We start from the raw sequence: 115343 nt of genomic DNA, 5'->3' as shown, positions 1-115343 counted from the left end.
CTGCAGGCTTTTTTTGGGCCGGTCAAAAAAGTAATAGAAACCGGTAAGAGTCACCAATACGGCTAATGCAAATGCAGCGATGCCAAATCCCTGGTAGATGAAAAAATCACCAAGAGCAGCGCCAAATTTATTGAGCCAGTTTTGAGCTTCCACGCTGCGGTCGCCGAGACTGTTAAGGGTACTCTGGTCGGCCTGCCAGCTGAAAAAATAGGACAGGAATGAAAACAAAAGGGCGATTCCCAGCAGGAACAGGAAACTTCCTAAAACAATTTTTTGCTGTTTACTCAGTTTAAAACTGATTTTCACCGGCTGCTTTTTAGGAGTCGTAGATTTGGTTTTCGCTTTTTTTCGGGCCATTCGTAGTACTAAGCTTAGTAGGTCTGCTTATAAAAGAGCTCGCAAAGGAGCTGTGGTTACATCTGTTTTTTTAGTCGGGCGTAAAAATACAAATATCAAACGGTACTCTGCCGATAAAATTTTAGAAGAGGTAGGGGATATAGATTATAAAACCTATAATGGCTGCAATGACGGCGGCAAAGGTTACTGCGCCTGCCGAGACATCTTTGATAATACCTATTTTTTTATGGTAATCGGGATGCACAAAATCGGCTATTTTCTCAATGGCGCTGTTGAGACCCTCTACAGCCAGTACCAAAGCAATTGCCAGTAACTGAATACACCACTCCATCGGGGTAATGTCGAGGTAAAAACCCAAAACACAAACCACCAGCGCACAGAAAACCTGCACCTTGATGCTGGCTTCTGTACGCACGAGGTAAAATGCACCTTTAAAGGCATATTTAAAGGCTTTGAGGCGGTTTATAATAAAGGGTTCTTTGGGTTGTTCCATTAAGCCAGTGCGCGCAGGGCGGCCTCGTAGTTGGGTTCCTGACCTATTTCGGGTACCTGCTCAGAATAAATCACTTTGTGATTGTCATCGAGCACTATAACAACGCGGCTGTGCAGACCGGCAAATGCCCCGTCAGCAATTAGAAGCCCGTAGTCTTTCCCAAATTTCCCGTCTTTAAAGTCTGAAAGTACCTGTACCTGCTCCAGACCCTCTGCTCCGCAAAAACGAGCCTGTGCAAAAGGAAGGTCGCGAGAAATGCAAAGCACTACGGTGTTCTCAAGATCAGAAGCTTCTTCATTAAACTTGCGTACCGAAGCGGCACACACCCCCGTATCTACACTCGGGAAAATATTCATCACAACTTTCTTACCCTTAAAATCTTCAAGGGTACTTTCCTGAAGATCGGTTCTTGAAAGTTTAAAATCTGGTGCTTGCGTTCCGTTTTCAGGAAGCTCGCCACTGGTATGCGTAGGGTTTCCTCCCAGAGTTATGTTTGCCATGATTTTTGGTTTTGTAAGGCGTAAAAGTAGGCATATAAAAAACGAACGCCAATTAAAGGAATGCCAATTTCTGGTTTCACACTTTTCCTGAAACGAAAAAAGCTTCCGCGTAATGCAGAAGCTTTTTAAAAGGGTTGAACCTGTTTTAAACCTCGTTCAGTCTGAAGCTTTTAGCGGTCTATCGAACCTAAAACTTTCTGAGCAAAGCCGTTTGCGGCATCGCGTTCAGACATTCCGCCGGCGATCATCTCATGCATTTCAACAGCACCGCAGAGATTGGTTATCAACTCGCCTATAACATCCATTTCGGCATCGCTTACCGAACGGTGTTCGGTAAAGGATTCAAGCACGTCAATAGTATGTTGCAGGGCTTCGTTGCTGTTGTTTTTTTGCAAATGTTTAATTACTGGTAATTTCATCAACGAGTTCTTTTAGGTTTTCAAACTTATTGGTCTGAACCTGATTAACAAAGTTTCCGTTCTTAAAAGTCGCAAAAGTAGGCAGGTTGTCTACTGTGGCGAGCTTTCTGCTTTCCGGAAATTTTTCAGCATCTACGAGCAAGAATGCGGTATCCTCGTGTTCTGTAGCCAGTTTTTTAAACTTAGGCTTCATCAAACGGCAGTTACCACACCAGCTTGCCATATACTGCACCACCACGGTGTCGTTAGACGATACCCATTCTGCCAGATTATCCTGATCGAGTTGCTTTAACATAGTCAAGTTTTTTAAGTTTTCTATTAATTTGAAGCCAGATACGTAGCTACACCATCACGGTTGGCGTTCATTGCCTGCTTGCCTTCTTCCCAGTTTGCAGGACATACTTCCCCGTTTTTCTGTACGTGAGCATAGGCATCAATTAAACGTAAAAATTCATTTACGTTACGGCCTACCGGCATATGGTTTACACCTTCGTGAAATACGGTTCCTTCCTCGTCAATAAGGTAGGTTGCACGATAGGTTACGTTATCACCGTCTACGGTAAGCACCCCGGTTTCTTCATCGTAACGCTCGTTTGTAATGTCAAGAATTCCCAGACGATTGGCCAGATTGCGGTTGGTATCGGCAAGAATAGGATAGGTTACACCTTCGATTCCGCCATCATCTTTTGGAGTGTTTAACCATGCAAAGTGCACTTCCGGAGTGTCGCAAGAAGCACCTATAACCATCGTATTGCGCTTTTCAAACTCATCCATTGCAGCCTGAAATGCGTGAAGCTCGGTTGGGCAAACAAAAGTGAAATCTTTGGGATACCAGAACAAAACAATTTTCTTGTTGTTCGTTTTAGCTTCCTCCAAAACGTTAATTTTAAAGGTATCGCCCATTTCATTCATAGCATCTACTGCAAGATTTGGAAATTGTTTTCCTACTAATGTCATTGTTGTTTGTTTTTAAATTTGGTGCAAAGCTAACCAGCACATCGTCTAAAAAAAACCGCAAAAAATGTGTAGAAGTTATGCCGGTATAGGCTTTTCTTATAGTTGGTTTTTAGTCGGAAAGCATTATCAAATTGATGTTGCTTTTGAGTGAAAAATCAGGAATATGCAGCAAATGAAGCCTGTCTTTGCCGGTATTGCAAAGCAAAATGGCCAGCCTGTTTACTGTTAAGAAATATTTAACATCCGTAATACGGAAGCCTGACGAAGCTATAAGGTTTTCGCTTTACCGACTTAAAGCGCTTTGGTAAAAATAAAGACCTGGTTACTGCTTCCCGGCATCTGCGAGCGAACGGATTTTAATGCTGAACGCAGCAAAAATCAGGGTCATAAACGGACTAAGCCAATTGAAAATGGCATACACAAAATAGTCTGCTACCGAAACGCCCAATACGCCGCTTTGATAGGCGCCACAGGTGTTATAGGGTACCAAAACCGAGGTAACGGTACCACTGTCTTCGAGTGTACGGCTCAGGTTTTCGGGGGCCAGACCTTTATCGCGATAGGCCTTGGCATACATGCGTCCGGGGACCACAATAGCCAGGTATTGATCGCTCGCAGTGGCGTTGAGGCCTATACAGGTGGCTACGGTACTGGCAAATAGACCAAAGGTGCTGTCAAAAAGATTAAGCATAAACTTACTGATACGGGATAGCGCCCCAATGGCATCCATAACACCGCCAAAAGTCATGGCGCAAAGAATCAGCCAAATGGTACCCAGCATCCCGGCCATTCCGCTGGCAGCAAAAAGGTCATTGAGATCTTCATTGGTGGTTTCAATAGCAGTATCAACGGTGATGGCATTCATAATCCCTTTGTAGCCGCTTTCAAAACTCAGGCTGGTGCTTCCGCCCAAACCGGCAACCAAATCCGGTTGGAAAATGAGCGCAGCGATTCCACCTAAAAGTGTACCTGCCAGTAAGGCGATTAGGGGAGGTGTTTTTTTGATGATTAAAAAGATAACCAGAGCCGGTACCAGAAACAGCCAGGGCGTGATATTAAAAGCTTCATCAATAGAGGCTAAAATAGCACTGCTGTCTGCGGGGCCTGTGGTCTCTACACTAAAACCTATAATAATAAAGACCAGCAGGGTGATGCTTATAGAGGGCACGGTGGTGTATAGCATGTACTGTATGTGCGTAAATAAATCGGTACCCGCCATGGCAGGGGCGAGGTTTGTTGTATCGCTTAGGGGTGAAAGCTTATCCCCAAAATAAGCCCCCGATAAAATAGCTCCTGCGGTCATGCCAAGAGATATACCCAGGGCATTGGCAATACCTATAAGTGCAATACCTACAGTGGCCGAGGTGGTCCAGCTGCTTCCGGTAGCGACCGAAATGATGGCACAGATCACCACGCAGGCTGCGAGAAATATAGACGGACTCAGGATTTGCATACCGTAATAAATCATCGTGGGGATGATGCCACTTACAAGCCAGGTTCCGGCCAAAGCTCCCACCAGCAGGAGGATGAGAATAGCACCCGCGGTTGATTTTATATTGAGGGCAACTTCTTCCATCATCAGTTCAAAAGAGGTTTTGTTGAAGAAACCCACAATTGCGGCTACAGCAGCACCAAGAATTAAGATAAACTGGTTAGAACCACTTAGGGCATCATCGCCAAACACAAAAACATTATAAGCCAGCATGCCTACCAATGCGAGTATTGGGATCAAGGCTTCAAAAATGCTGAGTTCTCTGTTTTCTACAATTTGCTCGTTACGCTCTTCCGCATCCTGATTTGTCATAATCTTTTATATAGTTTGTACAAGTTTAAGGATTATGAATGAAATACTAAGAACACAGGATCGCTTATGTTAAGAAGTTTTGAATGCTTGAAACTCATAGGGTAATCTTTAAACTAATAAAAAATGAGTAATTTTTATATCAGGAAATCTTTAATCGTAAATATTTGTTATTTAATAGGTTAATTGCTTTTCTTGTCCTACATTTGTCCTTGTATAATTCACTGATTCCTAGTCAAACGAATACAAAAACAAGATAAAATACGAAGATAATTACTTATTGATGAAACCCCATTTCATAATTTTTGCATTATTTGCATTTTTTGCAACTCATGCTCAGGTAGGTATTGGAACTACCTCACCAAAAACAACCCTTGATGTTACAGGTAGACCAGCAGATGCGACTTCTCTTGATGGAGTAGCTTTACCTCGAATGACGGGTGATCAATTAAAGGCGAAAGTTTATACCTCAGATCAAAATGCTGCTTTGGTTTATGTTACAGTTGCTGCTACAAGCCCTAGTGGGCAGACTTCAAATGTCACCGAAGAGGGGGTTTATGTATATAGTTCGTCTCAAAATAAATGGATAGCCTTAAAATCAACATCAGTTTCAAGTTCAGGAGATAGTTGGAAGCTGACGGGCAATACGATCAGTTCCGGAAATTTTTTGGGTAGCTTAAATAATCTACCCTTAGAAATTAAAATAAATAATGTTTTAAAAACTCGAATTACTTCAAGAGGTCAGATAGAAACCTTAAACACTTCAAATTCGGTTTACTTAGGAGAGCTTGCAGGTGCTAATAATTATGCTACAGCCGCAAATAATGTATTTTTAGGATATGCTTCTGATTATGATGCTGGCGGAGCCTCTAATAGTTTAATTGTAGGATACAATTCAAGAGTAAGTTCAAATAACTCAATTGTAATCGGAAGTGAAGCGGATGCAGATAGTAATAATTCAATTTCCATTGGGAGATCAACACAATCTCAGGGGACTTATGGTATAGTTATCGGGGATGCAGCCTTTGCGAATAAAACTGGAGCGATTGCAATTGGCCAAAGTTCTCAGGTTCAGGGTGATCACGCCATTTCAATAGGTAAATCAACCTATACCTCGGGATCAGATGCTATTGCGATTGGTAATTCTGCTCAGGCTCAGGCTGCTAATGCGGTGGCTATAGGCAATAACGTTTACGCCCCAAATCCTAATACGCTAATTTTAGGTAATAATCTAAATGTCGGGATTGGTACTAACAATCCTTCTACAAAACTACATGTAGCCGGTTCCGTTAAAATAGTGGATGGAACTCAGGGAGCAGGCAAGGTCTTAACATCAGATGCTAATGGCTAGCTGACTGGCGAACACTTATAAATCAAGTTTACGGAGAGGTTGACAGAACTTCAAACCTTACAATTTCAAATGGAACTGCAAATATAACGTTCAATAGTACAGACACAGGGCTGAACAGAAACGTATCAATAAATAGTACATTACCTACCGACTACATAGCGGTAAATGAAGCTGGAGTATATGAAATCACATATAGTTACGGAATTTTTATAAATGATAATTCTAATGGGAATATTAATATTTATTTAAGAAAAGGTTTTAGTAGTGGAGCAGCTACAAAAATTAATAAAAGTACGTCCATAGATTGGGGTGACAACCCCAATCACGATGAAAGATTTCACATAAGTAAATCCGTTTTAGTGAGACTAGCTGCAAATGAAAGAGTCTACATGACATATTCAATTAATAATTCTGGCGTAAATATGTTTTTAATTGCCAATACTGTTTCGCTGTCTCTTAAACGTATTGATTATTAAATAGTTTTAGTTCTAAAATTCATAAATATTTTTGTGACAGTTAGATATGTTCGTCTTTGGCTTACTATTTCTAATATATTCCTCTTTACTAATAAATATTTAAAAAGTTTTCTTTTGGTGAACCAGCCCTGAGCATCTGTCGAAAGGATTTCTTTGGGCCAGTAAGCCCATTGTTTGCGCGCGATTGTATCGCGTGCAAATAGTAATTCCCATTCTACCTTAAGCACCCGCTCCCGCAAGTCTTTGATTTTTGGTGTTTGAGTTTATGAGCTTCCGTGAGATAATAATTATGCGAGTAAAGAAAATGAACGGAAGATGATTTAGAACCTATAACTTCGATTCATATTCCTGTTCATTTTTTCCATCGATGAAAAAACGAACCAACCCGTCTAGTCAGCCGGGCAAGAAAATCTAGGCTTACAGGAGGTTCTCTAAATTTATTGTTCGCTGCACTGCATGCGCTTAACTCGGCCGGCGCACCGGCCTCAAACAGAACCGCCTGCGACGTTGCGCTCACGTCAAATTTCACGAGAACCTCCTAACAGGCTGCCACTGATGTATTAATTGGTTTTCTTAGTGTTTTATTAATTCTCCTGACGAGCAACTTCCGTGTGATACGATCAAAATGACATTCCTGATAATCAAGGCTGCCCGACAGGCTTATATTATAAATTGAAGATCGTTTCAGGTAACATCCATCCCCAGCACTTCCTTCAAAGGAAGGGAGTGTTTTCGCTAAACTTAAAGCCTCCCTTTGAAGGGAGGTTTGGAGGGATGTTTTTCTGCTTTCTTTTTAGGATGTTTCCTGCAAAGTAGATTTTGGATTTATCGGTCTCACCGCTCGTTTCGAACGCCCTTACTTCTCGACTGCGCTCAGTTTGACACGCTCAAGCTACTAAAGAGATTAAATTTTAATTAAATGATAATTCCAACTGCTAATTGTATTTCTGTTCTTTTGTCTTGATACAAAAGAACCAAAAAATCAAGGCTTACAGGAGGTTCTCTAAATTTATTGTTCGCTGCACTGCATGCGCTTAACTCGGCCGCTCTGGCGGCCTCAAACAGAACCGCCTGCGACGTTGCGCTCACGTCAAATTTCACGAGAACCTCCTGATAGGCCGGTACTGATGTATTAATTGACTTTCTTAGTGTCTTATTAATTCTCCTGACGAGCAACTTCCGTGTGATACGATCGAAATGACATTCCTGATAATCAAGGCTGCCCGACAGGCTTATATTATAAATTGAAGATCGTTTCAGGTAACATCCATCCCCAGCAGTTCCTTCAAAGGAAGGGAGTGTTTTCGCTAAACTTAAAGCCTCCCTTTGAAGGGAGGTTTGGAGGGATGTTTTTCAGCTTTCTTTTTAGGATGTTTCCTGCTAAGTGGATTTTTTGATACACCGGTCTCAACGTAGGTTTTGACCGCCACGCACTTCTCGACAGCACTTCGACTGCGCTCAGTGTGTTACGCTCCCATTGTTCGCGCGCGATTGTATCGCGTGCAAATAGTAATTCCCATTCTACCTTAAGCACCCGCTCCCTCAAGTCTTTGATTTTTGGTGTTTGAGATTACGATCTCTCGTGAGATAATAATTATGCGAGTAAAGAAAATGAACGGAAGATGATTTAGAACCTATAACTTCGATTCATTTTCCTGTTCATTTTTTCCATCGATGAAAAAACGAACCAACCCGTCTAGTCAGCCGGGCAAGAAAATCAAGGCTTACAGGAGGTTCTCTAAATTTATTGTTCGCTGCACTGCATGCGCTTAACTCGGCCGCTCTGGCGGCTTCAAACAGAACCGCCTGCGACGTTGCGCTCACGTCAAATTTCACGAGAACCTCCTGATAGGCCGGTACTGATGTATTAATTGGTTTTCTTAGTGTTTTATTAATTCTCCTGACGAGCAACTTCCGTGTGATACAATCGAAATGACATTCCTGATAATCAAGGCTGCCCGACAGGCTTATATTATAAATTGAAGATCGTTTCAGGTAACATCCATCCGCGGCCCTTCCTTCAAAGGAAGGGAGTGTTTTCGCTAAACTTAAAGCCTCCCTTTGAAGGGAGGTTTGGAGGGATGTTTTTCTGCTTTCTTTTTAGGATGTTTCCTGCAAAGTAGATTTTGGATACATCGGTCTAACTGCTCGTTTCGAACGCCCTTACTTCTCGACTGCGCTCAGTTTGACACGCTCCAGCTACTAAAGAGATTAAATTTTAATTAAATGATAATTCCAACTGCTAATTGTATTTCTGTTCTTTTGTCTTGATACAAAAGAACCAAAAAATCAAGGCTTACAGGAGGTTCTCTAAATTTATTGTTCGCTGCACTGCATGCGCTTAACTCGGCCGCTCTGGCGGCTTCAAACAGAACCGCCTGCGACGTTGCGCTCACGTCAAATTTCACGAGAACCTCCTGATAGGCCGTAACTTTCTAATCAAGTGACTTTTGTGCACTTAATTATTAATAAGCTCATAAAAATAATTTTATAAAGAATCTTAAAAGATTACGTCCTAAAAACCTTCAGCACCTGGGTGGGATTAAAAGCTTTTGAATTCATACATACTTTCCCCATCCGAAAGTCTGCGGTATAGTAAAACACCCCCGCTGTAACTAAAAGCAGGGCCTCTGCAGGCAATGCAGTCGTGGTGTAATGGGTTGCAGGTATACTTTGCGTTTTGTGCGGAATGGGAATACGAAAGAGTTCGTGCCGCAGCACCTGGTAGGTTTTGGAGTCATAGACGCTGATCCAGTATCCCAGTTCGGCTTCACTGGCCTTTACCGGCCAGTGCAGGTGGTTATCTGCTTTAAATTCGGGTACGCTGATTTCCAAAGTTCCCGCTTCGAGGCTTAGCTCCAGCCCGGGCATTTGCACGTATCGCGGATACTGATTTTTCAGGTCGGCTTCCAGACCTTCCAATACGGTGGGCTCCCCCTGCCACAGATCAAAACTGCCCTGGGGCAGGGTATCATTCATTTTCATCCCCTGATACACTGCTTTGCGAAAGCGGTTAAAAAACTGAGAATCGTACATGTTGCTAAGAAAAGGACGTAATCCCCTCATAAGGCTGCTGGTGGTTCGGGAGGCGCGCCCAAAATCGGTAGCGGTTTGTTTGGAACGCCCGGAAGGGGGCCTTCCCGTTTTTTCGGGCCTTCCCTGTACTACGGTTTCACCGTTTACGCTTCGAAATACCAGCTGGCCTATACTGCCTACCAGTCCGTTTTTAGGATCTAATTTTGCCATTGCAGGTTGGTGTTAAATTAAAATTGGTTCCAGACTGCTTCCACAATAGGTCCACATAAAGTGTGGCAAAGTGTGGGTTCAGTGTGGACTCACTGTGGGGTGAGTGTGGGCCGGGTAGGGCGGGGCCGTGAATAGATCTAAGGTACATAATTTATAAACAGGTTATGCAAAGCGGTCTGTTTTTTAGAAAAAAGTAGGTTGTCCCGTACAAACGTTTTTTCAATTCGTACAGATTCAAATAAGAACAGTCCAGGTCAATGCATGATCAGAGTCTGGCAGCGCGCATCAGAAATGTATAAGGCTGAAATAGTGATTGTGGCAGCCCAATCTTAGGATTATGATTTTAGGTTTATAAGCTCATTTTGTGAAGGTAGTGCGAATATCAAGGTATTGAATTGGGAAGATTCCTGTATTTAACTTAAAAAAAAAGAGATACTGTAATTTTTACGAAAAAATCATTTTTGGCAGGCTAAACCGGAGTTTTGTTTATTTAAATGCAGAGAATGTTAAACAAAACCTATAAAGTATGCCGATTTCTGGTGTTTTTTTAATGTATAACATACAATTTATGAGGGGGTTAGCTGTGTATTTTATCGATTTTGTACTTGCATTTATCGATTTAATAGTATTATTGCACTTGTAAAAAACATAACCTGAGCAGTATAGCTGTTTAGTCCCAAACCAACCCACTTATGAAAACGCATCTATTCTTTTGGGATAGTCGTGTGACAAACCCCTTTAGCTTTCCCAAGGCCGAAGGTGATCTGGTTGTCGCATCAAATCCAGTTTTTTCCTGTACCCCGCAGCCGGGCATCGCTACCTGTAAGACTGTCCCGATCAGGGCTGTTTTACACCGGGATATCCTACATACTGGCGATCGCGCGTAAATTATTTTAAAGCATAAAAACAAAAGCTTTCCCAGGCTGCAAGAGTGCTGGCAGTGAGGGTGATTTATTTTTTGAGCTCTGAAATCCTGTGTCCTGTATATATGTTTCTAATCGTGTTTTAATCGGATTTTTCTAAAACCTCAAAGTTTTAGCACTTCCAGATACGCGAACCTTATTATCACTTATACAATCAAAATTTTACTAAGTCCCTAAACCCATTTTTTATGATGAAAAAATTACTTTTTATAAGCTATGTTCTTTTGATGTCTTTGGCTTTAAATGCTCAGGTAGGTATTGGAACCACCTCTCCGAATCCGGCGGCTATCTTGGATATTCAGTCTGATCATGCCGGATTACTTATACCTCGAATAGCGCTTACCGGTGCTGATGATACGGCTACGATTGCCAGTCCTGTAAAGGGTCTTATTGTATACAATACGGCTGCTACCAGCACGATCTCCGAAGGCTTTGTATTTTACGATGGTTCAGCCTGGGTTGATTTGGGCTGGCAATTGCAGGGTAATTATGCAGGTGCAAACAGTTTTATAGGAACCCTGAACGATGTACCTCTGGTACTAAAAGCTGAAAACAGAACTTTAGCTACCTTAAGGCCTAATGGAGCTGTGAGCTTCGGACTGAATAATACAGCTGTAGCAGCAAATGCTTTTGCTTTGGGTAATGGGGCAAATGCGGGTGGGGCGCGAAGTTATGCCCTTGGCTTCAATTCCAATGCCAGTGCTGCAGATGCCTTCGCAATAGGAACTAATGCTTTAGCTAACAGGGCTAATACAATTATTTTAGGTGGGGCCAGTCAAAATGTGGGTATTGGAACCAGTGATCCCCAGACCAAATTCCATCTTTCCGGTAGTTTTCGGTTTGAAGACGGGAATCAGGCAACCGGCAGGGTTCTTACCTCAGATGCCAATGGTAATGTGAGCTGGCAAACACCGGCAGCGACTTCCAGTTCTGGATCGGGCTGGTTGCTAACAGGTAATAATCTAAATGGGGTCACTAATGACGGCTCTACCTTTCTGGGCTCAACTACATACAATGATTTATTTCTGAAGGTTAATAACCGACAAATTGGACGCTTTAGTCCTGAAGGAGGCATCGCTTTAGGCAATGATTCTAATGTAATCTCCAACAATTCAGTAGCTATTGGCTATTCGAGTGAGGCTAATCAGGATGCGGTTGCTCTGGGTTATAATGCCGATGCAAATGGTAATGAATCTATTGCCATAGGTAAAAATGCGGTTTCCAATTTTCAGAATATAGCAGTGGGATTAGGAGCGCAAAGCTCGGCTAACAATGCAATTGCTTTAGGTAACAGTACGACGGCCACCAGTCAAAACTCCATCGCTATTGGTACTAATGCAGGAACTCAGCAGAATGAGTCGATAGCTGTTGGGGCCGATTCTGATGCCACGGGTTATCGAAGTTTAGCGGTTGGGTATAACGCACAGGCTTCAGGTCAAAATGCTATTGCTATTGGCTTTAATGCTTCTGCCCCCAATGCCAACACCCTTATTTTGGGTAGTAACGCTAATGTGGGTATAGGCACAAATAACCCACAGGCCAGACTTCACTTAGAAAACAGTTTTCGTTATGTTGATGGTAATCAGGGAGTAAACCGGGTATTGACTTCAGACGCTAATGGTAATGCCACCTGGCAAACCCTTGCTGGTGGTTCCGGAGGTACAGATGTGTATGGGGAGATTTATGTGGGTACGGGTTACAGATTGTCTGATATTGATACTCGAAGGCGTGTCGTTTCTTTTGGAGATACAGGACCTAATAAGGGATTGAATAGTCTTTCAAATACTAGAATACAGACACGTGAAGTGACCGGTGTATATAAATTTACGTATACAATCAATCTTTACAGACGCCGGGATAATGGATTTTTAAAATTCTATGTAGCTGAATATGGTACTGAATTAAGAAACAGTTCTTCTTTCGTTGATTTTAACAATGATTCTGAGTATGTTACAATTACAAAATCATTTCTAGTTAATATTAATGATACATATAGGGGCTTTGATTTATATATGGAAACCATTGATACTGATGATAATGATGACTGGGATGATCTCGAAATCTTACAGGGCACATCGTTAAGGATAGAATTAATCGATTAAGTTCTATAATTTCTGGGATAAAGCTAATAGCGTTTTAATGTGCTATATGCGTAAACTCCTTACAGGTTGAATCTGAGATCGTACCATAAATCTGGTATCAGCCGTGAAGTTTGTGTGCCAGTATTACTTAAAGGCAATTACTGAAATTGGAACTTGGTATACTTCTAATATAAATGAATTTCATTTATATAGCGTAGCTCTGTATTCAGCGAATATGAATTTGATTCAGATGATTTTGACTATTTAAAATTATATTAAATGTTGGATAACAATTAAATATGAATTGTACTGTTAAATAAATATTAAAATTTATTTTATTCTCATCCGCATCTGGGGTTCACTACGTAAGTGTGCGCGAAGTGTTTAAAGAACACGGCTAACACAATCAAACTTAGAACCCCAGACATGATTAAAAAATTACTTGACTTAAGCATTCTCTTAGTATTTCTTATTCCTATTTATGCATTCTCACAGGTAGGTATAGGTACTACGTCCCCGGATAATTCCAGTATTTTGGATTTATCTTCTTCAAATCGCGGTTTATTAATTCCACGCTTAAATCTGGTTGCGACAACCAATACAGCGCCGGTAACCAGTCCTGCACAGGGATTACTGGTTTATAATCTCGCTACGGTAAACGATGTAAGCCCTGGTTTGTATTATTGGAATGGCAGCCTTTGGGTTAGTGCAAAAGCAACCTCTGGTTCAGGTAGTGCTGCAGGCTGGGCACTAAACGGAAATAGTTTAAATGGCCGCGCAAATGATGGTTCTACTTTTTTAGGGACGACCAGTTATCACGATCTGTATTTAAAACTTAATAATCAACAAATAGGCAGACTACAGCCTAATGGTGGAATAGCGTTAGGCTTGGGTGCATCTTCCAGTGCAAATCAGGCTTTTGCACTGGGTGAAAATGCTTCTGCAGGTAATACGAGCAATTATGCTTTTGGTAAAGCAGCTAACGCATCGGGCAGTAATGCTTATGCCTTGGGTGAAAGCGCTGTTTCTTCCCAAAATAAAAGTTATGCCATCGGACAAAGTTCAACAGCGTCCGGAACAAGTTCCTATGCAATTGGGGAGTCTTCACAAGCTACAGCGACTCATTCGTATGCAATAGGTGCTGCAGCCAGATCCGGAGCTACCGGTTCATTTGCCTTTGGAAACGGAGCTACATCTACCTCAAATAATACCCTGGCTTTAGGAAATCAAAGCCGGGCTACCAGTAACAACGCAACTGCTTTGGGATATCAGGCGGTTTCCAATCATCAAAATGCTATAGCAATAGGACCCGCACAGACCGCAGTTGACAATACCATTATTCTGGGTAACACGACCAATACCAGGGTTGATGCCTATGCCGCTACTAAAGTTGGTATAGGAACCTCAAACCCTACCGCAAAGCTTCAGGTTGATGGTACGCTCCGGTATCTTGATGGTAATCAGGAAGCAGGTAAAGTCTTAACTTCAGATGCAACAGGTAATGCTACCTGGCAGGAGGTAGAATCTGTAACGCGATATGGAGACCGGTATTTGAATTATGATTTTACGGTAGGTAATAGCAACTTGGTGAAAATTCCGTTTAACGTAAATACGATCACTCCAGACGGAATAGTATTCAATAACGGAGATGCCTTTCCAGCAGCCGGCGGGATTTACCGACTAACATTTTCTGTAAGCCTGATTAAATCAGGAACTTCAGGAGGTACAACTACACCCGTGGAACTTCGCCTGTATAATGGCACCAATCTTATTCCCGCTGGTAGTGTGACTCTAATTCCCACTTTTTCAGGTCAACCGGCGTCTGCAACAAAATCGGTTTTGATAACTTATACCGGAAACGCAGGGATTGGTATTTATGTAAGTAAAGACAATGGCAATCGTAATTTGATTGTGCTTGAAAATTCAAATTTTAATCTTGAACTGGTACGACCCTTATAGACTTTTCTTAACTGCAATTTATTAGTTTGCCTGCGCAATAGAATTGAGCTTTACATTAATTGCTCAAAGCATTTCAACATCGTACCTTTGATATTCAAATTTTGAACGTAACATTATGAGTACATACGACGTTGCAGTCATCGGCTCCGGTCCCGGAGGTTATGTGGCTGCCATTCGCTGCGCGCAATTGGGTCTTAAAACCGCAATTATAGAAAAATATGCTACTATGGGCGGTACCTGCCTTAATGTAGGCTGTATCCCTTCCAAAGCACTTCTCGATTCTTCACACCATTATGAAGATGCCGTTAAGCATTTTGAAGAACACGGGATCGAAATTCCCGGAGAAGTAAAAATAAATCTCGAGAAAATGATGTCCCGTAAAGCTTCAGTAGTGGAGCAAACGACCAAGGGGATCGAGTTTTTGATGAGTAAAAATAAAATTGACACCTATCAGGGCGTGGGCAGCTTTAAAGATAAAACCCACATTCATATCGCTGTAGCCGAAGGCGATGATGTGGAGCTTGAAGCCAAAAACATCATCATAGCCACGGGCAGTAAGCCGGCAAACCTTCCTTTTATTGAGCTGGACAAAGAGCGTATCATTACTTCAACCGAAGCCTTAAAACTTACCGAAATCCCAAAGCACATGATCGTGATAGGCGGTGGTGTGATTGGTCTCGAACTGGGTCAGGTGTACAGCCGTCTGGGTGCTGAAGTAAGTGTGGTGGAGTATATGGACCGCATCATTCCTACAATGGATGGTGCCCAGAGCAAAGAGCTCACCAAAGTAATGAAAAAGCAGGGCGTTAAATTCTATACTTCACATAAAGTAAACGGCGTTACCCGAAACGGTGATGAAGTAGTGGTAACGGCTACCGATAAAAAAGATCAGGAGGTTGAATTTAAAGGCGATTATGTCCTGGTTTCTGTAGGCCGAAAAGCCTATACCGAAGGGCTTAACCTGGAAGCAGCTGGTGTAAAAACCGATGATCGTGGCCGTGTTGCCGTTAACGCACATCTGCAAACCGAAGTGTCTAACATCTATGCCATTGGTGACGTGGTACGCGGTGCCATGCTTGCCCATAAAGCGGAGGAAGAAGGCGTTTTTGCTGCCGAAACCATTGCCGGTCAGAAGCCGCATATCGATTACAACCTCATTCCGGGAGTAGTGTACACCTGGCCTGAAGTTGCATCTGTAGGTAAGACTGAAGAACAACTTAAAGAAGAAGGCGTGGCTTACAAATCAGGTCAGTTCCCCATGCGGGCTTTGGGACGTTCCAGAGCTTCGGGAGATATTGATGGTTTTGTAAAAATCCTGGCCGATAAGGAAACCGATGAGGTTTTGGGCGTACATATGGTAGGCGCACGTGTAGCCGATTTAATTGCCGAAGCGGTAACCGCGATGGAATTCCGTGCCAGTGCCGAAGATATTGCGCGTATGTCACACTCACATCCTACCTATGCCGAAGCAGTAAAAGAGGCTGCCCTTGCAGCAACCGAAGACCGTGCCCTGCACGTTTAAGACTTAGCAAAATCTTTGAAAGCCCTTCTTCATTCCAGATTAAGGGCTTTTATTTTTTAAATAGCAATAGCAATAGCAATAGCAATAGCAATAGCAATAGCAATAGCAATAGCAATAGCAATAACAATAACAATAACAATAACAATAACAATAACAATAGCAATAACAATAGCAATAGCAATAACAATAGAACAATTTGAAAGCCCTAGTTATCACAAAAGCCGGAGGACCGGAAGTATTACAAGTACAGGAATTTGAAGCTCAGGAGCTCAAAGCCGGGCAGGTGCGCATTGCGGTAAAAGCCGCAGGGGTAAACCGAAGCGATATTTTAACCCGTGAAAATCCGGATGCCTACGGTGGGCAGGCTGAGAAGGCTACAATTCCCGGGCTGGAGGTTGCGGGCGAAATCCTCGAAGTAGCTTCAGATGTATCTGCATTTCGGGTAGGTGATCCGGTTTGTGCGCTGGTAGCCGGTGGGGGATATGCTACAGAAATCTGCGTGGATGCACGTTTATGTTTACCGGTGCCTAAAGGATTTAGTTTTGTGGAAGCAGCAGCTTTACCTGAGGTCCTGTTCACCGTATGGTTTAATGTATTTATGCAGGCTAAAGCCTGTGCCGGCGAAGGTTTGCTGATACACGGCGGCACCAGTGGTATTGGCATAATGGGTTTGCAAATGACCAAAGCTTTAGGATTGAATACGTTTACTACCGTGGGTTCAGACGAAAAGCTGCGTTTTATTAATGAACACCGGTTAGCCCGGGTAATCAACTACAAGAAAGAAGATTTTCAGGAAGTTTATAAAGAGGAAAAGATCAATGTAATTCTCGATATGGTGGGTGGCGATTATACCCTTAAAAACATGAGTTTGCTTGCTCAAAAAGGGCGTTTGGTTCACATAAACGGAATGAATGGTTTAAAGCCTCAAATTGATTTGTGGATGCTGATGAGCAAGCAGTTAACACTTACCGGCAGCCTGCTTAAACCACAGGATGTTACGGTAAAGCATCAGATCGCGCAGGATTTGCAGGCCCGGGTCTGGCCTTTGTTGGAGAACGGCCGGGTACGGGTATTTGTCGATCAGACTTTTGATCTGGCAGACGCCGCTGCGGCACACCGGCTTATGGAAAGCAGTGCGCATATCGGTAAAATTGTGCTTAACGTATAACAATCTCCATGGCTACACCTACGCATTACGCATACAACACCACCGGACAACGCATCAGGCAACAGGATCTGGTGTCCCTGCTGAAGGCAGACTGGTTAAAACAGGAAGCCGGCCCAAGGGGTCAGCTTTTTTCAGAATATAGCCTTACACAGTATCTGGATTTAGAATACCGTCTGGGCGAAAAAATCCTGACGAATGATCAGGACAGCCTGCTGACCAAATCTACGGGCGAACGCAAGAAGTTGCTTTTGGCCTATCAACTGGCTCAGAACCCCGATTATCTTATTCTCGACCATCCCTTTGATGGTCTGGATTTAGAAACGGTAAAAGCCCTTAAAGCCCAATTGCGTCTTTTGGCCGGGCATACTGCGATTCTTCAGTTGTACACACGACATGAAGATTTGCTGACCTTTTGTACAGATACCCTGGTATTTGAAAATGGCACATTTTATAAAGGCGGAAAACTCAAACCTAAAGACCCCGACCTGAAAGCAGAGGCGGAGTATCAAATGCCTCAGGCACTGACTGCAAGCTCTGATATGCCGGAGGTGCTCATCGAATTCCGTGATGTTTCGGTCTCCTTTGGTGATACCTGTGTGTTGCAAAATATAACCTGGCAAATCAAAAAGGCAGAGACCTGGCAACTTACCGGTGCTAACGGTTCGGGAAAGACCACCCTGCTTTCTATGATTACCGGAGACAGTGTAAAGGGCTATGGCAAGGAATTGTACATTTTTGGCACTAAAAAAGGCAGCGGTGAGAGCGTTTGGGAGCTGAAAAAGAAAATAGGCTATGTTACTCCCGTGCTTACCGAGCGCTTTGACGGTATGCATAGCGTTTCTGATATGGTGGTGGGTGGTATCTATGATAGCGTGGGGCTTTACAAACGCCCTACCTCTTTAGAGCGTTCAATCGCCGCCCAGTGGATCGCATTAATAGGACTGGAGTCCAAATCCTCCAGCCGGTTTCGGGATTTGAGTGAGGTAAATAAACGCCTGGTGCTTATTGCCCGCGCGATGATCAAAAATCCGCCATTGCTTATTCTTGACGAACCCACCTTTGCACTGGGAGACCAGGATGCAGCATTGGTTGTGGGGCTCATAAACAAATTAAGCGAAAGTACCCGGGCCGCCATTATTTATGTATCGCATCGCCAGGAACCCGGGCTTCGGGTAGATCGCGAATTTCGGCTTACAAAAACAGAAAAAGGTAGCGTTGGAACCCTAAAAGAAGGATGATACTTAGGTGTTTAAGAGTAGTATTGTCCGATTAAAAACGTTAAATATTTAAAATATCGATGAAAAGCTTACTTTGCTAGATAAAATGTTTATCTTCGTGGGACCCAACTTAAACATTTAGTAATGTCCGGAGCGTGCACAAAGAAAACATTTCAGGACCTTATAGGTACTCATGAAACGGTTTTTGAATGGCTTAATGAAACGCCGTATCATGGACCCTATTTTTGCAGCGTCGATAGGCCATCAGAATTCTACATTTCCAAAAGCCTTTTTATTACACTTAAATATGATGATCTTTCTGAAGAAGATCAGGAAAAAGCCTGGGAGGCTATTTTGGGGGTGCCCGGCCGGTACACCATTTCAGGTATTGTAAATGCCGTGCGTAAGGGGGAAACCCTAGAGAAAAAATACCTGTTTTCATTTTTGGGTGCAGATGGCAGACCCCTTGTGGTAAAAGCCATGGCTTTAGTGGTGGAAGGGGAAGACAAGTGCCGGTATCTGATTCTTAAGTTTACCCGTAAATTCAGCAAAAATGCACAGATTGATCTGTACGAAAGCAAAATCAAAAGATTGCGTTCCTTCTCTGAAATCTATGAGGAGAGTAATGAACTTGCAAAAGTAGGAGGCTGGGATGTAGACCTGGTAAAAGGTAAAATAACCTGGACTCCCTATATCAATAAAATTCACGAAGTACCGGTAGATTATACTCCACAGCTGGAGGGTGCTATAAATTTTTTTAAAGAAGGCTGGAGCCGGGATAAAATCACCCAATGTTTTCAAAATGCGGTCGAGAAAGGAGAACCCTACGATGAAGAGTTTATACTCGTGGCGGCAAATGGAGCCGAAAAGTGGGTGCGCAGTGTGGCCAAGTCTGAGTTTAAAGACGGGAAATGCCTTCGGGTGTATGGCGCTTTTCAGGATATTACCGAAGCCAAAGAACAGGAACTGGCCCGTCAGGAGGCCGAAACACGATTTAGGGAGATTTTCAACAACTCGGCGGTTGGGATTATTTTAGTCAAAAATGTGTCGGAAGTCTTTATGGTTAATAAAGCCGCCTTAAACATATTTGGATTGCAATCTCTTTCTGAAGAGGCGATTCTAAAGTACACCTTTTCCGATATCATCAAGCCCGAATATCTGGAGGAGGCGCGGGAAAAACGCCGGGCGTTACTGGGCGGAGAAATAGCAAACTACAAGCTCGAGGTCGAATGTTACCACTCCTCAGGGCGGGTAATCTGGTGCAGTATGTCGTCTTCTGTTTTTAAAGACGGGATTACCGATAAGGATCTGGTCATTACCCAGGTTGAAGATATTACCCAGCAAAAGAAACTGGAGATCCTGGCCCAGAAGAGTGCCGCCCGTTTTAAACGCGTTTTTGAAAACTCGCCAAACGGGATGGCTGTGGTCGATTTACACGGAGACTGGGTAATGATCAATAAAAATCTTGCCCAAATGGTGGGCTATACCAACGATGAGCTCTTAGAATTAAGCCTCGAAGAAATCACCCATCCTGAAGACCGTGCCAATGATGTGGCGTTGTTTAAAGAGATACTCAATAAAAAGATTGATTCTTATAGTATTGAAAAGCGTTACGTGCATAAAAACGGAAGTTTAGTGCACTGTTTTCTTACCGTTTCTGCCTTATATGATGAGACCGGTCACATCAGCTCTTTAATAGGTCAGGTAGTTGATATGACCGAAAATATCAAGGCCAAAAAAGAACTGCAGCGCAGCCTTAACGATCTGCAGGTGGTACTCGACGCGACTTCAGAAGTTATTATCATCGAGACTGGTGCCAATCACCTCATTAAAAAATTCAACAGGGGTGCAGAGAATCTTCTGGGTTATACCGCAGCCGAAGTGGTAGGTAAACACACACCGGGTATCTTTCACCTGCCGCGTGAAATCGCGGAGCAAAAGAAACATCTGGAGTTTAAATACGGGACGCAGATCGATACTACTGAGGTATTTACCTATGCCTATACTCAGGGAGACCGAAGCTCTAACGAATGGACCTATGTACGTAAGGATGGGAAGACCTTTATCGGACAGTTATTAACCTCAGCCATTCTGGATGAGCAGGGGCGTACAAAGGGGTATCTGGGTATTGCAACAGATATTACAAGCCTAAAAGAGATGGAATTGTCCCTGCGTAATGCAAAACTCAAAGCAGAGGCTGCCAGCAAATCGAAATCTGAATTTCTGGCAAACATGAGTCACGAGATCCGGACTCCGCTTAACGGGGTAATCGGCTTTACCGATCTGTTATTAAAAACCCCTTTAAACGAGAACCAGGCACAGTATGCCGAGACCGCATATTCTTCGGCGGTTTCGTTATTGGACCTCATCAATGATATTTTAGATTTCTCAAAAATAGAGGCCGGTAAGCTCAATCTCAGCTTAGAGCGGGTAGATATTGTAGAGGTCTGCGGGCGCACGGTAGAAATGGTTAAGCAGGCTGCCCATAAAAAGGGACTGGAGATCCTGCTCAACCTGCCCAATGAGTTTGATAATTTTGTGATGGCAGATGGTCTGCGGTTGCGTCAGATTTTGATAAACCTAATAAGCAATGCCATTAAATTCACCCACAAGGGAGAGATCGAGCTTAAGGTACGCCAGTTGGGTAAAGTAGATAAAAGCGGAAAGATGCGTTACTGCTTTTCCCTTCGCGATACCGGTATAGGTATTGCTCCTCAAAACTTAAAAAAGATTTTCAGGGCATTTGATCAGGAAGATTCTTCCACCACCCGAAAATACGGAGGTACCGGTCTGGGCCTCACCATAAGCAACAAACTGCTGGGGCTTATGAAGAGCAACCTTAAAGTGGAAAGTGAGCTGGGTGAGGGAACCACGTTTTCGTTTGAAGTAGATTTCAATTCGTTAGAAAGCGGCGAAATCAAGCCTGCTATAAAGCGCAGTTTAAAAAGGGTACTGGTTGTTGACGATAATAAAAACAACCGCACCATCATGCAGGAAATGCTTAAGGACCGGGATATCGAGACCACTCTGGTATCTAACGGAATCGATGCCATCGAAATCCTGGAGCGTGATGCTAATTTTGACCTGGCCATAGTAGATTACCATATGCCCTATTTAAACGGCTTAGATCTGATAGGCCATTTAAGACAGGAACTCAAAATCAGCCGGAAGCAACTGGGCATCGTTATGATGCACAGTTCGGGTCACGATCAGGAAATCGCCGATAAGAGCAAAGATCTTGACATTGATATCAGGCTGGTAAAACCCGTTTTACGGGAGCAGTTGATCGAATATCTCGAATCTTTGGAGCAGCCCGGCGAAATTCAGGTAAGCCTGCCTGAGCCGGTAGAGCAGGAAATAGACCTGAGCAACCTGAAGATCAGCATCCTTTTTGCTGAAGACAACCCGGTAAACAAATTTTTAACCCGTACCATCCTGGGCAAGGTAGTGCCTTTAGCAACAATTAGTGAGGCAAGTCACGGAGGTGAAGCCGTAGAGGTCTTTAAAAATCAGCATGTTGACCTGATTTTAATGGATATACAAATGCCCGTTATGAGTGGCTTTGAAGCTACTGCGGCCATACGTAAACTGGAAAAGCAGGGCAAACGCATACCCATTGTAGCCCTTACCGCCCGTGCGATTAAAGGAGAGCGCGAGCGCTGTCTCGATCAGGATATGGATGATTATCTGGCCAAGCCGGTTGTTCTTGAGGACCTCAAAAAATGCATAGCCCGCGTTATTACCAATAAAACCTTTGATTTTAAAAATTTAACTGAGTCCAAACAAAACTAACAGTCCAATAAACCAACCTAACAACGTGAATACACCTGTAAAACATATCCTTTTTGTAGACGCAGATCGGGAAGCCCAAAGCAGGTTTAATTCCTACTTTGACACCGGTAGTTTCCTGGTTTACAACTTTAACTCGGCGATGGGAGCAATTCAGCATATAAAGGAAAGCAAACCCGCAGATGTTTTAATTATTAACGAAAATGCCAAACCTATGGGAGCAGCACAAACCCTAAACTACTTAAGCGACGAATTGCAGTTTAAGGCCAAAACCTTTGTTACTTCAGAGTCTAAGGGCAGTTTTGAAACAGACAGCGCAGTCTATGAGGTTTTAAAAAAGCCCTTCGATGAAACCGAATTTCAGAAAGTGGAATCTGCTTTAGGTTATACTAAAAAGATTTCAGACGAGTTGTATTCTTTAGATTACCTCAAAGAGCTTTCAGACGGTGATACTGTTTTTATAAATCAAAGTATACAAATGTTTATCGAAACCGTAGGTCCGCGTATCGAAGAACTCAAAGCGCTATCTGCTGCAAAAGCCTATCAAAAGATAGCTGAGGTTGCACATAACATTAAACCTTCTTTTGAGATGATCCTCAACAAGAGGGGTGCAGAACTTTGCAATTTCCTGGCTCATCACGCAGCCCCGGGAGATTTTAAGAGTTATGTTGAAGATTTAAATGAAGAATTCCTACTCGTTGAAAAACACTTGCGTGAGGATTTTTTATCTAAAGAAAATAGCTTATGAAAAAGAGAATAATGGTAATAGAAGACAATCCTATGGTGGTTAAGTCGCTCGAATTTAAGCTCAGCAAAGACGGCTATGATGTGGTGGTTGCAGAGGATGGAAGAACAGCGATGAAATTATTGTCAGAATCTGCTTTTGATCTCATTCTTACCGATTTGATGCTGCCCTTTGTCTCCGGCAATGAGATTATTGAGTTTATTAAAAGCGAATGTCCCGACGTTCCCATCATTGTACTTTCTACTTCAACACAGGAAGATATAATCACCGAAGCATTTACGATGGGAGTAGATGATTTTATCACCAAGCCTTTTAGTCCTAACGAGTTATCGCTTCGGGTAAAACGCTCTTTAGCTAAAGTTTAATTTATAGAAACACTAATGTAAGATACAGTTCACCAAATCCGGCTTCCCCAAGTCATAATTTAATCGTTTTATGGAATTCAATTCTTTTGAAGGCGCAGAGCATTGGCCTTTTATTCTAAAAATAAACCTAGTGCTCAGCCTGTTTTTTTTAGTGCTCACCTTAGCCTTTGTAGCGCTGGTAATTTATTTACGCATCCGTAAAAACCGAATGGAAGCCTACAGGACGCGCTTCGATAGGAAGCTGATCGAATTCTTTAATCATTTTTTGTTTGATGAGGATTTTAAGAGAGCAGCAGAACTGGGCGATTTTAAATTCAGATATTTAAAAACGGCTTACGATCATAAATTGGCCATCAAGCAGGTTTTAATTTTTGATGAAAACCTGAAAGGCGAATCATCAGAAGCCATTAAGGAGCTTTTTAATGGGCTGGGCCTGTACAAATACCTGCTTAGCGATCTTAAAGCAAAAGCCTGGTACAGGCAGGCGCGTGCACTTTATGCCCTTTCAAAACTGGGCATTAAGGTACCGGAGGCACTGGTTACCCCGTTTTTACATTCAAACCGGGTCGAATTGCGACAGCAGGCTATGCTGTATTTTCTGAATACATCACAGGAAAACCCTCTGGCTTTTTTAGATGATTTAGACCGGGAGCTTAGCCTATGGCAACAGGTATTTATTGAAAACAGTCTGATAAATTTTGATCTGGAGGTCCCTGATTTTGGCAGGTGGTTGAATCACGACAAAAGCAGTGTGGTTGTTTTCTGCATCAAAATGGTTGTAAGCTTTAACCAGTTTCAAAACATTCCTCTTCTCATAGAGGCGCTAGACCATACCGATGAGGGGGTGCGGGCTCAGGCCATCAACTCCCTTAAGATTATGGAAGTTACAGATGCCCTGCAGCTCATGACTGCAAATTTCCCTTACGAGAGCCCTTCAAACAAAAGAGCCATACTCTACGCCATCGAAAAAATAGGTACGGCCAAAGATTTACGTACGCTGGTAAGTGCTATAGGCAGAGAGGAAGAAAACCTGCAGATTGATTATTATAAAATAGCTACCCGTTTTGAAAATGAAATACCGGTACGCAAACTTATAAACCCCGATAACATAACTAATGACTGGGCTGATTATCAGTATTATTCAAAACGCGTGCTTCAGGGGGCTTAATGCACACCGATGCGGGTGACCCGATTTTAGCCCGGAGCCTGTTTTAGGGCGAATGTTAAATCTTAGCTGTTTCATTCAGCTTGTAGCTAAAGCCTTCTTCATGTTTAAACGAAGTTCTTTATCTTACTTTAAAAACAAGACTTGAATATAAGCATCCAGGATATCATTCACGTTTTTAGTGTTCTGTTTTTGATCTACGGGCTGATCATAATTTCAGGGTATATCTTTTCGGCTTTTTTTTCAATCATCGAGATCAGAGATTATAAGCGCAAAAACAATTTCCAGGATGAAGTGGCACTTTTACAGTCGGCTAACCTTCCATCCATTTCGGTTCTTGCACCGGCGTATAACGAAGAGGCCAATGTGGTTGAAAACATCCGCTCGCTGCTTACCTTAAACTATCCTTCTTTTGAAATTGTGATCATCAATGACGGCAGTAAAGACAACTCACTGCAAAAAATGATAGACACCTTTCAGCTGGAGCCCGAAGAGCTGGTGCATTACCATTATATTCCCACTAAAAAAGTGAGGGGTATATACAAATCAAAGATCAAAGCCTATAAAAATTTAAGGGTAATAGATAAGGCAAATGGGGGCAAAGCAGATGCTTTAAATACCGGGATTAACTGCTGCAATCATGATCTTATTTGCTGTATTGATGTCGACTGTATTCTCGAACGCAACGCGTTATTAAAACTCATCAGGCCTTTTTTAAACGACACCAAACGCGTTATTGCCAGCGGTGGCATCATTCGGGTAGCTAACAATTGCGTTATAGAAGACGGGCGTATTCTGGAGGTTCGGTTGCCCGGCACATTTATCGCCCGGGCTCAAATTCTTGAGTATTTCAGGGCATTTTTAATGGGCAGAATGGCCTGGTCTCGGGTAGATGGTCTGCTTTTGATCTCCGGGGCTTTTGGTATGTTTGATAAGAAAACCGTTATTGAAGCCGGGGGTTACGATCATAGCACAGTAGGGGAAGATATGGAACTCCTGGTGCGTATGCGTCGCATTATGCGTGAGCAAAACATCCCCTATACCGTAGGTTTTGTGCCAGACCCACTCTGCTGGACCGAAGTTCCCGAAAATAAACAGATTCTGATGCGGCAGCGCAATCGCTGGGCACGGGGCACGGTAGAAACCCTGTTAAAACATAAAAAGATGCTTTTTAATCCGAAGTATGGTGTTTTGGGACTGCTGAGCACGCCGTACTGGATGTTCTTTGAATGGCTGGCACCGGTTCTCGAATTTGTGGGGATTGTGTTTTTTATCATTCTGGTTTTATTGGGGCAGGTAAATTTTCAGGTCTTTGCGATATTCTTCCTGGTGGTCTATTCGTTTTCGGTCTTGTTTTCTATCACAGCCATCTATTTTGAAGAGTATTCCTTTCAGCAGTATAAAAAACCAAAGTACATGTTTCAGCTCATGCGTACCGCACTTTTAGAACCTCTTTTCTATCATCCCATCGTGATGTGGGCTGCAGTAAAGGGAAATATAGATCTTATACGCGGCAAAAAATCCTGGGGACAGATGACCCGTACAGGTTTGGGCAGCACAACAAAAAAATAATCAGCAAAAAACCCTTAATCTATGAAATGGGTATTCACCTTAATACTAACAAGTATACTCGGCATTTCGGACTCTTTTGGCCAGGAACAAACTTCCACTCCGGATGCCTTATACCGTGAGGCGCGTTTGGCCGCTTTTGATAATCAGGACTACGCGCGTGCTGTAAGCCTGTTAAAACAGGGGTTGGATCTGGCTCCTGCTTATCTGGAAATGCGTGTCTTTTTGGGAAGGGTATATACCTTTTCAGACAGTTTGTCTTTGGCACGTAAAACCTTTGAGCAGGTGCTGCAGCAGGAAGAAGGTCACGAGGAGGCCAGTCTGGGCTATGGCTATTTAGAATATTGGAATAAAAATACCGCAGAGGCTTTAAAACGGATAAACAAGGGGCTGGAGTTTCATCCCGATTCAGAGTCTTTAGGTGTCTTAAAGGCTAAAATTCTCTACGAATTACGGCAGCCGGAAGAAGCTTCATCGCTCTTAGACGCGGTTCTGGCCACGCATCCCGGCAATACCGAAGCGAGAAGCCTGCAGCAGCGTCAAAATAGCCTGAGCACAAAGAATGCCGTAGGTGTTTCTTATGAGTACGTGTACTTTGATAAGCGCTTTGATGATCCCTGGCACATCGCGTTTGCAGATTACAGCAGGCAAACCGGAGCCGGTCTTTTTACCGCTCGTGTCAATTATGCCAGCAGGTTCAATCAAAATGCCCTGCAGGCAGAAGCAGAAGCTTATCCACGTATTTCCGAGCGTTTTTATGGTTTTATCAATCTCGGAATTTCAGACGACACTGGTGTTTTTCCTCGATTCAGGGCCGGGGTTAATTTGTACGCCAATCTGCCTGCTGCCTTTGAGGTCGATGCGGGCATCAGATATCTGGTCTTTGATGAGGATCAGTTCATATACACTTTGGGTGCCGGTAAATACCTCAAAAACTTTTGGTTAAACCTGCGTACCTACATCATTCCCAACGACTCCGAATTAAACGGTTCTGTAGCATTTACCCTGCGTTATTATTTAGGCGGGCGGGATGATTATCTGGGGCTGCGTTTGGGGACCGGTCTTTCGCCCGATGATAGTGCTAACAGTGTCTTGTTTGACGGCGCAACCCCTACACGTTTACGATCAAAAAACGCCGCGGCGTTTTGGCGCACTCCATTGGGTAACGCTTTTGTTCTAAACCTGGAAACCGGTATAGAAGATCAACAGTTTACGGCTACAGATCGAGGTATTCAACTTAATGCCGTTGTGGGGCTTATCAGGCGTTTCTAAAATCTCAATCCTTGAGAAAAATGGTTTCATCCGTTTTATATAATAACACCAATCGCATTCAACCTGTATAATAACGAATAAATCAACCCTTCAAAGATATTATATATTGATGACCAGAATTTAAGCCTAGTTTTGTAACGTCATACACCCCTAATGACAGGTTGATTTTTCGCCCCCCGAAATTTTTTGTCATTAGCGTATGAAAGAGCGTATTTTGGTTATTGAGGATAATCCTCAGGTAGCAGACTCCCTGTGCTATATCCTGGGAAAAGAGGGGTATCAGGTAACCGCCTGTTTTGACGGACTATCAGCGCTTAATCGGATGGAGCATGAAGACTACGATCTTATAATTACCGATTTGCTGGTTCCCTTTGTGTCCGGGATCAAACTCATCAGACACATCCGTTTAAGTAAACCCGTATTGCCCATTTTTGTGATATCTTCGGTTATGGAAGATAAAGTGATCGAGCACATCAGATTACTTGGGGTTTATGATTTTTTACAAAAACCTTTTAATGCCAGAGACTTATGTGTAGATATTAAAAAACGCCTGCTGGTGGCCTAGTTTAGCTTTAAGAAAACCTTACCATCCGTTTTACGGCAAAACCCCTGGGAACTCCTAATTTTGAAAAAAACAGGAGTCATGAATCGCGCAATATACTTACAAAACAGACCCACAGGAAGACCGGCGCTTTCTGATTTTAAATTCGTAGAAGAAGAAAAGCCAGCTCCCGGTGAAGGTCAGATTTTGCTGGAAACCAAATACATTTCGGTCGATCCGTACCTGCGTGGCCGTATGATTGATGCAAAATCCTATATCCCTCCTTTTGAACTTCATAAACCCATCACTTCCGGAATAATCGCTGAAGTCAAAGAATCGAAGCATCCCGATTTTAAGGCAGGCGATTTTGTAAACGGAATGCTGGCCTGGAAGGAATTTCAGGTTTCTGATGGCAAGAGATTAACTAAAGTAGACCCAGATCAGGCTCCGCTTTCGGCCTATCTGGGAATATTAGGAATGACCGGGCTAACCGCTTACTTCGGCCTCACCGACATAGGTAAACCAAAAGCCGGAGAGACCATTCTGGTTACGGGTGCCGCCGGTGCCGTAGGCAGTGTAGTGGGGCAGCTGGGTAAAATCTTCGAATGTAAGGTTGTGGGTATCGCAGGAAGCGACGATAAGATCGATCTCATTACATCCGATTTTGGCTTTGACGCCGGGATCAACTATAAAACCACCGATGATATGACAGCTGCCGTTGCAGAGGCCTGCCCCGATGGGGTAGATGTGTTTTTTGATAATGTAGGCGGAAGTATTTTTGATGCGGTCATGGCCAACACCAATCGGGGAGCCCGGGTGGTTTTATGCGGCGCAATTGCAGACTATAACAAGACCGAAACTCCAACGGGACCACGGGTAAACAGCACGCTGATCAAAAACAGCATTTTGATGCAGGGCTTTACGGTGGGCAATTACCAAAGCGAATTCCAGAAGGGCATTCAAAAACTGGCCGGTTGGTTAAAAGAAGATAAACTCAATTATGAGGAGACCATCGTCGAAGGTTTTGAGCATACGCCTCAGGCATTTTTAGATTTGTTTGACGGTAAAAACACCGGAAAAATGGTGGTTAAAATCTAAGTATCAGGAGTATAAAATTTTGTGAAATCTGCTACAGAAGAGATGAGGTCTTGTTAAGTATAGGCTAATTGCTGTATCTTTGTGTCCTTATGAAGCAAATTGTAAATCAAATAGGAGCTGTTGCAATGGCCTTTGTGGTGCTTTTTACCACGATGTCCTTTACAGTGAATATGCACTATTGTGGCGATTTGCTGGTAGATTTTTCACTTACCAATCACGCAAAATCATGTGTGATGGAGCAGTCTCCAAAAGATGTGAGTGACTGCGAACTGCAACTTCAGAAAAAATCCTGCTGTTCTGATAAGGAACTTTCAGCAAAAGCACAGGAAGATTTAAAACCTGCTTTTCACGATTTAGATGTGAATCAGCAGCTTTTTATAACCTCATTTCTATTTTCATACGCACTGCTTTTTGAACCTCAGGAAGCAGATTTCAATTCATTTGAGGCTTACTCACCACCACCCCTGATACGGGACGTACAGACGCTCGATCAGGTTTTTCGTATTTGATTCTTTTATTGAATTGAAACCAAATTTGGTTTTAGGTTGTTTTCGCATTCGCGAAAGCATTAACGCACCTGTTTATACCGTGCATTTTTCAATCTAAGTAATCAATAACGTAGTTTATGCTCAATAAAAGCATCAAATTTTTTATCGAAAACAAGTTGGTCGCCTTCCTGCTTCTGACGCTTTTTGTAGGCTGGGGAGTTGCCAATGCACCCTTTGACTGGGACACGGGCCTTATTCCACGTGATCCTGTGGCCGTAGATGCAATCCCGGATATTGGGGAAAACCAGCAAATTGTTTTCACCAAATGGCCCGGGCGCTCCCCGCAGGATATCGAAGATCAGATCAGCTATCCGCTTACCACCGCGCTTCTGGGAATTCCCGGAGTAAAAACCATTCGCTCTTCTTCGATGTTTGGCTTTAGCAGCATCTACATCATTTTTGAAGAGGATATCGAATTTTACTGGAGCCGTAGCCGCATTCTCGAAAAACTGAATTCTTTACCCTCGGGCTTATTGCCGGATGGAGTTAATCCTTCTCTGGGACCGGATGCCACGGGTCTGGGTCAGATTTTTTGGTACACGCTTGAAGGGCGTGATCCTCAGGGTAAGGTTACCGGCGGCTGGGATTTACAGGAATTGCGCAGCATTCAGGACTATTACGTAAAATACGGTCTGGCTTCGGCAGGTGGCGTTTCTGAAGTAGCGTCTATTGGCGGCTATGTGCAGGAATATCAGATTGACGTAAATCCCGAGTTGTTGCGTCAGTACAATATTGGTCTGGACGCGCTGGTCATGGCGGTGAAAGAAAGCAACAAGGAAATTGGTGCTCAAACCCTTGAGATCAATAAAGCCGAATATCTGGTACGCGGATTGGGATATATCAAATCGGTTGCCGATCTGGAAAATGCCGTGGTTACTTCGTCAGATTTTACGGCTATCCGCATCAAGGATATTGCAAAGGTTTCCCTTGGGCCTGCGCCACGCCGTGGTATTTTAGACAAGGAAGGGGCTGAGGTTGTGGGTGGAGTAGTGGTGGCGCGTTACGGCGCAAACCCGATGGAGGTGATTACTAATGTGAAGGAGAAAATCGCAGAGATTAGCGGTGGTTTGCCCTCAAAAACCCTTGCAGACGGCACCAAATCCCAACTGACTATTGTTCCGTTTTACGATCGTACGCATCTTATTGAGGAAACTCTGGGCACGCTCGATGAAGCACTAACGATGGAAATTCTCATCACCATTCTGGTTATTATCGTAATGGTGTTTAACCTCAGGGCTTCAGCTTTGATCTCAGGCTTGTTGCCGGTCGCCGTGCTTATGGTATTTATTGCGATGAAATGGTTTGATGTAGATGCCAATATCGTAGCACTTTCGGGTATTGCAATTGCGATAGGCACCATGGTCGATGTGGGGGTCATCCTCACCGAAAATATGATCAGGCATCTGGATGAGCAGGAGCATCAGACCGAAAAGCTTCCGTTAAACACGCTTATTTACAATGCTACTGCCGAAGTATCAGGAGCTATTGTGACCGCAGTGATGACCACAATCATCAGTTTTATTCCGGTATTTACGATGATTGGTGCCGAAGGTAAACTCTTCCGGCCACTGGCTTTTACCAAAACTGTGGCCCTCGCAGCCTCCCTGGTTATTGCTTTGTTTCTCATTCCGCCTTTCGCGGCCTTGATTTTCCGTAAAAAGCAAATGCGAACTTCCCTCGCCAATGGGTTACAGGTACTTTTAATAGCATTGGGAGTACTGGCTATTGTATTGGGATACTGGTTAGGCCTGGTATTGATTGCTTTTGGTGCGCTCTATTTTTTACGCAAAGCGGAAAAGTTACCTTTTAAGGGTTTGCCACAAGCGGAAGGCATCGTAGTAATTACGGCAATTGTGTTTTTATTGGCGACCTATTGGCGTCCTCTGGGCTTCGACCGAAGCATTCTGATCAATCTTATTTTTGTTGCTTTTATCTGTGGGGTATTTTTTGGAGCCTTCTGGGTCCTGCAGCATTTTTACGAACGCATCCTGCGCTGGGCATTGTCAAACCGGTTGTTGTTCCTGAGCGTTCCGCTCACGGTGTTGATTTGCGGGGGTTTTATCCTAAGCAACACCGGAAAAGAATTTATGCCGGCACTCAATGAAGGCACTTTTCTGTTGATGCCAACTTCCCTTCCGCACGCCGGAGTTGAAGAAAACAAGCGGGTATTGCAGCAGCTCGATATGGCAGTAGCCAGTATTCCCGAAATTGAAACGGTGGTGGGCAAGTCCGGAAGAACGGAGTCTGCATTAGACCCTGCGCCCCTGTCTATGTATGAAAACATCATTCAATATAAACCTGAATTTATGTTTAATGCAAACGGTAAGCGGCAGCGTTATCAGGTAGACGAAGACGGTTTTTTTGTACTTAAGAACGGCGGAAGGACGGCTAATCCCAATTTAGATTTATCTGACGAAAATGATGTCAGTTCGAGCGGTTCTGCTCAACAGGGTCGAAGTACAGTCGAGAGCCCTTTCCAGGTCAGCGCAGATCAGCTGGTAGAAGATGAAGACGGCGAATACTACCGTAACTGGCGGCCTGAAATTGAATCGGCCGATGATATCTGGAATGAGATTGCGCGGGTAACCAAACTTCCCGGGGTAACTTCGGCACCCAAATTACAGCCTATTGAAACCCGTTTGGTAATGCTGCAAACCGGGATGCGTGCGCCTATGGGGATTAAAGTTAAAGGTCAGGACCTGCGCCAGATTGAAGCTTTTGGGCTGGAGCTGGAAACGATTCTAAAACAGGCTGAAGGCGTTAAGGAAGAGGCTGTTTTTGCAGACCGCATTGTAGGTAAACCCTATCTGCTTATCGATATCGACCGGGATCGTCTGGTGCGTTACGGCATCAGCATAGAGCAGGTGCAACAGGTGCTTGAAGTCGCGGTGGGGGGTATGCCCATCACTCAAACTGTGGAAGGTCGCGAGCGTTATGCGGTGCGGGTGCGTTATCCCCGCGAACTGCGGGATACGCCCGATGATTTAAAATCCATTTACGTTCCGGTGGAGAAGGGGAGTCCGGTGCCGCTTAGCGAACTCGTCACAATCAAATACGAGCAGGGGCCGCAGGTGATCAAGAGCGAAGATACTTTTCTGGTGGGCTATGTGCTTTTTGACAAACAGGACGGTTATGCCGAGGTTAATGTGGTCGAAAATGCGCAGCGCCTCATTCAGTCTAAAATTGATTCCGGCGAACTCGTCGTGCCTCAGGGAATCAGTTATCAGTTTACGGGGACTTATGAAAACCAGCTGCGGGCGGAAAAAACACTGAGTGTCGTTGTACCCCTGTGTTTGCTCATCATTTTCCTGATTTTGTATTTTCAGTTTCGGTCTGTTTCTACATCGCTTATGGTCTTCACGGGCATCGCCGTGGCTTTTGCCGGTGGCTTTATTATGATGTGGCTGTACGGTCAGGATTGGTTTTTAAACTTCAGTTTTTTTGGCGAAAATGTCCGGGATCTGTTCAATATGAAAACCATAAATCTCAGTGTGGCGGTTTGGGTAGGCTTCATCGCCCTTTTTGGTATTGCTACCGATGACGGTGTTGTGATGGCGACCTATCTGACGCAGACTTTTGAAAAGGAAAGCCCTGAAGATCGTAAAGAAATACGCGAGGCGACGCTTATCGCAGCAGGCAAGCGTATACGTCCGTGTCTGATGACTACGGTAACCACGATTTTGGCACTCTTACCGGTACTCACGTCGACCGGAAGGGGAAGTGATATTATGATCCCGATGGCAATCCCCGTTTTCGGCGGAATGATCATCGACGTAACTTCCTATTTCATCGTTCCGGTTTTATACAGCTGGTACAAGGAACGGAAGCTTGCTGAAAGTAATAAGTAAGAGGTAAGAAGTGAAAAGTAGAAAGTGAAAAGTAGAAAGTGAAAAATTAAAAATAGATGTCAGTCGAGCGTGTCATGCTGAGCATTTCGGCATAGCTCAATACAGGCCTGTCGAAGCCTAGTTTTTTGAAATACGAAATACGAAATACGAAGTAGAAAGTGAAAAGTAGAAAGTGAAAAGTAGAAAGTGAAAAGTAGAAAGTGAAAAATTAAAAATAGATGTCAGTTCGAGCGTGTCATGCTGAGCATTTCGGCATAGCTCAATATAGGCCTGTCGAAGCACAGTCGAGAACCTATTGTCCGAAATTTTGAAAGTAATTGAGGAATGTCATGCTGAGCATTTCGGCATAGCTCAATACAGGCCTGTCGAAGCCTAGTTTTTTGAAATACGAAGTAGAAAGTAAGAGGTGAAAAGTAAGAAGAAATTGTTACGAGTTATTGGAATAGAACGATTCAACGATTCCACTTTTTACAGAACCGCAAACCGAATAATAAATAATGAATAACAAATAATGAACAGCATAAAACCATACAAGGGTGTGCTAACCTTGATTTTGGCCCTCCTAATCTTAGGCATCACGGACTTGAACTCTCAGCAACTCAGTGATTATCTCGAGCAGGCGGTTGTGGCAAATCCCGAGATCAGGGCCTACGAACTTCGCTACAACGTGGCTCAGGAAAAGGCCACTGAAGTGAATACACTACCTGATACCGAGTTTGCAGTGGGTTATTTTGTGAGTACACCCGAGACGCGCACGGGGGCGCAGCGCGCCCGTTTTTCGGTGAAGCAAATGCTGCCCTGGTTTGGTACCATTAACGCCCGTATTGCCGCTCAGGATGCTATGGCAGAGGCTGAGTATCTGGAATATGTGATCGCAAAGCGAAAGCTGCAGCTCGAGGTGGCCCAAAGCTATTATACAATGTACGGCATTAAGGCCCGGATGCTCGTTTTACAGCAAAATAAAGAACTTTTAAAAACCTATGAAGAGTTGGCCCTGACTGCGGTTGAGGTGGGCAAAGCTTCGGCGGTAGATTTTTTAAAAATTCAGATTAGGCAGAACGAACTCGAGGCGCAACGCCGGGTGCTTGCCGAAGAACTTACGGCCGCACAGATTCAGTTTAATGCGTTGTTGAATGCCGAAGGATCAGCGCCGGTGCGTATTGTTGACAGTCTGGCGATTCCGGCCTCAGATCCGGAAGCTTCGCTGGAAGTTTTGGAGCAAAACCCGGAGCTGCTCAAATACGACCGGATCTACGAAAGTATCGCCAGTGCCGAAGCGCTCAACCAGCGCGAGGCTGCTCCCAAGTTTGGAGTAGGCCTTGATTATATTCCGGTATCGGAACGCACCGATATGATGATGCCCGACAATGGGAAAGATATTGTGATGCCTATGGTTTCGGTTTCGGTGCCTATTTTCAATAACAAATACAAATCGGTCACCCGGCAAAACGAGTTGAGACAGCAGGAAGTTGAAGCCCAGCGTTCGCAACGCCTCAACATGTTACGAAGCCTTTTCGCTGAAGCGCAAAAGAATAGAAACACCGCCCGCATACAATACAATACACAGGAGCAAAACTTAAAACAGGCACGGGATGCCGAGTCTATTTTGCTGAAAAATTACGAGACCGGAACTATAGATTTTAGTGAAGTGCTCGATATACAGGAACTGCAATTAACTATTCAAACCAAACAAATCGAAGCGGTACAGCGCTATTACGGGCAGGCCGCAATACTCAATTATCTAATTCAATTTTAAAAATTAAACACTATGAAAAACACAGTAAAATTTGTAATGATCGCGGCTATCGCGCTAAGCATCACCTCTTGCGGAAACGACAAAAAGAATAATAATGAGGGCGAAGACGCACTGGTAGAAGAGCGTATGGTTGACGAGCAGGAAATGGAAGGAATGGACCATATGGATGGAGCAGATATGGATCATTCGATGCACACAGATGCCGAAATGAAGACAGATAATGCCGCGCTAAGCTTTGAGGATGAGAACGTGGCCGCAGTGTGGAATGCCTACAACAGCGTTCGTTTGGCCCTTATAGCTTCAGACCCGGCTAAAGCGAAGCAGGAGGCTGCAAATCTGGCTATGATTTTTGACGAAAGCAATGCTAAATTAAAATCTGCTGCCAGTGCTATCGCTGCAAGTGAAGATTTAAAAGTGCAGCGTACCGCATTTTCACAGTTCTCTAACGCCGCCGAAGCTTATTTTAAAGGAACTTTAAACAGCGGAACCCTTTACAAGCAGCATTGTCCGATGGCTTTTGATGGTAAAGGTGGAGACTGGCTCTCTAATGAAGCGGCTATCAAAAACCCGTATTACGGAGACCAGATGCTTACCTGTGGCTCTGTGACCGCTACCATCACCAAGTAGGATTACTTCCTGCTCCTGAACTTTAAGGCCCTGGAATCTAAACGGTTCCAACCTGTGAAACAACCAAACCATAAATAGTACGTGACTATGAATGATTTTTTAAAACAATGGGGCGAGGCAGCCTATACAACAACCGGATTTTTTTGGATGGCACTTTGGGCGTTTGCCCTGGGCTATGTGATAAGTAGTATGATCCAGATTTTTGTAACCGAAAAGAAGATGCAAAAAACCATGGGAGGAGCCGAGGAAAAAGGCGTTTTGCTGGGCACCTTCTTCGGGTTTATCAGCAGTTCGTGCAGTTTTGCAGCTTTGGCATCGACCAAATCCCTATTTAAAAAAGGAGCCAGTTTTGTATCGAGTATCGCCTTTTTGCTGGCTTCTACTAATCTGGTTATCGAATTAGGAATCATCATTTCTATATTTCTGGGATGGCAGTTTGTGGTAGGCGAGTACGTTGGCGGAATTTTATTGATACTCATCAGCTGGCTGTTAATACGCCTCATCAACCCTAAGAAGCTCATTGAAAAAGCCCGAAAAAATTTAGAGGACAACGACAAAGATAACGACGAAAATTCCAAATCCTGGAAGGATAAAATGCAGTCTGAAGAAAGTTGGGCTAAGGTTTCCAAGCAATATGGGATGGAGTGGAAGATGGTTTGGAAAGATGTCACCGTAGGCTTTACCATCGCAGGTATTGTCGCGGCCTTTGTGCCCGATGCTTGGTTTCAAACACTCTTTATCGGCACCGGTAACGGTAATACTGATTTCTCATTTCTTGAAATTCTGGAACATATTGTAGTGGGTCCCGTGGCCGCTTTTATCACGTTTATCGGTTCTATGGGTAATATTCCGCTGGCGGCTTTGCTTTTTGGTAAAGGTGTTAGTTTCGCAGGGGTAATGGCGTTTATCTTTAGTGATCTGGTGGTGTTTCCTATTTTGCGCATCAATGCCAAATACTACGGGTGGAAGATGTCTTTGTTTATTCTCTTCCTGCTTTTTAGCGCATTAGTAGGAGCTTCGTTAATCCTGCATTATTCGTTTGACTTGTTCAGTATTCTACCGGATTCTTCACAGGTCACAATTCAGGATTCCGAATTTTTCAAAATCGATTATACCTTTTACCTCAATCTGGTCTTTTTGGCTATTTCGGGATACTTGCTCTACCTGGGCTTTTTTAAGCGAAAGGATATTATGCATATGAAGGAAATGGCGCCTAAGAGTAAAACTCTGGAGAGCACACTGAAGTATGCAGCTTTTATTTGCTATGTATGGCTCGCTGGTGGCTTGATTGTTAAGTTTTTTGCTTAGAATGAAAAAGGAGTACTACATAAAAAATATGGTTTGCGATCGCTGCAAGCAGGTGGTCCAGCAGGTTGCTGAAGCAGCACAGGCTAAAGTAGATCGTTTGCAATTGGGTAATGTGGTACTTGAGGTTAATGAGGCTTTTGATGAGCAGCTGTTTGAAAACGAATTGCAGAAAAAAGGATTTGAACTGATGCAACATCCTGAAGTACTGCTTGCCGAAGAAATCAAACTGGCACTGATAGAGCGAATAGATGATAATGTGGAAGAAAACCTCACTTCCTATCTGGTAAAGAAACTGAACAGGGATTACAGCCTGCTCAGTAAGACCTTTAAGAAGGTTGAAGGCCAAACCCTCGAGAAATTTGTGATCAAGCTGAAGATTGAAAAGGTAAAGGAGTTGATACAGATGAACAGGCTTTCTTTTTCTGAAATCGCACACAGGCTAGGCTATAAGTCGATACATCACCTTTCGGGACAGTTTAAAACCACCACCGGAATGACGATGAGCGCCTATAAAAGCAGTCAGGAATGGAATAGGATTGGCATTGACAATATTGTGTAAATACTATCTGTAATTCTGTAAATCAAAGCAAAAGGCACAGCTTATTTTTGGTTTAAAATCAAAAAATCATGAAACATACCTATAGCATAAGCGGAATGACCTGTAACGGCTGTCGCAATCACGTAGCACAAACCCTTGCACAGGTTGAAGACGTTCAGGAAGTGAGTGTCGATCTGGAAAAGGCCGAGGCACATATTACGATGGAAAAGCACATTGCTTTGGAAACTTTTCAAAAAGCCCTAGATGCAGATGGAGGGGGGTACAGCATTCACCCATTAAAGGAGCACGCAGCGATGACACACACGTATCACATTCACGGAATGACCTGCAACGGTTGTCGCAATCACGTGGAGCAAACGCTGGCCGGGGTTGAAGGCGTGAAAAATGTGGAGGTCAATTTAGAAAAAGCGGAAGCGTTTATCGAGATGGATCATCACATTAAACTCGATACATTTAAGGAGGCCCTTGAATCGGATGGCGGCAACTACAGTATTCATATGCCCGGCGATCACCAGTATCACGATAAGAATCATAAACCGAAAAATGCATTAGGTAAGAATAAGACGGGCGCTTCGTCCCCCAATGGGGGCTCGGGGGCTTTTTACTGCCCGATGCATTGCGAGGGTGATAAGACCTATGATCAACCGGGAGATTGTCCGGTTTGCGGAATGGACCTGGTAGAAGAGGTATCTGCCGTTCCAGGAAGTACAAATGCAGGTAGTTATACCTGTCCCATGCACCCCGAAGTCGTAGAGGACGAGCCCGGAAGCTGCCCCATTTGCGGGATGGATTTGGTTCCTAAAGAACCCGATCTTTCTGCTGAAGAAAAGACTTACAAAAAGCTGCTGCGCAAATTGTGGATTGCAGGGGCTTTTACCCTGCCTATTTTCATCATTGCCATGAGCGAGATGATCAGCAACAATCCGCTGTACGATCTGATGCCGCTTAAATACTGGAACTGGGTGCAGTTTGCACTTTCGCTTCCGGTGGTGTTTTATGCGACCTGGATGTTTTTTGAGCGTGCCTGGAGATCGGTTAAGACCTGGAATCTCAATATGTTTACGCTTATCGGCATCGGTGCCGGGGTAGCCTGGTTGTTCAGTTTGTTTGGGATGCTGGTGCCCGATTTCTTTCCGCCTCAATTCAAGACCGAAGCGGGTACCGTGCACGTCTACTTTGAGGCAGCGACCGTTATCCTTACCCTTGTCCTTATGGGGCAGGTGCTTGAAGCCCGTGCCCACAGCAAGACCAATTCTGCCGTTAAAGAACTGCTGAAACTGGCGCCCAACAAAGCGATAAAAGTGGTTGACGGGGAAGAAAAGGAGGTGTCCATAGATGCTATCGAAAAGGGCGATATTTTACGTGTAAAACCCGGTGACAAAATTCCGGTAGACGGTGTCATTACCGAGGGAGAGACCTCCATTGACGAGTCTATGATTACCGGGGAGCCTATGCCGGTTTCTAAAGCCGAGGGCGATTCGGTGAGCAGCGGTACCATCAACGGCAGTCAGTCTTTTTTAATGAAAGCCGAAAAAATAGGCGGAGAAACCCTGCTGGCCCAAATCATCGAGATGGTTAATAAGGCCAGTCGCAGTCAGGCGCCTATTCAGAAACTAGCCGATAAGATTTCGTCGTATTTCGTGCCGGTGGTGGTGGTTATTGCGGTGCTCACTTTTGTGATCTGGGCTGTTTTTGGCCCTGAACCGGTGTACGTTTATGCACTGGTAAACGCCATTGCCGTGCTCATCATAGCCTGTCCCTGTGCTTTAGGGCTTGCCACACCGATGTCGGTTATGGTTGGTGTGGGTAAAGGTGCGCAAAATGGGGTGCTGATTAAGAATGCCGAAGCCCTCGAAAAAATGGATAAGATAGATACGCTTATCATTGATAAAACGGGTACCATAACCGAAGGGAAACCTTCGGTAGAAGCTATAGGCAGTGCTGCGGGTTTTGACGAAAGTCAAGTTCTCACCTACATCGCCGCGCTCAATAATCAGAGTGAGCATCCGCTGGCTGAGGCAACCATCCGCTATGCGAAAGAACAGGGAATGAAACCCGGTAAAGCCGAAAACTTCAAAGCGGTAACCGGCAAGGGCGTGACAGGAAGTTTTGAAGGTAAAAACCTGGCACTTGGTAATGAGAAAATTATGCAACAGGCAGAGGCCGCCATTCCTGAAGCCTTGCAGCAGGAAGCGCTTGCCCAACAGAAGAAAGGCAAAACCGTTTCGTTTCTGGCGGTAGATCAAAAGGTGGTGGGCTATGTGGTGATTTCAGACAAAATCAAGGCTACCAGTAAACAGGCCATTAACGCCTTACGGGAGAAAGGTATTGACGTCATTATGCTTACCGGTGATAATGAAGATACGGCCCGTGCGGTAGCGCAGGAATTAAACCTTAGCAGTTTTAAGGCCGGAATGCTTCCGCAGGATAAATTAAGCGAAGTAGAACGCCTGCAAAAAGAAGGGCATCGTGTGGCTATGGCCGGTGACGGGATCAATGACGCTCCCGCTTTGGCACAAAGCAACGTGGGGATCGCTATGGGCACCGGTACCGATGTGGCCATAGAAAGCGCGGCTATTACATTAGTAAAAGGCGATCTTCACGGTATCGTAAAAGCCCGAAACCTGAGCGATGCAGTGATGTGCAACATCAAGCAAAACCTGTTTTTCGCGCTTATTTACAATTCGGTGGGAGTGCCGGTTGCAGCAGGAGTATTGTTTCCGTTTTTTGGAATTTTACTTTCGCCGATGATTGCAGCCCTGGCGATGAGTTTCAGTTCGGTATCGGTAATCGTAAACGCCCTGCGCCTGCGCAGGAAATCTTTAGAATAACCTATGGGGAAATTAAGAGCACGTAAAAAAATCAGAAAAATACACCGGTATTTGGGATTGTTTATCGGGATTCAGTTTATCATGTGGACGGTAAGCGGACTCTACTTCAGCTGGACCGATATTGATGAGATTCACGGCGATCATTTTAGGCAGGAGGTCAGTAAGACAGCCTTTGGCGAACTCATTAGTCCGGCAGCATTAGATTCGACTTTAAAAATCTCAAGTCTTGTGCTGCGCGAAATCAATAGCAAGCCGTATTACTGGATTAACAACAGTTCTTTATACGATGCTCAAACAGGTTATTTAAAAGACGGAATCACCTCTGAAGAAGCCCTCAACATTGCGGCCTTGCACATCAAACCCGAGCTGAAGGTTGCAGGAATTGAAAAAATAGAAGCGACGGATGCACATCACGAGTATCGGGAAAAATTGCTTCCGGCTTATGTTGTGAGCTATGAAGGCGACGATGCGTTAAAGGCCTATATTTCTGTGGCTGACGGAACTTTTCAAACCTTACGCCATCGCGAATGGCGCTGGTTTGACTTTTTATGGATGACCCACACGATGGACTATGAAGGCCGCGATGACATCAATAATGAGCTGTTGCGCATCTTTTCGGTTTTGGGATTAATAACCGTGCTGAGCGGCTTTGTGCTGTGGTACATCAGTTCGCCCACGATTAGAAAATGGAGCAGAAGAAAATAACCTAATTCAAAACCAATGAAAACGACTAACGACTCGCACACCAAACCGAAAGCCTATACCAAATTCCTGTTGATGCTGGCCTGCTCTTTCGCAGCGATGTACATCACGATGTATTTAAATACCTACGAGATAGACCACGTTTACTTTAGCCTTACCCGCTTTTATATGTCCTTATTGGGTATTTGTACAATGGCAGTAATTATGCTGCTGTTTATGCTGAATATGTACACGCATAAGCTTAAAAATGCAGCTATTTTGATAGGAAGTCTGGTGGTTTTTTGCAGCGCCTTGTATTTAGTAAGAGCGCAGAAACCTATAGGAGATGTTTCGTGGATGAAAGCGATGATTCCGCATCATTCCATCGCTATATTAACCAGCAACCGGGCCGATATCAAAGATCCCGAAGTAAAGAAACTGGCAGAAGAAATTATTAAAGCTCAGGAAAAAGAGATTGCAGAGATGAAGGCGATGATTAAGCGTCTGGAAGCTGCAGAATAAAAACGTAATTATGAAAACAAAATCAATAGGAGTTATTATCCTGGCGCTTGTGCTGGGACTGGCAGGTGGGTATTTCATTTTCGGAGGTTCAGATGCTGAAGCTCCCGGGACCGATGCGCACGATCACAGTGAGGCTGAAGCAAACCAACTCTGGACGTGCTCTATGCATCCGCAGATTTTACGGGAAGAGCCGGGCGATTGCCCCATTTGCGGGATGGATTTGATCCCTGCCGAAACCAATGCCTCAGGATTGCTGGCCAATCAGTTTAAGCTTACCGAAAATGCCCTGGCACTGGCCAATATTCAGACTTTGGTGATAGGCGATCAAACCGAAGCAGATGCCGGCAGCATCCGCCTTTCGGGTAAAATCGCGACCAATGCCGAAGAAGTCGCCGTTCAGTCCAGTTATTTCGACGGGCGTTTAGAGCGCTTGAATATGAATTATGAAGGCCAGCAGGTACGTGCCGGGCAGCAACTGGCAACCCTCTACGCGCCTAACCTGGTAGCGGCGCAGCAGGAATTGATCACCGCGGCCTCGTTAAAGAGTTCGCAACCCGCTCTCTACAACGCGGTACGTAAAAAATTAAAACTCTGGAAGCTTTCTGAGGCCCAAATCAACCGAATTGAAGAGTTGGGCAAGGTACAGGAGTATTTTCCGGTTTTTGCTACCGTTTCCGGTACAGTAACCGAAGTTATGGCTGCAGAAGGCGACTATGTGAAGCAGGGTCAGCCTTTGCTAAAACTGAGTAATCTTAACAGCGTGTGGGCAGAATTTGACGCCTACGAGAATCAGTTAAGTCTGTTTAAAAAAGGTCAAAAACTCAACATACAGACCAACGCCTATCCCGGTCGAAGTTTTGAAGGTGTTATTTCGTTTATAGATCCCATTCTCAATACCGGTACGCGTACGGTTACCGTACGTGCAACCTTAACCAATAGGGAAGACTTGTTTAAACCGGGTATGTTTGTGACCGCCATGGTTGAAGGTGCGTTGGGTACAGGCACAGAAGCCCTTGCCATCCCCGCGACTGCCGTGATGTGGACGGGAGAGCGCTCGCTGGTTTATGTAAAACCCAATCCCACGGAGCCCGTTTTTGAAATGCGCGAAGTGACCCTGGGCCCAAAACAGGGAGATACTTACGCGATTCTTGAAGGACTTGCGCCGGGTGAAGAAATCGTCGTTAACGGTACGTTTACCGTTGATGCTGCTGCTCAGCTCAATGGTAAAAAATCGATGATGGGCGGCAAAGACGCCGCCGAAAGTGAGAAACCTATGGAGATGAATATGAGCCTCCCTGCAAAATTTGAGACCGGTCTTAAAGCGGCTATTCCGGCATATTTGAAGCTTAAAGATGCTTTTGTCGCGTCTGATGCTGCGCAGGTTAGCGCTTCCGCGAAAACATTCAGGCAGCAGTTACAGCAGGTTTCGGCGGGAGATTTAGGGGAAATGGAGAAAAGTCATTATTCTAAATTGCTTCAGATGCTGAATGCTTTGGTAGATAATACGCAGCTTGAAAATCAGCGGGAACATTTTGTGATCCTGAATGAGAACCTTGCGGCTTTAGTAAATGCCGCTTCCACCTTTGATCAAAAATTGTTTTTACAGCGTTGCCCAATGGCCAATGAAAACAAAGGGGCGGTGTGGCTGAGTGATTCCGAACAAATTAAAAATCCGTATTACGGCGATGCGATGCTGGGATGTGGTAGTGTGATTGAAACCTTTGGGCAATAATTCAGGTTTGAAAAATACGGGAAATATCAATTTTAATATTTGATATTCAGTGTTTTAAAATAAAAGTGTTACGTCTGAATACTGTAAAATTTACAGCCGCTGATACCTAATTAAAATATAGATTGTATTTTACGCAGCACTATTTTACCGATTCGTCAATTCATCATAGCAGATGTATCAGGAAAAGTGTAGCAAAGACCCACTTTGAAGAAATTAAATTTTATGAGTAAAGAGCGTTATAGTGTGATTACCGGTACCGGGAGCTATCTACCTGAAAAACGGGTAGCTAATGAAGATTTTTTAGGTTTTGAGTTTTATGAGTCAAACGGTAAAAAGATCGAAAAGGATAACGCCTATATCATAGACAAGTTTAAAGAGATCACTACCATTGAAGAGCGACGCTATGTGACCGATGATTTGGTCACTTCAGATATCGCTTTTTTCGCTGCAGAATCAGCCATCAAAAATGCGGGTATTGATGCGGAAACTTTAGATTATATTATTGTTGCTCATAATTTTGGGGATGTTAAGGCAGGTACCAACCGCACCGATATGGTTCCGGCTTTGGCTTCACGTGTCAAACACAAACTCAAGATCAAAAACCCCGATTGCGTGGCCTATGATTTGCCTTTTGGCTGTCCCGGCTGGTTACAGGGGATGATACAGGCAGATTACTTCATTAAGTCTGGCGATGCTCAAAAAATTCTGGTGATAGGGGCCGAAACCATTTCGCGGGTGATTGATTTACACGACCGCGACAGTATGATTTATGCAGATGGTGCAGGTGCCACCATTCTTGAAGGGCGCGAAAGTGAAGCCCCAACGGGTATTTTAGCTCATAAAACCCGTTCAGACACGTATCGCTATGCCGAAATGCTCACTATGGGCTGTTCCTATAACGTTACGCCGGAGAATGAGGCCGATTTGTATCTCAAAATGAACGGCAGACGTTTGTATCAATATGCGCTGGAGACCGTGCCACTTTCTATAAAAGCATGTTTGGATAAAGCCGGGCTGGGTATTGAAAAAGTGAGTAAGGTTCTTATTCATCAGGCAAATGGTAAGATGGACGATGCAATCATACAGCGACTATACAAACTCTACGGTCAGGATGAGGTTCCTGAAGGGGTAATGCCTATGATTATTTCGTGGATCGGGAATTCTTCGGTAGCAACAGTACCAACCTTATTAGACCTTATACTTAAAGGTTCGGTAGAAAATCAGAAAATCAATCCCGGAGATGTAGTCGTTTTTGCTTCAGTAGGAGCAGGGATGAACATCAACGCAGCAGTTTATCAGTTTTAAATTATCCTTTTTTGCTTTTTTTGAATAGCATATAGAAATTATATTATTACTAATAATTGCAATTCTTAAGGTTTTCTTAAATCTTAACATAATGCATTCATTATTCCTTGTAATAAATTATTTTTGGGTGTTTGGCGGATAGTGCATTATTATTGATAATATTATCTCTTAAGCAAAGTAAATTTAAAACGTAATTTAAGCAGGTGACCTCAAATAATAACGTAAAAAAAGCAGTTCATGTAATTGTGGGCATTGGGGCCAGTGCCGGAGGATTGCAGGCGCTTAATGATTTTTTCGATAATGTTCCCACGGCTTCTCTTTACAGTTATATCGTGGTGCAGCACCTGTCGCCGGACCATAAAAGTCTGATGGCTGAGTTATTGGGTAAAAATACCAAAATTCCTATCGAAGTTATCGAAGATGGGGGAGAGATCAAGTCAAACTGCATTTACCTGATACCGCCAACAAACAATCTTGTCATCGAAGACGGTCTGTTTAAATTGCTTCCCAAACCAAAAGACAAAACTTTAAACCTGCCTATTGACTTGTTTTTCGAGTCATTAGCAAATCACGCCAAAGAGCATTGCGCGGGTATTATTTTGAGTGGTACCGGCAGCGATGGTTCGCGTGGCGTAAAGGCGATCAAGGAAAAGGGCGGCGTCGTTATGGTGCAACAACCCGAGCAGGCAAAATTTGACGGAATGCCCCGCAACGCCATTAAAACTGGTCTTGTAGATTATATCGTACCCGTTGAGCGTATAAGTGACGAACTGTCTAATTACTTTGAGGCACAAAGCAGTATAGGTTTTGATGCAGAACTTTTTCAATACGATGAAGAGTTGCTTAAAAAAATCCTGCTGGTTCTTAAAACCGAAACAGCACTGGATTTCAGTCTCTATAAAAGACCTACTTTACTCCGCAGAATAGGAAGAAGGGTGCGGGTTCTTAAACTCGAAACACTCGAATCCTATTACCAGTATTTGAAAGAAAACAAAGAAGAAGTACAAATATTATATAAAGAGTTTCTCATAGGTGTTACCAAGTTCTTCAGGGACTTTAAGGTATGGGAGATTCTTGAACAGCAGGTAGTTCCTGAAATCATAGCTGAAAAGCAATCGGGAGATACCCTGAAAATTTGGGATGTAGGCTGCAGTACCGGAGAAGAACCGTATTCTTTGGGGATTCTTTTTTTAGATGAAATAGCCAAGCAGGGTAAAGACATCAAACTGAAGATTTTTGCGACCGACATATCTCAGGATCATTTAGATATTGCCAGTAAAGGTGTTTATTCAGAAAATGTACTGAGTGATCTCTCAAAAGAACGGGTTAATAAATACTTTAGAAAACAAAGCGATAACTTCAGCGTTAAGGAAAACCTGCGCAAGTGTATCATTTTTTCAAATCACGACATTACAAACGACCCGCCATTTAAGAATATGGATATGGTGATGTGTCGTAATCTCCTTATATACCTGCAAAATGATGTACAGTCTAAGGTTATACATGTACTGCATTATGCATTGGTTGATCAGGGTGTTTTAACTCTGGGTTCCAGCGAATCTCTGGGTGCACACCGCGATTCTTTTGAGGAGATTGACCGTAAATGGAATATATACCGAAACATAGATCCTTCAGACCGATTGAGAACAGAAATATTGAGTTCTACATCAGAACGTTACAACGCCTCCAGATCTGATCAGGGTGGGCGTAAGTTGAAGTCAAAAGGCAGCGATCAGTCTAGCCGTTTGCGCGAAGAAATAAGCAAGGCGATTATTCAGCAGTATGGCGCAGCCAGCGTCTATATTGACAGTAATTATACGATACTTGAGGCAATGGGCGCTTTTAAGAAATATGCCCAGATGCCCGATGAAGGTTTTACAACAAACCTAATCGATATGCTTCCCAAAGAACTGGGTGCAGCCATAAAAAGTTCGGTTACCAAGGCTAAGCGCAAGAACAGTCAGATTTTTTATAAGGATGTAGAACTTATAGACGAAAAAGACAACATCAAGACGCGTCTGGATATTTTGGTTAAGCCACTTTTTAGCAGCAGTAATGATGGTGAAAACAATTACATCATCACCTTATTAGAACAGGATAGAGAATCAAATAAGTCGCTCATCGTAGAGCGCTCAGACCTTCATAAGTCTGCCCAGGAACGCATTGCAGATCTGGAAGAAGAGCTTAAAGAGACGCAATACGAACTCAGCAATGCTCTGGAAGAGGCCGAAACCAGCAACGAGGAGCTTCAGGCTTCTAATGAAGAATTGCTGGCTTCAAACGAAGAATTACAGAGCACCAATGAGGAGTTGCAAAGCGTAAACGAAGAATTACATACGGTAAATGCAGAGCATATTGAGAAAATGGAAGATCTGGCGATGCTCAATGCCGATATGGATAACCTGCTCGACAGCACCCGTATAGGTACGGTGTTTCTTGACCGTAATTTGATAATCAGAAAATTTACGCCTGCAGTACGGGAACATTTTCACCTGGTAAAACAGGACATAGGTCGCTCTATTGAAAACTTTGTGGCCAATTTCGGAATTAAAAAACGCGAAACCATCGTCGATAATTCGCGCAAGGTAATGGAAAGCGGTCAGGTTTTTGAAAAGCGTATAAAAAGCAAGAGCGGGCGCTACTTTTTACAACGTATCTCTCCTTTTATAACCAGCCATGAAAGCATAGATGGTGTGGTTATTACGTTTATTGATATTCACAAAGTCGAGCAGTCTCAGGAACGCCTGCGTAAGAGTGAAGAAAAGTTCAAAGCCTTTTATGAGGATGATCCGGTAATGCATGTGACCATAAATTCACATACCGGTAAGATAACTGAATGTAATAAACTCTTTGTTCAGACTTTAGGCTTTACAGCAAAAGAGGAAGTGCTGGAGCGCTCAATATTTGAATTCTATCCCAAGCGAACCAAGGTTAAGGCCATAGCCCTGCTTGACGAACTGGAGAAAAAAGGAAGTATCTCAAACGTAGAGTTGGCTCTCGAGACCAATACCGGCGAGCACATTGATATTTTATTCAATGCAGATTTACTGCCCGATCAAAACGGAGGTAAAGGCAAACAATGGCGCTGTACCCTTATGGGGATAACCGACCTGAAAAATGCCCAGAAAGCCTTGCAGAAGCAAAAAGAAGACCTGCAGCGCATCAATGCAGATTTAGAACAGTTTGTTTCGATTTGTTCGCACGACCTGCAGGAACCGCTTTCAACCATACGCTTCAGTAGTGATTTCTTGAGTAAGAAATTCAGCAGTGAACTCAGCGAAAAAGGAAAGGAGTACCTGGGTTATATTCACGAAGCTTCGGGACGTATGGCAGAGCAGATCAAAGCACTTCTGGAGCACAGTCGCATTGGGGAAGATCTGGAAAAATCTAAAGTTGACGTTACAGAACTTATAGAAGTCGTTAAGTATGATCTCAACCGCAGTATCCGCGAGGCTCAGGCAACAATAAGCGTGGGTAAAATGCCTAAAGTGATGGCTTTTGAAACCGAACTGCGTTTATTGTTTCAGAATCTTATAAGTAACGCGCTGAAATACCGTCAAAAAGATACCAGCCCTTCCATACGTATTTCATCCTTTTCTGATGAAGAGTATCATACCTTTTCCATTCAGGATAATGGTATAGGTATAAAAGAAGACGATCTGGAAGCGATCTTTAAAATATTTGGTAGAGTACCCACCGAAGAAAAGTATGAAGGTACCGGAGTAGGGCTCGCTCACTGTAAAAAGATTGTAAAATTACACGAAGGTACAATCTGGGTTGACTCGCAATTTGGTCAGGGCAGTACGTTTTACTTCAAGATTAAGCGCTAAGATTCTATGGGGAATTCTTCCTTATATCCTAAAGAAGTTACACTAACCAATTGTGATAAAGAGCCCATACACATATTGGGCAAACTGCAATCCTGCGGCTATCTCATCGCGGCAGATGCAGAGTCCCATCATATAAAGTATTGCAGCGAGAATATTCACGAGCTGATAGACAAAGACAAGGATGTTTTAGGCGAAAAGCTTTCCATTTTTTTTGATGCTGAAACGCTTGAGGTTTGTGCAGAACTTGAAGATGAAGAAAAGGCCATACCTCAAAAGGTACTTTTTAACGAAAAGCATTTTCTGTTGATAGCGCATAAACACGCCGGCAATCTGGTTTTAGAGCTGGAGCCCTTGCAGACCGAAGAAAACCCGTATAAACATCAGATCTACCTTTCTACCATAGTTTCCGAACTCAATGCTGCAGAGAGCGAGCAGGAGATGTGCGATCTTACGGCAAGTTTGATCAAGGAATATTACGACTACGACCGGGTAATGGTCTATCGTTTTGATGAAAATTGGGACGGAATTGTAGTTTCTGAAGAAAAGGAACCGGATATGGAGTCCTGGCTGGGTTTGCGATATCCTGCATCAGATATTCCGCAGCAGGCACGGAAACTATTTTTAAAGCAGGGCGTACGCATTATTGCCGATGTCAAGAGTAAACCGGTACCCATACAGGCTTTATCGGGCGAGGAGCAGAAGAATCCTATAGACCTTACCCATAGCGAGTACCGGGCATCCTCACCCATTCATATTGAATATCTGGAGAATATGGGAGTAAGCGCTTCGCTTACGGCGGCTATAATTTCTAAAGGCAATTTATGGGGCCTTATCGCCTGTCACCACAATGCGCCAAAATTTATAAGTTATTACAAAAGACAATCCTGTAAATACCTTACGCAGGTCCTATCGAGCCGCATCATTTTGTCTTCGGCAAATAAGGCCTTACTTAAAGTGAATGAGAGCGCGGTTTTGCGCAACAAATTGCTCGAAAAAATAAGCAAGGACTGGGATGTCTTAAATGGTCTGGTTCATGGAGACTATACCATGTTACAGGTTACTGACGCTCAGGGAGGGGCAGTTTTGCTCGATGGGCAACTTAGAACCATAGGGCAGACACCTGATGAAGAGGAGATCAAAAAACTGATAAAAACGCTTTCCAGATCAGATCTGGAAGATAATTTTTATTACTCTAACGCATTAGGCAAAGATTTTAAAGAGTTTGAAGCCCTTAAGGCGAAAGCTTCCGGAGTGTTTTGCATTTTTCTGTCGTCTGCCCGCAAGGATGCCTTGATTTGGTTTAAGACTGAAAAGCTCGAAACGGTAAACTGGGCCGGTAATCCCGAAAAACCGGTGATTCTGGAAGATGACGTGCGGTTGTCGCCCCGAAAATCGTTTGACAAATGGTCTGTTTTACAGGACGGGCATTCAGAACCCTGGGCCGATTATGAGATCGCCGCAGGGCAGGCTTTGAAGCAGGATATTTCTGAAATCATTTTAGAAAAGTACGAAGAAGTTAAAGCGCTTAACCGAAAGCTGCAAAGTGCTTACGAAGATCTGGAAACCTTCAGTTACAGCGTCGCGCACGATTTAAGAGCTCCGCTCAGAGGTATTGACGGCTTTGCGCAAATCATAAAAGAAGATTATAGCGATGTGCTCGACGACTTCGGGAAGTCGTCTGTAGATACGATTATCGAATCTGCAGACCGAATGAATCATCTTATTGATGATATTCTTCAATTTTCACGGGTTACTCAGGCTACCTTATCGCGCACTAATTTTTCATTGAAAGAGGTTACAGAGGAACTGGTGCGGTTTTTAAATGTGTCCAGAGATTTTCCCAAAACCGAAATCAAAATTAGTGAGGCATTGCCCGTAGTCAATGGAGATCCCAAGATGACGACGCAGATAATGCAGAATCTGCTTACCAATGCTTTAAAATATTCGGCAGCTGCCGAAAAACCGCTGATTGAGATCGGTGTCGAGGATATACACGGAAAACCATTCTACTTTGTAAAAGATAACGGAATAGGTTTTGATGCAGAGCGTCACCGCGCCCGCATCTTTAAACTGTTTAGCAGGCTGGTAGGAAAGGAGTATCCGGGCTCTGGCGTAGGGCTTACAATTGTTAAACGTATCATAAAAAAGCATAACGGAAAACTAAAAGTAAGAAGTTCACCGGGCAAGGGAAGTACCTTTTTATTTACTTTGGAGTAAATTTTTGCCATGAGATCTAATTACATTTTAGCGGTTGAGGACGATGAGAATGATATTACGCTGATGAAGCGTATTTTTCAAAAGCAAATGCCAGATTATTTCATCAAATACATTTCAGATGGTGAAGAGGCTTTGCAGTATTTAAGAAGTACTAAATTTAAGGAAGAGCTTCCCAGACTTATACTTTTAGACATTAAAATTCCTAAAGTAAACGGTCTTGAACTTCTTAAAAACATCAGATTAATTGAAGAATACAAGTCTATACCCGTGGTGATGCTGAGCTCGTCTGACCGGGAAGACGAAATTCAGTTGTCCTATCATTTAGGCGCAAATAGTTATATTGAAAAACCAAAAACATTTACAGACCTGAGCAGGACCCTGCCGGCTATGATGGATTACTGGATTGTTTACAACAGATAGAATGGCACAAGAAACCCTAAAAGTACTGCTGGTTGAAGACAACTCGGCAGATGTTACACTTATTAAGCGTGAAATTTTTAAAGCAGATCCCAATGCTGAGGTTGAGGTGTGTAAAAACCTGAATGAATTTAGAAGCTCGGTTGCTGCTAACACCCCAGACCTTATCCTGTCGGACTACAAGCTGCCTACCTGTTCGGGTCTCGAGGTACTTGAAGAAGCGCAGGAGATTGCTCCTTCGGTTACTTTTCTGTTTGTAACCGGCGCCATTAATGATGAAGAACTGGCCGCCGATACCATTTTGAATGGTGCTTCGGGCTTTATACTTAAGAAGAATATCAGCAACCTCCACAAGCGTCTGGAGCCGTATTTTAATGCCATAACAAACAATGGTCACCTGGTACACCCCGTGCGTAAGAAAATCCTGGAAAGCAAACGGCTGGTTAAGGATATTGAACTTTTTCTGGAAAACTTTTCCAAAGAAAATATGTCTCACCGGGAAGGAATGCTTAAAATACAGGAAGATTTAAAACGACTCAAAACCGGTTATGATTTTAGACCACTTAAAGACGCAAACAACAGTACTTCATAAAGAAACCGAGCAGGATAATCTCGCACGATTTATTCTCGATCATTCTATAACCCCGGCTCAATACCTCGATTTACTAAAACAAAACTGGTATGCCTATACCGGTATCGACGGTTTTTTAGATCAAAATAAGGCGCAACTCCCCGCACATTTAAAACCTTTTGCAGACGGCTCTAAATCCCTTGCTTTAAAACGCGATTTACTGCAACTTGGGTATAGCGCTGAAACACCTCCTACTTTTGAAAGCCGGCAGCTGTCGGCACCCGCACTTCTGGGTATGATCTATGTGGCCGAAGGCTCTATGCTGGGCGGCTTGCTCATACGCAAAAACCTGGAGTCCTGCTCAAAACTGGATGCAGATCTGGATCATCATTTTTTTGGTAAAAAGGTTCAGGAGGTAATGCAGCGCTGGCAGGATTTTAAGGCTGCTGTTTCAGACCGCGAATATACGCCTGAAGAACTGGAGGCTGCTGTTGCCGGTGCGCATCTCGGCTTTGGAATTTTTAAAGAATCGTATACGCTTATTTAAACTTTTCGGCACTCGATCACCTGGCTTTTTCCGTCTTCAAGCGTGGTGAAAAATAAATAGGTATCCCCACCATCCTGTATCCTGAATTTAGACCGAATCGCCGAAACACTTTCTTTAAAATTGCGGGTAGTTATATGGGCTTTTTGATTCTTAAATTCTTTCGTCAAAAGCTTTTTAGAATAGGCTAAAACCCGTTCTATCCTAAACCGTCTTCCGGGAAACTCCAGCAGCTCAGAAGAAGTGTATAAATGCGTGTTTGCAGCCAGTTTAGCCAGATTGAAATGTTGACCAATCCAGTTAAAGGCTCCCAGTTTCATAAGAGCCGCATGGGGTTCGTAGAGGTATTCGAGGGGTTTGTCGTATTGGGCGGTTGCCTGCTGCTCTTCATCGGTACTTAGGCTTATCGCTTCGGGATAATCGCTATCCAGATTGATCGCAATTTTTGTAAACGTCCGCGAATTTGCAGCGGGTTCTAAAATAAACAGCAATTCTTTCACTTCATTTTTTAGAGCCACACTATGAATTTCGCTAACGTGTCTCAGCTCCTGAGCTGCGGCTTGCAGGTCGAGCAACGGACTCGTTTTGACCATAACCCGATTAGTTTTTTTGAAAATCGAATCTAAATGTTGCGGAATGTTGGGCTCACAATCTGCAAGCATAAAAACCTTTCCTTTACGCTCATTCCTGCGGGAAGGATCGGCATAGATGAGGTCAAAATCTACAGCGGTTTCGTTTAAAAATTGGATACTGTCTGTTGTTTTTACCTCTATTTGGGGAGCGCCCAGTTGCTTAAAGTTGTGTTGAACCAGTTTGGTCAGCTCCTCATTACGTTCGCAGTAATATACTTTTTTGAAAGACTTCGAAAAAGCCAGGGCGTCTACACCATAACCTCCCGTTAAATCGGCAAGGGTGTCGCCTTCAAATAAGGAAGCTTTATATGCAGCCGTTTCTTCGGAAGAAGTCTGCTCCAGGTTTAATTTGGGTGGATAAAAGATTTCTGAAGTTTCAAACCAGACCGGAAGTTTTTTCTGGGTCTTTTGCATACCGGTAAGTTGCTGGGCAAGTTCAGCGCCGGTTATTCCTTCAAAAGGACTTCCTTTTAAGGCTAAAGTAGCCGAATCAAGATTTAAATGCTCCCTGAGATAAGCCTGTACCTCAGGTTTTAAAATCAGGGAATTCAAATTCTTATAGGTTTTTGGTGAGCTTCTGTACGATCTTGTATTCAGAAAGAAATTCACTGGCGATTACTTTTAATGCCGTGTAAACCGGCACCGCAATGACCATCCCAAATATCCCAAAAATGAGACCTGCGATGACAATAACCAGAAAGATCTCGAGCGGGTGCGATTTGACACTGCTTCCAAAAATAAGGGGCTGAAGGATAAAATTGTCTATAAGCTGCGCGATGATATAGCCTATTAAAACATAGAGCATTTTAGGCAAAATCACCTCCTGAAAATCGGACGTAAAATACCCGCTTATTACCAAAAGCATCATTACCAAACTGCCTACCACCGGGCCGATGTAAGGCACCACGTTGAGCATCGCACAAAACAGCGCGATAGCAAAGGGATTGGGAATTTGAAAACTCACCAGCAATATCGAGTAGAAGCAGAATAAGATGGAAAGTTGAAGCAGAATTCCCAGGAAATAACGGGAAAGCAATAGTTTGGTTTTATGAAAGACCCGTCTGAACCGGGTTTCTTCCCCATAATTGGCAAAAACCAAAATACTGTCGAGTAATAAATGGCTGTCTTTTAGCAGGAAAAAGGAAATGAATATAACAGATAGCAGACCTACAACCATAGAGCTGAAATTCCCCAGAATCCCGTTAATAAAAGTCGGGATAACCGAAATATCAAAATTTTTAATAAAGTCAGATTGTTTAAAGCCTTCAATAAGCGTAACCTGATCAACACCCAGAGTACGGCTGAATTCGATATTAAGCCGGTTTACGTTGTGTTTAACCTCCTCAAAGTTGATGCGGCTTATGTGATCGCTTTGGTCGATTAAAATGGGTATAAACAATGCTAAAATCCCCGAAATAAGAAGTACTACCAGCAGGAGCGTGGTTATCGAGGCTCCCGTTGCACTGAATTTTAGATTGTATTTTAAAAAGTTGACGATTGGCCTGCCTACAAGTGAAATGACAGCGGCAATACAAATAAACATAATTACGGCCTGTATCTGATACAAAAACCAAAGTACCAGTACAATACCTCCCAGAATACCTAGAGATCTCAGGATTCCGTAGGCTATGACTTTTGATTTATCTTCATCCATGGTTAAGGTGGTTTATAAGGTGGAAGGCTGCAATTGCTGCGGCGTGGCTTACATTCATGCTGCTATTTTGCCCCTGCATTGGTATATGAACCAGTTGATCTGTAAGTTGTATCAACTCAGGCGAAATACCATGGCGCTCATTACCTAAAATCAGTGCGATTTTTTGAGGCTGTGCATCAAATTGATTTAAGGATATACTGGTTGTGGTAAGCTCGAGTCCTATAATGGTGTAATTTTCTTTTTTAAGCTGAAGTATTAAATCTTCGGCTTTATCGGTTGTCGAAAAGGCTACCTGCTTTTCACACGAGCGGGAGGTGCGTTTAAGGCGGTTACTCTCCAAATCAGGTACGCTGTTTAGAAAATACAAATGTCCTATACCCAGCGCGTCTGCAAGCCTGAAAAGGCTACCCAGGTTTGCGGGACTGCGCAGATCGTCACAGAGTAACACAAACGGAAGGCTTTGGTTGGGCCTTGGTGTGCTATAATGGGTAAGTTGCTCAGTTTTCAAAAGCGTATTTTATAATATTTGCACCCATTTTTAATGCGTTCTCGCGAACTTCAGGAGGATCGTTATGAACTGCAGCACTCTCCCAGCCGTCTCCCAGATCAGATTCAAGCGTGTACAGCAAAACAAGTCTTCCGTCTTTAAAAATGCCAAAAGCCTGTGGTCTTTTCCCATCGTGTTCGTGTATTTTGGGTAATCCCTCTTTAAAGGGATAAGCACTGCTAAACAAAGGATGGTCTGCGGGGAGTTCCTGCAATTCTTCCTGAGGAAAAAGCCGCTTCAATTGCGGACGCAAATAGGCGTCTATACCGTAATTGTCATCAATATGTAAAAAGCCTCCGGAAAGCAGATAGTCCCTCAGGTTTTGCAAGGCTTCCTCTGAAAAAAATACATTTCCGTGCCCGGTCATGTGAACAAAAGGATATTGCTGAATGCCGGGATCTGTAGCCTTAACTGTGGCTGTTTTGGTATTGAGATTGGTATTGAGGTTGGTATTACAAAAAGCCGCCAGATTGGGCAGGGAGGTTGGGTTTGCATACCAGTCGCCACCTCCCTCGTAATGCAATACGGCAATTTCCTGTGCACAAACCGGGGTACTCAGAACAGAAAAAAGCAGCAAAATATAAGCGTAACGTATGCTCACAGGTATCTCAAAATTTTGAACGAAAATACTTAATTTTTCAAGCAATACCCTATGATTTAAACAATACATTAGTATTTCTATAAAATATTATTTAAAATAATCGTTTCTTTTTCCAATGATGTTTGGCCGGCACAAAAAAAGCCTTCAGAGAGTACTAAAGGCTTTTAATTAGGTGTTTAACTTTGCTTTAAACGCAGCTCTTTTAGGCTTTTACCGCTTTTTTTAAGGGTATTTGATGTTTTAATAAATCGTCAAAGGTCTCCCGCTCCCTGATGAGTTGCGCTTCTCCGTCTATAAACAGGACTTCTGCAGGACGGTATCGCGAGTTGTAGTTGCTGCTCATGCTAAAGCAATAGGCCCCGGCGTTGCTAAAAGCCAGGATGTCGCCTTCGGCTATCTCGGCGATACGACGATTTGTTGCAAAGGTATCGGTCTCGCAGATGTATCCCACAACCGAGTAAAAGCGCTCGCGGCCTTCGGGATTGCTGATGTTTGTAATCTCGTGACGGCTGCCGTAAAACATAGGGCGTATGAGATGGTTAAAACCGCTGTCTACCTGAGCAAAAACCGTAGAGGTAGTCTGCTTAATCACATTGACGTTCACTAAAAACTTTCCGGCCTCGCTGACCAAAAATTTACCCGGCTCAAAAACCAGGGTTAGAGGTCTGCCGTAGCTTTTTTCAAATGCGTTGAAACGTTCTGAAAGCTTGCTGCCCAGCTCTTCGATATTGGTCTCAATGTCACCTGCTTTATAGGGTACTTTAAAACCGCTTCCAAAATCGAGGAAATCTAGGTCTTTGAAATTTTTTGCGGTATCGAATAGAATTTCGGCTGCATGTAAAAACACATCGATGTCCAGAATATCGCTTCCGGTGTGCATGTGAATGCCATTGATGTGCATGCCTGTATTTTGTACAATGCGCAGTAAATGCGGAATTTGATGTATGCTAATGCCAAACTTGCTATCTATATGTCCTACCGAAATATTAGTGTTTCCACCGGCCATAACGTGTGGATTGATACGCACGCAAACGGGCGTTTTAGGATGGCGGGTGCCAAATTGTTCAAGAATTGAAAGGTTGTCAATATTGATTTGTACGCCCATTTCGGCCACCGCTTCGAGTTCGCTAAGCGAAACCCCGTTGGGAGTAAACATAATCTGGGCAGGATCTACACCTGCTGCAAGGCCCAATCGCACTTCCTGAATACTCACGGTGTCGAGGCCGGCGCCAAAACCATTTACAAGCTGTAATACCGCCAGGTTAGAAAGGGCTTTTACGGCATAATTGAGCCTCAGTTGATCAACCTCTTTAAAGGCCTGAGTAAGTCTGTTGTATTGAGATTCAATTTTAGCAGCATCGTATACGTAAACCGGACTTCCGTATTCCCGGGCGATGTCAAGAAGGTTTTGATGGGTCATAATCCTAAAACTTTAAGCGTACAAAACTAATATACATTACTCAGTTTTACCTTAAAGACAGCTATAATTTAGCGTCGAGGGCTTAAAATTGATAAAAAAGCACATTTTAGCCTGTATTTGAGTAAATTCACCTAAAAACTGAAGAGCTATGACCCTTACTTTGGCAATGTTTCCGTTGGAACTGGTGGTGTTTCCCGGAGAATCCCTTCCCCTGCACATTTTTGAAAACAGATATCAGCAGTTAATTGCAGACTGTGAGTCTGAGCAGATCAGCTTTGGTATCCCTGCCTATTTTAACCGTACTTTAAAATACGGCACCGAGGTTAAGCTGGAAGCTGTAAAAAAGCGTTACCCCACAGGAGCCAGCGATGTCGTTTGCAAAGGGCTCCGGGTTTTTAAGATTACCGAGTTTTATCCCAATTATTCCGAAAAACTTTACGCAGGAGCTGCGGTAACCTTTCTTGAAAATATAAACGATGCGTTACCGGGACAGCCGGGTGCTTTTTATAATCTTGTAAAGCGTTTTTATGAGGTTTTGGGAGCTGTAGTGCCGGCAGTAGAACTCCAGGCTATTACCAGTTACAGTTTTGCACATAAACTGGGTTTGTCTTTGGAGCAGGAGTTGCATTTGCTAAAGATGACCCGGGAGTCAGACCGGTATAGTTTTCTTATCGATCATCTTACTGCGACCATACCTATTGTGGAGCAGGTAAACCGAACACGCAGACTTATTGAACTCAACGGTCATTTTAAAAATTTTGATCCGCTTGACTTTACCGAATACAGATTGGGAGACTCCTGGGAGTAGGGGCTTTTAAATCAAATTCAAATTATTGGCAGGGTTAAGGCTAAATACCTATTTTTGCACAGCAATTTTCAAACATAAAGAAACGCCTGATTATGAATCTACACGAATATCAAGGAAAAGAAATATTAAGCAGTTTTGGAGTGCGCATCCAGCGCGGTATAGTAGCTACCACACCTGCTGAAGCCGTAGAGGCTGCAAAAAAGCTTACCGAAGAAACCGGTACCGGATGGCATGTCATCAAAGCTCAGGTTCACGCCGGAGGTAGAGGAAAAGGTGGTGGAGTTAAACTTGCTAAAAATCTTCAGGAAGTAGAGCAAATCGCCGGTGAAATAATCGGGATGAATCTGGTTACTCCTCAAACTTCTGCCGAAGGGAAGAAGGTGCATCAGGTACTGGTTGCCGAAGATGTTTATTATCCCGGAGACAGCGAGCCTAATGAGTTCTATATGTCTGTATTGCTTAACCGTGCCACAGGAAGAAATATGATTATGTATTCTACCGAAGGCGGTATGGATATCGAAGAGGTGGCCGAAAAAACCCCGCATTTAATTTTTACAGAAGAAATTGATCCTGCAACAGGATTGCTCGGTTTTCAGGCGCGACGCATTGCTTTTAATCTGGGCTTGAGCGGAACGGCATTTAAAGAAATGGTGAAATTTGTAGCCGCGCTTTACAAAGCCTATTCAGAGTCAGACTCTTCTTTGTTTGAAATCAATCCGGTATTAAAAACCAGCGACGATAAAATTATGGCTGTTGATGCAAAAGTGTCTTTAGATGATAATGCACTGTTCCGTCATAAAGATTATGCAGCGATGCGCGACAAGCGTGAGGAGAATCCGGTTGAGGTTGAAGCAAAAGAAGTAGGCCTTAATTATGTAGATCTTGACGGTAACGTGGGCTGTATGGTAAACGGGGCCGGTCTTGCAATGGCAACGATGGACTTGATTAAACAAGCCGGAGGTGAGCCAGCAAACTTCCTAGATGTGGGAGGTACTGCAGATGCAGAGCGTGTAGAAACTGCCTTCAACCTGATTCTAAAAGATCCTAATGTTAAAGCCATTTTGGTGAATATTTTTGGAGGAATTGTTCGTTGTGACCGCGTTGCTCAGGGTATTGTTGATGCGTATAAAAATATGGGCTCTATCAATGTTCCTATTATTGTGCGATTACAAGGTACCAATGCAGATATTGCAAAAGAATTAATAGATAACAGCGGTCTTGATGTACAGAGTGCAATCCTGTTTCAGGAAGCTGCAGATAAAGTACAAAAAGTACTGGCCTAAGATTTTATAGCATGTATAGTTCACAGTTTGTGACACAAAAAACTCCCGATGAAAATCGGGAGTTTTTTTTATTTAGATGTTATCAAGTGTTAAGAATGTTTTTTTCTGAATCAGGTCTCAAAGAGAAAACGTTTTCGTGTTAAGATTTTGATTTTGAGCATACTGTAATTTCCTAAATGCATTTAGTAAGTGAGCTAAGTGTTTGATTTTGAAGACTTAAAAGTGTTAATGATTTGTTAAAGTGATTTATCAGGTGTAACTGTGGGCATGCTTCAGCGTCTTTTTAGTACATCATTCAAAATCAAACATTATGAAAACTTTTAAAACAATGGTACTTGCGGTAGCAATCATCTGCGGTACAGCGTTAAACGCAAACACAACTGAACCAACTTCAAAAACGACCAGCGCAGCGGTTAAAATCGCGATGAAAAAAGAACTGGCCAGTCACCTGGAGAAACACGATTTTCAAATTGAAAAAACGACTACTGTGCTGGTGTCCTTTACGGTAAATGAAGACAATGAGATGGTTGTGATCTCTGTAGATTCAGATGATACCGGTATCAAAAAATTTATTCAGGGCAGATTGAACTATCAAAAGTTTGAAACCACGCCAATAGTGGGACAAACCTATCACGTTCCTGTGACCCTTCAGGGAAACCAGTAATGCTGTAGATTTAAATTTTAGTTAGTAGAAAGACCCGGGGCTTGCGAGCTTCCGGGTTTTTTTAGCTTTAAGTATTTGACAAAATGGCATACATAAATCTTATTTTTATGACATAAAGTCGTTAAATAGGGGTTGGTATTAGAATTGCCTAATACCTATCGAAAATATAATAAACTTAAAATTTAAAAATATGAGCTTAGTAAAAAGAACAAACGAGAATTGGTTACCCTCCATTTTTGATGATATGTTTAAAACTGACTGGTTGGGTGGAACCACAAATGTGAACAGTATTGGTGTAAGTATTCCTGCTGTAAACATTTTAGAAAACGAAGAAAGTTTTGAAGTAGCTGTTGCTGCTCCCGGTAAAACCAAAGCTGATTTCAATATCGAATTGGATAACGATGTGCTTACCATATCGGCTGAAGCCAAATCGGAGTCTGAAACTACAGAGAAATCCGGAAGATTTACTAGAAAGGAGTTTAATTACAGCACGTTTAAGAGAGCATTTAGCCTGCCCGATACAGTAGATAGCACCAAGATAAGTGCAAATTATGAGAATGGTGTCTTGAATATTTTGCTTCCTAAAAAAGAAGAGGCAAAAGTACAGGCTAAACGTATGATTGAAATCTCATAATTTGGTTTAGTTTTTTTGGTTAGTTTGTGAGAGAATCCCGGTTCAGAAATGAATCGGGATTTTTGTTTTAGATGCCGTGATGAGCCTATTTACCTTCTGGGGTGAAAGCGGTTTACCATTTCGGCAAGATGGCTGCGGTCTACGTGCATATAGATTTCGGTAGTGGTGATGCTCTCGTGTCCCAGCATTTGTTGTATGGCCCGCAAATCGGCTCCGTTTTCAAGGAGATGGGTGGCAAAGGAATGTCTAAAGGTGTGCGGACTTATTTTTTTTCGAATTCCGGCTTCCTGGGTTTGATTGCGTACAATGGAGAATATCATTGCGCGTGTAAGTGATTTGCCCCTGCGGTTTAAAAACAGCATATCGCTATAACCGGCCTGTGGTTTTTGGTGAACCCTGATTTCGTCTTTATAGATATTGATAAACTTTTGGGTGCTCGCAGCAATAGGTACAAAACGCTGCTTGTTTCCTTTACCGGTGACCAGAATATAACCTTCCTTAAAATACAGATCAGAAAGTTTCAGGCTTACTAATTCTGAAACCCGAAGGCCACAGGCGTAGAGCGTTTCGAGGATGGCCCGGTTGCGTTCGCCCTGAGGGGTGCTTAAATCTATACTGCTGATAATCTGGTCAATCTCATCTTCAGACAGCGTGTCGGGTAATTTTCTTCCAATTTTAGGGGACTCAATTAAATCTATAGGATTGTCTTTGCGATAATCTTCAAAAATCAAATACTCGAAGAATCCTTTAAGACCCGATATCAGGCGGGCCTGAGAGCGCGCAGAAAGTTCTTTGGCTGCATGGTAAATAAAATCCTGAAGCGTATCGCGGTCAATGGAAACCGGGGTTTGAGTGATCGTATATTCTTCAATCCATTTAATGAGTTTTTCAATATCCAGACGATAACTTAACACTGAGTTTTCAGAAAGGCCGCGTTCTAATCTTAAATATATAGTGTAATCTGTTAAGGATTTTTGCCAATTCATTAATTCTGTCGGATAATTTTAGAATATTTTAAATAATATTTAATTAGACATTGGGAAAAAGAAGGGATCGGTGCGTGTAGCTTTGTTTCAAATTTAAAACTTAAAACAATGAAAAAATTATTTTTAGCAGCAATACTTGTGATTAGTGGTTCTTCAGCAATGATGGCTCAAAGTGATCTTGCCTTTGGTATTAAAGGAGGGGTAAACTTTTCAAACTTAACAGGAGATGGTTTTGGAGAATTTGATGACGACAGTGCACGTACTTCATTTAACCTGGGTGCAGTGTTGGAAATTCCGGTTTCTGAAAAATTTGCAATCCAACCGGAGGTTTTCTATTCCGGACAGGGTTTTGATTTAATTCAGCGTGAAGATGCTGAAGATACCGAGTTTCAGTTGGATTACATCAACGTACCGGTTTTAGCTAAAATCTACCTGGTACAGGGTCTTTATTTAGAGGCAGGTCCACAAGTAGGATTTTTAGTAGAAAGTAAAATTGACGGTCCTAATGCTACTGTAAATTTTAATGAAGATAATTTTAACGACATCGACTTTGCAGGTGCTGTAGGTGTAGGTTACAAATTTAACGGCGGATTATATTTAAATGCCCGTTATACCCAGGGCTTCACCGATATTTATGATGGTGAAACCGGAGATAATTCTACCAAAAATGGTGTATTTGCTGCTTCTTTAGGATTTATTTTTAACTAAGAAGTTGTAGTTTCAAGAATAGAAGCCTCGCTCTGCGGGGCTTTTTTTATGACCTAGCCCGATTTGTTTTAACATAATTTCACATTTAGGGTGTGTTCCGGTCAAACCGGACTCTGTTCTAATTTGTTGGTTTCCATACCGCTCCAAACGGTCAAAAAATGTTTAAATTTTAATTTATCGGCTAACATTCAGTAGGTCAAACACTTCTTAAAAAGTGTTGTGAACCCCTGCCAATTGTGATTTTGTTAGCTAAACATTAGGGCTTCGTTAGCACGTCTCAGCCCTTGTCATTGCTAGTTTTGTTCAAAATTTTAAAAACAAACAAACATGAAAAAATTAGTTTTAATGGCGGGTTTAATCGCTTTAGGAACCACAGCAACTTTTGCACAGAGCGCATATAGATTTGGAGTAAAAGCAGGGCTTAATGTCTCAAACATCACCGGGAGTGATTCAAGAGATCAGGATACCCGTTTGAGCTTTAATGGTGGTCTTGTGGCAGAACTTCCAATAAGCGAAAAATTCTCCTTTCAACCCGAGGTGATTTATTCTGCTCAGGGATCAACCATCGCTGCGATTGATGAGGATAATTTCTTAGATATTGACGAGAATATTGAATATCAATTGGATTACATCCAGGTGCCTCTTTTAGCCAAAATTTACCTTGTTGATGGCTTAAGCCTGCAGGCAGGACCTTCTATCAACTTTTTGGTTAATGAAGAAGTTGACTACCAGCCGGTAAGCAACGGAGGGGATGTAAATATCGTTGATGGCGCAAACACTTTTGAATTAGGTACTGCTGCCGGTTTGGAATATCAGTTTGATAGCGGCTTCTTTATTCAGGGACGATATACCCGTGGGTTTACCCGTATTTATGATAATGTAAATGCTTACAACTACGCGGTACAGGCCGGTGTAGGTTATGTATTCTAGTAGTTAAAATAACTAATCAACCACTTTAAAGCCTCGCGATTGCGGGGCTTTTTTATTTAAACCGATTTAGTTCTAATTAGAATCAAAATAAATTGATTCGATTGAATTCTGATATTCAGTTAATTACTAAAAACACGCTGTAAAATGAACTAACTTAATAGTTAAACGCATTATGTTTGTTTTAAACTATTAAAATTTCATTATGAAAAAAATTACTTTTTTATTGCTTGTTGCTTTGTCAACTTCTTCATTGTTTGCTCAGGAAACTAAATTTGGATTAACTGCAGGTTTTTTAAACGCTGAAGCCAAAGCTTCTGCAGATGGAGCTGCTTCATTTTCCAGTTCAGATTCTGGATTTTATCTTGGAGCCTTGGTTGATATAGGGGTAACTGAATCTCTTCACGTACAGCCAGAAGTACTCTATGGAAACATTAATGATAGTGGTCTTCTCTATATTCCTATTTTTCTAAAATATTATATTTCAGAATCCGGTTTTCATTTAATGGGTGGACCTCAGGCAACTTTAAATATCGATGAAGAGGCAGAAGGGATCAATAACTTGGGTATCGATGCAGCCTTTGGGTTAGGATATGATATCAATGAAAGCTTTTTTATTAATGCCAGATATGCATTCGAATTAACTAACCGAGTTAATAGTGATCTGGAAGGAGCAGATGGTATTACTGCGCGAATCAATTCATTACAGATAGGTGTAGGTTATAAGTTCTAATTCACTGTGACCTTTTATTTAAAGGCTTCTTCGGAGGCCTTTTTTAATTAATTCATTTTATGATGAAACATTTTTTTCTTTTTTTAGGTCTAACTTTTTCCGGTTTATCGGGTTTTGCACAGGAATTCAAATGGGACGTGAATGCAGGATATTTGTTAGCAACATCAACGTTTAAAATGGATTTTGCGGAAGCAAACCCTTTTAGTGACTTTGATCCCGTCATTCGAAATACTTACGTAGAAGATACCAATTCAGAAAGTGGATTCTATTTAGGAATAGGAGGGCAGTACCGCTGGTCAGAAAATTTTGCTTTAAGCGGAGGCCTAAATTACGCCAGAAACAATGAATCAAATTTTTTGCAGGTTCCGGTTTTTATTCAGTATTATGTAGGACCTTCAGATTTTTTTATTCAGGTGGGGCCTCAGTTCACCTACATTTTAGAAGATTTGGGATATTCTGAAGGAGATGTAAATAAGCTAAATGTAGGAGCAGGAGGGGGCATAGGCTACGATATTTCTGATAACTTTTTTCTCGAAGCGCGCTATACATTCCAGTTAAATAAATTTTACAAACCTAAAGCTGCTCCGGAAATTCGAACCAATTACTTAAACATTGGGTTGGGTTATCGTTTTTAGATTTTTGATAAACAACTATCTTTAAAACCTCAAATAACAACCCATGGCTCAGGAACTCAAAATACTTATCCTAAACGGTCCCAATCTCAACCTGCTGGGCAAACGCGAACCCGGTATCTATGGCAGTCAGTCGTTTGGAGATTATTTTTCAACGCTTCAGTTTCAATTTAAAGAGACGGAGCTATCCTATTTTCAATCCAATTCTGAAGGCGATTTGATTACCAAAATTCAGGAAGCTGACGGCGTTTTTGACGGTATTGTCCTCAATGCGGCTGCTTATACACATACTTCGGTGGGCATAGGTGATGCCATTGCAGCGGTAAACGTGCCTGTTGTTGAAGTGCACATCTCCAACACCTTTGCCCGGGAAGCCTTTAGGCATCAGTCCTACGTTTCGAAGCACGCCAAAGGCATCATTGTAGGTTTTGGTTTGCAGAGTTATGAACTGGCGATCAAATCGTTCCTGTAAATCCATCTTTTGAAACAAGCTTATTTCAACTGGAGTAGTGGTAAAGATTCGGCTTTGGCCCTTTATCAAATGCTTCAGCAATCAGAATACGAAATCACCCAATTGATCACTACAGTGAATGCCGATGTAAACCGGGTTTCGATGCACGGTTTGCGTGAGGAATTACTTGATTTACAGGCTGAAGCATTGGGTTTTCCGCTGGAAAAAATTTCTTTAAACGGAAATGTTATGATGTCTGAATATTCCAGAATTCTGGGTGACGCGGCCCGAAGATTGAAGGACGCGGGAAACACGCACGCTATTTTTGGGGATATTTTTCTGGAAGATTTACGCAAATACCGCGAAGACCAATTGAAATCAGTTGGGCTTCAGGCTGTTTTTCCGCTTTGGAAACAGGATACGAAAGCGCTTATAAACGAGTTCATCGATCTGGGATTAAAAGCGATTACGGTTTGTGTAAATGCCAAACTGCTTGACGAATCTTTTGCAGGCCGGTTAATAGATAAGCAGTTTTTAGCCGATTTGCCGGAAGGTGTAGACCCCTGTGGTGAAAACGGAGAGTTTCACACCTTTGTTTTTGAAGGACCAATTTTTAAAAATCCGGTCGACTTTCGCGTAGGCGAAAAAGTGCTCCGCAGCTATGCCCCTGCCGAAAATGAGGATGATAATTGCTTTAGCGATGACGAAAAGCCCTGGGACACCGGCTTTTGGTTTTGTGACCTGGTGCAAGGCAGTTAATTGTTAACTGTTATTGGTTAATGGAATGGGCTTAATTTGAAGTAAGTTAGAGGTGAGAAGTAAAACGTGGTGTGCAATCGTAAACAATAAAAAATCCCCTGAAGCATAAAGCATTCAGGGGATTTTAATTCTATTTGAACTCCGAACTCCGAACTCCGAACTCTATAAGTGAATCACTTCATCGTAAGCGGCAGCTACAGCTTCCATAACGGCCTCACTCATAGTAGGGTGCGGGTGAACAGCTTTAAGTACTTCGTGACCGGTAGTCTCAAGCTTACGGCCTAAAACAGCTTCGGCAATCATATCGGTTACACCGGCGCCAATCATATGGCAACCCAACCACTCACCGTATTTAGCGTCAAAAATTACTTTTACAAAACCATCTTTGTTTCCGGCAGCACTTGCCTTACCGGAAGCGGAGAATGGGAATTTCCCGATTTTGAGTTCGTAACCCGCTTCTTTCGCTTGTTTTTCGGTCATACCTACCGAAGCGATTTCAGGCGATGCATACGTACATCCCGGGATGTTGCCGTAGTCTAATTTCTCTACGTGCATACCAGCGATTTTTTCCACACAAATAATACCTTCTGCTGAAGCTACGTGTGCCAGCGCAGGTCCTGGAGTGATGTCGCCAATAGCGTAATAACCCGGCATATTGGTCTGGTACCAGTCGTTTACAATCACTTTATCCTTATCGGTAATAATACCCACGTCTTCAAGGCCAATGCCTTCAATATTGGTTTTAATACCTACTGCCGAAAGCACGATATCTGCTTCCAGTTTTTCTTCTCCTTTTTTAGTTTTTACGGTAGCAACCACACCCTCTCCTGAAGTATCAACAGACTCTACAGAAGCTTCGGTCATAATTTTAATGCCCGCCTTTTTCAGACTGCGTTCAAATTGCTTAGACACTTCCTCATCTTCTACAGGAACGATGTTTGGCATGTACTCTACGATGGTCACTTCGGTACCCATAGAATTGTAAAAACTACCAAACTCACAACCAATAGCTCCAGATCCTACTACGATCATGCTTTTTGGTTGCTTGTCAAGCGTCATCGCCTTACGATAGCCGATGATTTTCTTACCATCCTGCGGTAAACTGGGCAACTCGCGAGAGCGAGCTCCGGTAGCGATGATGATGTGATCTGCACTGTATTCGGTACCGTCAACATCAATTTTTTTACCGGGTTTTAGCTTGCCAAAACCTTCAATAACATCGATTTTATTTTTCTTCATCAGGAACTGAACGCCTTTGCTCATCCCTTCTGCCACGTTACGACTACGCTTTACAACCGCGTCAAAATCCTTATCGGCACCTTCTACTTTAAGACCGTAGTCTTCAGCATGCTTAAGGTATTCAAATACCTGAGCACTTTTAAGCAGGGCTTTGGTAGGGATACAACCCCAGTTTAAGCAAACCCCTCCAAGGCTTTCTTTTTCTACAATAGCGGTTTTAAAACCTAATTGTGAAGCTCTGATAGCTGTAACATAACCACCGGGTCCACTTCCTAAGACAATAATATCGTATTTACTCATAGTTTCCGTGAAATTTGAAGGCACGAATTTACGGATAAAATGCCTAAAAAACGAACCGCTAAAGCTTCGGGATTTTAAGAAACAGGCTTACAAAAGGCGTTTTTGGATTTCGGCTTTAAGAACCGGCAAAACAGCGCTTTCAAACCACTTGTTTTTATTCAGCCAGAAATGATTAACCGGAGAAGGATGGGGGAGTACAAAATACTTGGGCAAATAGGCTTCAAAATTCTGAATACGCCGCGTTAACGTGAGCTTATCCTGAAGGTAGAATTGCTGGGAATGATTACCGATTAAGATGTAAAGCGGGTCGCATTCAAATCTGTCGGTTACCTGTTTATGCCAAAGCGGAGCACACTCGGGTCTGGGCGGGAGATCACCGGTTTTGCCTTTACCGGGATAGCAAAAGCCTAAAGGCAGAATCGCAAAATTATCGGGATTGTAAAAGGTTTTTTCATCTACATCAAGCCATTCGCACAAACGGCGCCCGCTGGGATCATCCCAGGCGACAGACTGCTCGTGGGCAATACGACCCGGTGACTGACTTGCCAAAACGATTTTGCTCTTTGGCGAAGCCGAAATAATAGGGTTAGGGCCTAAAGGCAACTGCGGTTCGCAGAACTTACATTGTCTTATTTCTTGAAGTAACTTTTTAATAGTATCAGCTTTTATTTGGCTTAAGACCAAAAAATAGCCCGCGAGATTGCGGGCTATTTGTATAATTATTATTTCTCAATTATTTTCTTAGTTGAATTTCACTTTCTTCAATATCAAGTGTAGTCATTAACTCACTAAAGCTAGGTGTTTTGTCAAACTGCGCTATTAAGTCTGAAGGAATAATCGCAATTCTAATTGGAACTCCTGCTGTGTAAGAATCATCAATAGTACTTAAATCGCTATCACCTATAATTGATAGCAGTGCGGTTCCACTAGCATAATCAAAATCATAAACATATTGAAATTCACCTTGATCATCGAAATAGCTTACAGGTAAATTTGTCCAAATACTACCACCAAGATTTAAATAAACAATTATGATATCTCCATCAAGAACTCCGTTGTAACCAAATTCTTGAGAGGTCCATACATTCCCGTCAGCATTATAATTAAAATTTGCTGTCTCTTCATAAACGGCAGGTAGTGGAGCATCAAGACCGTCAAGTCCATCGCGTCCCGGAGGTCCCGGATCCCCGGTACAAGAGGTTAATATGACTGCAAATAGGGCGAGTAGTGAAAGTAATTTTTTCATATATGTATTTTAATAGGTTATTTAATGAGGTAGTATCAAGAGTCGTTCCAAAAAGGGATTTACTCCTTTTCGAAGTCTATTGAAGCCGAGTTCACGCAATAGCGTTGTCCGGTTTCGGTAGGGCCATCATCAAAAACGTGACCTAAGTGACTGCCGCAGTTTGCGCATAAAATTTCGGTACGTATCATTCCAAAGGTGGTATCGCGCACGTACTCGACAGCTCCGGGGATCGACTCGTCAAAACTGGGCCAGCCGCAACCGCTCTCAAATTTGCTGTCAGCCTCAAAGAGCCTGGCATCACAGGCCCCACAGTGGTAGGTGCCATCTTTTTCAAAATGCAGATTGTACTTACCGGTATGTGGTCTTTCGGTGCCTTTACCGCGTAGAATTTGATAACGCTCGGGGCCCAATTGTTCTTTCCATTGGGCTTCCGTTTTCTTTACAGGATATTCTTTCATGATTATAATTCTCTTTTTTCATTTCCGTGAAGACGGAAATCGCTTAATCCGCACTTCGACGCACTTATAAAAGGTTTCGGTTGAAATGTCATTCTTCTACAAGCTTTAGTACTCTTTTAGATGCCTCCAATTTACATCCCTCAACCTCCCTTCAAAGGGAGGCCTTTAGTAATATAAATTTTTGTTTTAAGGTAAGATCTGTTTCCCCTTTGGGGGTTAGGGGGCTTCAGGAACAAAATCTAATGCCACACCATTGATGCAATGGCGCTTGCCGGTTGGTTTTGGTCCGTCATCAAAAACGTGTCCCAGATGTCCGCCACAGGTAGCGCAATGCTCTTCGGTGCGGGTATAGCCCAGTTTGTTATCTGAAGAGAATGCGACATTACCTTCAATATAATCGTAAAATGAAGGCCAGCCGGTACCACTGTCAAACTTGGTTTCGCTTTTAAAAACCGGGGTTTGGCAGGCCGCACATACGTAAGTACCTTTTTGCTTGTTGTTGAGCAAATCGCTGGTAAAGGCACGTTCGGTACCTTCCTCTCTTAGCACATAAAATTCTTCAGAAGAAAGCTCAGCTCTCCATTCTGCTTCGGTCTTGGTCACCGGAAAATTCTCCTGCTTTTCCTGCTGAGCCGTGCCTTTACAGGCAGCAAAACTCACCAGCAAGCCTAAAATCAGTATTTTTTTCATAGTATTCTTTTTGTTTAAAATTAGCCAAAGTCTGTAGCTCTGCTACGCTTGGTCGGGGTTTTAACAAAAGACTAACGCTTAGGAGTGTTAACACAATTGTCAAATTTGTATTTTAAAAGCAGTTATCATTAATAATTGCTATTTTTAAAGAGTATTATTTATTTAATCAAAAATTTAAATTAACCAACCTTGACACGAGAACGCATTGTTATAGAAAATATAGAACCCCAGCTGCAAGGTGGGGATTTTTTTATCAAAAGAGTAACCGGTGAACTGGTACACGTAACCGCAGATGTGCTGGGAGATGGCCACGATGTATTACAGGTCGAAGTTTGCTTTAAGCGTAAAACAGATAAAACCTGGCAAACCGTACGAATGGCTCCATTAGTAAATGATGCCTATGCTGCCGCTTTTAGAGTAGAACACCAGGGATTTTATGAATACAAGATTCGTGGGTGGATTGATCATCCGCTCAACTGGCAACATGGTATAGAAGTTAAACTAAAGGATGCTCAATATGTAAAAAGCGAGTTGCTCGACGGCATTCAACATCTGGAGGCAGTTAGCCAAAAACTGGATGACAACGGGAAGCACTATGTAGGAATGCTCCAAGATTTGTTTGCAGACGAAAAACGTTATGATGAGGCCTGCAAATACGCCATTTCTGAAGACTTGCACCGCATTTTTAGAGATCATCCAACGCGAAATCTCGCCCACGAAAGTAAAGCGCTTGAAGTCTATGTAGATCGCTCTAAAGCCCGTTTTAGCACCTGGTATGAGTTCTTTCCGCGTTCAGCAAGTGAAGAACCGGGCAAACACGGGACTTTTAAAGATTGTGAGCGTTTGTTGCCACGCGTGGCGGCGATGGGTTTTGACACCTTGTATTTTCCACCCATACATCCTATAGGCGAAGTAAACCGAAAAGGAAGAAATAATGCAACCAATGCCGAACCGGGTGATAGTGGGGTGCCGTGGGGTATAGGCTCTAAACACGGCGGCCATAAAGCCATTCACCCGGAATTAGGGACCGAAGCTGATTTCAGAAATCTAATCAACCACGCCGAAAGCTTAGGAATTGAAGTGGCTATGGATCTTGCATTTCAGGCCGCTCCCGACCATCCTTACCTTACCGAGCATCCGTCATGGTTTAAAAAGCGACCAGATGGTACCATGCAATACGCAGAGAATCCGCCAAAAAAATACCAGGACATCGTCAATTTTTACTGGGAGTCTGAAGATTATAAAGAACTCTGGGAAGAATTGCTGAGCGTAGCCTTGCATTGGGTTGATATGGGAATCAAAATATTTAGAGTTGATAACCCGCATACCAAACCCTTCTATTTTTGGAACTGGTTTATTGCAGAAATTAAAAAAGAGCATCCCGATGTGCTGTTTTTAGCTGAAGCCTTTTCACGTCCAAAAATCATGCAGCAACTTGCAAAACAGGGCTACAGTCAGTCGTATACCTATTTCACCTGGCGTACCAGTAAAAGCGAACTCATCGAGTATATGACCGAGCTTACGCAGACCAAACAAAAGGAATATTACCGTCCCAATTTTTGGCCCAATACACCAGACATCAACCCCTGGCATCTGCAGGGAGCTAACGAGGCACAGCATCTTATTCGCTATGCACTGGCTGCTACCTTAAGTTCAAATATAGGTTTATACGGCCCCGTTTATGAATTTATGGAGAGCGATCCTGTTCCCGGAAAAGAAGAGTATATGAATTCTGAAAAATACCAGATTCGCCATTGGGATTGGAAGAAAGACAATAAACTTATACGCCTTATAAGCAAAATAAACGCAGTACGTAAACAGCACACAGCACTTCAGCAGACCAATAATATTCGTTTTTGCGATCTGCATAACGACGGTTTACTGGCATTTTATAAGTGGGATGAAGGTTTTAAAAACGAAATTCTCGTTGTCGTGAGTCTTGATCCCTATTACAAACAAGCCGGTAGTTTACGCCTGCCATACGAACTGATGAATCTGGCACCGGGTTCTGAATTGACGCTGAAAGACGTAATCACAGACAGTACCTATACCTGGAACGAAGAATGGAATTATGTGGAATTGCACCCCTCATTACCTTTTCACATTTTTCAGGTATTTAAATAAAATACTCCACGCTTTAAAGGAAAACTAACTAATTAAACCAAACCCATGGCCGAGGAAAATCAAATTGACGGCAGACTTGATTATAAATACGAGTCCCGTTGGGAAGATTTATTGGAGAACGAGCGTTTTAATCGCGAACTCTGCAATGACATTTTACAACCTTACATCCTCAAGCAGCGTTGGTATGGCGGCAAAGCCAGTGCATTAAAATATCTGGAAATCATTGATAGTTTTCCTATCGAAGATCAAAAGGATCGGTTTTACGGGATAGTTCTTGAAGTAAATTTTCAGGAGGCTTTTGTGCAGAATTACTTCTTACCCATAGCTTTTATAACCGATCAAAGCCTGGTAGGCGATAAGCTTATTGCACGTTTAAGACTCAACGGTAAAGAAGGTTTTCTGGTAGATGCGCTGCTTCTGGAGTCTTTTCGCAAGCAAATCTTTTTAAAAATTCTTGAGGGCGAAAAATACCGCTATAAAGAGATTGCCTACCGCAGAGGCAGGTCCAATACCATTTCAGGCTATGAGAGCAGCAGATTAATGGGGGTAGAGCAAAGCAATACGTCTATTATCTATAATGAATCCTGTATCCTGAAAATTTTCAGAAGGGTTTATGTAGATGAAAACCCCGATTATGAGATCAGTAAGTATCTCACGATGAAAGGGTTTTTTAAAAACACCCCCAGATACCTGGGCAGTATCACCCTTAAGTTTAGCGATAAAAACGTGATCACTCTGGGATTGATGCAGGAGCTGGTGCCCAATAAAGGGGATGCCTGGGAGTATTTTACCCATAATCTTAAACTCATTTTTAAAGAATTATCCAATCAAAAACCGAAGCTTGAGACCCTAAGGCCTACAAAGTATCTGGAGCAGCTTGCTGTGACCGATGTTTCTTCAACAGTACTGGCCTGGTGTCCCCTTAGTTTTTTTGAGGATGTTTCCAATCTGGCTTTGCGTACCGCCCAGATGCACATAGGTCTGGGGCAGGAGCGCATCAACACGGCTTTTACACCACAACCTTTTGGTAATGATTATTCCGTTTGGCTCAAAAACAGATTGATTTATCAGTTTGAAAACCGAATAAATCTGGTTGAAAATAATCTGCATAAGTTAGATGGCTTGCAGCTCGAACTGGCACAGGAATTCTTGAGTAATAAAAAGGTCATTAGAAAACAGCTGCTCGATTTTGATGAAGATAAACTGAAGAGTGAACGTCTGCGCATACACGGCGATTATCACCTGGGGCAGGTACTGGTTCACGAGCGGGATTTTTACATCATCGATTTTGAGGGCGAGCCCGAAAGCACCATTAGGGATCGTAAGGTAAAGCAACCACCTATCAAAGATGTGGCCGGTATGTTCAGATCGTTTAATTATGCAATCTATGCTACCATATTCAACAACCACGAGGAGTATGATTATGAGCTTGATGAGCTCTTTCAAATCGCCGAAGTGTTGTACAGTAATATAGTAGGTGTATTTTTACGTACCTACATTCAGGAGGTGCAACAAGCCAATCTTAATATTGGCTACATCAAGGAAATCGAATTTTTATTACAATATTGCCTGCTGGAGAAAGCGGTTTATGAGTTGGGCTATGAGCTCAATGCCAGACCACGCTGGGCAATAATTCCCTTAAAAGGAATCTCCAACATACTTAATCAAAAAAAACATGAGTAACGTACACACATATAGTTTATTTTCAGATTTTGACATTGAGCTTTTTAAAGCCGGAAAGCATTTCAGGCTTTATGAAAAGCTGGGTTCCCACCCTGTAACCGTAGATGGTAAGAAGGGGACGTATTTTGCAGTCTGGGCACCAAGTGCCAAATCGGTTTCGGTAGTAGGTGATTTCAACTATTGGCTTGAAGGCGATCACAAACTCAACGTGCGCTGGGACGGCAGTGGTATTTGGGAAGGCTTTATACCCGATGTGGGTCACGGTACCATCTATAAATATAAAATTCAGTCGCATCACAATGATGTAAAAACCGAAAAGGCAGATCCTTTCGCCCGCAGGGCTGAGCATCCGCCTAAGACAGCTTCGGTCATCTACGATACCAATTACAAGTGGAAAGACAGTAAATGGATGAAAAACCGCGCGAAACATAACGCGCTTGACACTCCATTTTCGGTTTACGAGGTGCATCTGGGGTCGTGGAAAAAAACCGGAAACGAGAATCGCAGCCTGAGTTATACCGAAATGGCCGATGATTTGGTTGCCTACGTAAAACAAATGGAATTTACTCACGTGGAGTTTATGCCCATTATGGAATATCCATACGATCCCAGCTGGGGTTATCAATTGACCGGATATTTTGCACCGACCTCCCGTTTTGGATATCCTGAAGAATTTATGCTGCTGGTTGATAAATTCCACCAGGCAGGTATTGGAGTCATTTTAGACTGGGTACCCTCACATTTTCCCGAAGATGCACACGGTCTGGGTAATTTTGACGGGTCTCATTTATACGAACACCCGGATCCGCGTAAAGGCTGGCACCCCGATTGGAAGTCTTTAATTTTTAATTACGGGCGTAATGAAGTGCGTGCTTTCCTCATCAGTAATGCTTTGTTCTGGCTAGATCAGTACCATATTGACGGCCTGCGTGTTGATGCAGTAGCTTCTATGTTATACCTCGATTATTCGCGTGAAGACGGGGAGTGGGAGCCTAATCAGTTTGGAGGTCGCGAAAACCTGGATGCCATTTCATTTTTGGAAGAGCTTAATGTTACCGTGTTCAAAAACTATCCCGATGTGCAAACCATAGCTGAAGAATCTACCAGTTATACCGGCGTTTCAAAACCGGTTTTTCTGGGCGGACTCGGTTTTGGAATGAAGTGGATGATGGGCTGGATGCACGATACGCTGGAGTATTTTAAGAAAGAGCCGGTATATCGCAAATACCATCAGAATGATATAACCTTCTCAATGACCTATGCGTTCTCAGAGAATTTTATGTTACCGCTCTCCCACGATGAGGTGGTTTACGGTAAAAAATCTCTTTTTGACCGTATGCCGGGAACCGAGTGGCAACGCTTTGCAAACCTGAGGTTGATGTTTGGTTATATGTTTACCCATCCCGGTACCAATCTTATTTTTCAGGGAGGGGAGTTTGCACAAAGCTCAGAGTGGAATTTTCAGCAAAGCCTGGATTGGCACCTGCTGCAATACGATTTCCATAAAGGTATGCAGGCTTGCGTGACCGATTTGAATAAACTGTATAAATCCCACCCGGCCTTCTACGAAAAGCAGTTTAGCCACGAAGGTTTTGAATGGATCGAGTGGTCTGATTCTGAAAACAGCGTGCTGTCGTATCTGCGTAAAGGAAATAAACCAAAAGAAACGGTATTGGTAATTTGTAACTTCACCCCGGTACCCCGCGAAAACTATCGTGTAGGTGTGCCTTCAGAAATTTTTAAGGCGAAAGCCAGTCTGCAGGAAATACTCAATACCAATAAGAAAGAGTACGGCGGCAGTGGTGATTACCTCACCGAACGCGTGGCGGTGGAAGCTGTGCCCTGGAACTCCAGAGAAAACAGCATTAAGCTTGACCTGGCACCTCTGGCAACTTTGGTTTTTGCTTTGTCAGACAAATAAGGAGAATAATTTAAAACACTAAAAGGAGCAGAAAAGCTCCTTTTAGTGTTTTTTACAAGTGATAAACATTGATTTTAGCGATTTTCTGTTTACTAGTTCGTTGATATCTTTTCAAACCCTAAAAGAGATATTAATAGGAAACCAGTAACTTAGTTTGCGCTTAGCAAGAAGCCTGGTGATGATGATTAAATTCAAACAGCCGTTGATTATCAGGAAGTATTCCTTCCGTTGAATTCCCCAATAAACAGTATTTGATTAAAACGTAAAACGCCAGTAACGCATGATTACGAATACCGAATTAGAACAAAAAGGAAATCAGTTTCCCAATACCATAAAAAATATACGGCAGGAGGTTGATACCCTCTATTTTACGACCGAAAACAATGTAATTCTTGAACTTACCGTTTTGCGCGATAGCGTAATTCGTTTTCGCTACGGTACCCGTGGCATTCTTGAAGAGGACTTTTCCTATGCCGTTGATCCTGAAAATCTCATAGGTTACAACCATCTTGAACTTAGCGAGAATAAAAATTTTCACATTGTTACCACTGCCAAGCTCATCATCAAGATCGAAAAGATAAGTCTGCAGACCAAAATTTTGGACATAGAGGGAAATCTTATCAATGAGGATGAAGTTGGTTTTCATTATGAGGAAAGTTTTACGCTTGGCGGAAACATTGTCAAAATGAACAAGCGCTCTCATCCCGGAGAAGCCTTTTACGGTCTGGGAGATAAACCCGTACATCTAAATTTAAGAGGAAAGCGTTTTTCAAACTGGGCGACAGATTCGTATGCTTTTGGTAAGGAAACAGATCCCATTTACAAGAGTGTTCCGTTCTATATAGGGCTGAAGGACAAAAGGGCTTACGGGATATTTTTTGATAATACTTTTAAATCCACTTTCGATTTTTGTCAGGAACGGCTCGATGTTACCAGCTTCTGGGCACCCGGAGGGGAGATGAACTATTATTTTATTTATGGTCCCGATATGAGTGAGGTAGTGCAGAGCTATACCCACCTTACCGGTAAACCTGAGCTACCGCCCTTGTGGACGCTGGGTTTTCAGCAATGTAAATGGAGTTATTATCCGGAAAGCACGGTTAAGGGTATTGCAAAAAAATTCAGGGATCTTAAAATTCCCTGTGATGGCATTTATCTCGACATCGATTATATGGAGGGTTTTAGATGTTTTACCTGGAATAAGGAATATTTTCCTGACCCTAAGCGTATGGTGCGTGAATTGTTAAACGACGGTTTTAAAACCATTGTAATTATAGATCCGGGAATCAAAATCGATCCCGATTACTGGGTTTACCGCCAGGCATTAGAAAATGGCTATTTCTGTAAACGTGCAGACGGGCCAGATATGATAGGTAAAGTCTGGCCGGGAGAATGTGCTTTTCCAGATTATACCAATCCCGAAGTAAGGGAATGGTGGGCCGGCTTATTTAAAGAGCTGGTAGGAGAAATTGGTGTGCGTGGTGTATGGAATGATATGAACGAGCCCGCGGTAATGGAAGTTCCCGGCAAAACCTTCCCCGATGATGTGCGTCACGATTTTGACGGGCATCCATGTAGTCATCGTAAAGCCCATAACGTTTACGGTACTCAAATGGCGCGAGCGACCTATGAAGGCGTTAAAAAATACGTCTATCCTAAAAGACCTTTGGTAATTACACGTAGTGCATACAGCGGGGCACAGCGCTATACTTCTTCATGGACAGGAGATAACGTCGCTACCTGGGAGCACCTGTGGATAGCCAACAATCAGGTACAACGCATGTGCCTCAGCGGCATGTCTTTCACCGGTACTGATATTGGCGGTTTTGCCGAGCAGCCTACGGGCGAATTATTTGTACGCTGGATTCAGCTTGGGGTTTTTCACCCCTTCTGCAGGGTACACTCTTCCGGGCATCACGGAGATCAGGAACCATGGTCATTTGATGACGAAATAACAGACATTACCAGAAGCTTTATCGAGCTGCGCTATACCTTATTGCCCTATCTGTATACCATGTTTTACGATTATGCCACAGAAGGCATCCCTATGCTTAAACCTTTGGTATATTTTGATCAGGACGACCCACATACCCATTACCGCAGCGATGAGTTTATTTTTGGTAACAGCATTTTGGTTTGTCCCATTTTAGAACCCAATTCCAAGGGACGCAGAATGTACCTCGCCCGTGGTGGCTGGTACAATTTCTGGACTAACGAATACCTTGAGGGCGGGCGCGAGATTTGGGTAGATGCAGATATAGATTGCATTCCCATGTTTGTGCAGGAAGGGAGCATCATACCGCGATATCCCGTGCAGCAGTATGTGGGAGAACAGGTTATTGACGAACTCAAACTGGACGTGTACTACGCGGAAGATGTTGTAGACTCTAAAGTCTATGAGGATGCTAATGATGGCTATGATTATAAAAAAGGCAGATACAGTTTACGCAATTTTAAACTGAGAGGTAAGGCTTCAGACTTAACGATTCAGCAGCACAAGGGCGGAACCTTTGAGACAGAATACGATACCATTAAACTCAATCTCATAGGCTTACCTTTTCGCATCAAGAAAATCAAGGTAGATAATGTGGCATATGATTTGAATAATCTGGATAAGGAAGATAAATATTTAAAACTTCCTGAAGATTTTTCAGTAGTTCACATAATAGGATAATTTTCACAAGTACTATTAAAGTTTAGCTAATTGTTAAAAAACAGGTAGTTAGAATTTGTAATTTCATCCTGTTAAAATTTAATACTATACCATGAAACTCAAACAACTTATACTCGTTTTTATGACGCTTGCGCTGGTTTTAAGCTGTAAAACCAGTCCGTTTACGGGCAAGCAAACCTTCAATGCTTACAGCAATGAACAAATTTTCCCGTCGTCTTTTCAGCAATACAACCAATTTTTAGCAGAAAATAATGTAGTAAGAGGTACTGCTGAAGCTGCCGAAGTTAAGCGTGTAGGTGACCGTATCGCGGTTGCGGCAGAACGCTACATGACTGCTCTGGGATACCCTAATTACCTGGATGATTACCAGTGGGAATACAATCTCATTAAGGATAATGCTGTAAACGCGTTCTGTATGCCCGGTGGTAAAATTGTAGTATTTACCGGTTTGCTTCCGATTGCTGAAACTGAGGCCGGTCTTGCAATGGTAATGGGTCATGAGCTTGCTCACGCTATGGCTAATCACGGGGCACAGCGTATGACAGCTGCTCAGGCACAAAGTTTAGGCGCAGTTGCAGGTTCAGTGCTTATAGGTAATGACCCTCAAAAGCAGCAAATCTTTAATCAGGCATACGGTTTGGGTACAACCGTAGGCGGTATGTTACCCTTTAGCCGTAGTCACGAAAATCAGGCTGATGAGATTGGTACTATAATCGCTGCTATCGCGGGTTACGACCCTTATGCTGCAATCAGTTTATGGGAGCGTATGCGCGCTGCTTCAGGCGGACAGGCTCCACCGGAGTTTTTAAGTACGCACCCTTCGGCAGACACGCGTATTGCGCGTTTGAAGGAAATTGCTCCACGAGCAGTAGCCGAAGCTCAAAAATTTGGAGTGAATCCTACCAAATAACCATTTGTTAAAAAAGAAATTCAAAAGCCGCTTCTATTGAAGCGGCTTTCTTATTTTAGCCCCTTCTTAAACTGAACCATCTGCTTATGGAAGCTTTGCCAAAAGGAAGTAAGAAACTCTTGAATGCCTGGGCCTTTTACGACTGGGCCAACTCGGTCTACAGCCTGGTAATTGCCTCAGCCATTTTTCCCATTTTTTATGGAGCTATTACCATCGTAAAAGACGCCGATGGCAACAAATTGAATGATACCGTCAATTTTTTAGGCAGGGATTTTAATAACGATACGCTCATCAGCTACGTCACTGCAGCTGCCTTTCTGATGGTTTCCTTTTTGAGTCCGTTGTTGAGCGGGATTGCAGATTATGTGGGGAATAAGAAGTTCTTTATGAAGTTTTTCTGTTACCTCGGGGCTGTTTCCTGTATTGGATTGTACTGGTTTAGTACCGATTTTTTGTGGTTCGGTTTGTTGTGTTATTTTCTGGCGTTGATTGGTTTTTGGGGAAGTCTCGTGTTTTACAATTCCTATTTACCCGATATCGCATTTCCAGATCAGCAGGATCGCATCAGCGCCAAAGGTTATTCACTGGGTTATATAGGCAGTGTGATTTTACTATGTGTGTGCCTCGCCATGATTTTGATGCACAAGACTTTTGGTTTTGAAAATGAAGATTTCCCAACCCGTTTTTCATTTGTACTTACCGGTTTGTGGTGGATAGGCTTTAGTCAATACACCTATTATTACCTTCCGAAAGGCAATAAAAAGGAAAAACTTACCAATGATGTGCTCTTTAATGGCTTTAAAGAATTGAAGAAAATCTGGAAAAAACTCAAATACGATAAGCCGATGCGCACTTATCTGACCGCCTTTTTTGTGTACAGTATGGCGGTGCAAACCATTATGCTCATCGCAACCTATTTTGGTATTGAAGAATTAGACTGGGGAGAAACAGACAGCACCACGGGGCTCATCGTGAGTATCCTGCTCATTCAGTTGGTTGCCGTTTTAGGTGCCTGGCTTACTTCAAAAGCTTCGGCGAAGTTTGGGAATATCCCTACGCTCATTGTGATCAATATGATATGGATCATCATTTGTATTTATGCCTACACCATCACGACACCGTTTCAGTTTTACATCACCGCAGCATTTGTAGGTCTGGTTATGGGCGGAATTCAATCTTTATCGCGCTCTACCTATTCTAAATTAATTCCGGAAGGGGAGAAAGACACGGCTTCGTATTTCAGCTTTTACGATGTTTCCGAAAAAATAGGCATAGTGATCGGGATGTCAACCTACGGTTTCATCGCGGAACAAACCAGCATTCGCTATGCGATTCTCTTTTTTATCGCCTTTTTTGCCGTGGGTGTAATTCTACTGTTTTTCGTTCCACGGAAGCGAATTATCGAACAGGCCTAAATAGCTTAAATTAAATTGGAGAAATAAAAGAGGCTGTCTAAAAAGTCTTAATAAACTGAGTTGTCAGGTTGAGCCTGTCTAAACCGATTTTGATAATCAGTAAGTTGAAAATATTTCGACAAGCTCAATATGACACGGTTTGCTTTTTAGACAGCCTTTTCAGTTGATTGATGAATAGTTGTTTTTAGTTGCTCACACTTCCGGAGCCAACCACATTAGAGTTTACGTTATCAGGATTTCCGGTATATCGAATATCGCCGCTTCCGGCAACACTGGCTTTTAAAGTTCCTCCGTCGCAATTGAGGACGATATCTCCCGAACCCGAAACACGTGCTGTGGCATCTTTACTTTTAAGATCTGAAGCATCCAGATCACCGCTTCCGGCTACTTCCAGTTCAACTTCCTGGGCACTTCCCTTAACCACTAAATCTCCCGATCCTGCGAGCGAAGCCTTTACATCCTGGGCATTCACTTCAAGCACCATATCCCCGCTTCCGGCCAGGGCACATCTGAAACTTTGTGCGTTAATGGCATCTTTGGTCATTACATCACCCGAGCCTGCAAGGCTTACCTTTTCGATGTCTTTGAAGGGTACAGTAATCACAATGCCTTTATTTCTTGAGGTTTTCAGGCTGTAACCGTCTTTGGTGTGAATTTTTAGTTTGTCGCCTTTAACTTCGGTAATGATGTATTCCTGAAGGTTTTCTTCAGCCTCTACCGTTACGGTGCCCTCTGAACCGGCTACCAAATACACGTCGAAACTGCCTGCGACATCAACCTCGTTATAATTGCCTACCTGGCGCTCACGGGTAACCTCATTGCCGTTACCTTCTACTTTGTTTCCTCCCCACCATTGCGCCTGCGTAAGGCCTGCGGTAAGTACTAAAGCTATAAATGCTACTTGTTTTTTCATGGTTTTTGATTGATTGCGTATTAATTTATTTTATAAAGCGAAACACCTCCGTATTCAGATGTTATGTTGACGTTGTTGTTGGCAGATTTTGAGCCATGATAACCTTCGTAATATTTGCTGAAGGATTCTACCTGTTTTCTTGAAAACTCCAGGTCACCCTCACCTTTAAGGCCTGCATAGCTCAGTTTTATGGTAAAGTTGAAGTTATACCCGCTGTTGTAACCCATCTTAACGCTGGCATAGTCTGTATTGATGCGAATATTGCCGGCTTTAGCAGTAACCTCGTCTATACGCACAGACCCGTAATCGAGATTGAGTGAAAGATTACCGATTACTTTACCGATCTCTACGCTCAAATAATCAGAACTGCCTTCAATATTGCCGGCGTTTCCGATGTCTATGCTTCCGTAATCGCAGTTGTACAGTAATTTGCTGATGTCATCAAAATTAGACTTGGTATAATCTGCATTCAGAACTACGTTTTGGGCTTTTTCCAAAGTAAAGCTGCTGTAGTCGGCACTGATCTTTCCACTTTTCATATAAGCGATTCGGGTATTGTTAGTATAGTCAAAGCGCAGTTCATTATTGTCTGCGAGCAATTCGCCCAAATCCATATGCCCGTAATCGCAGGAGATTTTGGCAACGCCTTTTAGTTTGTCTAGAGAAATACCGCCGTAATCGTTGCTGATGTCAATGGTGTTAGAAATAGGAACCCGTACTTTATAATTGATTTCCATTTTAACATTGTCGTTGCCATTGATCCAGCTGCTCCACCACGAACTGTTGCTTTCCTTGATTTTGGTACGTGCTGCAACCATACTGGCATCGGCTTCAAAGCTCACGTCGATTTCCTCGAGTTTTTTGATCACCTGTTCTTCGTCATTGCCATTGGTGCGTACAATAACTTCAATAGTGATGCGGTTTTGATCCCAGGCAATGAGATCAACATTGCCGTAGCTGTTGTTTATTTTCAACAGGGCGTCTGCTTTTACCTTATAGTCTTTGGTGATCTTTTTTTCTTTAGTATACCGCCCATTAAAACGATCGGGATCGTTAGTTGCGGTAGCCATCATCGGCATCAGCAGTAAAAACAGGATTAGTTTAGAGTAATGCATCTTCATAATTTTTTAGGGTGTTAAATTTTTTGATTGATTCAATTTTTTCGAGAACGGTATTCAACAAATCTATGCGCGCCTGAAAATTGGCGATCATAGCGTAGATCACCCGTTTGTCTTCTCCACTCATGCTGAGGTCGTCTGCCAGCTCCTGATAATCCTTTTCGAGGATTTCCAGTTGCTTTAGGGCATCGTCAACCAGTTTTTGAGTTTCGGGAGTACGTGCTTCATTGATGTTATACAGTTCTTCTTCGATGGTTTTTGTAAAAAAGTCTTTGGTTTTTGCCATTTCGGGCGAAACGGCTGCGAGATCGGTATGCTTTTCTGTAGCAGTACCCAGATACCCCATAAAAATCAGGAGGACCATGGCTGCGGCAGAGAGCAAGGGCTTCCACCAATCTAAAGTTTTCTTCTTTTTAGGTTCCTGCTTTTGCAGTTTCTCCAAAAAGCGAAGCTGATGATCTTCGGCGGGCTCAGCGATATCAAAACAATCACGCTGTTCTTTAAACCAGTCTTCTAAATTTGTTTTCATAGTGTTTTTCTTTAAGCAAAGCTTTCGCTCAATTTTTTACGTAAACTTTCTTTCGCCCGGGAAACTGTGGTTCTGCAATTGGCATAACTTATTCCCAGTATTTCGCTCATTTCGTCATAATCATAGCCTTCAATAAGGTTTAAAGTGAGCGCGACCCTGTAGCTTTCTTTAAGCTCTTCCATAGTTTTAAGAACACGCTTAATTTCTAGACTATCTGCATCACACTCGGTGATTCCGTCTTCATCCTCCAGCTTGTAGAGGGTATCTTCCAGATCATCTTCTTTACGCCTTAGACGCTTGTTATAGCTGCTTATACTGTTGTTAACCACAATGCGTTTTAGCCAGCTGCCAAAGGTCGCATCGCCGCTGTAGCTGTCGAGCTTGGTAAATGCGCTGAGGAATGATTCCTGCATCACATCTTCGGCTTCGGCAGTGTCCTTGACAATGCGCAGGGCCGTATTGTACATAGCTTTATAATAGCGTTTGTACACTTCGAGCTGCGCTTTTTGATTGCCGTCTTTGCAAAGCGAAAGCAATAATTCTATTTCCTGGTTAGTTGTATTCAACGGGTTAGTGCTTCATTATAAAGATACGTGCATCACAACATTGTTACAGTTTTGACTTTTTTTTTCTGAAGACGCTGGCACAACAATTGAATTATAGATAGTGAAAAGAGCCCTAAACCCCTGTTATTCTTGATTTTTAGGGCCTTAACAGGAATTATAAAAAAAAGCACGAAACCACAATCTTTATTTTTTGTGACAAAGTGTCAAACTATGCTATGGCTAATACAAAATTTACAAATCTTGACAATCTGTCATTACAGGACTTTGAAGGCGATGCCGAATTAATCCCGCTAATGACCCCTGAAGATGAAGATGAGATAAACCGCGAGGAGCTACCCCAGACCCTGCCTATTTTACCCTTGCGCAATACAGTCCTTTTTCCCGGTGTGGTAATCCCCATCACCGCAGGGCGTGATATGTCTATTGATCTTATTAATGAATCCAATAAAGGTTCTAAAATCATTGGTGTTGTTTCGCAAAAGGATGAAAAAATCGAGAACCCCGGGGCTGATGATATCAATACAACGGGTGTGGTTGCTCGTATTTTGCGGGTCTTAAAAATGCCCGACGGAAACGTTACGGTCATCATTCAGGGTAAAAAGCGTTTTAATGTGGCAGAGGTAATTACCGAAAAGCCCTATCTCGTAGCAACCGTGCGTGAAGTGCCTGAGACGCGACCTGAACCGGATAGTGCCGAGTTTAAGGCGATTATAGACTCCATCAAAGACAAAGCACTGCAAATTATCAAGCAGTCGCCAAATATACCCAGCGAGGCCGGTTTTGCGATTAAGAATATTGAAAGCGATTCGTTTTTGATCAATTTCGTGAGTTCTAATATGAACCTTACGGTTGAGGAGAAGCAAAATCTTTTAGAGATCAACGACCTGCAGGAGCGTGCGCTGCAAACCTTGCGGCACATGAATACCGAAATGCAAAAACTGGAGCTGAAAAACGATATTCAGAGCCGGGTGCACAACGATATGAGCCAGCAACAGCGCGAATATTTCCTGCATCAACAGATGAAAACCATTCAGGAAGAACTGGGAGGGGTTTCTCAGGAAGACGAACTGGAGGAAATGCGTCAGCGCGCCAAAAAGAAAAAATGGGATGAGAAAGTAGGCAAGCATTTTGACAAGGAATTGTCTAAAATGCAGCGTATGAATCCGCAGGTGGCGGAGTACAGCATACAGCGCAATTACCTCGATCTGTTTCTGGATTTGCCTTGGAATAAATTCAGCAAGGACAAATTTGACCTGAAACGGGCTAAGCGCATTCTGGACCGCGATCATTATGGTCTTGATGACGTTAAAAAACGAATCATCGAATATCTGGCGGTACTGAAACTGCGTAACGATATGAAGTCGCCTATTCTTTGTCTGTATGGACCTCCCGGTGTGGGTAAAACTTCGTTAGGTAAATCAGTTGCCGAAGCTCTGGGACGCGAATACGTGCGTATGAGTTTAGGTGGTTTACGCGATGAAGCAGAGATACGCGGGCACCGTAAAACCTATATCGGTGCGATGCCGGGTAGAATTCTTCAGAATTTGAAGAAGGCCGGTACCAGCAACCCGGTATTTGTGTTGGATGAGATTGATAAATTGAGCAACAGCAATCAGGGAGATCCTTCTTCCGCTTTGCTTGAAGTTTTAGATCCCGAGCAAAACGCCGATTTTCACGATAACTTCCTGGAGTTAGGTTTTGACCTTTCAAAAGTGATGTTTATCGCGACTGCAAACAATCTGGGGAACATTCAGCCTGCGTTGCGCGACCGAATGGAAATCATTAATGTGACCGGTTATACCATCGAGGAGAAGGTCGAAATTGGTAAACGTCATCTGCTTCCGAAGCAATTAAAGGAGCACGGTGTAAAACCCGAACAGCTTAAAATCGCCAAGCCTCAACTCGAAAAAATCGTGGAAGGCTACACGCGCGAGTCGGGTGTGCGGGGTCTGGAAAAACAAATCGCTAAAATGGTGCGCTATGCGGCCAAAAATATCGCGATGGAGGAGGAATATAAAGTCAAGGTCGATACCGAAACGGTTATTGATGTGCTGGGATCTCCTAAACTGGAGCGCAATAAATACGAAAACAACGAGGTTGCCGGTGTGGTAACCGGTTTGGCCTGGACGCAGGTAGGTGGCGATATCCTTTTTATAGAATCGATACTTTCTAAAGGAAAAGGAAATCTTACCGTTACCGGAAACCTGGGTAAAGTGATGAAAGAAAGTGCTACCCTGGCGATGGAGTACATTAAGTCTAATGCCGATGCCCTCGAACTAAATCCAGGGGTATTTGAAAATTACAACGTACACATTCACGTGCCGGAAGGGGCAACGCCTAAAGACGGACCGAGTGCAGGTATCACTATGCTAACCTCTTTAGTATCTTTATTTACCCAGCGTAAAGTGAAGAAAAATATCGCGATGACCGGTGAGATTACCCTGCGGGGTAAAGTGCTTCCGGTAGGTGGAATCAAAGAAAAGATTCTGGCTGCAAAACGGGCGCACATCAAGGAAATCATTATGTGTGCCGAAAACGAGCGCGACATTAAAGAGATTAATGAGGAGTACCTAAAAGGACTTACCTTTCATTATGTAAATGATATGAGCGAAGTTCTTGAACTGGCACTTACTAAAGAACAGGTAAAAAACGCCAAGATTCTGTAATACTCAAAACGAGTTATAAAACCCGCATTCTTTGGGATGCGGGTTTTTTTGTGCTCTGAAAATAAAGTATCATTGTAAACCGTTTAACCGGGAAGCCATCCCATTACTATGCTGAGAACGCTTACACTTCTTGTGTTTCTTGTATGTTGTGCCAAAAGTTTACAGGCGCAGTTGGGAGGGCGCGATACCTATCAGTTTTTAAATCTGGTTTCCTCACCCAAGCAGGCTGCACTGGGAGGTAAATTACTTACCGATTACAGCTACGACCCCGCGCTTGCGCTTTTTAATCCGGCGGTGATTAATGCGGAAATGGACAATCAATTTGCTATTAATTATGTGAATTACCTGGCAGATGTGAATTACGGTACGGCGAGTTATGCTTATCTAATCGACAGACGCAGGCAGGTTATACAGGCCGGGGTTACCTATATCAACTACGGAAACTTTGCGGGATACGACGAGCAGGGTAACGAAACCGGAGATTTTAGCGGGGGAGAAGTGGCGTTTTCGGTGGGTTACGCGTACAACATTCCGCGAACCGATTTTTTTGTGGGCGCAAACCTGAAACTGATCTCTTCAAAACTGGAACAGTACACTTCACTTGGAGGTGCGGTTGACCTGGGATTTATTTATGTAAACGAAAACCTTCGGCTTAATGTAGCCGGGGTCGTGCGCAATTTGGGCACCCAGTTTACGCCTTATGATGTGACGCGCGAATCCTTACCGCTTGAAGTAGATTTGGGCATTTCCCAGAAATTAGAACATGTACCGCTTCAATGGCATTTCACTTTAGAAAACGTTCAAAACTGGAACCTGGCTTTTGAAAATCTGGCGAGGGCAACCAGCGATTTAAATGGAAACACCACTCCGGAGAAGATCAATTTTTTTGATGAAGCGCTTCGGCATATGATTTTTGGAGCGGAATTATTTCCGGATAAGGGGTTCAACATCAGACTGGGTTACAGCGTACGGAGAGGCGAAGAATTGCGTATTGCAGACCAGCGTAGTTTTGCGGGTTTGAGTGCCGGTTTTTCTGTGAAGTTTAATAAATTGCGGCTTAGCTACAGCTATGCCCGCTACAACAGCGCGGCGAGTTCGGGATTTTTCGGCTTAAATCTCGATTTACAGTAAGCTAGAATTTTTAAAAAAATCAGACTTCTTGAAAAAAATAACCATTGCTATAGACGGGTATTCTTCCACAGGTAAAAGCACCGTGGCAAAAATGCTGGCCAAAGAACTGAACTACATTTATGTGGATACCGGTGCGATGTACCGCGCAGTCACTTTGTATGCAATGCGCAAATTATTTATTAGAGAAGGTTATTTTGACAAGGAAGCGCTCGTACGTCATCTCTTTATGGTTAATGTCAAGTTTGCCTTGAATGCCGATACAGGTTTAGGTGAAGTATTGCTGAACAGCGAAAATGTGGAGCGCGAGATACGCACCTTAGAAGTTTCAAACTTTGTAAGTCAGGTTGCGGCAGTGCCCGAAGTACGTAAACTTCTGGTTATGCAGCAGCACGAGATGGGGAAAGATAAAGGTATTGTTATGGATGGCCGCGATATAGGTACCGTGGTTTTTCCAGATGCCGAACTCAAGGTCTTTATGACGGCTACGGCCGAAGAGCGGGCACGAAGACGCTTTGAAGAACTTCAGCAAAAAGGTGAAAACGTGACGTATGAGGCTGTGCTCGAAAATGTACAAAAGCGCGATGAGCTTGATACCACCCGTAAAGATTCCCCACTGAAACAGGCAGAAGACGCGATCCTGCTTGATAATACCCATACCAATATTGAAGATCAGTTTCATATTTTACTGCAACTCGCAAAAGACCGTATTTACGGCAGGTGCTAATCTGGCGCTTTAGTTTTTCTGATCTCTAAATATGAAAGCCACTCAGCTTAGCAAATCGCTGCTTTACCTTATGGCCGTTGGTGCCGGTCTGGTGGTGGCTAACAATTACTACAATCAGCCGCTGCTTAATCTTATGGCTCAAACCTTTCAGGTTACTGAAGCTCAGGTAAGCAAGATCCCGCTTGCCACACAGTTGGGTTATGCTTTTGGATTGCTCTTCATCATTCCGCTGGGCGATAAATTTTCGAGACGAAAAATCATCCTGTTTGATTTTATTGCCATCGTTGCGGCCCTTATTTGTACCGCACTGGCTCCCAGCCTGTGGATGCTTACCATTTCCAGTTTTTGTGTGGGTTTTGCTTCTGTGGTCCCACAGCTGTTTGTTCCTATGGCAGCACAACTCGCGAGTGAAGAAAACCGGGGTAAAGCGATTGGGATTGTGATGAGCGGTCTGCTCATAGGTATCTTGGGTAGCCGTTTTATAAGCGGAATGATTGGCGACTATTTTGGCTGGCGTTTTATGTACTATCTGGCGGCAGGCTTTATGATTGTGTACGCAGTCATTCTATATTTTAAATTACCTGATGTTGCGACGGATTTTAAAGGCAGCTATGCCCAGCTGATGCGCTCGTTGATCGATATTGTAAAGACGAAGCCCGAGGTGCGCATTGCTGCCTTGCGCGGAGGTTTTGGTTTTGCAGGTTTCAGTGCGTTCTGGACCACACTTGTTTTTCTGATGGAACAAAATTTCGGTTATGGCAGCGGTGCTGCGGGATTGTTTGGGGTTTTGGGAATCATAGGTGCTTTAGGTGCCACGCTTTCAGGTAAACTCAACGACAGCTACGATTCCAAAAAACTTATTTATGCTTTTACCGGTATCCTGATCCTTTCGTGGATTGTTTTTGAATTTTCGGCCCATTCCATTATCGGGTTGGTGGTAGGTGTTTTGCTGGTTGATTTTGGATTACAAAGTCTGCACGTAACCAATCAAAATATCATTTTCACTAAAAATCCCGATGCGCGTAACCGGGTTAATACCATCTATATGGTAGGCTACTTTATAGGAGGGGCGTTAGGTACGGTCGCAGGGGCCTATGCCTGGCAACATTTTAAATGGCAGGGTGTAGCAACCACCGGACTTGTCTTTTCGGTTTTAATTCTCGTTTTTCAGGCATTATCAAGCCGTACAGGTACTAAGTGAGGGTCATTTTAAAGTATAAGTGGGAGTTTTAGGGTCTTAAGATTAGAGGTTTTCACAAAATTCACTTAAAAAAAGGCTAAAATATACTTGTACAATCTTTCGTATACTAATTTTGGTGTGTTGGGTATTGAGCTGGAGTACAGCTGCTGGGCATTTTTTTACAAGACCAATTTAAAACGATGCGATGATCAAGACTATTTGATTATAAAAGCCTAATGATTTGTGTAGAGCTTCCTGAAAAGGGAGCTCTTTTTTTATGCCTATCCTAAATTAAGTATAAGATGTACTTAAGGCTTTCCCAATTGAACCCCTTAATCAGGACCTCTTTTTTAACTTTAACTAAAATCAAGGGAGAAACTTTAGTAATCCCTCAATTTAAAGCTAAAAAAGAAAATTATGAGTACAGCAACTGCCGAAAAACCAATCGCTAAGCCAAGCGCTTCAGACGATTCCGTATTAAAAACGATAAATCCTGCAACAGGAAAAGAACTTAAACGCTATAAATTAATGACCGATGATGAGGCCAAAGCAGCCGTAGCAGCTTCACACAAAGCCTTTCTGAATTGGAAAAACGAATCTTTAGAGACTCGTGCAAAACATATTAAAAACATCGGGAAAAGTCTTGCCAATCGTAAAGATGAACTCGTTAAACTGATGACCGCTGAGATGGGGAAAATGCTTAGTCAGGGGGAGCAGGAAGTTGATCTGTGTGTAGGTATTTGTGATTACACTGCAGAAAACGGTCCTAAAGAATTACAGGATATCGAGCGTACTTTACCAGATGGTGGCAAAGGTCAAATCAGTTATGCTCCTTTAGGTGTGATCTATGGTATTCAACCATGGAATTTCCCAACCTATCAGGTAATGCGTTATACTATTGCTAATCTGATGGCCGGAAACAGCATACTATTAAAACACGCTGAAAATGTAACCGGTTCTGCGCTTTTAATAGCTGAAATTTTGGAAGAAGCCGGATTGCCAGAGAACTTATTTACCGTGTTGCGTATTTCGCACGAGCAGTCTGATGCAATCATTGAAAATGATCTGGTACGCGGTGTTACCTTAACAGGTAGCGGCGATGCCGGAAGAATTATTGGTGAGAAAGCCGGGAAAGCACTTAAGAAAACCGTTCTGGAATTGGGTTCAAATGATGCCTATTTGGTTCTTGAAGATGCCGATGTTGACCTTGCGGTAGAATGGAGTATCAAAGGTAGAACTTATAATAACGGAGAAACCTGTGTAGCTGCCAAACGATTTGTGGTTACTGAAAAAGTGTATGACGAATTCAAGAAAAAATTTGTTGCCGGAATGAGCGCCCTAAAAGCAGGTGATCCTACCGATGATTCAAACGACATGGGCCCTATGGCGCGTAAAGATTTGCGTGAACAATTGCACGATCAGGTAAAAGAAAGCGTTAAAAATGGAGCGGAAATTCTCTGTGGAGGCGAGCTGCCTGAAGGAGCCGGTTATTATTATCCAGCAACCATTCTGGGTAATGTAAAACCCGGACAGCCGGCTTACGATGATGAGCTTTTTGGTCCCGTGGCTTCTTTAATCAAGGCTAAAGATGATGAAGATGCGATGCGCATTGCTAACGACAGTCGTTTTGGACTTGGTGGCGGAATTTTCTCCAAAGATGAGGATAAAGCATTTGAGCTGGCCAAAAAGCATTTTGATACCGGAATGGTATTCATAAACAGCTTTGGTTTAGCGCAGCCTAACATGCCATTCGGTGGCGTTAAAGATTCCGGTTACGGGCGTGAACACGGAGGCTTCGGTCTTAAAGAATTTGTAAATGAAAAAGCAATCATGAGACTGAATTCCTAAGTTTTAGGAAATGATAAAGTTGAAAGAAGCCTGCTCCACGAGCGGGCTTTTTTAGTTGAGGTATTTTGCGAAATGATATTTTGAACGATTTGGTACTTAGGTTACCTGATCTAAAATCCAATGCGTATAAAACCGAAGCACTTCGTGTTTGTTCAGTTCGTTGTGCGTCTCGTGTTTTAGACCGGGCCAGGATTTGAACTGTATTTGTGCTTTATGCTTTTCAGCCAGTTTTGCCGAGGCGTCGTGCTGTGTGATCTCGTCGGCGGTTCCGTGTGCCAGTAAAATAGGCGTTCTAAAGTCAAATTCTTTATGCATCAAATGCGTGCCGTTATCACTTAAGTCAAAATACAGGCGTAAAGAAGCCTTATGATGTACCAGTGCGTCTGCTTCGTAAGTTTTGCCTATTTCTAAATCCCGAGACAGATCTTTTGGATCGAGCTTAGTTTCCTTTACCGGATTTAGGCCAAAATTTAATGCGATTCTGCCTAAAACAATTGTTGCAGCATTCGGATTTTTAACCAGTCTCAGCCAGGGAGAAGTGATAAGCGCTCCTGTAGGAGGAATGGAAGTAAGCAATAAATACCTGAGTACAATGCCACCACCCATACTGTGACCGTATAGAAAGACCGGGGTGTCGGGGTTTTCATCGAGGGCTTTTTCATATATATAATCTACCGCGAGTATAAAATCCTGAAAAGAGCGAATCACTCCCCGTTTTCCGGAAGATTTGCCGTGACCAGGTAAATCTATAGCATAACAACTGATGCCGTATTGGTTTAAAAACTCAGCAACGTGGGTGTACCTTCCCAAATGCTCCCCAAAACCGTGAATAATGCACACCACAGCCTTTTGCCGGGCAGCTTTCCAGCTGCGTCCAAACAGTTTGTAATGAGGGATTTCGCCTGTAAAATGAGTGCTGTTTGCTTCCTGCGACATATTTTTGAATAGATGAATAGAAAATAAGAAAACTTTACGTAATTTTGCACTCCTTTTGACAATGTAAGAGAGCACAAAAGGCGCTGTTTTGGTTTTAAGACCTTAATAGTTTGAAAAACAGATATTTTAAACCTCTTTTATGGTTTGGTTTTGTTAAGCTTTCGCCAGAACATAAAATACAAATTATTAATCAGCAATGGCTGAAGAAAACAAAAAACCGGAAGTTCAGGAAGAAGTTGAACTTAAAACCAACGTTGCAGCTGCAGAAGAGCTTGCTACTCCAGATTCTATTGAGGAGCCAAAAGGTTACGCAAGTCCTGCACAGGCAAATCCTGAAAAATTCCTAAAAGAATTCAACTGGCACAACTACGAAGAAGGAATTGATCCTATCGATGAAGACAAGCTTGATGAGTTTGAGAAATTAGTTGCTGAAAACTTCGTAGACACGCTAGACGATGAAGTAGTTGAAGGTACTGTAATCAACATCACAGACCGTGATGCTATTATAGATATCAATGCGAAGTCTGAAGGGGTTATTTCATTAAATGAATTCCGTTACAATCCTGATCTTAAAGTAGGAGATAAGGTAGAAGTATTAATCGACGTGCGTGAAGACGCTACAGGTCAGTTGATTCTTTCTCACCGTAAAGCTCGTGTAATTAAGGCTTGGGATCGCGTAAACAAAGCTCACGAAGATGGTACTATCGTTACCGGTTTTGTTAAGGCACGTACTAAAGGAGGTATGATCGTTGACGTATTTGGAATCGAGGCGTTCTTGCCAGGTTCACAAATCGACGTGAAGCCTATCCGTGATTACGATGCGTATGTAAACAAAACTATGGAATTCAAAGTGGTTAAAATCAACCAGGAATTCAAGAACGTAGTAGTTTCTCACAAAGCGCTTATCGAAGCAGATATCGAAGAGCAGAAAAAAGAAATCATCGGGCAGCTTGAAAAAGGTCAGGTACTTGAAGGTACCGTTAAAAACATCACCTCTTACGGGGTATTTGTTGACCTTGGAGGTGTTGATGGATTGGTACACATTACAGATCTTTCCTGGTCTCGTATCAACCACCCGAATGAGATCGTTGATCTTGATCAAAAACTTAACGTGGTTATCCTTGATTTTGATGAGGATAAAACACGTATCCAACTTGGTCTTAAGCAGCTTAAGAAGCACCCATGGGATGCACTTAGCGAAAACTTAAGCGTTGGTGATAAAGTAAAAGGTAAAGTAGTAGTAATCGCAGATTACGGTGCTTTCGTTGAAGTAGAAGAAGGAGTTGAAGGTCTTATCCACGTTAGTGAAATGTCTTGGTCTACGCACTTGCGCAGCGCTCAGGATTTCGTAAACGTAGGTGATGAGGTAGAAGCTCAGATTCTTACTATGGATCGTGAAGATCGTAAAATGTCACTTGGTATCAAGCAATTAACGCAGGATCCCTGGACAGATATTACTTCTAAATATCCCGTAGGTTCACGTCATACCGGTATCGTTCGTAACTTCACCAACTTTGGTGTGTTTGTAGAACTTGAAGAAGGTATTGATGGTTTGATCTACATCTCAGACCTTAGCTGGACTAAGAAAGTGAAGCACCCATCAGAATTTACGAATATCGGCGATAAGCTGGAAGTAGTAGTTCTGGAGCTTGACGTAGAAGGTCGTAAGCTAAGCTTAGGTCACAAGCAAATCGAAGACAATCCTTGGGATAAATACGAGGAGGAATTTGCTGTGGGAACCAAGCACACCGGTACTATCGATGAGGTAGTAGACAAGGGAGCTGTAGTTAAATTCAACGAAGACATCGAGGCGTTTATCCCCGGTCGTCATATGGAGAAGGAAGACGGCAGCAAACTTTCTAAAGGTGAGGAAGTTGAATTCCAAATCATTGAGTTTAACAAAGACTTCAAGCGCGTTGTAGCTTCACACACTTCTTTATTCAAAGAAGAAGAGGCTAAAATCGTTAAGCAGGCTGCCAAAAAAGCGGCAGACTCAGCAGCAGCTAGTGCACCTACTTTAGGTGATGCTAACGATGCTCTTGCAGCATTGAAGAAGAAAATGGAAAAAGGCGGTAACTAAGCCCTATTCATTTTAGAATACTTAAAAACCCTTTAGCGTTTACGTTAAAGGGTTTTTTTATGGCGTTACTTTGCCAAAGGGCAAAGTCCGGGCCTGCCTGGCGGTAGGCAGGCTTTACGTTACAATTCCTCGTTGCCTGCACCGGAGTTCCGGCAACTGCGGGATTTTCACTCCAATCCCTAACGCTTGAGGGAAAGTGAAATTTGGAAAGTGAAAAGTAGAAAGTAGAAAGTAGAAGGTAGAAAGTAGAAAGTGGAAAGTAGAAAGTAGAAAGTAGAAAGTAGAAGGTAGAAGGTAGAAGGTAGAAAGTAGAAAGTCAACTTTTACGATTCCACGATTCCACGATTCCACGATTCCACGATTCAACAATTCCACGATTCAACAATTCAACAATTCAACGATTCCCCGATTCCCCGATTCCCCGATTCAACGATTCAACAATTCAACGATTCAGCGATTCAACGATTCAACAATTCAACAATTCAACAATTGAACGATTCCCGATATAAAAATCAGTTTTCAACCGGTATAGTAGTTTGGTCGGGCATAATTAATTAGTTTTGACCTGCTTCAAAATCCAGATTATTATGAACTATATCCTCTTTGACGGTCCTGTACGCAGACAGTTACTGCCTTTTACTTTTACCAGGCCGGTGGCCGATTTGCGCATTGGTATTCTGACTATTCGCGAAAAGTGGGAAAAGCATTTGGGCAATACCACGTCAACCGTAACCGAAGATTACCTTTCTGAAAAATACCCGATGGTGGAGTTTGAAGAAAATGTGATGATCAACGCAGCCTATCTGCCTACCGGAGTTCTCGTAGAACTTGTGCAAAATCTGGAGGCCAACCAGGCTCTTTTTGATGGGGAAGAAGTAGTTGCTTTTTATACGGTAGAAGGTCAGGAAGATATCGACTTTTCAGATTATGAGCAGATAGAACTTCCGGAAGAAGCGCTCTTTAAGATTGCCCACACCTGGGATTTGTTCAGCAAAAATCATGAAGCCATTCAGATGGACTTCGATTTGATAACGGAAGATCGCAAGTCAGCACCAATCCCTTCAAATGTGCAAACCCTTAATTCTGAAAATATATTTATCGAGCCAGGAGCAAAGCTTAATTTTTGCACTTTAAATGCTTCTGAAGGTCCTATTTACATCGGTAAAGATGCCGAAGTCATGGAAGGTGCCCTGATCCGTGGCCCTTTCGCCCTGTGCGAACATGCAACCGTAAAAATGGGAGCTAAAATTTATACGGGTACCACTATTGGGCCATACTGCAAGGTTGGCGGAGAGGTGACCAATTCGGTTTTGATGGCCTATTCCAATAAAGGTCACGATGGCTACTTAGGAAATTCAGTATTGGGCGAGTGGTGTAATATTGGTGCAGACTCCAACAACAGCAACCTTAAAAATAACTACGAGGAAGTGCGCTTATGGGATTATGAGACCGAAGGTTTCGCGAGGACCGGCCTGCAGTTTTGTGGCCTGATGATGGGCGATCACAGCAAATGCGGTATCAATACCATGTTTAATACCGGTACCGTAATCGGTGTAAGTGTCAATATTTTTGGGACCGGTTTTCCGCGTAATTTTGTGCCATCCTTCAGTTGGGGAGGAGCAGCAGGCTTTACAACCTATAAAACGGATAAGGCTTTTCAAACCGCAAAACTGGTGATGGAGCGCCGCAATATTCCTTTTGATGCTCAGGAAGCTGCGATATTGGAGCATGTTTTTGAGGAGACTTCTAAGTACAGGAGGTATTAAACCAGAGGCCTGCCCGAATCTATAAACAGCCACCAGATAATAACTCCCAGAATGAATAGCGCAATAGCGGTATAGCCAATTACTTTTCGTTGGTGTTGCCTGGCGTCCTCACGTATTTGATTTTTCAATTTGAGTTCTTCAGAGGTATTGAGTTTTTTAAAATCGACAAAAGGTTTATGCCCGGGCGTTTTGATGTCGAGCCCTTTGTTGTCAAAACGTGATTTACGCTCGCGCTTGTTGTTCTTAAGCGCAGCCAGCATTGCCGAAACCGAACCTCCAAATCCCATACCGGTAGTTTTGCTTATAGGTTATGCGAACCCGAGTTTTGTTACAGGATTGGGTGTTTTAATTACCCGTAAACTAAGGCTTTTTGTCTTTTCGAACCCGCTTCAATACCAAAAAATCTTGCGGATTGGCTTTTAAGCCGTGTACATCTTTATGCACAAATTTGATCACCTGATCATAGTATAGCGTGACAAAAGGAGCTTTAGCAATTAAAATAGAATCCATTTTTTGATACAGAACTTTGCGTTCTTCAAGCTCTGTAAGTTTAAAGCTGGCTTCGTAAAGACGGTCAAACGCATCATTTTTAAAATGTGTGTAATTGGGACCGTTTGGCGTAAAATTTTTGCTGTAATACAGCGAGAGGTAGTTTTCGGCATCGGGATAATCGGCGATCCAGCTTGCTCGGAAGGCATCGAGCTTTCCGGTAGATTTCAATTGGCGAAGCGTGGAAGGCGGCATCACATCAATATTGATGCTTAACCCCAGTTTGCCTATTTCCCGCTGAATGTACTCACAGATATCCATATACTGGCTGTTTGTTCCGATACTTATTACGGGATTTTGGTTTCCGGTCTGTTCTTTATAGGCTTCAATGAGTTTGCGGGCTTTAGCAGGGTTATATTCAAAACCTGAAGTCCCATAGCCGGGTAGTCCTTTAGGTATAAAACCTGCCTGTGCCGGTTCACCAATTCCATTACGCAGGTATTTGATCATTTTTACCCGGTCAAAACCGTAGTTTACTGCTTTCCGCAGCATCTCCGAACGTATTTCATCTTGCGGACTATCCAGAAAGAAACCCAGATATTCGGTATTTAAAAAGGGGCCGGTAATGGTTTTTACATCATCCCGGTATTTTTCCTTAAGCTTTCCGGTTGCGGTTAATAACTCATCTTTATAGGAAGGATCCAGGCTGTTGAGCATGTCGAGATTGCCCTGTGCAAACTGTAAAAATTCACTTTGTTTATCGGGTAAAAAGGTAATCGCTACTGCTTCGAGGTAGGGTAACTGTACCCCGTTTTCATCGGTTTCAAAATACAATTCGTTTTTGCGTAAAACCAGCTTAACGCCTTCTTCCCAGCGTTTAAATTTAAAAGGACCCGTGCCTACAGGGTGAGAACGAAATTCACTACCGTAATACGCTACAATTTCACGGGGCACAGCAGAACAGTAGCGCATCGTAAGCAAGCCCAGAAAGGCAGGAAACTGCTTGTTGAGTTGTATGCTGAATGTAGAATCATTAACGGCTTCATAGCCGGCTACATTGCTTAGCACCCAACTTCCGGGAGAAGCTACAGCCGGGTCTTTTAAGCGATCAAAACTGTAAACAAAGTCTGAAGCTACAAGCTTTCGGGTACTGTCGGGAGTTTTAAACTGCGGATGTTTGTGAAAAAAAACATCATCCCTTAGGGTGAATGTATAGCGTGTGGCAGAAGAGTCTACCGTCCAGCGTTTTGCCAGATCGGGCACAATATTCAGAGAATCATCCTGTTGTACCAGGCCGTTAAACAATTGGTTTGTTGGCCAGATTATAGGAGGATTACGGGCAAAGGCGGGGTCAAGAGTAGCGACATTATAATGCTCATTGTATCTGAAAACCTGAGATTCCCGGTTTTGCCCTTTGGGGTTGGAGCAGGAGTTCAGGAAAACGCTGAAGCACAGGCAGGCAACAAGTGAAGTCTGAAACAGGTATGAGTTTTTAATCGCAGTCACGTGTGTGATTTTAGAAATGAAGTGCTGGTGCTTTTGACTTATAGCATGATAAAAGTTAACTTTGCGCTTTTTGATTTTTTAATCTTCAGAATTACATAAGAATCCAACAAAAATAGGTATTTGTGAAGAAGAATGATAGGGCAGAGGCTTCTAAAAAAGTCGCATTTTATACACTTGGCTGTAAACTCAATTTTTCAGAGACCGCAACCATTTCGAGAAGTTTTAAACACGAAGGTTTTAAGCGGGTAGATTTTAGTGAACCTGCAGATGTTTATGTTATCAATACCTGTAGTGTGACTGAAAATGCAGACAATCGCTTTAAAACAATAGTAAAAAAGGCTCAAAACGTCAATCCTGATGCGTTCATCACGGCTGTGGGCTGTTATGCCCAGCTCAAGCCTGAGGAGCTTGCCGATGTAGATGGAGTGGATTTGGTTTTGGGTGCCACCGAAAAGTTTAAAATTACCGACTACCTGAATGATCTCACCAAAAATGACATGGGTGAGGTGCACAGTTGTGAGATTGAAGAGGCTAATTTTTATGTAGGTTCCTATTCGTTGGGTGGTCGCACCCGCGCATTCTTAAAAGTTCAGGATGGGTGTGATTACAAATGTACCTATTGCACCATTCCTATGGCCAGAGGTATTTCGAGGAGCGATACCCTTAATAACGTCTTGAAAAATGCCCGGGATATTGCTGACCGGGGGATAAAGGAGATTGTTCTTACAGGAGTAAATATAGGTGATTACGGTAAGGGAGAGTTTGGGAATAAGAAACATCAGCATACGTTTTTAGATCTGGTTAAAGCTCTAGATGATGTAAATGGTATAGAGCGTTTACGCATCTCAAGCATTGAGCCTAATCTCCTGAAAAATGATACCATTGAGGTTGTGGCAGATTCTGAGACTTTTGTTCCTCATTTTCATATACCTCTACAGAGTGGAAACAACGAGCTTTTGGGTAAAATGAGCCGGCGCTATAAGCGCGAACTGTACGCAGATCGTGTGGCTGAAATCAAACGCCTGATGCCCGATGCCTGTATAGGAGTGGATGTAATTGTTGGTTTTCCGGGTGAGACTGATGCGCACTTTTTGGATACCTATAATTTCCTAACGGAACTGGATATCTCGTATTTACACGTTTTTACCTATTCGGAACGCGACAATACCAAAGCAGCAATGATGCCGGGTGTGGTTTCTATGCGTAAGCGAAAAAAGCGCAGTAAAATGCTGCGAGGTCTTTCTGCCAAAAAGAGAAGAGCTTTTTATGAGTCTCAGTTGGGAACCCGGCGTACAGTTCTTTTTGAAGGAGAAAATAAAAAGGGCTACATACACGGTTTTACCGAAAACTACGTCAAGGTTAAGGCCCCGTGGGATCCCGGGTTGATAAACACGTTACACGATGTGGTGCTTACCGAAATTGATGAAGATGGTTTGGTGCGTTTTGAATATTGTGAGGAGTTGGTTGCGGTAACAGCATAAAAAAACCTGTCTTTTAAAACAGGTTGTAATTCATTTGTGAAGCAGTAAGTTGCTAGATATTTATACCTACCGGTAATAAATCTTTATACTTTCTGCGATTAGCTCGCATAAATTTGGCAATCTCAGGACTTGTGGGTACCAGTCTGATATTGCGATCTTCGACTTCTTTAAAAACAGCAACGATAAAATCGTTCATTTTGTCCTCTGTACCTTCGGGCATATGTAATTTGGTAAGAAAGATTTTACGATCCTGAAGGGAGTATTCAATTTTTGCCAATTTACCATCTATAGTGGTCTCAAATTGTCTTAGAAATTCGTTGTCTGTCAATTCAATCGCTGTCATTACATCCATATAAAATTTGATTTAAGAAAAAATAGTGCTTTCTGGAAGGTTTTGGCTAATACATTTGTATTCTTTTGGCAAGAATTTTAATGTATTTGTAAAGATACAAAAATTTTAAGGTTTTTTGGAGGGATGACTGTTAAAGCCTTAATTTTAAGTATTATGATACACGTCTATTTAGTGCCGGGAATGGCAGCAAATCCTAGTATTTTTGATCCTATAAAACTCCCTTCAGATCGGTTTAGCCTGCATCCCCTTGCCTGGAAAATTCCGCAACCCAATGAAAGTATGTCTTCCTATGCCAAACGAATGTTGGAGGAGGTGACGCATGAAAATCCGGTGTTGATAGGAGTAAGTTTTGGAGGGGTGGTGGTTCAGGAAATGGCTAAAAACGTAAACTATAAAAAGCTGATTATCATCAGCAGTGTAAAGACTAAAGCCGAACTGCCCCGAAGCATGCGCTTTTCAAAAGCTTTAGGTCTTTATCGCATCGCTCCTGTAGGATTGGTACGTCACGTAAATCTATTGTCGGAATATGCGGTTACCGAAACCCTGAAGCATAAGGCAGAATTGTACCAGAAGTATTTATCGATCACAGACCCGGTTTATTTGCATTGGGCTCTGGAGCATATGCTGTGTTGGGATCAGACCACCTATGCTAAAGATTTGATACATATTCACGGCACTGCAGATCCTGTTTTTCCGTTTAAGTACATCAAAGACTGTATCCCGGTTAAAGGTGGAACTCACGCGATGATCATAAGCCGTTGTAAGTGGTTTTCAAAAAATCTTCCCAAGCTTATTGGTGACTAGCTATGATTACTTATAGTCACTTTAAAATTTAAGAATTCAATCGCGGTATTGTTCTTGGTATCATGTGTATGATTTGCTAATTTGCAATACAACTTCAAAAAGACATTCTATGATCCCAGTTAAAAATATTCTTGCAGGTGTAGGCCTTGTGGCTACTACTGCATTTTGCGTTCAGGCCGTTCAGAAAGAGGCTTCCGATCCCGAAATCACAAAAAAGGAAAAACTCGTAAACGATTATAATGTGTACGCGATTCCGTTGCCGGAAGCCATGGATTTTGCGGGGGAGCGGGTTCCTCTTGAAGATCCCGATGTACGTGAGCGTATGGACCGGGAACTTCTGGTTAACACCTACTGGCAGTCTAACGGGTTGCTGATCATCAAGCGTGCTGCAAAATATTTCCCGATCATCGAACCTATTCTTAAGGAAGAAGGCCTGCCCGATGACTTCAAGTACCTGGCGGTTATTGAGAGCGGACTTACCCAGGCGGTATCACCTGCGCGTGCTACCGGCTTCTGGCAGATACTTGGCAGTACGGGTAAAGAACTGGGGCTTGAAGTAAACGATAATGTAGATGAGCGTTATAATGTGGAGCTCGCCACACGTGCGGCCTGTAACTATTTAAAAAAGTCCAAGAATTATCTGGGAAGCTGGACGCTTGCCGCTGCAGGCTATAATGCCGGTAACGCCGGGATCAACCGCAGACTGGAAGCTCAGGATGTGACGGGTTACTATGATTTGCTTTTGGGAGAAGAAACGGGAAGGTATGTTTTTAGAATTTTGGCCCTAAAAGAAATCCTCAAAGATCCTAAAAAGTATGGCTTCAATTATACCGAAGATGATTTATATACCAGCGTTCCTACCTATAAAGTTGCAGTAGATACTGCTGTTACCGATTTTGTAAAATTTGCACAGGACTTTGGGATTAATTATAAAATATTGAAAATTCACAATCCCTGGTTGCGTGAAGATCATTTAAACAACGCTTCGCGAAAAGTGTATCAGATTGAGATTCCCGAAAAAGGTGTTTATACTGTGGGGCAGTAAACCCGGATAAATCAGAATAAAAAAGGAGCCTGAATAAGGCTCCTTTTTTTTAGGTGTTATGTTAAATGCACTATTAAAACGTAGCCAATGATTCGGGCAGATCGTTGATGTTGATGTTTAGATCCAGATTGATTGCAGCGATCTGGCGGTTTAAAAAATTAAGGTTCTGATTGATGATCTCAGCGCCGGAAATGCCCAGTTGATTGGGAGGTCTTCTGTTGATGTCTAAAATTTGTCCATCTGCCGCAATCACGTACGAAAGCGAAATACCCAGTGCGTGCTTTAGCAGGTTTACGGTTTTCATATGCTTATTCTGCACCTCGTCTACGTAAGCAACCTGAATGTTTTTGTGGAACTTTTTGGCTTCTTTTTTCACGGTGCTTTTATCATCCCAAAACAGGACAATAAAATCTACGAGACCGGCATAGCGCTCGGCAAGTTTGTTTAGAACAGGAATTTCGCCATCACTGGGAATACACCACGAAGAATAGGTAAGTATAATTGTGGGGCGTTCAAAATCTTCGGTAGAGGTGATAAAAGAATTGTTTAGATTTTCAAACTCAAGATTATCAAGATATGTGCCCTGAAGCTTGCTTTTTACCAGGGTATCAAATAAAGATTTGGCAAAGTCAAACTCACCGTACTTGAGAGCCTCATCAACCCGTGCGGTGTACTTATCCATATTTGCAGCCAGGGCATCAGAGAAAAGTACTTTTTGTTCTTCCTGAGCCTGTAGACTAAAAACCGATAAGAATAGAAGTATAAGTAGAGTTCTTGCCATATAAATCCTTGAAAAGCAAAGATATCCTGAGCATCAGCGGCAATAAAATCTAATCGATAAAAGGAAATGTAAAATCGTTATAAAACACAAGACATTCGCGAAATCCGGACGCCTTCAGAGAATACCTATTATTAAAACAGGAATTTGCAGATTATAGAGCAGGTGGTTTAAGCTATCTGCGTCCGCCCCGGCCGTATTGCTGACGAGGCATATTTGCAGCCTGTTTCATTTGCTGCTTCATCATTTTGATCTGCTCGCCAAGCATATTGTGCTTATCTAATTTTTTGGCTTCCGCAAGCAATAAATCTGCTTCCCGGCGTCTGTTTTTAGTCATGGCAATACCGGCTAGATTGATTTTGGCCATTGCCAGATCGGCATCCATACTTAGACCCAATTGTACAGCCTTTTTAAAATATTTTTCAGCCTGAATCATATTGGTTTGAGAAACCATAAGACCGTTTAGGTAATTGTAATACCCCTGTTGCTTACGCACCAGTGCAGCTTCGGGATTCTTGATTTTGTTAAGCCACTTTTGAGCTCCGGCAAAATCCTGTTTACGCAATCTCAGGAAAGCAAGAATCAAAATCTCATTCTTAAAGTAGAGCAGTACAAAAATACCTGCCAGAAGGATTAATAAAATGCCGTTGCCTATAGAACGATCTGCAAATTGCCATACGGCCAATGCAACTACAAGAACAGCTAAAACGAGTTTTATATTTTTGTTGAACATTATCGGAATTCTTAAAGTATTAAATCAAGGCATCAGCTTATACTTATAAATGCCTGTTTTATTGAGCCTGCAAATGTAATAAAAACAATCTGAAATATTTTAAACTTTGCTCTTGTTGAATTAGAAACTCTTTGTATATTTGCGCCCAGCTTTTGGGAAGGCTATTCTCAGAATTACAACAGAAAAGTTTAAGGAAGATTAAAGAAGATACACAATGAGCAAAAGAACGTTTCAACCTTCAAAAAGAAAAAGAAGAAATAAGCACGGTTTCCGCGAGCGTATGGCTACAGCTAACGGTCGTAAAGTCCTTGCACGTAGAAGAGCAAAGGGTAGAAAGAGATTATCTGTATCTTCTGAGCTAAGACATAAGAAATAAATGATTTTTATCGTTTAAAATATCAAAGGTGTTACTTTTAAAAGTAACACCTTTTTTTTATAAATACTCCAGACTAAATTTAAACACACATACTTAATCTGAGCACTAATGCCTAAAAACGAAAAACTTAAATCAATCTTAATAATCGGTTCTGGTCCAATCATTATAGGTCAGGCATGTGAATTTGACTACTCCGGATCACAGGCACTGAGATCCCTGGGGGAGGATGGTATTGAAACTATTCTCATCAATTCGAACCCGGCTACTATTATGACAGACCCTGTGATGGCAGATCACATTTACCTGTTGCCGCTTACCACAAAATCTCTTGTTAAAATACTGGAAGAGCACCCGCAAATCGACGCGGTACTGCCTACTATGGGAGGGCAAACAGCGCTCAACCTGTGTATTGAGGCCGATGAAAAAGGTATTTGGAAAGATTATGGAGTTCAATTGATAGGTGTTGATATTGACGCGATTAATATTACTGAAGATCGGGAGAAGTTTAGAGAGCTGATGCTTAAAATAGGCATAGGGATGGCTCCTCAGGCTACAGCAACATCCTTCTTAAAAGGAAAGGAAATTGCTCAGGAATTTGGATTTCCGCTGGTAATACGGGCTTCGTATACCCTTGGTGGAGCTGGAGCTTCGATTGTCTACAAACCTGAAGATTTTGATGCACTTCTAAGCCATGGTCTCGAAATATCTCCTATTCACGAGGTGATGATCGATAAAGCCCTCATGGGTTGGAAAGAGTATGAGCTGGAGCTGCTGCGGGACAAAAATAACAACGTGGTTATCATTTGTACCATCGAAAATATGGACCCGATGGGGATCCACACCGGAGATTCAATTACCGTAGCGCCTGCTATGACCTTAAGTGACCGTACGTTTCAGCGTATGCGTGACATGGCCATACATATGATGCGCTCTATAGGTGACTTTGCCGGTGGCTGTAACGTACAATTCGCCGTAAGCCCCGACGAAAAAGAAGATATCATCGCGATTGAAATCAATCCACGGGTATCTCGTTCTTCGGCTTTGGCTTCTAAGGCAACCGGTTATCCTATTGCAAAAATCGCTTCTAAACTGGCTATTGGCTATACGCTTGACGAACTCGATAATCAGATTACCAAATCTACTTCGGCTTTGTTTGAGCCTACTCTGGATTATGTTATTGTGAAAATCCCACGCTGGAATTTCGACAAATTTGAGGGCAGCGACCGTACTTTAGGATTACAGATGAAGTCAGTAGGAGAGGTGATGGGTATTGGCCGCTCGTTCCAGGAAGCTCTTCATAAGGCAACCCAGTCGCTCGAGATCAAGCGTAATGGTCTGGGAGCAGACGGTAAAGGCTATACCAACTACGATAAGATTATTGAAAAACTGACTAACCCAAGTTGGGACCGCGTGTTTACCATTTATGACGCCATCCAGATGGGTATTCCGTTAAGCCGTATTCACGAAATCACCAAGATTGATATGTGGTTCCTTAAGCAATTTGAGGAAATGGATGCGCTGGAGAAAGAAGTTTCTAAATATACCATAGACACGCTGCCTCGTGATCTCCTGCTGGAGGCTAAACAAAAAGGTTTTGCAGACCGCCAGATCGCGCATATGCTCGACTGTCTGGAAAGCAATGTCTACGACAAGCGTGACGAATATAAAATCAACCGCGTTTATAAACTGGTTGATACCTGTGCCGCAGAGTTTGTGGCACAAACGCCTTACTTCTATTCTACTTTTGAGAATGAAATGCAGTTGACATCGGGCGAGCGTTTTGCCGATAATGAGAGTAAAGTAAGCGATAAGAAAAAAGTGGTGGTGCTGGGCTCTGGTCCTAACCGTATAGGTCAGGGAATTGAGTTTGACTACTGCTGTGTACACGGGGTTATGGCAGCTGCCGAATGTGGATACGAAACCATTATGATTAACTGTAACCCGGAGACGGTTTCGACCGACTTTGATATTGCAGACAAGCTCTATTTTGAGCCGGTATTCTGGGAGCATATCTACGACATCATCCGTCACGAGAAGCCCGAAGGCGTAATTGTGCAGTTGGGAGGTCAAACCGCTCTTAAACTGGCTGAAAAATTAGACCGCTACGGAATCAAAATTATAGGAACCAGCTATAAGGCACTTGACCTTGCTGAAGATCGCGGTAGTTTCTCCAGACTTTTAAAAGAAAACGGAATCCCGTATCCTGAATTTGATGTAGCCGAGAGTGCAGAAGAAGCACTTGCTGTTGCAGATCGTCTGGACTTCCCTATTTTGGTAAGACCCTCGTATGTATTGGGAGGTCAGGGAATGAAAATCGTGATCAACAAAGACGAACTTGAAGAAACCGTTGTTGACCTGTTGCGTAAGATTCCAAATAACAAACTCCTGTTAGATCATTATCTGGATGGGGCAATTGAAGCTGAAGCCGATGCGATTTGCGATGGCGAGAATGTTCAGATCATCGGTATTATGGAGCATATTGAACCTTGCGGAATTCACTCCGGGGACTCCAATGCTACCCTGCCACCGTTTAACCTGGGAGATTTGGTTATTCAGCAAATTAAAGATCATACGCATAAGATTGCTTTGGCACTCAATACCGTTGGATTGATCAATATTCAGTTTGCGATCAAAGACGATATGGTGTATATCATCGAAGCCAACCCGCGTGCTTCACGTACGGTTCCTTTTATAGCGAAAGCTTATGGTGAACCTTATGTTAACTATGCAACCAAGGTGATGCTGGGCGAAAAGAAAGTGACTGACTTTGAGTTTAATCCCAAGCTGGAGGGTTATGCGATTAAGCAACCGGTGTTCTCATTTAATAAGTTTCCAAATGTGAATAAGCAGTTGGGCCCTGAAATGAAGAGTACCGGCGAAAGCATCTTGTTTATCGACAGTTTGAAGGATGATGCATTTTACGATCTGTACGCAAGAAGAAAAATGTATCTAAGCCGATAATTTTTTGCAACATATAATTTGTGGCAACGTCTTTAGAGTAACTTTAGTATAATATTGCTTTTTATTTGGCATGCTATTTGAAAAGTTATTTTATCTTTACAACGCATTGAAACACAGTTATATGGTATGAAATTTACTTGGTTTTACATTTTCCTTTTGACGTTTGCATTCACATTAAGTGCACAAACTACACATGTAATCAACTGGAAGTCAGGTTCCAAGGATCTTTCGTCTACGCTTGAAATTCAGGTAGGAGATACCGTACAATGGGTTTTTAGTGAGTATGTTCCGCAAAATATTGTCAATACTTCTTTTGGCGCTCCTGCAGACTTTGGGATTTCCCAGCGTCTATCTGAAGGTTCGGTTTATGAGTATGTATTCACTAAAAAAGGGATCTATACTTTTGAGAGTAGTGCCAAAAAGAGTTTGAAGGGAAGTATCAAGGTTTCCGATTCCAAATCGGTTGTATCTCAAACGGCAGACGGATATAAGATTTATCCCAATCCGGTAAAAGATCGCTTGTTTTTTGAGAGTCCGTCACTTAGTAATTCTTTAGACATCACGTTTTACGATGTGTTGGGTAAAAAGGTTAAGCAGGATAAAGTTTCCTCAGCTTTGGCTTCGAGTGGTCTGGATGTAAGCACGTTGAAACGCGGTGTTTATCTCATTCAGATTGATAACGGTAGCCGTTCTTTTACGCAAAAACTGATTAAAGATTAAGCTTCTACACGCATTATAACAAAAGCCCTTCCGGATTCCGGAAGGGCTTTTGGTTTTATAGATTTCAGGAAACAATAATTTTAAGGAGGTTATGCTTTCGATGCCACTTCCATGAGCAGCGCACACAGATAAGCTCCGGCAGTACCCGTAACATAACCAAAAACCGCCAGCAGTATGCCTACCGAGGTTAGCGAGGGGTGAAACTCTGCGGCTACGACAGGTGCAGAGGCAGCCCCGCCCACATTTGCCTGACTCCCCACGGCGAGGAAGAAATAGGGTGCTTTGATGAGCTTTGCAATGCCAATGAGTAAGCCTGCGTGAATGCTGATCCAGATTAAACCAATGGCAATCAAACCCGGGTTCTCAAGTACTTTGGTTAAATCCATTTTCATACCTATGGTTGCGACCAGGATGTAGATAAAAAGTCCTCCTACTTTACTGGCGCCGGCACCCTCGTAATTTTTTGCTTTGGTAAACGAAAGCATAATTCCAAAAGCCGTAGCAAAAACCACCATCCATAAAAAGTCTGAACTCAGCGAAGACAGGATTTTTTCTTTGTTACGCACCACCTCAAAGTTGTTTTCCAGAAAAGAAGCAAAGTGCGTCCCCAGAAAATGCGCCAGACCTACCCCTACAAAAGCAAAAAACAGAAACATCACCAAGTCCTGAAGGGTCGTGTTACGGGCAATGCTTTCGGTATGAGTGGTCACTTTAGCTTTGAGTCTTTCGATAGAAGAGGTGTCTGCTTTCAGCCACCGGTCTATGCGCTCGCGTTTTCCAATCCCAAAAAGCAACAAGGCCATCCAGATATTGGCGACTACGATATCAATGAGCACCATCCCGCCATAGTTCTCGGGATTGTATTTAAAAACCTCAAGCATCGCGGCCTGATTGGCACCACCACCTATCCAGCTGCCTGCAATGGTTGATAGTCCGCGCCATACGGCGTCAAAACCATTGCCACCCACCGTATCGGGCGAAAAGATGGAAACGATTAAAATCGCCAAAGGTCCGCCAATGATGATGCCTACAGTTCCCGTAAAAAACATAATAAGGGCTTTGGGGCCCAAATTAACGATGGCTTTAAGGTCGATGCTCAGCGTCATTAAAATAAGCGCTGCAGGAAGCAGATACCGGCTGGCCACAAAGTACAGATTGCTGGCTTCTTCCGAAACGATACCGGTACTGGCAAGGATTGCGGGTAACAGATAGCACAGGAGCACCGTGGGAACGACGGTATAGAATTTTTGCCAAAACCGGGTTTGCAGGGAAGAGGTATAAAATACCAAACCCAGACAAAGCGCCAGGAGTCCAAAAATTACCGTATCGTCTGTTAAATGCAATTGATCCATCAATGTAAAAATACTTGGTTAGGCTTTAAAGGTAGGGTATTTGGGAGGATTGAAAGAACAGCATAGAGGCATCAAAAGAGACTCGATCTTTGTGAAATTAACCAAATTAGAATTTAGCTCCCGATCAGACTATCTGTATATAGCATATTTGAATTTCTAACTATAATCTACAACTCCCACCGCTTCAGGTTATATGCGGCATCCCAAAATTGATACTCCAAACGCGATGCTGTGATAAAAGCTTCCGTCATGCGCCGGCGTATTTGAGGTGTGGTTTGTAAAGCTGCCTTATTACACAGATCAATTGCCCTTTCTACCGAAACCGTAAATTCTTCCCCGGCATAGGCTTCAATCCAGTTTTGAAACGGGTTTCCGGCAGCCTGATGGTGGGTATAAATATATTCTCCAACATTTTTATAAATCCAAAAGCAGGGGAGTGTTGCAGCCATCGCTACTTCCACGGGTTCCAGTGTTGCAGTACTTCTCAAAAAGTGCGTATAATGATGACAGGCGGGCTGTATGATTCCCTTGTTTGACACTCCAAAGTCTTTAAAATAAGACTCGTGCAGGGCTTGCTCTACCACAATGGCATTTTCCGCAAATTGTAGGTATGCCAGCGCATCTTCCACATCATACGCTTTAGCACCTATTAAAGCCAAGGCTCTTCCAAAATGCTCCAGATAATAGGAGTCCTGCAGCATGTAGAACTGAAATGTCTTCATAGGAAGACTGCCGTCAGATAATTCCTCAATAAAGGGCATTTTGAGAATGGAATTGTAAATACCATTAACAGCTTGCCAGGCATTTTCAGACCAGTTCATTTTTATTAAGCTTTTGAGGGTTGAAAAAGTGATTTAAGGGGCCGTTTCCTTTCCCGGTTTCAGTATCTGCGCCCTGCTTTATGGCCTGGTAGACATACTCCTGTGCCAGATCAACTGCTTCATACAGGGAATTTCCCAGGGCTAAAAAGGAAGCAATAGCGGAAGATAGGGTACAGCCTGAACCGTGGGTGTTGTTGGTTTTAATTTTTTCGAACTCAAAAGCACGTGGAGTAGTACTTTCATCAAATAACAGGGAAGTGATTACTTTTGTTTTCTGATGACCTCCTTTCAGCAGTACAGCTTTACAGCCCAATTTTTTAATAGAAGCTCCTGCCTGCATCATATCTTCCAGACTTTCTACCTTTATGTTCGCTAAAATAGCTGCTTCATCCATATTCGGGGTAATGATATCGGCAAGGGGCAGCAGTTTTTTTACAATAACCGCTATGGTTTCTTCTTCAATAAGACGATGTCCGCTGGTTGCCACCATAACCGGATCAAAAACAACGGGAATGTCGGGGTAGTTGCGCAATTCCTTCACGAGGACCTCCACCAGTTGCGGGGTATGTACCATCCCTATTTTTATCGCATCGGGCACAATATCTTCCATTAAGTTTTCCAGCTGTTCAGCAACCGCTTCCACAGGAATGGGAAAGATAGTTTTGACACCCCGGGTGTTTTGCACAGGCAATGCGGTTAACACAGAGGTGGCGTAGCATCCCAAAGCAGAAATCGTTTTGATATCGGCCTGAATACCGGCACCGCCACTGCCGTCAAAACCGGCAATGCTTAAGACTGAAGGATAGGTGTATTTTTTCATTTTAAAAGTTCATTTTTTAATTGATAAGCTGCCTTTTGAGGGTTGGGCGCTCCACAGATTGCAGATACCACAGCAATGCAATCAGCTCCCGCATCGATAACCGATTTTATATTGTGCACATCCAGATTACCAATGGCCACCAGAGGTTTGTCTGTAAGCTTGCGTATAGTTCTGATTCCATCCAATCCCCATTCGGTAATGGTATCGGTTTTGGTAGGTGTTTTAAATACGGGACTGATACCTAAATAATCAGAAACGGCGGTTTCTTCTGTATCCAACTGCTCCAGATGTTCTATAGAATAACCCACATATGCAGCGTTACACCACAATTCTCGTATAGCAACAGGAGGAATGTCATGGGTTCCTACGTGAATACCTGTCGCATTTACTTTCTTAGCGATCTCCAAATTATCATTGATGATGAGCGGGATCTCATAGTTGTCCGTGATTTCTTTGAGCTGGAGTGCCTTGCGTATAAACGTCTCCAGATCATCGTTCTTTTCCCGTAACTGGATTAGGTCTACTCCTCCTATGATACTTTCTTCCGCCACCTTGAGAAAGTGTCGCCCTTTACAGTCGGCTTCAGACAAAACCAGATAGAGTTTATAGGGAAATCGGGATTGTTTGTTCATCCCCGGGAAATTTTAAGCTGTGCGTCAAACTCAGTTTCCTCCAGGTTATAGAGTTTATCCAGGATTTGCATTTGCAGACTCCCCGGTCCGGCAGCTTGCTGTGCAGCAAGCGCTCCTGCTATTCCCAATAAAGCCATCGCAGCAGCGGTAGCCTCTGTTTTGTCTGCAATCACAGCTATAAATGCTCCTATAATAGCCGATGCCGAGCAGCCTAAACCCGTAACCTTTGCCATCATAGCATGACCATTTTTAAGGTAAAGCAAACGCTGTTTGTTGTCTATAATGACATCCGTTTCGCCCGAAATACATACCACAGATTCATAGTGTTGTACGAGCTTGCGGGCAGCCTCCACAGCGTCGGTACTGGATGCGGTGCTGTCAACACCTTTGGTTTTGGCGGTATGAGACTGCGCAAGGGCTAAAATCTCAGACGCATTCCCTCTGATTACCGTAGGCCGGTACTGAAGTAGTTTTTGAAGGATTTCATCTCTATATGGGGTGGCCCCGGCACCTACCGGGTCAAGTACCCAGGGTTTATTTAGGGAATGAGCTGTTTCTGCGGCTATCAGCATAGCTTCAGACCAGTATTCGTCAAGCGTGCCTATATTGATCACCAGCGCGCCTGCAATGCCTGTCATATCTTTGACTTCTGATTTAGCGTGAGCCATAACAGGTGAGGCACCTGCTGCCAGCAGGGCGTTTGCCGTGTTGTTCATCACTACATAGTTGGTGATATTGTGTATTAAAGGGGATTGATTTTTTACGGTTTGGATGTGTTTCCAAAGTGTTTTTTCCATGTTGATCTATTTTTGTGAAACAAAAAAGCTTTAGGAAAAAACCGAAAACAAAGAAAGAGACCGCTTTTAGATAAGAAGCTCTTTTTTGCTTTTCCCTACGCCGGTGTAAGCCGGATCAGGTTCAAAGGGACTCTCTCAATTCTTTTCAGAATACCCCTAAAGCGAAACTAAAGATACAAATTAGGAACAGGATCGCTTTATATACAGCCGGTTTTATGCTGAAACAGATTTTAAAGTGGACAGCATGTAATAGGTAACCTTATTTTTAGTATTATTTCCGGTTTTTTGGGTTGCTTGCGTTAACGGTAGACGCTCGAATCGTACTGAGAAGCTCCCAGGCAAATCCAGGCTGAAACCACACTGCAACCACAGTGCAACCACACTGCAACCACACTTTACCACATTTTTTGTGGTTAAAGGTGGTTGGACAAGGGAAGTATGCAGGTACCATCTACAAGGATTCAGGTGTTTAGTAGTATTAAACCAGATACCAAGAAGGGCGTTGTATAGAACGTAGATTATGTGGTGTTTAGAAAAGGCACAGTTAAATCCTTTTGCAAATGTGCTGTGTGGGAACTCATTAGTTGGCTGCTGGTTGCATTTTTAAAAATAAGGAAAGCCTTATCAGGGCTTGTTTGATGCGACGGGATCAAGACCTAACCAAAGCAACGCAAATCTAAAAATTACCCTAACCTCTGTTAGTGGGTAGTCAATCTGTGCACAAAAAAAAGCAATTCGACTTCAAGTTAGCCTAACCGGAAAAGTCTCGAAGCTTTTGCGGATGCCTGTGCTTTAGCGCATCCCGAAGTTTTTCAATATGCGCTTTGTGTAGTGCTAAGTCGCTTATTTGCGCCTCAAAAGTTTTGGTGTTACTCAGCTTTGGAAAGCTCAGTTTGTTTTTGGCAATCGAACTTGAAACCAAAATGTTGAAGTAGTTGTAGCTTAAAATAAGCTTTTGGAAACCATTCGTTTCACCAATTTTAAAACCCAGTTTTTTTGCCGTACGTTCATTAATGATATAGCTGGTACCCTGCACCCGTAGTTGCGGCTGATCTTTATAAGCTTCTATCAGGGCCAGCAGTCCGTTTAAATATTCATACATTATATAGGCGGTGCGTTCGCGTCCGTTTAGCCTTCTGTCGATTGCAAAGTAATAGTCAAACAGGGTGCCGCCGTGAATTTTAATTAGGCCGTCTTTGGGTTTTTCGGTGATGAAAAGGGGAGCGTAGTAGATCATTTTCCCACTTTTTTTAAGGGAAGGCACATCAAAAAACGGAGCAATCAGAGACAGGATGATTGCAAAGCCCAGAATCGCGATAAAGTAGATCCCGGTATAGATCGAAAGTACAACCAAAACCAATAGGACCGCAAAAGCAAGAAAACCCAAAGCGAGCAGGAATTTGTTTTGCGCTTTAGGCGTTTTGGTGTAGAATTTATGATTTCTAAGGAAGGGTTCGACCCTGGGTTTAGAATTCAAAAGATCTGGTTTTGAGATTTGGAATCTGATTAAAGATATATACGTTTAGGCTCTAAAGGTAAGGTATTTCAGTTCCGGATTTTGTCATCTGGTCCCGAAAGCTTTCAACCGGAATCGTATAGGTTTTACAGGAAGAGAGTATTACCAAAATACTGCTGAGTAGTATTGTTTTAATTTTCATTTTAAAAAGTAAAATAGAGCTAGTTTTTTAGCGCACTTTGAAATTGTTCTAATATGGTGCTTTATTGAAAGTAATCATTACTAGCATTAGGCATTACAAAATTTAAAACCGTATAGATTATTAGTCCGGAACCTCCTAATAGGGTGCCTATAAGAAATAGCATTCTAACGTGATGCGTTTGCCAGCCGAGGTATTCAGCAATCCCGGAACAAACACCGGCTATCATTCTATCTTTGGATTTGGTAAGTTTTTTATTATTCATTTTTTTAATTTAGGAATAGAAAAATTTTTAAATAGTATTGATTGCTATTCTGGCAGTTTAATCTCAATTTCTCTAATACCCTCTTCGGGTGGTCCAAATCGCAATTTGGCAACTGCTCCTTTCATAAGGTTCGATTTTTCTAAAATCGGTTTGACAGCTTTAAAAAGGGTTTCTGCATTTGTACCATACATATAAAGGAAACCATCACTTAGATCCACAGCTATTTCGTGCCCGTCAAATTCTCCAACGCCTTCTTCATTAATGTGCTTTTCAAGGGCATCTTCTAATTGATAAAGAGGATCAAGTGAATCCATTTCATAGCGAAAATGTACAATTACTGCGTGTTCCGGTTCTTGTGGTTTGGAGTAGCTTTTATTTTTTCCAAAGAGTTTATTAAATAGTCCCACGTTGTATTAGTTTGTTTATGGCTAAAATTTCTGGAGATTATATTCTCGTTACTTTAAAATCAGTTTTTTAAACCTTTTACTGAATATTGGGAATAGACTAAAAAGGCTGGCCGACATAGTGCCGATGGTTAACAGGATTTGCACGAGAGGTGCACGGTGAGCTTACCGTTCGCGGTCATCTACTCGATTGGCTTTTCTTTTATTCAAATTCCTTTTTGTTGGTTTTTACATATTCAATGACCAATCCCGCCAAATTTTCTGGGTATTCATAGAATTCATCATCAAGTTTGTCCCAAGTTTCTGAAATATTGTCGGGAATATCTTCCATTAATTCTCGTCTTTGTTCTGTGTCTTTCGGAACAGGTAGTGTGGGAAATGTTTTAATGGCGCTATTCAAAATTTTGGCCGTTTGGTTTGCTTTTATTTCTTCTAACGCTTTTAAAGTTTCGTAAGCATATTCACCAGAACTATTGAAAAAGTATTGGTCAAATCCACCATTGTTAACTTGACCTTCGAGCATTTCAATAAATATTACGTTCTTTTCGTATTCGTTGAGTGATTCAAAATCTTTATCGTTTTTAGATTTTTCCCAAAGCAGTTCTCCAATTTGAATAACGGTTTCGGTTTCATCTTCCAAATTTAATAGTTTATCAATTTTTGTCATTCTGTTGCAGTTTTGTAGAAGAAATGAAACTAAAATTAGTCCGATGGTTTTATTCATTTTCTGTTTTAAAATTTGCCCAGTTCAGCACATTGAATTCGGCTCTCCGAAAATTACAGAAGTCCGATTTATTAAATATCAATTCCACGCTATTTTTGGGTCGGTCATAAGTCACAATCCAAGGCGAGCAAATTCGGTCAGTTAATTCGATTGATTCTGCAACCGAGTTTTTATCCGTTATTTGTCCAATAATTTCTATTCGATATGAGTTTTCAAACTTCTCATATTTTGAAATTTCAAATCTGTTTTTACAATTCAAAGTTCCGCAAATCAGTTCCGCAAACTTTTTTCCTTTTTCAAGAGATTTTTGATTTTCAGTTACTAAAGTCAGTCGGAATTTTGTCATTTCTTAAATTGGCTAACGGTTTCGATTATCGCCAGTTGGCGGAGTAAGGGACGCGGATTTGTCGGCTTAGTATTGGTTTGTTGATCACGTTAATTATTTTCTTTCTAACTGTGGGGCTTACTGGCGATGAACCGTTGTTATATGCTGGCAAATTTCTTAGTTAGAATTTTTAAAATTTCCTCATATCTTTTTTCATAAATTATTTGTTTTCTTAATGGTGATAATAAAAGTTTATATTCATTATTAAGTAAAATTAAAAGTCCACTTAAAAAAGGATATTTATAAAAATTGTAAGCTTCCCTAGATTAGAACTGCTTAATTTTCCAAAACTTGTTTAAAATTATTGTTTTTCATTCTATTGGGGCTAGCCCCAATAGAATGAAGCTTTGCGTATTGCACCGGTGATATTTTACCCA

Annotated in this window: 98 protein-coding genes and 1 riboswitch (1 of these 99 running past the window's edge); of the genes, 59 read left to right on the top strand and 39 right to left on the bottom strand. The window is 42.7% G+C overall.

Features of this window, described 5'->3' with window-relative positions; all coding sequences use genetic code 11:
• The 7 genes from LLW17_RS11230 to nhaC all read right to left on the bottom strand — a co-directional run.
• Positions 1–357 carry the beginning of a DNA translocase FtsK gene (locus tag LLW17_RS11230; protein ID WP_228230357.1) on the bottom strand. Its footprint begins 2037 nt before the window's first position, so only the first 357 of its 2394 coding nucleotides appear in the window; its start codon is at positions 355–357; its stop codon lies off the left edge, out of view.
• 121 nt (positions 358–478) lie between these two features.
• Entirely contained in the window at positions 479–850 is a 372-nt protein-coding gene (locus tag LLW17_RS11225) for a diacylglycerol kinase (RefSeq protein ID WP_228230356.1), read from the bottom strand.
• On the bottom strand, positions 850–1350 hold the full coding sequence (tpx, locus tag LLW17_RS11220; RefSeq protein WP_228230355.1) for a thiol peroxidase: 501 nt from the start codon (positions 1348–1350) through the stop codon (positions 850–852). Before tpx ends, LLW17_RS11225 begins: the two co-directional genes overlap by 1 nt.
• A 170-nt stretch (positions 1351–1520) precedes the next feature.
• Complete coding sequence (locus LLW17_RS11215; RefSeq protein ID WP_228230354.1) at positions 1521–1769, bottom strand: DUF6952 family protein; 249 nt, start codon at positions 1767–1769, stop codon at positions 1521–1523.
• Positions 1750–2064 carry a thioredoxin family protein gene (locus tag LLW17_RS11210; RefSeq protein ID WP_228230353.1) on the bottom strand — a complete coding sequence of 105 codons (315 nt, stop codon included), beginning with the start codon at positions 2062–2064 and terminating at the stop codon, positions 1750–1752. The genes LLW17_RS11215 and LLW17_RS11210 overlap by 20 nt, the downstream gene beginning before the upstream one ends.
• Before the next feature lie 23 nt (positions 2065–2087).
• Positions 2088–2726, bottom strand: coding sequence for a peroxiredoxin (locus tag LLW17_RS11205; RefSeq protein WP_228230352.1), 639 nt, complete (start codon positions 2724–2726; stop codon positions 2088–2090).
• Positions 2727–3048: 322 nt separating this feature from the next.
• Positions 3049–4530, bottom strand: a complete 1482-nt coding sequence (gene nhaC / locus LLW17_RS11200) for a Na+/H+ antiporter NhaC (protein ID WP_228230351.1) — start codon at positions 4528–4530, stop codon at positions 3049–3051.
• 280 nt (positions 4531–4810) lie between these two features.
• On the opposite strand from nhaC, the gene LLW17_RS11195 reads away from it, so the two are divergent.
• Positions 4811–5878, top strand: a complete 1068-nt coding sequence (locus LLW17_RS11195) for a hypothetical protein (RefSeq protein ID WP_228230350.1) — start codon at positions 4811–4813, stop codon at positions 5876–5878.
• Positions 5879–8862: 2984 nt separating this feature from the next.
• Here the strand turns inward: LLW17_RS11195 and LLW17_RS11190 are convergent.
• Positions 8863–9600 carry a hypothetical protein gene (locus LLW17_RS11190; RefSeq protein WP_228230349.1) on the bottom strand — a complete coding sequence of 246 codons (738 nt, stop codon included), beginning with the start codon at positions 9598–9600 and terminating at the stop codon, positions 8863–8865.
• Positions 9601–10711: 1111 nt separating this feature from the next.
• On the opposite strand from LLW17_RS11190, the gene LLW17_RS11185 reads away from it, so the two are divergent.
• The 29 genes from LLW17_RS11185 (at position 10712) to LLW17_RS11045 (ending at position 52313) form a co-directional block, all read left to right on the top strand.
• Complete coding sequence (locus tag LLW17_RS11185) at positions 10712–12625, top strand: phage tail-like protein (RefSeq protein ID WP_228230348.1); 1914 nt, start codon at positions 10712–10714, stop codon at positions 12623–12625.
• A gap of 405 nt (positions 12626–13030) precedes the next feature.
• Entirely contained in the window at positions 13031–14563 is a 1533-nt protein-coding gene (locus LLW17_RS11180; RefSeq protein WP_228230347.1) for a phage tail-like protein, read from the top strand.
• A 115-nt stretch (positions 14564–14678) separates the two neighbouring features.
• Positions 14679–16085 carry a dihydrolipoyl dehydrogenase gene (gene lpdA / locus LLW17_RS11175; protein WP_228230346.1) on the top strand — a complete coding sequence of 469 codons (1407 nt, stop codon included), beginning with the start codon at positions 14679–14681 and terminating at the stop codon, positions 16083–16085.
• 196 nt (positions 16086–16281) lie between these two features.
• A complete protein-coding gene (locus LLW17_RS11170) occupies positions 16282–17253 on the top strand; it encodes an NAD(P)H-quinone oxidoreductase (protein WP_228230345.1) in 972 nt (323 codons plus the stop codon).
• An 8-nt stretch (positions 17254–17261) separates the two neighbouring features.
• Positions 17262–18491, top strand: coding sequence for an ATP-binding cassette domain-containing protein (locus tag LLW17_RS11165; protein ID WP_228230344.1), 1230 nt, complete (start codon positions 17262–17264; stop codon positions 18489–18491).
• Positions 18492–18614: 123 nt separating this feature from the next.
• Complete coding sequence (locus LLW17_RS11160; RefSeq protein ID WP_228230343.1) at positions 18615–22262, top strand: PAS domain-containing hybrid sensor histidine kinase/response regulator; 3648 nt, start codon at positions 18615–18617, stop codon at positions 22260–22262.
• Positions 22263–22287: 25 nt separating this feature from the next.
• On the top strand, positions 22288–23007 hold the full coding sequence (locus tag LLW17_RS11155) for an Hpt domain-containing protein (RefSeq protein WP_228230342.1): 720 nt from the start codon (positions 22288–22290) through the stop codon (positions 23005–23007).
• Entirely contained in the window at positions 23004–23369 is a 366-nt protein-coding gene (locus LLW17_RS11150) for a response regulator transcription factor (protein WP_228230341.1), read from the top strand. Before LLW17_RS11155 ends, LLW17_RS11150 begins: the two co-directional genes overlap by 4 nt.
• A 70-nt stretch (positions 23370–23439) precedes the next feature.
• On the top strand, positions 23440–24537 hold the full coding sequence (locus LLW17_RS11145; protein ID WP_228230340.1) for a HEAT repeat domain-containing protein: 1098 nt from the start codon (positions 23440–23442) through the stop codon (positions 24535–24537).
• Positions 24538–24678: 141 nt separating this feature from the next.
• Positions 24679–26106: a glycosyltransferase family 2 protein gene (locus LLW17_RS11140; protein ID WP_262908979.1), complete on the top strand. Its 1428-nt coding sequence runs from the start codon at positions 24679–24681 to the stop codon at positions 26104–26106.
• Between the two features lie 21 nt (positions 26107–26127).
• Positions 26128–27375, top strand: coding sequence for a YaiO family outer membrane beta-barrel protein (locus tag LLW17_RS11135; RefSeq protein WP_228230339.1), 1248 nt, complete (start codon positions 26128–26130; stop codon positions 27373–27375).
• A 199-nt stretch (positions 27376–27574) separates the two neighbouring features.
• Positions 27575–27940, top strand: coding sequence for a response regulator (locus tag LLW17_RS11130; protein WP_228230338.1), 366 nt, complete (start codon positions 27575–27577; stop codon positions 27938–27940).
• A gap of 78 nt (positions 27941–28018) precedes the next feature.
• Entirely contained in the window at positions 28019–29014 is a 996-nt protein-coding gene (locus tag LLW17_RS11125) for an NADP-dependent oxidoreductase (protein ID WP_228230337.1), read from the top strand.
• Between the two features lie 89 nt (positions 29015–29103).
• On the top strand, positions 29104–29523 hold the full coding sequence (locus LLW17_RS11120) for an HYC_CC_PP family protein (RefSeq protein ID WP_228230336.1): 420 nt from the start codon (positions 29104–29106) through the stop codon (positions 29521–29523).
• A 116-nt stretch (positions 29524–29639) separates the two neighbouring features.
• On the top strand, positions 29640–33410 hold the full coding sequence (locus LLW17_RS11115) for an efflux RND transporter permease subunit (RefSeq protein WP_228230335.1): 3771 nt from the start codon (positions 29640–29642) through the stop codon (positions 33408–33410).
• A gap of 511 nt (positions 33411–33921) precedes the next feature.
• On the top strand, positions 33922–35166 hold the full coding sequence (locus LLW17_RS11110; RefSeq protein ID WP_228230334.1) for a TolC family protein: 1245 nt from the start codon (positions 33922–33924) through the stop codon (positions 35164–35166).
• 12 nt (positions 35167–35178) lie between these two features.
• Positions 35179–35793, top strand: coding sequence for a DUF3347 domain-containing protein (locus tag LLW17_RS11105; protein WP_228230333.1), 615 nt, complete (start codon positions 35179–35181; stop codon positions 35791–35793).
• 87 nt (positions 35794–35880) lie between these two features.
• On the top strand, positions 35881–37101 hold the full coding sequence (locus LLW17_RS11100) for a permease (protein ID WP_228230332.1): 1221 nt from the start codon (positions 35881–35883) through the stop codon (positions 37099–37101).
• A 1-nt stretch (position 37102) separates the two neighbouring features.
• Positions 37103–37660 (top strand): helix-turn-helix domain-containing protein, encoded by a 558-nt coding sequence (locus LLW17_RS11095; RefSeq protein ID WP_228230331.1) that lies wholly within the window; start codon positions 37103–37105, stop codon positions 37658–37660.
• 68 nt (positions 37661–37728) lie between these two features.
• The gene (locus LLW17_RS11090; protein WP_228230330.1) at positions 37729–40491 is read left to right on the top strand and encodes a heavy metal translocating P-type ATPase; all 2763 of its coding nucleotides are present in this window, start codon (positions 37729–37731) and stop codon (positions 40489–40491) included.
• A 3-nt stretch (positions 40492–40494) separates the two neighbouring features.
• Positions 40495–41196 (top strand): PepSY domain-containing protein, encoded by a 702-nt coding sequence (locus LLW17_RS11085; RefSeq protein ID WP_228230329.1) that lies wholly within the window; start codon positions 40495–40497, stop codon positions 41194–41196.
• Positions 41197–41211: 15 nt separating this feature from the next.
• Entirely contained in the window at positions 41212–41694 is a 483-nt protein-coding gene (locus LLW17_RS11080) for a DUF305 domain-containing protein (RefSeq protein WP_099646745.1), read from the top strand.
• A gap of 10 nt (positions 41695–41704) precedes the next feature.
• Entirely contained in the window at positions 41705–43426 is a 1722-nt protein-coding gene (locus tag LLW17_RS11075; RefSeq protein WP_228230328.1) for an efflux RND transporter periplasmic adaptor subunit, read from the top strand.
• A 222-nt stretch (positions 43427–43648) separates the two neighbouring features.
• A complete protein-coding gene (locus tag LLW17_RS11070) occupies positions 43649–44731 on the top strand; it encodes a 3-oxoacyl-ACP synthase III family protein (RefSeq protein WP_228230327.1) in 1083 nt (360 codons plus the stop codon).
• 203 nt (positions 44732–44934) lie between these two features.
• The gene (locus LLW17_RS18995) at positions 44935–48561 is read left to right on the top strand and encodes a chemotaxis protein CheB (protein WP_228230326.1); all 3627 of its coding nucleotides are present in this window, start codon (positions 44935–44937) and stop codon (positions 48559–48561) included.
• Positions 48562–48567: 6 nt separating this feature from the next.
• Positions 48568–50778, top strand: a complete 2211-nt coding sequence (locus LLW17_RS11060; RefSeq protein ID WP_228230325.1) for an ATP-binding protein — start codon at positions 48568–48570, stop codon at positions 50776–50778.
• A 9-nt stretch (positions 50779–50787) separates the two neighbouring features.
• Positions 50788–51198, top strand: a complete 411-nt coding sequence (locus LLW17_RS11055; RefSeq protein WP_228230324.1) for a response regulator — start codon at positions 50788–50790, stop codon at positions 51196–51198.
• A gap of 1 nt (position 51199) precedes the next feature.
• On the top strand, positions 51200–51787 hold the full coding sequence (locus tag LLW17_RS11050) for a response regulator transcription factor (RefSeq protein ID WP_228230323.1): 588 nt from the start codon (positions 51200–51202) through the stop codon (positions 51785–51787).
• A complete protein-coding gene (locus tag LLW17_RS11045; protein WP_228230322.1) occupies positions 51744–52313 on the top strand; it encodes a biliverdin-producing heme oxygenase in 570 nt (189 codons plus the stop codon). The genes LLW17_RS11050 and LLW17_RS11045 overlap by 44 nt, the downstream gene beginning before the upstream one ends.
• On the opposite strand, the gene LLW17_RS11040 is transcribed toward LLW17_RS11045, so the two are convergent.
• From LLW17_RS11040 to lysA, 5 genes are all read right to left on the bottom strand, one after another.
• Entirely contained in the window at positions 52310–53494 is a 1185-nt protein-coding gene (locus LLW17_RS11040) for a THUMP-like domain-containing protein (RefSeq protein ID WP_228230321.1), read from the bottom strand. The two genes, LLW17_RS11045 and LLW17_RS11040, sit on opposite strands and share 4 nt — an antisense overlap.
• Positions 53495–53498: 4 nt before the next feature.
• On the bottom strand, positions 53499–54596 hold the full coding sequence (locus LLW17_RS11035) for an AI-2E family transporter (RefSeq protein ID WP_228230320.1): 1098 nt from the start codon (positions 54594–54596) through the stop codon (positions 53499–53501).
• On the bottom strand, positions 54589–55104 hold the full coding sequence (locus LLW17_RS11030; protein ID WP_228230319.1) for a TrmH family RNA methyltransferase: 516 nt from the start codon (positions 55102–55104) through the stop codon (positions 54589–54591). Before LLW17_RS11030 ends, LLW17_RS11035 begins: the two co-directional genes overlap by 8 nt.
• On the bottom strand, positions 55094–55744 hold the full coding sequence (locus LLW17_RS11025) for a DUF4159 domain-containing protein (protein WP_434084780.1): 651 nt from the start codon (positions 55742–55744) through the stop codon (positions 55094–55096). The genes LLW17_RS11030 and LLW17_RS11025 overlap by 11 nt, the downstream gene beginning before the upstream one ends.
• 202 nt (positions 55745–55946) lie before the next feature.
• On the bottom strand, positions 55947–57164 hold the full coding sequence (gene lysA / locus LLW17_RS11020; protein WP_228230318.1) for a diaminopimelate decarboxylase: 1218 nt from the start codon (positions 57162–57164) through the stop codon (positions 55947–55949).
• Between the two features lie 148 nt (positions 57165–57312).
• Between lysA and LLW17_RS11015 the strand changes: the two genes are divergently transcribed.
• The 4 genes from LLW17_RS11015 to LLW17_RS11000 all read left to right on the top strand — a co-directional run bounded on the left by LLW17_RS11015 (position 57313) and on the right by LLW17_RS11000 (position 60553).
• Complete coding sequence (locus LLW17_RS11015; protein WP_228230317.1) at positions 57313–57972, top strand: LON peptidase substrate-binding domain-containing protein; 660 nt, start codon at positions 57313–57315, stop codon at positions 57970–57972.
• A gap of 92 nt (positions 57973–58064) precedes the next feature.
• Complete coding sequence (gene sucC / locus LLW17_RS11010; RefSeq protein WP_228230316.1) at positions 58065–59255, top strand: ADP-forming succinate--CoA ligase subunit beta; 1191 nt, start codon at positions 58065–58067, stop codon at positions 59253–59255.
• Between the two features lie 310 nt (positions 59256–59565).
• Positions 59566–59919, top strand: coding sequence for a hypothetical protein (locus tag LLW17_RS11005; RefSeq protein ID WP_228230315.1), 354 nt, complete (start codon positions 59566–59568; stop codon positions 59917–59919).
• Between the two features lie 190 nt (positions 59920–60109).
• On the top strand, positions 60110–60553 hold the full coding sequence (locus LLW17_RS11000; protein ID WP_228230314.1) for an Hsp20/alpha crystallin family protein: 444 nt from the start codon (positions 60110–60112) through the stop codon (positions 60551–60553).
• Between the two features lie 89 nt (positions 60554–60642).
• Here the strand turns inward: LLW17_RS11000 and xerD are convergent, their stop codons facing one another.
• Positions 60643–61539 carry a site-specific tyrosine recombinase XerD gene (xerD, locus tag LLW17_RS10995; RefSeq protein WP_228230313.1) on the bottom strand — a complete coding sequence of 299 codons (897 nt, stop codon included), beginning with the start codon at positions 61537–61539 and terminating at the stop codon, positions 60643–60645.
• Positions 61540–61647: 108 nt separating this feature from the next.
• On the opposite strand from xerD, the gene LLW17_RS10990 reads away from it, so the two are divergent.
• The 6 genes from LLW17_RS10990 (at position 61648) to LLW17_RS10965 (ending at position 65749) form a co-directional block, all read left to right on the top strand.
• Complete coding sequence (locus LLW17_RS10990; protein WP_228230312.1) at positions 61648–62247, top strand: porin family protein; 600 nt, start codon at positions 61648–61650, stop codon at positions 62245–62247.
• A 327-nt stretch (positions 62248–62574) separates the two neighbouring features.
• A complete protein-coding gene (locus LLW17_RS10985; RefSeq protein ID WP_228230311.1) occupies positions 62575–63177 on the top strand; it encodes a porin family protein in 603 nt (200 codons plus the stop codon).
• 202 nt (positions 63178–63379) lie between these two features.
• Positions 63380–63907 carry an outer membrane beta-barrel protein gene (locus LLW17_RS10980; RefSeq protein ID WP_228230310.1) on the top strand — a complete coding sequence of 176 codons (528 nt, stop codon included), beginning with the start codon at positions 63380–63382 and terminating at the stop codon, positions 63905–63907.
• A 59-nt stretch (positions 63908–63966) separates the two neighbouring features.
• Positions 63967–64542, top strand: a complete 576-nt coding sequence (locus LLW17_RS10975) for a porin family protein (protein WP_228230309.1) — start codon at positions 63967–63969, stop codon at positions 64540–64542.
• A 43-nt stretch (positions 64543–64585) separates the two neighbouring features.
• Positions 64586–65011 carry a type II 3-dehydroquinate dehydratase gene (gene aroQ / locus LLW17_RS10970; RefSeq protein ID WP_228230308.1) on the top strand — a complete coding sequence of 142 codons (426 nt, stop codon included), beginning with the start codon at positions 64586–64588 and terminating at the stop codon, positions 65009–65011.
• A 9-nt stretch (positions 65012–65020) separates the two neighbouring features.
• Positions 65021–65749, top strand: a complete 729-nt coding sequence (locus tag LLW17_RS10965; RefSeq protein ID WP_228230307.1) for a Dph6-related ATP pyrophosphatase — start codon at positions 65021–65023, stop codon at positions 65747–65749.
• Between the two features lie 162 nt (positions 65750–65911).
• On the opposite strand, the gene lpdA (LLW17_RS10960) is transcribed toward LLW17_RS10965, so the two are convergent.
• The 5 genes from lpdA (LLW17_RS10960) to msrB (LLW17_RS10940) form a co-directional block, all read right to left on the bottom strand.
• Complete coding sequence (gene lpdA, locus LLW17_RS10960; RefSeq protein ID WP_228230306.1) at positions 65912–67288, bottom strand: dihydrolipoyl dehydrogenase; 1377 nt, start codon at positions 67286–67288, stop codon at positions 65912–65914.
• 87 nt (positions 67289–67375) lie between these two features.
• Positions 67376–67891 (bottom strand): uracil-DNA glycosylase family protein, encoded by a 516-nt coding sequence (locus tag LLW17_RS10955; RefSeq protein WP_434084779.1) that lies wholly within the window; start codon positions 67889–67891, stop codon positions 67376–67378.
• 130 nt (positions 67892–68021) lie between these two features.
• Positions 68022–68534, bottom strand: coding sequence for a hypothetical protein (locus LLW17_RS10950; protein WP_228230305.1), 513 nt, complete (start codon positions 68532–68534; stop codon positions 68022–68024).
• A gap of 59 nt (positions 68535–68593) precedes the next feature.
• Positions 68594–68992 carry a peptide-methionine (R)-S-oxide reductase MsrB gene (gene msrB, locus LLW17_RS10945; RefSeq protein ID WP_228230304.1) on the bottom strand — a complete coding sequence of 133 codons (399 nt, stop codon included), beginning with the start codon at positions 68990–68992 and terminating at the stop codon, positions 68594–68596.
• A 216-nt stretch (positions 68993–69208) separates the two neighbouring features.
• The gene (gene msrB / locus LLW17_RS10940; protein ID WP_228230303.1) at positions 69209–69682 is read right to left on the bottom strand and encodes a peptide-methionine (R)-S-oxide reductase MsrB; all 474 of its coding nucleotides are present in this window, start codon (positions 69680–69682) and stop codon (positions 69209–69211) included.
• Positions 69683–69871: 189 nt separating this feature from the next.
• On the opposite strand from msrB (LLW17_RS10940), the gene LLW17_RS10935 reads away from it, so the two are divergent.
• The 6 genes from LLW17_RS10935 (at position 69872) to LLW17_RS10910 (ending at position 80409) form a co-directional block, all read left to right on the top strand.
• On the top strand, positions 69872–71806 hold the full coding sequence (locus LLW17_RS10935) for an alpha-1,4-glucan--maltose-1-phosphate maltosyltransferase (protein WP_228230302.1): 1935 nt from the start codon (positions 69872–69874) through the stop codon (positions 71804–71806).
• Between the two features lie 45 nt (positions 71807–71851).
• Entirely contained in the window at positions 71852–73489 is a 1638-nt protein-coding gene (locus LLW17_RS10930; RefSeq protein WP_228230301.1) for a maltokinase N-terminal cap-like domain-containing protein, read from the top strand.
• Entirely contained in the window at positions 73482–75410 is a 1929-nt protein-coding gene (gene glgB / locus LLW17_RS10925) for a 1,4-alpha-glucan branching protein GlgB (protein WP_228230300.1), read from the top strand. The genes LLW17_RS10930 and glgB overlap by 8 nt, the downstream gene beginning before the upstream one ends.
• Positions 75411–75690: 280 nt before the next feature.
• Positions 75691–78084 (top strand): glycoside hydrolase family 31 protein, encoded by a 2394-nt coding sequence (locus LLW17_RS10920; RefSeq protein WP_228230299.1) that lies wholly within the window; start codon positions 75691–75693, stop codon positions 78082–78084.
• Positions 78085–78175: 91 nt separating this feature from the next.
• Complete coding sequence (locus LLW17_RS10915; RefSeq protein WP_228230298.1) at positions 78176–78994, top strand: M48 family metallopeptidase; 819 nt, start codon at positions 78176–78178, stop codon at positions 78992–78994.
• A gap of 86 nt (positions 78995–79080) precedes the next feature.
• Positions 79081–80409: an MFS transporter gene (locus LLW17_RS10910; protein WP_228230297.1), complete on the top strand. Its 1329-nt coding sequence runs from the start codon at positions 79081–79083 to the stop codon at positions 80407–80409.
• Between the two features lie 184 nt (positions 80410–80593).
• Here LLW17_RS10910 and LLW17_RS10905 read toward each other — a convergent pair whose 3' ends face one another.
• From LLW17_RS10905 to LLW17_RS10890, 4 genes are read right to left on the bottom strand one after another with little or no spacing between them, the layout of a single operon-like run.
• Positions 80594–81322 (bottom strand): head GIN domain-containing protein, encoded by a 729-nt coding sequence (locus tag LLW17_RS10905; protein ID WP_228230296.1) that lies wholly within the window; start codon positions 81320–81322, stop codon positions 80594–80596.
• Positions 81323–81342: 20 nt separating this feature from the next.
• A complete protein-coding gene (locus LLW17_RS10900; protein ID WP_228230295.1) occupies positions 81343–82443 on the bottom strand; it encodes a hypothetical protein in 1101 nt (366 codons plus the stop codon).
• On the bottom strand, positions 82424–82969 hold the full coding sequence (locus tag LLW17_RS10895; RefSeq protein ID WP_228230294.1) for a DUF4179 domain-containing protein: 546 nt from the start codon (positions 82967–82969) through the stop codon (positions 82424–82426). The genes LLW17_RS10900 and LLW17_RS10895 overlap by 20 nt, the downstream gene beginning before the upstream one ends.
• An 11-nt stretch (positions 82970–82980) precedes the next feature.
• Positions 82981–83535, bottom strand: a complete 555-nt coding sequence (locus LLW17_RS10890) for an RNA polymerase sigma factor (RefSeq protein ID WP_228230293.1) — start codon at positions 83533–83535, stop codon at positions 82981–82983.
• 215 nt (positions 83536–83750) lie between these two features.
• Between LLW17_RS10890 and lon the strand changes: the two genes are divergently transcribed.
• The 5 genes from lon to LLW17_RS10865 all read left to right on the top strand — a co-directional run bounded on the left by lon (position 83751) and on the right by LLW17_RS10865 (position 91084).
• Positions 83751–86201, top strand: a complete 2451-nt coding sequence (gene lon, locus LLW17_RS10885; protein ID WP_228230292.1) for an endopeptidase La — start codon at positions 83751–83753, stop codon at positions 86199–86201.
• Between the two features lie 108 nt (positions 86202–86309).
• The gene (porQ, locus tag LLW17_RS10880) at positions 86310–87332 is read left to right on the top strand and encodes a type IX secretion system protein PorQ (protein ID WP_228230291.1); all 1023 of its coding nucleotides are present in this window, start codon (positions 86310–86312) and stop codon (positions 87330–87332) included.
• A 28-nt stretch (positions 87333–87360) separates the two neighbouring features.
• Positions 87361–88056: a (d)CMP kinase gene (gene cmk / locus LLW17_RS10875; protein ID WP_228230290.1), complete on the top strand. Its 696-nt coding sequence runs from the start codon at positions 87361–87363 to the stop codon at positions 88054–88056.
• Positions 88057–88087: 31 nt separating this feature from the next.
• Entirely contained in the window at positions 88088–89257 is a 1170-nt protein-coding gene (locus LLW17_RS10870; protein ID WP_228230289.1) for an MFS transporter, read from the top strand.
• A 396-nt stretch (positions 89258–89653) separates the two neighbouring features.
• Complete coding sequence (locus LLW17_RS10865) at positions 89654–91084, top strand: NAD-dependent succinate-semialdehyde dehydrogenase (protein WP_228230288.1); 1431 nt, start codon at positions 89654–89656, stop codon at positions 91082–91084.
• 96 nt (positions 91085–91180) lie between these two features.
• Here LLW17_RS10865 and LLW17_RS10860 read toward each other — a convergent pair whose 3' ends face one another.
• Positions 91181–92020 (bottom strand): alpha/beta hydrolase, encoded by an 840-nt coding sequence (locus LLW17_RS10860; RefSeq protein WP_228230287.1) that lies wholly within the window; start codon positions 92018–92020, stop codon positions 91181–91183.
• Between the two features lie 196 nt (positions 92021–92216).
• On the opposite strand from LLW17_RS10860, the gene rpsA reads away from it, so the two are divergent.
• Together rpsA and LLW17_RS10850 are read left to right on the top strand one after the other, a co-directional pair.
• Positions 92217–94100: a 30S ribosomal protein S1 gene (gene rpsA, locus LLW17_RS10855; RefSeq protein WP_228230286.1), complete on the top strand. Its 1884-nt coding sequence runs from the start codon at positions 92217–92219 to the stop codon at positions 94098–94100.
• A gap of 587 nt (positions 94101–94687) precedes the next feature.
• Positions 94688–95866 (top strand): GlmU family protein, encoded by a 1179-nt coding sequence (locus LLW17_RS10850; RefSeq protein ID WP_228230285.1) that lies wholly within the window; start codon positions 94688–94690, stop codon positions 95864–95866.
• Here LLW17_RS10850 and LLW17_RS10845 read toward each other — a convergent pair.
• Together LLW17_RS10845 and LLW17_RS10840 are read right to left on the bottom strand one after the other, a co-directional pair.
• On the bottom strand, positions 95863–96153 hold the full coding sequence (locus LLW17_RS10845; protein WP_228230284.1) for a hypothetical protein: 291 nt from the start codon (positions 96151–96153) through the stop codon (positions 95863–95865). The genes LLW17_RS10850 and LLW17_RS10845 overlap by 4 nt on opposite strands.
• A 73-nt stretch (positions 96154–96226) precedes the next feature.
• On the bottom strand, positions 96227–97861 hold the full coding sequence (locus LLW17_RS10840) for an ABC transporter substrate-binding protein (RefSeq protein ID WP_434084778.1): 1635 nt from the start codon (positions 97859–97861) through the stop codon (positions 96227–96229).
• A gap of 122 nt (positions 97862–97983) precedes the next feature.
• Between LLW17_RS10840 and mtaB the strand changes: the two genes are divergently transcribed.
• On the top strand, positions 97984–99342 hold the full coding sequence (mtaB, locus tag LLW17_RS10835; protein WP_228230283.1) for a tRNA (N(6)-L-threonylcarbamoyladenosine(37)-C(2))-methylthiotransferase MtaB: 1359 nt from the start codon (positions 97984–97986) through the stop codon (positions 99340–99342).
• Between the two features lie 52 nt (positions 99343–99394).
• On the opposite strand, the gene LLW17_RS10830 is transcribed toward mtaB, so the two are convergent.
• Complete coding sequence (locus LLW17_RS10830) at positions 99395–99694, bottom strand: GNAT family N-acetyltransferase (RefSeq protein WP_099646696.1); 300 nt, start codon at positions 99692–99694, stop codon at positions 99395–99397.
• Positions 99695–99847: 153 nt separating this feature from the next.
• Between LLW17_RS10830 and LLW17_RS10825 the strand changes: the two genes are divergently transcribed.
• Together LLW17_RS10825 and LLW17_RS10820 are read left to right on the top strand one after the other, a co-directional pair.
• Positions 99848–100498 carry an alpha/beta fold hydrolase gene (locus LLW17_RS10825; protein WP_228230282.1) on the top strand — a complete coding sequence of 217 codons (651 nt, stop codon included), beginning with the start codon at positions 99848–99850 and terminating at the stop codon, positions 100496–100498.
• 109 nt (positions 100499–100607) lie between these two features.
• Complete coding sequence (locus LLW17_RS10820; protein WP_228230281.1) at positions 100608–101543, top strand: lytic transglycosylase domain-containing protein; 936 nt, start codon at positions 100608–100610, stop codon at positions 101541–101543.
• 73 nt (positions 101544–101616) lie between these two features.
• On the opposite strand, the gene LLW17_RS10815 is transcribed toward LLW17_RS10820, so the two are convergent.
• Positions 101617–102324: a TlpA family protein disulfide reductase gene (locus tag LLW17_RS10815; protein ID WP_228230280.1), complete on the bottom strand. Its 708-nt coding sequence runs from the start codon at positions 102322–102324 to the stop codon at positions 101617–101619.
• 172 nt (positions 102325–102496) lie between these two features.
• Positions 102497–103054, bottom strand: coding sequence for a DUF2892 domain-containing protein (locus LLW17_RS10810; RefSeq protein ID WP_228230279.1), 558 nt, complete (start codon positions 103052–103054; stop codon positions 102497–102499).
• Positions 103055–103268: 214 nt separating this feature from the next.
• Here LLW17_RS10810 and rpmH point away from each other — a divergent pair, with 214 nt between their 5' ends.
• The 3 genes from rpmH to LLW17_RS10795 all read left to right on the top strand — a co-directional run bounded on the left by rpmH (position 103269) and on the right by LLW17_RS10795 (position 107111).
• Positions 103269–103430 (top strand): 50S ribosomal protein L34, encoded by a 162-nt coding sequence (gene rpmH, locus LLW17_RS10805; RefSeq protein WP_099646692.1) that lies wholly within the window; start codon positions 103269–103271, stop codon positions 103428–103430.
• A 108-nt stretch (positions 103431–103538) separates the two neighbouring features.
• A complete protein-coding gene (carB, locus tag LLW17_RS10800) occupies positions 103539–106391 on the top strand; it encodes a carbamoyl-phosphate synthase large subunit (protein ID WP_228230278.1) in 2853 nt (950 codons plus the stop codon).
• A 126-nt stretch (positions 106392–106517) separates the two neighbouring features.
• On the top strand, positions 106518–107111 hold the full coding sequence (locus tag LLW17_RS10795; protein ID WP_228230277.1) for a T9SS type A sorting domain-containing protein: 594 nt from the start codon (positions 106518–106520) through the stop codon (positions 107109–107111).
• Positions 107112–107200: 89 nt separating this feature from the next.
• Here LLW17_RS10795 and LLW17_RS10790 read toward each other — a convergent pair whose 3' ends face one another.
• From LLW17_RS10790 to LLW17_RS10745, 10 genes are all read right to left on the bottom strand, one after another.
• Positions 107201–108463: a DUF819 family protein gene (locus LLW17_RS10790; RefSeq protein WP_228230276.1), complete on the bottom strand. Its 1263-nt coding sequence runs from the start codon at positions 108461–108463 to the stop codon at positions 107201–107203.
• Positions 108464–108630: 167 nt separating this feature from the next.
• Entirely contained in the window at positions 108631–109284 is a 654-nt protein-coding gene (gene tenA / locus LLW17_RS10785) for a thiaminase II (protein ID WP_228230275.1), read from the bottom strand.
• Positions 109271–110104, bottom strand: coding sequence for a bifunctional hydroxymethylpyrimidine kinase/phosphomethylpyrimidine kinase (thiD, locus tag LLW17_RS10780; RefSeq protein ID WP_228230274.1), 834 nt, complete (start codon positions 110102–110104; stop codon positions 109271–109273). The genes tenA and thiD overlap by 14 nt, the downstream gene beginning before the upstream one ends.
• Positions 110101–110736 carry a thiamine phosphate synthase gene (gene thiE, locus LLW17_RS10775; RefSeq protein WP_228230273.1) on the bottom strand — a complete coding sequence of 212 codons (636 nt, stop codon included), beginning with the start codon at positions 110734–110736 and terminating at the stop codon, positions 110101–110103. Before thiE ends, thiD begins: the two co-directional genes overlap by 4 nt.
• Complete coding sequence (thiM, locus tag LLW17_RS10770) at positions 110733–111533, bottom strand: hydroxyethylthiazole kinase (RefSeq protein WP_228230272.1); 801 nt, start codon at positions 111531–111533, stop codon at positions 110733–110735. The genes thiE and thiM overlap by 4 nt, the downstream gene beginning before the upstream one ends.
• 75 nt (positions 111534–111608) lie before the next feature.
• Positions 111609–111701, bottom strand: a riboswitch (TPP riboswitch).
• A 583-nt stretch (positions 111702–112284) separates the two neighbouring features.
• The gene (locus LLW17_RS10765) at positions 112285–113010 is read right to left on the bottom strand and encodes a hypothetical protein (RefSeq protein WP_228230271.1); all 726 of its coding nucleotides are present in this window, start codon (positions 113008–113010) and stop codon (positions 112285–112287) included.
• 242 nt (positions 113011–113252) lie between these two features.
• The gene (locus LLW17_RS18990; RefSeq protein WP_228230270.1) at positions 113253–113453 is read right to left on the bottom strand and encodes a PspC domain-containing protein; all 201 of its coding nucleotides are present in this window, start codon (positions 113451–113453) and stop codon (positions 113253–113255) included.
• A 44-nt stretch (positions 113454–113497) separates the two neighbouring features.
• Entirely contained in the window at positions 113498–113860 is a 363-nt protein-coding gene (locus LLW17_RS10755) for a hypothetical protein (protein WP_228230269.1), read from the bottom strand.
• Positions 113861–114059: 199 nt separating this feature from the next.
• Positions 114060–114524 carry a DMP19 family protein gene (locus LLW17_RS10750; protein WP_228230268.1) on the bottom strand — a complete coding sequence of 155 codons (465 nt, stop codon included), beginning with the start codon at positions 114522–114524 and terminating at the stop codon, positions 114060–114062.
• A gap of 49 nt (positions 114525–114573) precedes the next feature.
• Positions 114574–114927 (bottom strand): hypothetical protein, encoded by a 354-nt coding sequence (locus tag LLW17_RS10745; RefSeq protein WP_228230267.1) that lies wholly within the window; start codon positions 114925–114927, stop codon positions 114574–114576.
• Positions 114928–115343: the final 416 nt, after the last annotated feature.

Source organism: Leeuwenhoekiella parthenopeia (genome assembly GCF_020782115.1).
GTDB classification, from domain to species: Bacteria; Bacteroidota; Bacteroidia; order Flavobacteriales; family Flavobacteriaceae; genus Leeuwenhoekiella; species Leeuwenhoekiella parthenopeia.
Note: the sequence above shows the minus strand (reverse complement) of the source record. Positions and strands in the feature narration are given on the sequence as shown.

Coding starts and splice junctions, on each gene's coding strand:
- LLW17_RS11060 (WP_228230325.1), top strand. CDS start 48,568: ATGGGGAATTCTTCCTTATATCCTAAAGAAGTTACACTAACCAATTGT.
- LLW17_RS18990 (WP_228230270.1), bottom strand. CDS start 113,453: ATGAATAATAAAAAACTTACCAAATCCAAAGATAGAATGATAGCCGGT.
- LLW17_RS10895 (WP_228230294.1), bottom strand. CDS start 82,969: ATGAAAACAAATTTAGAAGACTGGTTTAAAGAACAGCGTGATTGTTTT.
- LLW17_RS11185 (WP_228230348.1), top strand. CDS start 10,712: ATGATGAAAAAATTACTTTTTATAAGCTATGTTCTTTTGATGTCTTTG.
- LLW17_RS11090 (WP_228230330.1), top strand. CDS start 37,729: ATGAAACATACCTATAGCATAAGCGGAATGACCTGTAACGGCTGTCGC.
- LLW17_RS10810 (WP_228230279.1), bottom strand. CDS start 103,054: ATGTTCAACAAAAATATAAAACTCGTTTTAGCTGTTCTTGTAGTTGCA.
- LLW17_RS11125 (WP_228230337.1), top strand. CDS start 28,019: ATGAATCGCGCAATATACTTACAAAACAGACCCACAGGAAGACCGGCG.
- thiM (WP_228230272.1), bottom strand. CDS start 111,533: ATGGAAAAAACACTTTGGAAACACATCCAAACCGTAAAAAATCAATCC.
- LLW17_RS10845 (WP_228230284.1), bottom strand. CDS start 96,153: ATGGGATTTGGAGGTTCGGTTTCGGCAATGCTGGCTGCGCTTAAGAAC.
- LLW17_RS11180 (WP_228230347.1), top strand. CDS start 13,031: ATGATTAAAAAATTACTTGACTTAAGCATTCTCTTAGTATTTCTTATT.
- LLW17_RS11110 (WP_228230334.1), top strand. CDS start 33,922: ATGAACAGCATAAAACCATACAAGGGTGTGCTAACCTTGATTTTGGCC.
- LLW17_RS10950 (WP_228230305.1), bottom strand. CDS start 68,534: ATGAAAAAATTACTTTCACTACTCGCCCTATTTGCAGTCATATTAACC.
- LLW17_RS11085 (WP_228230329.1), top strand. CDS start 40,495: ATGGGGAAATTAAGAGCACGTAAAAAAATCAGAAAAATACACCGGTAT.
- LLW17_RS11070 (WP_228230327.1), top strand. CDS start 43,649: ATGAGTAAAGAGCGTTATAGTGTGATTACCGGTACCGGGAGCTATCTA.
- LLW17_RS11100 (WP_228230332.1), top strand. CDS start 35,881: ATGAATGATTTTTTAAAACAATGGGGCGAGGCAGCCTATACAACAACC.
- LLW17_RS11120 (WP_228230336.1), top strand. CDS start 29,104: ATGAAGCAAATTGTAAATCAAATAGGAGCTGTTGCAATGGCCTTTGTG.
- LLW17_RS11160 (WP_228230343.1), top strand. CDS start 18,615: ATGTCCGGAGCGTGCACAAAGAAAACATTTCAGGACCTTATAGGTACT.
- LLW17_RS10790 (WP_228230276.1), bottom strand. CDS start 108,463: ATGGATCAATTGCATTTAACAGACGATACGGTAATTTTTGGACTCCTG.
- LLW17_RS11225 (WP_228230356.1), bottom strand. CDS start 850: ATGGAACAACCCAAAGAACCCTTTATTATAAACCGCCTCAAAGCCTTT.
- tpx (WP_228230355.1), bottom strand. CDS start 1,350: ATGGCAAACATAACTCTGGGAGGAAACCCTACGCATACCAGTGGCGAG.
- aroQ (WP_228230308.1), top strand. CDS start 64,586: ATGGCTCAGGAACTCAAAATACTTATCCTAAACGGTCCCAATCTCAAC.
- LLW17_RS10900 (WP_228230295.1), bottom strand. CDS start 82,443: ATGAAGATGCATTACTCTAAACTAATCCTGTTTTTACTGCTGATGCCG.
- glgB (WP_228230300.1), top strand. CDS start 73,482: ATGAGTAACGTACACACATATAGTTTATTTTCAGATTTTGACATTGAG.
- LLW17_RS11095 (WP_228230331.1), top strand. CDS start 37,103: ATGAAAAAGGAGTACTACATAAAAAATATGGTTTGCGATCGCTGCAAG.
- LLW17_RS10905 (WP_228230296.1), bottom strand. CDS start 81,322: ATGAAAAAACAAGTAGCATTTATAGCTTTAGTACTTACCGCAGGCCTT.
- msrB (WP_228230304.1), bottom strand. CDS start 68,992: ATGAAAGAATATCCTGTAAAGAAAACGGAAGCCCAATGGAAAGAACAA.
- LLW17_RS10830 (WP_099646696.1), bottom strand. CDS start 99,694: ATGGATGTAATGACAGCGATTGAATTGACAGACAACGAATTTCTAAGA.
- LLW17_RS11215 (WP_228230354.1), bottom strand. CDS start 1,769: ATGAAATTACCAGTAATTAAACATTTGCAAAAAAACAACAGCAACGAA.
- sucC (WP_228230316.1), top strand. CDS start 58,065: ATGAATCTACACGAATATCAAGGAAAAGAAATATTAAGCAGTTTTGGA.
- LLW17_RS11035 (WP_228230320.1), bottom strand. CDS start 54,596: ATGGATGAAGATAAATCAAAAGTCATAGCCTACGGAATCCTGAGATCT.
- LLW17_RS10860 (WP_228230287.1), bottom strand. CDS start 92,020: ATGTCGCAGGAAGCAAACAGCACTCATTTTACAGGCGAAATCCCTCAT.
- porQ (WP_228230291.1), top strand. CDS start 86,310: ATGCTGAGAACGCTTACACTTCTTGTGTTTCTTGTATGTTGTGCCAAA.
- LLW17_RS11205 (WP_228230352.1), bottom strand. CDS start 2,726: ATGACATTAGTAGGAAAACAATTTCCAAATCTTGCAGTAGATGCTATG.
- LLW17_RS10865 (WP_228230288.1), top strand. CDS start 89,654: ATGAGTACAGCAACTGCCGAAAAACCAATCGCTAAGCCAAGCGCTTCA.
- lpdA (WP_228230306.1), bottom strand. CDS start 67,288: ATGAGTAAATACGATATTATTGTCTTAGGAAGTGGACCCGGTGGTTAT.
- LLW17_RS11135 (WP_228230339.1), top strand. CDS start 26,128: ATGAAATGGGTATTCACCTTAATACTAACAAGTATACTCGGCATTTCG.
- LLW17_RS11045 (WP_228230322.1), top strand. CDS start 51,744: ATGATTTTAGACCACTTAAAGACGCAAACAACAGTACTTCATAAAGAA.
- LLW17_RS11105 (WP_228230333.1), top strand. CDS start 35,179: ATGAAAAACACAGTAAAATTTGTAATGATCGCGGCTATCGCGCTAAGC.
- xerD (WP_228230313.1), bottom strand. CDS start 61,539: ATGAATTGGCAAAAATCCTTAACAGATTACACTATATATTTAAGATTA.
- LLW17_RS10910 (WP_228230297.1), top strand. CDS start 79,081: ATGGAAGCTTTGCCAAAAGGAAGTAAGAAACTCTTGAATGCCTGGGCC.
- LLW17_RS11015 (WP_228230317.1), top strand. CDS start 57,313: ATGACCCTTACTTTGGCAATGTTTCCGTTGGAACTGGTGGTGTTTCCC.
- rpmH (WP_099646692.1), top strand. CDS start 103,269: ATGAGCAAAAGAACGTTTCAACCTTCAAAAAGAAAAAGAAGAAATAAG.
- LLW17_RS11150 (WP_228230341.1), top strand. CDS start 23,004: ATGAAAAAGAGAATAATGGTAATAGAAGACAATCCTATGGTGGTTAAG.
- LLW17_RS11050 (WP_228230323.1), top strand. CDS start 51,200: ATGGCACAAGAAACCCTAAAAGTACTGCTGGTTGAAGACAACTCGGCA.
- LLW17_RS10915 (WP_228230298.1), top strand. CDS start 78,176: ATGAAACTCAAACAACTTATACTCGTTTTTATGACGCTTGCGCTGGTT.
- LLW17_RS11190 (WP_228230349.1), bottom strand. CDS start 9,600: ATGGCAAAATTAGATCCTAAAAACGGACTGGTAGGCAGTATAGGCCAG.
- lysA (WP_228230318.1), bottom strand. CDS start 57,164: ATGACCCATCAAAACCTTCTTGACATCGCCCGGGAATACGGAAGTCCG.
- lon (WP_228230292.1), top strand. CDS start 83,751: ATGGCTAATACAAAATTTACAAATCTTGACAATCTGTCATTACAGGAC.
- LLW17_RS11145 (WP_228230340.1), top strand. CDS start 23,440: ATGGAATTCAATTCTTTTGAAGGCGCAGAGCATTGGCCTTTTATTCTA.
- LLW17_RS11210 (WP_228230353.1), bottom strand. CDS start 2,064: ATGTTAAAGCAACTCGATCAGGATAATCTGGCAGAATGGGTATCGTCT.
- LLW17_RS11165 (WP_228230344.1), top strand. CDS start 17,262: ATGGCTACACCTACGCATTACGCATACAACACCACCGGACAACGCATC.
- rpsA (WP_228230286.1), top strand. CDS start 92,217: ATGGCTGAAGAAAACAAAAAACCGGAAGTTCAGGAAGAAGTTGAACTT.
- LLW17_RS10750 (WP_228230268.1), bottom strand. CDS start 114,524: ATGACAAAAATTGATAAACTATTAAATTTGGAAGATGAAACCGAAACC.
- LLW17_RS10820 (WP_228230281.1), top strand. CDS start 100,608: ATGATCCCAGTTAAAAATATTCTTGCAGGTGTAGGCCTTGTGGCTACT.
- LLW17_RS10815 (WP_228230280.1), bottom strand. CDS start 102,324: ATGGCAAGAACTCTACTTATACTTCTATTCTTATCGGTTTTTAGTCTA.
- thiE (WP_228230273.1), bottom strand. CDS start 110,736: ATGAACAAACAATCCCGATTTCCCTATAAACTCTATCTGGTTTTGTCT.
- LLW17_RS11000 (WP_228230314.1), top strand. CDS start 60,110: ATGAGCTTAGTAAAAAGAACAAACGAGAATTGGTTACCCTCCATTTTT.
- msrB (WP_228230303.1), bottom strand. CDS start 69,682: ATGAAAAAAATACTGATTTTAGGCTTGCTGGTGAGTTTTGCTGCCTGT.
- LLW17_RS11055 (WP_228230324.1), top strand. CDS start 50,788: ATGAGATCTAATTACATTTTAGCGGTTGAGGACGATGAGAATGATATT.
- LLW17_RS11075 (WP_228230328.1), top strand. CDS start 41,705: ATGAAAACAAAATCAATAGGAGTTATTATCCTGGCGCTTGTGCTGGGA.
- LLW17_RS10920 (WP_228230299.1), top strand. CDS start 75,691: ATGATTACGAATACCGAATTAGAACAAAAAGGAAATCAGTTTCCCAAT.
- thiD (WP_228230274.1), bottom strand. CDS start 110,104: ATGAAAAAATACACCTATCCTTCAGTCTTAAGCATTGCCGGTTTTGAC.
- LLW17_RS10825 (WP_228230282.1), top strand. CDS start 99,848: ATGATACACGTCTATTTAGTGCCGGGAATGGCAGCAAATCCTAGTATT.
- tenA (WP_228230275.1), bottom strand. CDS start 109,284: ATGAACTGGTCTGAAAATGCCTGGCAAGCTGTTAATGGTATTTACAAT.
- LLW17_RS10745 (WP_228230267.1), bottom strand. CDS start 114,927: ATGACAAAATTCCGACTGACTTTAGTAACTGAAAATCAAAAATCTCTT.
- carB (WP_228230278.1), top strand. CDS start 103,539: ATGCCTAAAAACGAAAAACTTAAATCAATCTTAATAATCGGTTCTGGT.
- LLW17_RS10990 (WP_228230312.1), top strand. CDS start 61,648: ATGAAAAAATTATTTTTAGCAGCAATACTTGTGATTAGTGGTTCTTCA.
- LLW17_RS10850 (WP_228230285.1), top strand. CDS start 94,688: ATGAACTATATCCTCTTTGACGGTCCTGTACGCAGACAGTTACTGCCT.
- LLW17_RS10980 (WP_228230310.1), top strand. CDS start 63,380: ATGAAAAAAATTACTTTTTTATTGCTTGTTGCTTTGTCAACTTCTTCA.
- LLW17_RS10985 (WP_228230311.1), top strand. CDS start 62,575: ATGAAAAAATTAGTTTTAATGGCGGGTTTAATCGCTTTAGGAACCACA.
- LLW17_RS11195 (WP_228230350.1), top strand. CDS start 4,811: ATGAAACCCCATTTCATAATTTTTGCATTATTTGCATTTTTTGCAACT.
- LLW17_RS10930 (WP_228230301.1), top strand. CDS start 71,852: ATGGCCGAGGAAAATCAAATTGACGGCAGACTTGATTATAAATACGAG.
- LLW17_RS11130 (WP_228230338.1), top strand. CDS start 27,575: ATGAAAGAGCGTATTTTGGTTATTGAGGATAATCCTCAGGTAGCAGAC.
- LLW17_RS11115 (WP_228230335.1), top strand. CDS start 29,640: ATGCTCAATAAAAGCATCAAATTTTTTATCGAAAACAAGTTGGTCGCC.
- LLW17_RS10975 (WP_228230309.1), top strand. CDS start 63,967: ATGATGAAACATTTTTTTCTTTTTTTAGGTCTAACTTTTTCCGGTTTA.
- LLW17_RS11080 (WP_099646745.1), top strand. CDS start 41,212: ATGAAAACGACTAACGACTCGCACACCAAACCGAAAGCCTATACCAAA.
- LLW17_RS11005 (WP_228230315.1), top strand. CDS start 59,566: ATGAAAACTTTTAAAACAATGGTACTTGCGGTAGCAATCATCTGCGGT.
- lpdA (WP_228230346.1), top strand. CDS start 14,679: ATGAGTACATACGACGTTGCAGTCATCGGCTCCGGTCCCGGAGGTTAT.
- LLW17_RS10870 (WP_228230289.1), top strand. CDS start 88,088: ATGAAAGCCACTCAGCTTAGCAAATCGCTGCTTTACCTTATGGCCGTT.
- nhaC (WP_228230351.1), bottom strand. CDS start 4,530: ATGACAAATCAGGATGCGGAAGAGCGTAACGAGCAAATTGTAGAAAAC.
- LLW17_RS10795 (WP_228230277.1), top strand. CDS start 106,518: ATGAAATTTACTTGGTTTTACATTTTCCTTTTGACGTTTGCATTCACA.